This is a genomic window from Leptospira wolbachii serovar Codice str. CDC (assembly GCF_000332515.2).
Taxonomy (GTDB): domain Bacteria; phylum Spirochaetota; class Leptospiria; order Leptospirales; family Leptospiraceae; genus Leptospira_A; species Leptospira_A wolbachii.
On the sequence record NZ_AOGZ02000014.1, the window covers coordinates 1,797,066 to 1,910,242 of the forward strand.

The 113,177-nt window shown below is 38.4% G+C and carries 116 protein-coding genes and 4 tRNA genes (2 of these 120 cut by a window edge); 56 read left to right on the forward strand and 64 right to left on the reverse strand.

Annotated elements, in window-relative coordinates; genetic code table 11:
* The 5 genes in view from coaD to LEP1GSC195_RS13855 are tightly spaced (at most 52 nt apart) and all read left to right on the forward strand, a layout consistent with a single transcriptional unit that may run on beyond the window.
* Positions 1–179, forward strand: partial view of a pantetheine-phosphate adenylyltransferase gene (coaD, locus tag LEP1GSC195_RS13835; protein ID WP_015680748.1) — the end only. It extends 304 nt beyond the left edge of the window; only the last 179 of its 483 coding nucleotides appear in the window; its start codon lies beyond the left edge, outside the window; its stop codon occupies positions 177–179.
* 18 nt (positions 180–197) lie between these two features.
* The gene (locus LEP1GSC195_RS13840; protein ID WP_015681273.1) at positions 198–2,306 is read left to right on the forward strand and encodes a cation:proton antiporter domain-containing protein; all 2,109 of its coding nucleotides are present in this window, start codon (positions 198–200) and stop codon (positions 2,304–2,306) included.
* Between the two features lie 42 nt (positions 2,307–2,348).
* Complete coding sequence (locus tag LEP1GSC195_RS13845; protein WP_040506752.1) at positions 2,349–2,762, forward strand: nucleoside-diphosphate kinase; 414 nt, start codon at positions 2,349–2,351, stop codon at positions 2,760–2,762.
* 52 nt (positions 2,763–2,814) lie between these two features.
* Positions 2,815–3,738 carry a polyprenyl synthetase family protein gene (locus LEP1GSC195_RS13850; protein WP_015682591.1) on the forward strand — a complete coding sequence of 308 codons (924 nt, stop codon included), beginning with the start codon at positions 2,815–2,817 and terminating at the stop codon, positions 3,736–3,738.
* Positions 3,719–4,486 carry a TlyA family RNA methyltransferase gene (locus LEP1GSC195_RS13855; protein WP_015681264.1) on the forward strand — a complete coding sequence of 256 codons (768 nt, stop codon included), beginning with the start codon at positions 3,719–3,721 and terminating at the stop codon, positions 4,484–4,486. The genes LEP1GSC195_RS13850 and LEP1GSC195_RS13855 overlap by 20 nt, the downstream gene beginning before the upstream one ends.
* An 11-nt stretch (positions 4,487–4,497) precedes the next feature.
* Here LEP1GSC195_RS13855 and LEP1GSC195_RS13860 read toward each other — a convergent pair whose 3' ends face one another.
* The gene (locus tag LEP1GSC195_RS13860) at positions 4,498–4,863 is read right to left on the reverse strand and encodes a response regulator (RefSeq protein WP_015682035.1); all 366 of its coding nucleotides are present in this window, start codon (positions 4,861–4,863) and stop codon (positions 4,498–4,500) included.
* Between the two features lie 49 nt (positions 4,864–4,912).
* Between LEP1GSC195_RS13860 and LEP1GSC195_RS13865 the strand changes: the two genes are divergently transcribed.
* On the forward strand, positions 4,913–5,146 hold the full coding sequence (locus LEP1GSC195_RS13865) for a ferredoxin (protein ID WP_040506754.1): 234 nt from the start codon (positions 4,913–4,915) through the stop codon (positions 5,144–5,146).
* Here the strand turns inward: LEP1GSC195_RS13865 and LEP1GSC195_RS13870 are convergent, their stop codons facing one another.
* Positions 5,147–5,947, reverse strand: coding sequence for an alpha/beta fold hydrolase (locus tag LEP1GSC195_RS13870; protein ID WP_232227797.1), 801 nt, complete (start codon positions 5,945–5,947; stop codon positions 5,147–5,149).
* A gap of 70 nt (positions 5,948–6,017) precedes the next feature.
* Between LEP1GSC195_RS13870 and LEP1GSC195_RS13875 the strand changes: the two genes are divergently transcribed.
* Genes LEP1GSC195_RS13875 through LEP1GSC195_RS13890 form a run of 4 tightly spaced genes read left to right on the forward strand, consistent with a single transcriptional unit; the run spans position 6,018 to position 11,022 of the window.
* On the forward strand, positions 6,018–7,808 hold the full coding sequence (locus LEP1GSC195_RS13875; RefSeq protein WP_015680747.1) for an ATP-binding protein: 1,791 nt from the start codon (positions 6,018–6,020) through the stop codon (positions 7,806–7,808).
* On the forward strand, positions 7,801–9,312 hold the full coding sequence (locus tag LEP1GSC195_RS13880; protein WP_015680670.1) for a hybrid sensor histidine kinase/response regulator: 1,512 nt from the start codon (positions 7,801–7,803) through the stop codon (positions 9,310–9,312). Before LEP1GSC195_RS13875 ends, LEP1GSC195_RS13880 begins: the two co-directional genes overlap by 8 nt.
* Positions 9,313–9,319: 7 nt before the next feature.
* Positions 9,320–10,303 (forward strand): phosphotransferase, encoded by a 984-nt coding sequence (locus LEP1GSC195_RS13885; RefSeq protein ID WP_015681298.1) that lies wholly within the window; start codon positions 9,320–9,322, stop codon positions 10,301–10,303.
* Positions 10,300–11,022 (forward strand): NTP transferase domain-containing protein, encoded by a 723-nt coding sequence (locus LEP1GSC195_RS13890; RefSeq protein ID WP_015682227.1) that lies wholly within the window; start codon positions 10,300–10,302, stop codon positions 11,020–11,022. Before LEP1GSC195_RS13885 ends, LEP1GSC195_RS13890 begins: the two co-directional genes overlap by 4 nt.
* Here the strand turns inward: LEP1GSC195_RS13890 and LEP1GSC195_RS13895 are convergent.
* Positions 11,008–12,351 carry a glucose-6-phosphate isomerase gene (locus LEP1GSC195_RS13895; protein ID WP_015681631.1) on the reverse strand — a complete coding sequence of 448 codons (1,344 nt, stop codon included), beginning with the start codon at positions 12,349–12,351 and terminating at the stop codon, positions 11,008–11,010. The two genes, LEP1GSC195_RS13890 and LEP1GSC195_RS13895, sit on opposite strands and share 15 nt — an antisense overlap.
* A 44-nt stretch (positions 12,352–12,395) precedes the next feature.
* On the opposite strand from LEP1GSC195_RS13895, the gene galK reads away from it, so the two are divergent.
* The 3 genes from galK to LEP1GSC195_RS20045 are packed head-to-tail and all read left to right on the forward strand — an operon-like array spanning position 12,396 to position 13,953.
* Entirely contained in the window at positions 12,396–13,565 is a 1,170-nt protein-coding gene (gene galK, locus LEP1GSC195_RS13900) for a galactokinase (RefSeq protein ID WP_015680898.1), read from the forward strand.
* Positions 13,562–13,756 carry a hypothetical protein gene (locus LEP1GSC195_RS20040; RefSeq protein ID WP_015680571.1) on the forward strand — a complete coding sequence of 65 codons (195 nt, stop codon included), beginning with the start codon at positions 13,562–13,564 and terminating at the stop codon, positions 13,754–13,756. The genes galK and LEP1GSC195_RS20040 overlap by 4 nt, the downstream gene beginning before the upstream one ends.
* 20 nt (positions 13,757–13,776) lie before the next feature.
* Positions 13,777–13,953 (forward strand): STAS domain-containing protein, encoded by a 177-nt coding sequence (locus tag LEP1GSC195_RS20045; RefSeq protein WP_232227842.1) that lies wholly within the window; start codon positions 13,777–13,779, stop codon positions 13,951–13,953.
* Here the strand turns inward: LEP1GSC195_RS20045 and mtnP are convergent.
* Positions 13,950–14,813 (reverse strand): S-methyl-5'-thioadenosine phosphorylase, encoded by an 864-nt coding sequence (gene mtnP / locus LEP1GSC195_RS13910; protein ID WP_015680759.1) that lies wholly within the window; start codon positions 14,811–14,813, stop codon positions 13,950–13,952. The genes LEP1GSC195_RS20045 and mtnP overlap by 4 nt on opposite strands.
* 92 nt (positions 14,814–14,905) lie before the next feature.
* Here mtnP and LEP1GSC195_RS13915 point away from each other — a divergent pair, with 92 nt between their 5' ends.
* From LEP1GSC195_RS13915 to LEP1GSC195_RS13925, 3 genes are read left to right on the forward strand one after another with little or no spacing between them, the layout of a single operon-like run.
* The gene (locus LEP1GSC195_RS13915; protein WP_015681733.1) at positions 14,906–16,342 is read left to right on the forward strand and encodes a DUF4139 domain-containing protein; all 1,437 of its coding nucleotides are present in this window, start codon (positions 14,906–14,908) and stop codon (positions 16,340–16,342) included.
* Positions 16,342–17,928 carry a phytoene desaturase family protein gene (locus tag LEP1GSC195_RS13920; RefSeq protein WP_015681224.1) on the forward strand — a complete coding sequence of 529 codons (1,587 nt, stop codon included), beginning with the start codon at positions 16,342–16,344 and terminating at the stop codon, positions 17,926–17,928. Before LEP1GSC195_RS13915 ends, LEP1GSC195_RS13920 begins: the two co-directional genes overlap by 1 nt.
* A 37-nt stretch (positions 17,929–17,965) precedes the next feature.
* Entirely contained in the window at positions 17,966–18,427 is a 462-nt protein-coding gene (locus LEP1GSC195_RS13925) for a MarR family winged helix-turn-helix transcriptional regulator (RefSeq protein ID WP_015681850.1), read from the forward strand.
* A gap of 1 nt (position 18,428) precedes the next feature.
* On the opposite strand, the gene LEP1GSC195_RS13930 is transcribed toward LEP1GSC195_RS13925, so the two are convergent.
* Positions 18,429–19,697, reverse strand: a complete 1,269-nt coding sequence (locus LEP1GSC195_RS13930) for a formylglycine-generating enzyme family protein (protein ID WP_015681193.1) — start codon at positions 19,695–19,697, stop codon at positions 18,429–18,431.
* 94 nt (positions 19,698–19,791) lie between these two features.
* Here LEP1GSC195_RS13930 and LEP1GSC195_RS13935 point away from each other — a divergent pair, with 94 nt between their 5' ends.
* Positions 19,792–20,403: a hypothetical protein gene (locus tag LEP1GSC195_RS13935; RefSeq protein WP_015682589.1), complete on the forward strand. Its 612-nt coding sequence runs from the start codon at positions 19,792–19,794 to the stop codon at positions 20,401–20,403.
* A gap of 3 nt (positions 20,404–20,406) precedes the next feature.
* Here LEP1GSC195_RS13935 and LEP1GSC195_RS13940 read toward each other — a convergent pair whose 3' ends face one another.
* The gene (locus tag LEP1GSC195_RS13940) at positions 20,407–21,051 is read right to left on the reverse strand and encodes a hypothetical protein (RefSeq protein ID WP_015682474.1); all 645 of its coding nucleotides are present in this window, start codon (positions 21,049–21,051) and stop codon (positions 20,407–20,409) included.
* Positions 21,052–21,195: 144 nt separating this feature from the next.
* Here LEP1GSC195_RS13940 and LEP1GSC195_RS13945 point away from each other — a divergent pair, with 144 nt between their 5' ends.
* Both LEP1GSC195_RS13945 and LEP1GSC195_RS13950 read left to right on the forward strand, forming a co-directional pair.
* Entirely contained in the window at positions 21,196–22,479 is a 1,284-nt protein-coding gene (locus tag LEP1GSC195_RS13945) for a homoserine dehydrogenase (RefSeq protein ID WP_015681565.1), read from the forward strand.
* A 6-nt stretch (positions 22,480–22,485) separates the two neighbouring features.
* The gene (locus tag LEP1GSC195_RS13950; protein WP_015681911.1) at positions 22,486–22,857 is read left to right on the forward strand and encodes an STAS domain-containing protein; all 372 of its coding nucleotides are present in this window, start codon (positions 22,486–22,488) and stop codon (positions 22,855–22,857) included.
* Here LEP1GSC195_RS13950 and hflX read toward each other — a convergent pair.
* Positions 22,844–24,400, reverse strand: a complete 1,557-nt coding sequence (gene hflX / locus LEP1GSC195_RS13955) for a GTPase HflX (protein WP_015681913.1) — start codon at positions 24,398–24,400, stop codon at positions 22,844–22,846. The two genes, LEP1GSC195_RS13950 and hflX, sit on opposite strands and share 14 nt — an antisense overlap.
* A 143-nt stretch (positions 24,401–24,543) precedes the next feature.
* On the opposite strand from hflX, the gene LEP1GSC195_RS13960 reads away from it, so the two are divergent.
* On the forward strand, positions 24,544–26,424 hold the full coding sequence (locus LEP1GSC195_RS13960; protein WP_198012781.1) for a HEAT repeat domain-containing protein: 1,881 nt from the start codon (positions 24,544–24,546) through the stop codon (positions 26,422–26,424).
* On the opposite strand, the gene LEP1GSC195_RS13965 is transcribed toward LEP1GSC195_RS13960, so the two are convergent.
* The 4 genes from LEP1GSC195_RS13965 to LEP1GSC195_RS13980 are packed head-to-tail and all read right to left on the reverse strand — an operon-like array spanning position 26,411 to position 30,493.
* Complete coding sequence (locus LEP1GSC195_RS13965; protein ID WP_015682260.1) at positions 26,411–26,812, reverse strand: response regulator; 402 nt, start codon at positions 26,810–26,812, stop codon at positions 26,411–26,413. The genes LEP1GSC195_RS13960 and LEP1GSC195_RS13965 overlap by 14 nt on opposite strands.
* A complete protein-coding gene (locus LEP1GSC195_RS13970; RefSeq protein WP_015682093.1) occupies positions 26,809–28,704 on the reverse strand; it encodes an ABC transporter ATP-binding protein in 1,896 nt (631 codons plus the stop codon). The genes LEP1GSC195_RS13965 and LEP1GSC195_RS13970 overlap by 4 nt, the downstream gene beginning before the upstream one ends.
* Positions 28,701–29,270, reverse strand: coding sequence for an anthranilate synthase component II (locus LEP1GSC195_RS13975; protein ID WP_015682088.1), 570 nt, complete (start codon positions 29,268–29,270; stop codon positions 28,701–28,703). Before LEP1GSC195_RS13975 ends, LEP1GSC195_RS13970 begins: the two co-directional genes overlap by 4 nt.
* A gap of 56 nt (positions 29,271–29,326) precedes the next feature.
* Positions 29,327–30,493 (reverse strand): acyl-CoA dehydrogenase family protein, encoded by a 1,167-nt coding sequence (locus LEP1GSC195_RS13980; RefSeq protein ID WP_015682795.1) that lies wholly within the window; start codon positions 30,491–30,493, stop codon positions 29,327–29,329.
* Positions 30,494–30,616: 123 nt separating this feature from the next.
* On the opposite strand from LEP1GSC195_RS13980, the gene LEP1GSC195_RS13985 reads away from it, so the two are divergent.
* A complete protein-coding gene (locus tag LEP1GSC195_RS13985; RefSeq protein ID WP_015680813.1) occupies positions 30,617–31,360 on the forward strand; it encodes a YebC/PmpR family DNA-binding transcriptional regulator in 744 nt (247 codons plus the stop codon).
* Positions 31,361–31,463: 103 nt separating this feature from the next.
* Here the strand turns inward: LEP1GSC195_RS13985 and LEP1GSC195_RS13990 are convergent, their stop codons facing one another.
* Complete coding sequence (locus tag LEP1GSC195_RS13990) at positions 31,464–31,709, reverse strand: GlsB/YeaQ/YmgE family stress response membrane protein (RefSeq protein WP_015681440.1); 246 nt, start codon at positions 31,707–31,709, stop codon at positions 31,464–31,466.
* Positions 31,710–31,797: 88 nt separating this feature from the next.
* Here LEP1GSC195_RS13990 and LEP1GSC195_RS13995 point away from each other — a divergent pair, with 88 nt between their 5' ends.
* The 4 genes from LEP1GSC195_RS13995 to LEP1GSC195_RS14010 all read left to right on the forward strand — a co-directional run bounded on the left by LEP1GSC195_RS13995 (position 31,798) and on the right by LEP1GSC195_RS14010 (position 36,964).
* Complete coding sequence (locus LEP1GSC195_RS13995; RefSeq protein ID WP_015681247.1) at positions 31,798–33,147, forward strand: EAL domain-containing protein; 1,350 nt, start codon at positions 31,798–31,800, stop codon at positions 33,145–33,147.
* Positions 33,148–33,155: 8 nt separating this feature from the next.
* The gene (locus tag LEP1GSC195_RS14000) at positions 33,156–34,094 is read left to right on the forward strand and encodes a response regulator (RefSeq protein ID WP_156827656.1); all 939 of its coding nucleotides are present in this window, start codon (positions 33,156–33,158) and stop codon (positions 34,092–34,094) included.
* 33 nt (positions 34,095–34,127) lie between these two features.
* Positions 34,128–34,910 carry an enoyl-CoA hydratase/isomerase family protein gene (locus tag LEP1GSC195_RS14005; RefSeq protein ID WP_015681342.1) on the forward strand — a complete coding sequence of 261 codons (783 nt, stop codon included), beginning with the start codon at positions 34,128–34,130 and terminating at the stop codon, positions 34,908–34,910.
* 89 nt (positions 34,911–34,999) lie between these two features.
* The gene (locus LEP1GSC195_RS14010; RefSeq protein WP_015682111.1) at positions 35,000–36,964 is read left to right on the forward strand and encodes a M23 family metallopeptidase; all 1,965 of its coding nucleotides are present in this window, start codon (positions 35,000–35,002) and stop codon (positions 36,962–36,964) included.
* Here the strand turns inward: LEP1GSC195_RS14010 and LEP1GSC195_RS14015 are convergent.
* Complete coding sequence (locus LEP1GSC195_RS14015) at positions 36,951–37,718, reverse strand: glucose 1-dehydrogenase (RefSeq protein ID WP_015681711.1); 768 nt, start codon at positions 37,716–37,718, stop codon at positions 36,951–36,953. The genes LEP1GSC195_RS14010 and LEP1GSC195_RS14015 overlap by 14 nt on opposite strands.
* Positions 37,719–37,826: 108 nt before the next feature.
* Here LEP1GSC195_RS14015 and purB point away from each other — a divergent pair, with 108 nt between their 5' ends.
* A complete protein-coding gene (purB, locus tag LEP1GSC195_RS14020) occupies positions 37,827–39,131 on the forward strand; it encodes an adenylosuccinate lyase (protein ID WP_015682766.1) in 1,305 nt (434 codons plus the stop codon).
* Between the two features lie 480 nt (positions 39,132–39,611).
* On the opposite strand, the gene LEP1GSC195_RS14025 is transcribed toward purB, so the two are convergent.
* Both LEP1GSC195_RS14025 and ygiD read right to left on the reverse strand, forming a co-directional pair.
* On the reverse strand, positions 39,612–40,271 hold the full coding sequence (locus LEP1GSC195_RS14025) for an alpha/beta hydrolase (protein WP_015681627.1): 660 nt from the start codon (positions 40,269–40,271) through the stop codon (positions 39,612–39,614).
* 23 nt (positions 40,272–40,294) lie between these two features.
* Positions 40,295–41,122: a 4,5-DOPA-extradiol-dioxygenase gene (gene ygiD, locus LEP1GSC195_RS14030; protein WP_015682026.1), complete on the reverse strand. Its 828-nt coding sequence runs from the start codon at positions 41,120–41,122 to the stop codon at positions 40,295–40,297.
* 168 nt (positions 41,123–41,290) lie between these two features.
* On the opposite strand from ygiD, the gene LEP1GSC195_RS14035 reads away from it, so the two are divergent.
* The 5 genes from LEP1GSC195_RS14035 (at position 41,291) to LEP1GSC195_RS14055 (ending at position 43,449) form a co-directional block, all read left to right on the forward strand.
* Complete coding sequence (locus LEP1GSC195_RS14035; RefSeq protein ID WP_015682401.1) at positions 41,291–41,674, forward strand: hypothetical protein; 384 nt, start codon at positions 41,291–41,293, stop codon at positions 41,672–41,674.
* Between the two features lie 75 nt (positions 41,675–41,749).
* Complete coding sequence (gene arsN2, locus LEP1GSC195_RS14040) at positions 41,750–42,202, forward strand: arsenic resistance N-acetyltransferase ArsN2 (RefSeq protein WP_015680723.1); 453 nt, start codon at positions 41,750–41,752, stop codon at positions 42,200–42,202.
* Between the two features lie 45 nt (positions 42,203–42,247).
* Positions 42,248–42,646 carry an ester cyclase gene (locus LEP1GSC195_RS14045; RefSeq protein WP_015682620.1) on the forward strand — a complete coding sequence of 133 codons (399 nt, stop codon included), beginning with the start codon at positions 42,248–42,250 and terminating at the stop codon, positions 42,644–42,646.
* 95 nt (positions 42,647–42,741) lie between these two features.
* The gene (locus tag LEP1GSC195_RS14050; RefSeq protein WP_015682096.1) at positions 42,742–43,209 is read left to right on the forward strand and encodes a YdcF family protein; all 468 of its coding nucleotides are present in this window, start codon (positions 42,742–42,744) and stop codon (positions 43,207–43,209) included.
* A 15-nt stretch (positions 43,210–43,224) separates the two neighbouring features.
* The gene (locus LEP1GSC195_RS14055; RefSeq protein WP_015680745.1) at positions 43,225–43,449 is read left to right on the forward strand and encodes a hypothetical protein; all 225 of its coding nucleotides are present in this window, start codon (positions 43,225–43,227) and stop codon (positions 43,447–43,449) included.
* Positions 43,450–43,470: 21 nt separating this feature from the next.
* Here LEP1GSC195_RS14055 and LEP1GSC195_RS14060 read toward each other — a convergent pair whose 3' ends face one another.
* Together LEP1GSC195_RS14060 and add are read right to left on the reverse strand one after the other, a co-directional pair.
* Positions 43,471–44,541, reverse strand: a complete 1,071-nt coding sequence (locus LEP1GSC195_RS14060; RefSeq protein ID WP_232227800.1) for a hypothetical protein — start codon at positions 44,539–44,541, stop codon at positions 43,471–43,473.
* A 20-nt stretch (positions 44,542–44,561) separates the two neighbouring features.
* Positions 44,562–45,914, reverse strand: a complete 1,353-nt coding sequence (gene add, locus LEP1GSC195_RS14065) for an adenosine deaminase (RefSeq protein ID WP_015681671.1) — start codon at positions 45,912–45,914, stop codon at positions 44,562–44,564.
* A gap of 156 nt (positions 45,915–46,070) precedes the next feature.
* Here add and LEP1GSC195_RS14070 point away from each other — a divergent pair, with 156 nt between their 5' ends.
* Positions 46,071–47,264, forward strand: coding sequence for a DegT/DnrJ/EryC1/StrS family aminotransferase (locus tag LEP1GSC195_RS14070; RefSeq protein WP_015682361.1), 1,194 nt, complete (start codon positions 46,071–46,073; stop codon positions 47,262–47,264).
* Between the two features lie 6 nt (positions 47,265–47,270).
* Here LEP1GSC195_RS14070 and LEP1GSC195_RS14075 read toward each other — a convergent pair whose 3' ends face one another.
* Genes LEP1GSC195_RS14075 through LEP1GSC195_RS14085 form a run of 3 tightly spaced genes read right to left on the reverse strand, consistent with a single transcriptional unit; the run spans position 47,271 to position 50,369 of the window.
* Complete coding sequence (locus LEP1GSC195_RS14075; protein WP_232227801.1) at positions 47,271–48,101, reverse strand: hypothetical protein; 831 nt, start codon at positions 48,099–48,101, stop codon at positions 47,271–47,273.
* Positions 48,046–49,443 carry an NHL repeat-containing protein gene (locus LEP1GSC195_RS14080; protein ID WP_015681428.1) on the reverse strand — a complete coding sequence of 466 codons (1,398 nt, stop codon included), beginning with the start codon at positions 49,441–49,443 and terminating at the stop codon, positions 48,046–48,048. The genes LEP1GSC195_RS14075 and LEP1GSC195_RS14080 overlap by 56 nt, the downstream gene beginning before the upstream one ends.
* Complete coding sequence (locus LEP1GSC195_RS14085) at positions 49,443–50,369, reverse strand: site-2 protease family protein (protein ID WP_015681663.1); 927 nt, start codon at positions 50,367–50,369, stop codon at positions 49,443–49,445. The genes LEP1GSC195_RS14080 and LEP1GSC195_RS14085 overlap by 1 nt, the downstream gene beginning before the upstream one ends.
* A 362-nt stretch (positions 50,370–50,731) precedes the next feature.
* Between LEP1GSC195_RS14085 and cysE the strand changes: the two genes are divergently transcribed.
* A complete protein-coding gene (cysE, locus tag LEP1GSC195_RS14090; RefSeq protein WP_015682230.1) occupies positions 50,732–51,448 on the forward strand; it encodes a serine O-acetyltransferase in 717 nt (238 codons plus the stop codon).
* Here cysE and LEP1GSC195_RS14095 read toward each other — a convergent pair.
* Positions 51,445–52,233, reverse strand: a complete 789-nt coding sequence (locus LEP1GSC195_RS14095; protein WP_232227802.1) for an SHOCT domain-containing protein — start codon at positions 52,231–52,233, stop codon at positions 51,445–51,447. The two genes, cysE and LEP1GSC195_RS14095, sit on opposite strands and share 4 nt — an antisense overlap.
* Positions 52,234–52,270: 37 nt before the next feature.
* Between LEP1GSC195_RS14095 and LEP1GSC195_RS14100 the strand changes: the two genes are divergently transcribed.
* Together LEP1GSC195_RS14100 and LEP1GSC195_RS14105 are read left to right on the forward strand one after the other, a co-directional pair.
* Positions 52,271–52,786: a peroxiredoxin family protein gene (locus LEP1GSC195_RS14100; RefSeq protein WP_232227803.1), complete on the forward strand. Its 516-nt coding sequence runs from the start codon at positions 52,271–52,273 to the stop codon at positions 52,784–52,786.
* Complete coding sequence (locus LEP1GSC195_RS14105; RefSeq protein WP_040506760.1) at positions 52,761–53,984, forward strand: LIC10025 family lipoprotein; 1,224 nt, start codon at positions 52,761–52,763, stop codon at positions 53,982–53,984. The genes LEP1GSC195_RS14100 and LEP1GSC195_RS14105 overlap by 26 nt, the downstream gene beginning before the upstream one ends.
* Positions 53,985–54,040: 56 nt before the next feature.
* Here the strand turns inward: LEP1GSC195_RS14105 and LEP1GSC195_RS14110 are convergent, their stop codons facing one another.
* From LEP1GSC195_RS14110 to LEP1GSC195_RS14135, 6 genes are all read right to left on the reverse strand, one after another.
* Positions 54,041–54,646, reverse strand: a complete 606-nt coding sequence (locus tag LEP1GSC195_RS14110; RefSeq protein ID WP_015681366.1) for an anthranilate synthase component II — start codon at positions 54,644–54,646, stop codon at positions 54,041–54,043.
* Positions 54,647–54,702: 56 nt separating this feature from the next.
* Positions 54,703–56,085 carry an anthranilate synthase component I family protein gene (locus LEP1GSC195_RS14115; RefSeq protein ID WP_015680899.1) on the reverse strand — a complete coding sequence of 461 codons (1,383 nt, stop codon included), beginning with the start codon at positions 56,083–56,085 and terminating at the stop codon, positions 54,703–54,705.
* Positions 56,086–56,196: 111 nt separating this feature from the next.
* A complete protein-coding gene (locus LEP1GSC195_RS14120; RefSeq protein WP_015682616.1) occupies positions 56,197–56,772 on the reverse strand; it encodes a superoxide dismutase in 576 nt (191 codons plus the stop codon).
* A gap of 109 nt (positions 56,773–56,881) precedes the next feature.
* Positions 56,882–57,724, reverse strand: a complete 843-nt coding sequence (locus LEP1GSC195_RS14125; RefSeq protein ID WP_015682104.1) for an inositol monophosphatase family protein — start codon at positions 57,722–57,724, stop codon at positions 56,882–56,884.
* 12 nt (positions 57,725–57,736) lie between these two features.
* Positions 57,737–58,627 carry an LIC_10030 family protein gene (locus LEP1GSC195_RS14130; RefSeq protein ID WP_015681261.1) on the reverse strand — a complete coding sequence of 297 codons (891 nt, stop codon included), beginning with the start codon at positions 58,625–58,627 and terminating at the stop codon, positions 57,737–57,739.
* A gap of 24 nt (positions 58,628–58,651) precedes the next feature.
* Complete coding sequence (locus tag LEP1GSC195_RS14135; protein ID WP_015680744.1) at positions 58,652–60,634, reverse strand: beta-galactosidase; 1,983 nt, start codon at positions 60,632–60,634, stop codon at positions 58,652–58,654.
* A 75-nt stretch (positions 60,635–60,709) separates the two neighbouring features.
* Here LEP1GSC195_RS14135 and LEP1GSC195_RS14140 point away from each other — a divergent pair, with 75 nt between their 5' ends.
* From LEP1GSC195_RS14140 to LEP1GSC195_RS14155, 4 genes are read left to right on the forward strand one after another with little or no spacing between them, the layout of a single operon-like run.
* The gene (locus LEP1GSC195_RS14140) at positions 60,710–61,564 is read left to right on the forward strand and encodes an Hsp33 family molecular chaperone HslO (protein ID WP_015681761.1); all 855 of its coding nucleotides are present in this window, start codon (positions 60,710–60,712) and stop codon (positions 61,562–61,564) included.
* Positions 61,561–62,019, forward strand: a complete 459-nt coding sequence (gene tsaE, locus LEP1GSC195_RS14145; protein WP_015681365.1) for a tRNA (adenosine(37)-N6)-threonylcarbamoyltransferase complex ATPase subunit type 1 TsaE — start codon at positions 61,561–61,563, stop codon at positions 62,017–62,019. The genes LEP1GSC195_RS14140 and tsaE overlap by 4 nt, the downstream gene beginning before the upstream one ends.
* A complete protein-coding gene (tsaB, locus tag LEP1GSC195_RS14150) occupies positions 62,016–62,687 on the forward strand; it encodes a tRNA (adenosine(37)-N6)-threonylcarbamoyltransferase complex dimerization subunit type 1 TsaB (protein WP_015680848.1) in 672 nt (223 codons plus the stop codon). The genes tsaE and tsaB overlap by 4 nt, the downstream gene beginning before the upstream one ends.
* Positions 62,688–62,691: 4 nt before the next feature.
* Positions 62,692–64,884: a ribonuclease R family protein gene (locus LEP1GSC195_RS14155; protein WP_015682444.1), complete on the forward strand. Its 2,193-nt coding sequence runs from the start codon at positions 62,692–62,694 to the stop codon at positions 64,882–64,884.
* 20 nt (positions 64,885–64,904) lie between these two features.
* On the opposite strand, the gene LEP1GSC195_RS14160 is transcribed toward LEP1GSC195_RS14155, so the two are convergent.
* A complete protein-coding gene (locus LEP1GSC195_RS14160) occupies positions 64,905–66,593 on the reverse strand; it encodes an alkaline phosphatase family protein (RefSeq protein ID WP_015681882.1) in 1,689 nt (562 codons plus the stop codon).
* 70 nt (positions 66,594–66,663) lie between these two features.
* Between LEP1GSC195_RS14160 and LEP1GSC195_RS14165 the strand changes: the two genes are divergently transcribed.
* Positions 66,664–67,659 (forward strand): CapA family protein, encoded by a 996-nt coding sequence (locus LEP1GSC195_RS14165; RefSeq protein WP_084597431.1) that lies wholly within the window; start codon positions 66,664–66,666, stop codon positions 67,657–67,659.
* Between the two features lie 52 nt (positions 67,660–67,711).
* On the opposite strand, the gene LEP1GSC195_RS14170 is transcribed toward LEP1GSC195_RS14165, so the two are convergent.
* Genes LEP1GSC195_RS14170 through LEP1GSC195_RS14180 form a run of 3 tightly spaced genes read right to left on the reverse strand, consistent with a single transcriptional unit; the run spans position 67,712 to position 69,332 of the window.
* Positions 67,712–68,341, reverse strand: coding sequence for an L-threonylcarbamoyladenylate synthase (locus LEP1GSC195_RS14170; protein ID WP_015680580.1), 630 nt, complete (start codon positions 68,339–68,341; stop codon positions 67,712–67,714).
* A gap of 14 nt (positions 68,342–68,355) precedes the next feature.
* Positions 68,356–69,093 carry an SDR family NAD(P)-dependent oxidoreductase gene (locus tag LEP1GSC195_RS14175; RefSeq protein WP_040506763.1) on the reverse strand — a complete coding sequence of 246 codons (738 nt, stop codon included), beginning with the start codon at positions 69,091–69,093 and terminating at the stop codon, positions 68,356–68,358.
* Positions 69,090–69,332, reverse strand: a complete 243-nt coding sequence (locus tag LEP1GSC195_RS14180) for a hypothetical protein (RefSeq protein WP_198012803.1) — start codon at positions 69,330–69,332, stop codon at positions 69,090–69,092. Before LEP1GSC195_RS14180 ends, LEP1GSC195_RS14175 begins: the two co-directional genes overlap by 4 nt.
* Positions 69,333–69,371: 39 nt before the next feature.
* Here LEP1GSC195_RS14180 and LEP1GSC195_RS14185 point away from each other — a divergent pair, with 39 nt between their 5' ends.
* On the forward strand, positions 69,372–69,950 hold the full coding sequence (locus LEP1GSC195_RS14185; RefSeq protein ID WP_015681470.1) for a Maf family protein: 579 nt from the start codon (positions 69,372–69,374) through the stop codon (positions 69,948–69,950).
* On the opposite strand, the gene LEP1GSC195_RS14190 is transcribed toward LEP1GSC195_RS14185, so the two are convergent.
* Positions 69,930–70,160, reverse strand: coding sequence for a hypothetical protein (locus LEP1GSC195_RS14190; protein ID WP_015682083.1), 231 nt, complete (start codon positions 70,158–70,160; stop codon positions 69,930–69,932). The genes LEP1GSC195_RS14185 and LEP1GSC195_RS14190 overlap by 21 nt on opposite strands.
* A gap of 51 nt (positions 70,161–70,211) precedes the next feature.
* Here LEP1GSC195_RS14190 and LEP1GSC195_RS14195 point away from each other — a divergent pair, with 51 nt between their 5' ends.
* The gene (locus LEP1GSC195_RS14195; RefSeq protein WP_015681042.1) at positions 70,212–71,321 is read left to right on the forward strand and encodes a DNA polymerase III subunit delta; all 1,110 of its coding nucleotides are present in this window, start codon (positions 70,212–70,214) and stop codon (positions 71,319–71,321) included.
* Here LEP1GSC195_RS14195 and LEP1GSC195_RS14200 read toward each other — a convergent pair.
* The gene (locus LEP1GSC195_RS14200; RefSeq protein WP_015681517.1) at positions 71,300–72,187 is read right to left on the reverse strand and encodes a helix-turn-helix domain-containing protein; all 888 of its coding nucleotides are present in this window, start codon (positions 72,185–72,187) and stop codon (positions 71,300–71,302) included. The genes LEP1GSC195_RS14195 and LEP1GSC195_RS14200 overlap by 22 nt on opposite strands.
* Positions 72,168–73,745, reverse strand: coding sequence for an LIC10012 family protein (locus tag LEP1GSC195_RS14205; RefSeq protein WP_015682638.1), 1,578 nt, complete (start codon positions 73,743–73,745; stop codon positions 72,168–72,170). Before LEP1GSC195_RS14205 ends, LEP1GSC195_RS14200 begins: the two co-directional genes overlap by 20 nt.
* 129 nt (positions 73,746–73,874) lie before the next feature.
* Between LEP1GSC195_RS14205 and LEP1GSC195_RS14210 the strand changes: the two genes are divergently transcribed.
* A complete protein-coding gene (locus tag LEP1GSC195_RS14210; RefSeq protein WP_002972335.1) occupies positions 73,875–74,456 on the forward strand; it encodes a lipoprotein LipL21 in 582 nt (193 codons plus the stop codon).
* Positions 74,457–74,527: 71 nt separating this feature from the next.
* On the opposite strand, the gene LEP1GSC195_RS14215 is transcribed toward LEP1GSC195_RS14210, so the two are convergent.
* The 10 genes from LEP1GSC195_RS14215 to LEP1GSC195_RS14260 form a co-directional block, all read right to left on the reverse strand.
* Positions 74,528–74,911 carry a PilZ domain-containing protein gene (locus LEP1GSC195_RS14215; RefSeq protein WP_015681310.1) on the reverse strand — a complete coding sequence of 128 codons (384 nt, stop codon included), beginning with the start codon at positions 74,909–74,911 and terminating at the stop codon, positions 74,528–74,530.
* A 21-nt stretch (positions 74,912–74,932) separates the two neighbouring features.
* Complete coding sequence (locus LEP1GSC195_RS14220) at positions 74,933–75,937, reverse strand: tRNA dihydrouridine synthase (RefSeq protein WP_015680502.1); 1,005 nt, start codon at positions 75,935–75,937, stop codon at positions 74,933–74,935.
* Between the two features lie 13 nt (positions 75,938–75,950).
* A complete protein-coding gene (gene gyrA, locus LEP1GSC195_RS14225; protein ID WP_015682327.1) occupies positions 75,951–78,476 on the reverse strand; it encodes a DNA gyrase subunit A in 2,526 nt (841 codons plus the stop codon).
* A gap of 19 nt (positions 78,477–78,495) precedes the next feature.
* Entirely contained in the window at positions 78,496–80,415 is a 1,920-nt protein-coding gene (gene gyrB / locus LEP1GSC195_RS14230) for a DNA topoisomerase (ATP-hydrolyzing) subunit B (protein ID WP_015681538.1), read from the reverse strand.
* A 79-nt stretch (positions 80,416–80,494) separates the two neighbouring features.
* The gene (locus LEP1GSC195_RS14235; RefSeq protein WP_015681029.1) at positions 80,495–80,818 is read right to left on the reverse strand and encodes a DUF721 domain-containing protein; all 324 of its coding nucleotides are present in this window, start codon (positions 80,816–80,818) and stop codon (positions 80,495–80,497) included.
* Positions 80,815–81,918: a DNA replication/repair protein RecF gene (gene recF, locus LEP1GSC195_RS14240; protein WP_015682472.1), complete on the reverse strand. Its 1,104-nt coding sequence runs from the start codon at positions 81,916–81,918 to the stop codon at positions 80,815–80,817. The genes LEP1GSC195_RS14235 and recF overlap by 4 nt, the downstream gene beginning before the upstream one ends.
* On the reverse strand, positions 81,918–83,036 hold the full coding sequence (dnaN, locus tag LEP1GSC195_RS14245) for a DNA polymerase III subunit beta (RefSeq protein WP_015682002.1): 1,119 nt from the start codon (positions 83,034–83,036) through the stop codon (positions 81,918–81,920). Before dnaN ends, recF begins: the two co-directional genes overlap by 1 nt.
* A gap of 246 nt (positions 83,037–83,282) precedes the next feature.
* Positions 83,283–84,608, reverse strand: coding sequence for a chromosomal replication initiator protein DnaA (gene dnaA, locus LEP1GSC195_RS14250; protein WP_015682801.1), 1,326 nt, complete (start codon positions 84,606–84,608; stop codon positions 83,283–83,285).
* Positions 84,609–84,782: 174 nt separating this feature from the next.
* Positions 84,783–85,715 carry a hypothetical protein gene (locus tag LEP1GSC195_RS14255; protein ID WP_015680916.1) on the reverse strand — a complete coding sequence of 311 codons (933 nt, stop codon included), beginning with the start codon at positions 85,713–85,715 and terminating at the stop codon, positions 84,783–84,785.
* A 5-nt stretch (positions 85,716–85,720) separates the two neighbouring features.
* Complete coding sequence (locus LEP1GSC195_RS14260) at positions 85,721–86,644, reverse strand: branched-chain amino acid transaminase (protein WP_015681742.1); 924 nt, start codon at positions 86,642–86,644, stop codon at positions 85,721–85,723.
* Positions 86,645–86,813: 169 nt separating this feature from the next.
* Between LEP1GSC195_RS14260 and mnmG the strand changes: the two genes are divergently transcribed.
* A complete protein-coding gene (gene mnmG / locus LEP1GSC195_RS14265; RefSeq protein ID WP_015680781.1) occupies positions 86,814–88,688 on the forward strand; it encodes a tRNA uridine-5-carboxymethylaminomethyl(34) synthesis enzyme MnmG in 1,875 nt (624 codons plus the stop codon).
* Between the two features lie 348 nt (positions 88,689–89,036).
* Here mnmG and LEP1GSC195_RS14270 read toward each other — a convergent pair whose 3' ends face one another.
* Positions 89,037–89,762 (reverse strand): hypothetical protein, encoded by a 726-nt coding sequence (locus LEP1GSC195_RS14270; RefSeq protein WP_015682497.1) that lies wholly within the window; start codon positions 89,760–89,762, stop codon positions 89,037–89,039.
* Positions 89,763–89,820: 58 nt separating this feature from the next.
* On the opposite strand from LEP1GSC195_RS14270, the gene LEP1GSC195_RS14275 reads away from it, so the two are divergent.
* From LEP1GSC195_RS14275 to LEP1GSC195_RS14285, 3 genes are read left to right on the forward strand one after another with little or no spacing between them, the layout of a single operon-like run.
* A complete protein-coding gene (locus tag LEP1GSC195_RS14275) occupies positions 89,821–90,564 on the forward strand; it encodes an RsmG family class I SAM-dependent methyltransferase (protein WP_015682486.1) in 744 nt (247 codons plus the stop codon).
* The gene (locus LEP1GSC195_RS14280) at positions 90,557–91,318 is read left to right on the forward strand and encodes a ParA family protein (RefSeq protein ID WP_002972914.1); all 762 of its coding nucleotides are present in this window, start codon (positions 90,557–90,559) and stop codon (positions 91,316–91,318) included. The genes LEP1GSC195_RS14275 and LEP1GSC195_RS14280 overlap by 8 nt, the downstream gene beginning before the upstream one ends.
* Positions 91,319–91,322: 4 nt before the next feature.
* Positions 91,323–92,219 (forward strand): ParB/RepB/Spo0J family partition protein, encoded by an 897-nt coding sequence (locus LEP1GSC195_RS14285; protein WP_015682732.1) that lies wholly within the window; start codon positions 91,323–91,325, stop codon positions 92,217–92,219.
* Here LEP1GSC195_RS14285 and LEP1GSC195_RS14290 read toward each other — a convergent pair.
* Genes LEP1GSC195_RS14290 through LEP1GSC195_RS14305 form a run of 4 tightly spaced genes read right to left on the reverse strand, consistent with a single transcriptional unit; the run spans position 92,193 to position 95,839 of the window.
* Entirely contained in the window at positions 92,193–94,013 is a 1,821-nt protein-coding gene (locus tag LEP1GSC195_RS14290) for an ABC transporter transmembrane domain-containing protein (RefSeq protein WP_015682198.1), read from the reverse strand. The genes LEP1GSC195_RS14285 and LEP1GSC195_RS14290 overlap by 27 nt on opposite strands.
* A gap of 4 nt (positions 94,014–94,017) precedes the next feature.
* Positions 94,018–94,488, reverse strand: coding sequence for a YaaR family protein (locus tag LEP1GSC195_RS14295; RefSeq protein WP_002980282.1), 471 nt, complete (start codon positions 94,486–94,488; stop codon positions 94,018–94,020).
* 8 nt (positions 94,489–94,496) lie between these two features.
* Entirely contained in the window at positions 94,497–94,850 is a 354-nt protein-coding gene (locus LEP1GSC195_RS14300; protein ID WP_002972551.1) for a bactofilin family protein, read from the reverse strand.
* A complete protein-coding gene (locus LEP1GSC195_RS14305) occupies positions 94,850–95,839 on the reverse strand; it encodes a M23 family metallopeptidase (protein ID WP_002980319.1) in 990 nt (329 codons plus the stop codon). Before LEP1GSC195_RS14305 ends, LEP1GSC195_RS14300 begins: the two co-directional genes overlap by 1 nt.
* Positions 95,840–95,944: 105 nt before the next feature.
* On the opposite strand from LEP1GSC195_RS14305, the gene LEP1GSC195_RS14310 reads away from it, so the two are divergent.
* The 5 genes from LEP1GSC195_RS14310 to LEP1GSC195_RS14330 are packed head-to-tail and all read left to right on the forward strand — an operon-like array spanning position 95,945 to position 101,999.
* Complete coding sequence (locus LEP1GSC195_RS14310; protein WP_040506767.1) at positions 95,945–96,754, forward strand: TatD family hydrolase; 810 nt, start codon at positions 95,945–95,947, stop codon at positions 96,752–96,754.
* Positions 96,747–98,003: a serine--tRNA ligase gene (serS, locus tag LEP1GSC195_RS14315; protein WP_015682228.1), complete on the forward strand. Its 1,257-nt coding sequence runs from the start codon at positions 96,747–96,749 to the stop codon at positions 98,001–98,003. Before LEP1GSC195_RS14310 ends, serS begins: the two co-directional genes overlap by 8 nt.
* Positions 98,004–98,031: 28 nt before the next feature.
* Positions 98,032–99,546 carry an OmpA family protein gene (locus LEP1GSC195_RS14320; RefSeq protein ID WP_040506769.1) on the forward strand — a complete coding sequence of 505 codons (1,515 nt, stop codon included), beginning with the start codon at positions 98,032–98,034 and terminating at the stop codon, positions 99,544–99,546.
* A gap of 42 nt (positions 99,547–99,588) precedes the next feature.
* Positions 99,589–100,443 carry a substrate-binding periplasmic protein gene (locus tag LEP1GSC195_RS14325; protein ID WP_040507174.1) on the forward strand — a complete coding sequence of 285 codons (855 nt, stop codon included), beginning with the start codon at positions 99,589–99,591 and terminating at the stop codon, positions 100,441–100,443.
* A gap of 5 nt (positions 100,444–100,448) precedes the next feature.
* Positions 100,449–101,999, forward strand: a complete 1,551-nt coding sequence (locus LEP1GSC195_RS14330) for a hypothetical protein (RefSeq protein WP_015682215.1) — start codon at positions 100,449–100,451, stop codon at positions 101,997–101,999.
* Between the two features lie 143 nt (positions 102,000–102,142).
* Here the strand turns inward: LEP1GSC195_RS14330 and recR are convergent, their stop codons facing one another.
* The 8 genes from recR to LEP1GSC195_RS14375 form a co-directional block, all read right to left on the reverse strand.
* Positions 102,143–102,751, reverse strand: coding sequence for a recombination mediator RecR (gene recR, locus LEP1GSC195_RS14335; RefSeq protein ID WP_015681998.1), 609 nt, complete (start codon positions 102,749–102,751; stop codon positions 102,143–102,145).
* A complete protein-coding gene (locus tag LEP1GSC195_RS14340) occupies positions 102,729–103,094 on the reverse strand; it encodes a YbaB/EbfC family nucleoid-associated protein (RefSeq protein ID WP_198012804.1) in 366 nt (121 codons plus the stop codon). The genes recR and LEP1GSC195_RS14340 overlap by 23 nt, the downstream gene beginning before the upstream one ends.
* 21 nt (positions 103,095–103,115) lie before the next feature.
* Positions 103,116–104,567: a DNA polymerase III subunit gamma/tau gene (dnaX, locus tag LEP1GSC195_RS14345; RefSeq protein WP_015680743.1), complete on the reverse strand. Its 1,452-nt coding sequence runs from the start codon at positions 104,565–104,567 to the stop codon at positions 103,116–103,118.
* A gap of 144 nt (positions 104,568–104,711) precedes the next feature.
* Positions 104,712–104,798 (reverse strand) — tRNA-Ser (locus LEP1GSC195_RS14350).
* Positions 104,799–104,843: 45 nt separating this feature from the next.
* The gene (locus tag LEP1GSC195_RS14355; RefSeq protein WP_015682400.1) at positions 104,844–105,284 is read right to left on the reverse strand and encodes a nucleoside deaminase; all 441 of its coding nucleotides are present in this window, start codon (positions 105,282–105,284) and stop codon (positions 104,844–104,846) included.
* 1 nt (position 105,285) lies between these two features.
* Positions 105,286–105,359, reverse strand: a tRNA-Arg gene (locus tag LEP1GSC195_RS14360).
* Positions 105,360–105,751: 392 nt separating this feature from the next.
* Positions 105,752–105,838 (reverse strand) — tRNA-Ser (locus LEP1GSC195_RS14370).
* 7 nt (positions 105,839–105,845) lie between these two features.
* A tRNA-Ser gene (locus tag LEP1GSC195_RS14375) sits at positions 105,846–105,929 on the reverse strand.
* Between the two features lie 70 nt (positions 105,930–105,999).
* On the opposite strand from LEP1GSC195_RS14375, the gene LEP1GSC195_RS14380 reads away from it, so the two are divergent.
* Positions 106,000–107,118, forward strand: coding sequence for a class I SAM-dependent RNA methyltransferase (locus tag LEP1GSC195_RS14380; protein WP_015681735.1), 1,119 nt, complete (start codon positions 106,000–106,002; stop codon positions 107,116–107,118).
* 55 nt (positions 107,119–107,173) lie between these two features.
* On the opposite strand, the gene LEP1GSC195_RS14385 is transcribed toward LEP1GSC195_RS14380, so the two are convergent.
* The 6 genes from LEP1GSC195_RS14385 to LEP1GSC195_RS20300 form a co-directional block, all read right to left on the reverse strand.
* Positions 107,174–107,374: a YgaP family membrane protein gene (locus LEP1GSC195_RS14385; RefSeq protein ID WP_015681079.1), complete on the reverse strand. Its 201-nt coding sequence runs from the start codon at positions 107,372–107,374 to the stop codon at positions 107,174–107,176.
* A 47-nt stretch (positions 107,375–107,421) separates the two neighbouring features.
* Complete coding sequence (locus LEP1GSC195_RS14390) at positions 107,422–108,300, reverse strand: alpha/beta fold hydrolase (protein ID WP_015681605.1); 879 nt, start codon at positions 108,298–108,300, stop codon at positions 107,422–107,424.
* Positions 108,281–109,294, reverse strand: coding sequence for an alpha/beta hydrolase family esterase (locus tag LEP1GSC195_RS14395; protein WP_015680959.1), 1,014 nt, complete (start codon positions 109,292–109,294; stop codon positions 108,281–108,283). The genes LEP1GSC195_RS14390 and LEP1GSC195_RS14395 overlap by 20 nt, the downstream gene beginning before the upstream one ends.
* Entirely contained in the window at positions 109,291–109,764 is a 474-nt protein-coding gene (locus LEP1GSC195_RS14400; RefSeq protein ID WP_015682458.1) for a WbuC family cupin fold metalloprotein, read from the reverse strand. The genes LEP1GSC195_RS14395 and LEP1GSC195_RS14400 overlap by 4 nt, the downstream gene beginning before the upstream one ends.
* Positions 109,742–109,933 carry a (2Fe-2S)-binding protein gene (locus tag LEP1GSC195_RS14405; protein ID WP_015681813.1) on the reverse strand — a complete coding sequence of 64 codons (192 nt, stop codon included), beginning with the start codon at positions 109,931–109,933 and terminating at the stop codon, positions 109,742–109,744. Before LEP1GSC195_RS14405 ends, LEP1GSC195_RS14400 begins: the two co-directional genes overlap by 23 nt.
* A 141-nt stretch (positions 109,934–110,074) precedes the next feature.
* Entirely contained in the window at positions 110,075–110,161 is an 87-nt protein-coding gene (locus tag LEP1GSC195_RS20300; RefSeq protein ID WP_156827679.1) for a winged helix-turn-helix transcriptional regulator, read from the reverse strand.
* Positions 110,162–110,235: 74 nt separating this feature from the next.
* Between LEP1GSC195_RS20300 and LEP1GSC195_RS19585 the strand changes: the two genes are divergently transcribed.
* Positions 110,236–110,415: a hypothetical protein gene (locus LEP1GSC195_RS19585; RefSeq protein WP_232227843.1), complete on the forward strand. Its 180-nt coding sequence runs from the start codon at positions 110,236–110,238 to the stop codon at positions 110,413–110,415.
* A gap of 26 nt (positions 110,416–110,441) precedes the next feature.
* Here LEP1GSC195_RS19585 and LEP1GSC195_RS14410 read toward each other — a convergent pair whose 3' ends face one another.
* On the reverse strand, positions 110,442–111,539 hold the full coding sequence (locus LEP1GSC195_RS14410) for a glycosyltransferase family 4 protein (RefSeq protein ID WP_040506774.1): 1,098 nt from the start codon (positions 111,537–111,539) through the stop codon (positions 110,442–110,444).
* A 131-nt stretch (positions 111,540–111,670) separates the two neighbouring features.
* Between LEP1GSC195_RS14410 and folE the strand changes: the two genes are divergently transcribed.
* Both folE and acs read left to right on the forward strand, forming a co-directional pair.
* Positions 111,671–112,243 carry a GTP cyclohydrolase I FolE gene (gene folE, locus LEP1GSC195_RS14415; protein ID WP_269571401.1) on the forward strand — a complete coding sequence of 191 codons (573 nt, stop codon included), beginning with the start codon at positions 111,671–111,673 and terminating at the stop codon, positions 112,241–112,243.
* 83 nt (positions 112,244–112,326) lie between these two features.
* On the forward strand, positions 112,327–113,177 hold the beginning of the coding sequence (gene acs / locus LEP1GSC195_RS14420) for an acetate--CoA ligase (protein WP_015682692.1). The gene runs 1,114 nt beyond the window's last position; only the first 851 of its 1,965 coding nucleotides appear in the window; the start codon lies at positions 112,327–112,329; its stop codon lies beyond the right edge, outside the window.

A 113,177-nucleotide genomic window follows, 5' to 3' on the forward strand; every position in this document is an offset into this window, starting at 1 on the left:
TTTCGCTTATGAATAAAAAATTAGCCCCAGAAATCGAAACTTATTTCTTAATGGCAGACAATGAGTACTCCTTTGTGTCCTCAACAATCGTCAAAGAAGTAGCAAGACATGGAAGAGCTGTATCCAATCAAGTCCCAGACATTGTGGGCGATGCCCTTACAAAAAAATTCTCCGTTTAAGGCGAAAATGAGGATACTATGAAAACACGTTCTTCTTTCTTTTACGGTTTCACCTTACTTCTGTTTGGTTCTCTTGGTTATTTCCTCTTACAAGCAGGAAGTCTGCTAGAAACTACTAAGACTATAGTTTTAGTACCGAATGGACATTTGGATACTGAGAATTTTTTTAACAGGTTCCACCACCCACTGGCTCTACTCTTTCTTCAGATCATCATCGTATGTGGATCGGCAAGATTTGTTGGGTATGTATTTTCACGTAAACTCAAACAACCTTCCGTTATGGGAGAAATTGTTGCAGGGATTTTACTTGGACCATCGTTACTCGGTTACTACTTCCCAGAAACCATGGGATTTTTGTTTCCACCGGCAAGTCTTCCCACTCTCGGAACACTCAGCCAAATTGGTTTGGTTCTTTTTATGTTCATCATCGGGATGGAACTAGACTTATCTGTTCTCAAAAACAAAGCTCATTCTGCCATCATCATAAGCCACGCAAGTATCATATTCCCTTTCTTTTTAGGGATGATCTTGGCTTATTATTTTTATACAGACTATGCTCCTGAAAATGTAGGATTTTTATCTTTCTCACTCTTCATGGGAATTGCCATGAGTATCACTGCCTTTCCTGTGCTTGCAAGAATCCTTCAGGAAAGAAATCTTACAAGGACACCACTCGGTGCTATGGTTCTCACCTGTGCTGCTGCCGATGATATTACCGCTTGGATCTTACTTGCGATCATTGTTACCATCTCCAAAGCCGGGAATTTGAATACAGCTCTATTTACCATTGGCTTATCTTTTGCATACATCCTAACCATGATTTATTTGGTAGCTCCCTTTCTCAAAAGGTTGGGTTCCATTTATATTTCACGTGAAAACCTAACACGAACGGCAGTGGCCCTTATCATGATGATTCTATTTCTTTCCTCACTCACAACAGAGGTAATAGGAATTCATGCGTTATTTGGCGCCTTCCTTGCCGGCGTGATTATGCCGGCCGAAGGAAACCTAAAAAAACTCATTGCTGAAAAAATCGAAGACATTGCGGTCATTTTGTTTTTACCGATTTTCTTTGTGATCACTGGACTCAGAACAGAAATTGGTCTTCTCAACGATTCTCATCTCTGGTTAGTTTTCGGTTTGGTGATCCTCGTTGCCGTAGTTGGAAAATTTGTGGGAAGTGCCTTTGCGGCAAAAATTGCTGGTTCCAACTGGGAAGACTCACTCTCCATCGGTGCCTTAATGAACACAAGGGGCCTTATGGAACTTGTGGTTCTCAATATTGGGTATGATCTAGGAATCTTAAGTCCAGAAATCTTTGCTGTATTTGTTCTTATGGCACTTGTGACCACTCTTTCCACAGGTCCACTCCTGGATGGAATTCAAAAGTTTTTCTCAAAGTCAGAAAAATCAATTCAGACAGAAAAACCAACGGATCGCAAGTTACGAGTGTTAGTGGCCTTCGCTCAAGAAAAAATGGGAAAAAGTTTGGTTCGTTTTGCTTATTCTCTTTCAGGAAACCAAAAGAAAAATTTAGAAATCACCGCCCTACACATTTCGCCAAACGATTCCCTTTCCAATGAAGAAATTCGTCGTTATCGCGATGCTAGTTTTGAAGCCATTCGCCAAACAGGCTCCAGTATGGGAGTCCAAGTCCAAACAGAATATCGCATTACAGACAATGTCACTTATGAAATTGTTAATTTTGCCAAAATCAAACATACAGACATTCTCCTTATTGGTGCTGCCAAACCATTATTTTCCCGAAGTTATACGGGAGGGAAAATCAAAGGGATTTTGAATTATTGCCCTGCAACAGTTGGGGTTCTTATCGACAATGGCCTTGAATCCTTGGACAAAATTGCCATTCTTCATAAAGGGGAAAAAGACCCAATCCTTGGTTTTGCCCAAAAACTAACCTCACTCAAAGGAATGAAGTCGAACAAAATCAAGGTGGAAGACCTAGTCCAACCAGAAACTGATTTGAATCCTTACCCAATTGCTCTGAATAAAATCACAGGATTTTCACTGATTCTCATTGATCTGAATGTTTGGGAAGAAATGGGATTTGAAAAAATGGATCTTCTCCCAACTTCTTTTCTTTTGGTTCGTTTTTTAGCCACCTAAAGATTCGATTGCTTTTTTCGGTTTCTCCAAGCTTTTGGAGATATGGAAAGAACTTTTATCATGCTTAAACCCGATGCTGTGAAAAACAAACACATCGGTGACATCCTTCAAAGAATTGAAAAAGAAGGATTTAAAATCCTAGGACTGAAATCCTTAAAACTCAGCCTCGAAGACGCAAAACAATTTTACGCAGTTCATGCGGCTCGTCCCTTCTACAATGACCTTTGTTCCTACATGGCTTCTGGCCCAATCGTTGCTTGCGCTCTAGAAAGAGACAACGCAGTAGCTCATTGGAGAGACGTCATCGGTGCCACTGACCCGAAAGAAGCAAAAGCGGGAACCATCCGTGCCCTCTTTGCAGAAAGCAAAGAAGCAAATGCGGTTCACGGTTCTGACTCTGTAGCAAACGCACTTCAAGAAATTGCGTTTTTCTTCAAAGGGTATGAACTTAACTAAGTTCGAACAAAAACAAAGATCGGTTCTTTAGGTAGAACCGGTCCTTTACCAAGTGCCAACTCACCTTTCAAATATTCTAAAAACCTCCAAACAACTCTTTGATTCTTTTTTTGAATCCTATACCAAAGAATTATTTTTTCCGAATACTCGCATAACAGAAGCTTGTTTGTATAGCCTCCGTGCTGGTGGAAAACGAATCCGACCCATTTTTGTAATCAATTCTTTTTTTAGCCCAACTGAACTGCCGTTAGAAACCAATCTTAAAAAACATAAGTCTGTTTATTTGGCTTCTCTTGCTGTGGAATGCATTCACACTTACTCTTTGATTCATGATGACTTACCTGCAATGGACAATGATGACACCCGACGTGGTTTACCTACTTGCCACATACAATTTGATGAGGCTACTGCCATTCTCGCTGGGGACACACTCAATTCTCTTAGTTTCTATCTTTTGTCTTTACTCGAGACCGCAGACCCCACTGCCATTCGTGATTCCATACAAATCCTTCACCAAGGTGCCGGCATCAGGGGAATGATCCTAGGCCAAATGGAAGATATCGAAGAAGAAAAAAATCCTAGCACCAAAGATCAAGAATCTAAACTCACTTCCATCCATGAAAAAAAAACCGGTGCTTTGATCGAAGCATCGTTTCTTTTGGGAAACCGACTCAGGCCTGATTGGGAAGAAAGAAAGGTAGTTATTTCAAGTTATGCGCAAGAAATCGGTTTATTATTCCAAATCACAGATGATATTCTGGATGTGGAAGGAAATCTTGAAGATCTTGGAAAAACCCCTGGCAAGGATGCTAAGGCTGGCAAACTCACCTACCCTGGTCTTTATGGAATGGAAACCGCTAAAAAGTTAAGGGATGAATCTGTCGCTAAAGCAATTTCTCTCATCTCCGACTTACCTTCCTTAAACAATGAATTCTTTTTAGGATTGCCTAAGTACATTGCCGAAAGAAAAAATTAGACTCGATGAATACCTCGTTCGCGAAGGTTATGCGATTGACATAAAATTTGCACAATCGTTGGTTCTCTCTGGCTCTGTCCTCGTAAACGATATTGTTGTTTCCAAAGTGGGAACCAATATATCACCTAAAGACAATGTTCGTACCAAAGAAAAAATCAAAACGTATGTATCTCGTGGTGCGTACAAACTTCTTGGAGCTTTTGATTCCTTTTCGGATGCCAATGTCCAAAACAAAACCTGTATTGATTTGGGTTCCTCTACTGGTGGGTTTTGTCAGGTGCTTTTAGAAAAAGGTGCCTCTCGTGTCATTGCCGTGGATGTGGGGTATGGACAATTGGCACAAAAAATTGCAAATGACCCGAAAGTCACGGTTTTTGATCGCACTCATTTAAAAGACCTGAAGATCACTCAGTTGGAACCTTTGACACCGGAAACTTGGATCACTATGGATTTGAGTTTTATATCACTAGTTCCTGTATTTGGATCACTCGTTTTACTCTTTCAATCTAGTCCGAAAATTGTCTGGCAAGGGATATCTTTATTCAAACCACAATTTGAAGTCCACCCCTCTCAATTAGAAAGGGGTGTTCTTAAAGATTCGCATAACATCGGATCTACGATAAGAACCATCTGGAGAAAGATTAAAAAATTAGATTCACATCTGAAATTTTTAGGACTTGCTGAATCTCCCATCCAAGGTGCTGACGGGAATCGAGAATTTTTGATTCGCTGGGAATGGAAAGGTTAGGACGAAATTAATTAAACAGCAAAACCAGAAACTGCTTCTTTTAGTTGGTCGGTAGTAAAAGGTTTCATTAGGTATGCATACGATGGGTTCTGGTTGATTCTTTGTTTGGCGGTATCATCCAAAAAACCTGTCAAAAATAATACGGGTACAGAGAACTGTTCTCTTAAAGACTCGGCCGTATCAATTCCATCCAAAGATCCTTCAAGATTGATATCCATTAGGATGAGATCCGGAACTTTTTCAGAAACAATTTGGAAGGCCTCATCCCCAGAAGGTACGACTGCAATCACATGAAAACCGAAGGATTCGATTTTCTGTTTGATATTGAGTCCGAGGAAGGGCTCATCCTCAACGATGAGGATGTTCTTTTTCGTCATATATGCTTTATTTTATAGGGGGGGGTCTGTTAAAAAGTAAAAATACTCTATGGCAGATAAAAGTATCAAACAACCCGAGAATGTACCAGGAAAATACTATGTCGACCAGACCTGTGTTCCCTGTAGCGACTGCATTAAGGAAGCCCCTAACTTATTACAATACAATGACGACGAAAGTCATATTTTCTTTAAAAACCAGCCCACAAACCAAACTGAGGAAAAGCAGGCAAAAGCAGCAATGGCAATGTGTCCTGTCGACGCAATTGGGGACGATGGTGAGTAATTAAGTATTGTAGAATATTCGGATATTTTTAGCAACTATCTCTGGTTTTTCCAAATGAATGGCATGCCTAACTTTCGGAATCCAAACTAGTTTACTTTTTTTAATATACGATTTCATTTTCTTCATCATAAAAGGGGGAGTGATTTCGTCTTCCGCACCAGCTAAAATCAGCGTTGGAACTTGAATACCTTTCATTTTCGAATCAAAAAAGATCTCATCTTCTCGACGTAAGGTGTTTTCTTGTAAATACTCATTGGGTTTTTCGTTCCATATAGTAACAAGTATATGGCGAAATAAATATCCGGGTTCAGGAAATTCCTCACCGTAAAGATAGCGAAGTAGTAAAATCACTTGTTTTTCTGTTTTGGGAAAAAGAATTTTACGCATTCTCTCACGTTCTGGATGAGGAATCCCACCAGGAGCAAGAAGAATTAACTTTTGAACTCTTTTATGGATATCTTGTAAAACTAAATGTTGGGAGGTAAGACCTCCCATGGAATGTCCCACTAAACAAATTTCCTTTAGTTCTAATTTCTCGAAACATTCGAGGAGTAAGTCAGCCCAAACATCAATTTGGTATAAATACTTTACTAACGGTAGCTTACTTTTTCCATAACCTGGTAAATCAAATACATAAAGTGGGTATCCATCATTTAACAGCTCTTTTATGACACGACGAAATCCGAAACTTTCATCTAGCAATCCATGTAAAAAAACAATTGGTTTTTTGTTGCCATTTCCAAATTTCCAATAAAAAATTTTATGTCCTCCCATACCTACGAAACAGGGTGTTCCACCCATATTTTTCATTGATTTACGTCTCTGGGACTGATAGTTTCGAAAAAGGCTTCGGTAAAAGTATTTAATCATAATGTTGAATTTAAAAATTGAAAGACTATCGCAGCTACTCTCCCATTCCCAGAATGGATTAGTTTTCGTCGATCTTAAATCCAAACAAATCCTTTATATCAATGAAATAACAATCGAACGTTTGGAACTTAAAAATACTAATTCTTTGGAAGTCCAAAATCTCTTTTGCGATCACGAACTTTTAATTTCAGAAATCCACGCGCACCCACATTCCAAAAGTGAATACAAATGGTTCCTAAAAAAACAAAATTCAGAAAAGGTAGCCGTCTCTGTTCATTATTCCTCATTAACGGAATTTTTTGATGCAAATTCAGAAATCTATTCGATTACCATCAATTGGAATCAAATACTCGCAGAGGAAAATTCCGAAATAGTTGACCATTTAGAAATTCCGTTCTTCCAAACCGACTTAGCAGGCAATTTAAAATACGCTAATGATCGTTTTATAGATTTTTTCAAGTTATTACCAGACCAAATTCAATCCTATACTATTTCTGATGTTCTCACCTTACCAGAACAATCTAAGAATGAAATTTTGAAACGGAATACAAAACAAATTCTCAACTTTCAAAGAGAGATTGGAAATTCGACAACTTTTCAATTACAAAGTTTTATTACAACAGAACAGGGAAAGCCCACTGCCATTACTATCCTCTTACTTGACCTTTCAGAATTACAAAATGCAGAACGAATCGTTAAATATGGAGAAGATAAACTAAGAACATTCTTCGCTACCATGAACAATGGTTTTGTGATTATTAACAAAGAGGCTAAAATATTAGAAATAGCTCCTATTTTTAAGTTTTTGTTATTCCAGGTTTTTGCTTTTGAAGTTGGTGAAGATATTTTTCACTTCTTCGATGAAAAAAGAAAATCTAAATTGATGAAGGTACTCGATTCTGTTGTCGAAAGTCAAAACACACAAACTACAGAGTTTGATTATGTTCTTCTAGGTGAAGAAAGAACGTTTGAAATCCGTTTTATTCCCGTTAGACGATATGATCCCAACGATAAAAAAATTATGTTGGTATTTTCTGATATTACGGAAGCCAAACGTATGGACAGGCAACTCATTGAGTCGATGAAATTTGCCAGTATTGGTGAAATTGCAGCTGGACTCGCCCACGAAATTAACAACCCACTACAGAGTGCTCTTTTGTATTTAGATGATTTAATTACCGTTGATGAAACAGATTTGAATGAACGCCGAAATATTTTAAAAAAAATCGAATCGGCAAATTTACGGATTCGTGATTTAGTTAAGGCGTTACTTGATTTGGGAAGGATGGAAAGCCCTAATCGTGATTTTGTTTCGCCATATTATATTTTAGTTCGAACTAGCGAGCTCGTCGAAGTCAGCTGTCGAAAGAAGAATATCAATTTTACAAGGCACGCTGGACCAAATTTACCTGGAATTTTTGTTCGATGGCAAGAAATTGAACAAGTATTGATCAATTGTGTGGTAAACTCCATCAATGCGCTTTCCGAAATGGAAACAGCGAGACAGTTTCCAAAAATTGAATTAGGTATCGATTTAATTAAAAATCAGAAAAAAGAATGGGTCGTTTTTTCTGTCGAAGACAATGGTCCAGGGATCGATGATGATACTTTGGAAAAAGTTTTTTTACCCTTATTTACAACAAGGCGTAATAAACAAGGAACAGGTTTGGGACTTTCTATTTCTAAAAAAATTATCGCAGAGCATGGTGGAGAAATCTATATTAAAACAAAGGAAGGAACAGGAACAAAGGTAGAGATTTACCTTCCTGCCCATACAGATGATAATGGATAAGATTTTAATAGTAGATGATGAAGAAGACATTCGAATTGCCTTAAAGAGAGTTTTATCTCGTGAAGGATATCAAATTGAACTCGCTGAATCTGCGTCCGAAGCAATACAAAGAATTTCATCAGGAGAAACCTTTTCTGTTGCTATATCAGATATTTTGATGTCAGGAATGTCTGGCATTGATTTTACAAAGTTTGTTGCTGAAAAAAATATTAATTTGCCGGTGATTTTAATCACTGGAAATCCAAATCTATCTTCTGCTGAATCTGCTATTCGTTATCATGCATTTGAATATATCTCCAAACCGGTTGATAGAACACAAATTTTATCAGTTGTTAAACGAGCATTAGAAGTTAAAAACCAAAAAGACTCCGATTTGGAAAAATTGAAGTTATCGGAAAAATTAGAAAAAGCCTTAAGAACTCAAAATCTAGATTTAAACCGACAAAATGCAGCTATACTAAATGCAACTTCTGACGCTGTCATTACTATCGATTCAAAATTAACTATAGTTTCTGCAAATAAAGCAAGTTTTGAAATGTTTCGATTCCATACCCCTTTGGATCTGATTGGACAATCCGTAAAACTTCTTTTTCCTGAAAATAAAATTCAAAAGTATATGGGACAGGTTTCTAAAGTCCTTAGTGAAGAAGAAAATAAATCTACTCTACAACTATCTGATGTTACACTATTACGTTCAGATTTTTCCACCTTTTTAGCGGATATTGCAATTTGTTCCTATAGTTTAGATGGAGATACTTATTACACAGGTGTCATTAGAGATGTAACACAAAAAAAAATAATGGTCGAACAACTGATCCATTCGGAACGTCGAGCATTTTTATCTGTAGTGGCTGCAAGTATTGGACATGAAATCAATAATTCCCTGACTGCCATCCAAGGTTTTGTGGAAATGGCTTCTAGAGAAAATGCTGACACTATGTTGAAAGATCGAGCGTTAAAAGTGACTCTGAATCAAACAGAAAAATTAAGGGCACTGACATCAAATTTGTTACAACTTGGAAAATCATTAAAATCAAATAATGAACAATCCAAAATACTCGACTTAAACAAAGAAATTTCATCCGTTCTTCAAGTATTTAAGGAAACGGCAAAATTGAAATACTGCCAAATCAAAAGGGAAGAATCTTCCGAACATATTCCTATCAAAATGAATTCGGATCAATTTGCTTTGTTACTTTCGAATATATTATTAAATGCCGCCGATGCCACTAATAACATTGGCACTATAGAAATTTTATCCTACCAAGATCAAAAGAATTCTCATCTTATCGTTACCGATGATGGTGATGGTATGTCGCCCGAAACCTTGGATAAAATTTACGAACCCTATTTCACAACAAAAGAACTAGGGAAAGGAACTGGCCTAGGAATGTTTGTAGTCAAACAAATTGTAGATAATTTTGAAATTCGACTAGAAATTGAATCGATTGCTGGCAAAGGATCTAAATTTCATTTTATTTTTCCAAAGGCCATAGAATCATAGTTGCTAAGTGTCTCCTGAATTTAACAACTTCCAATTAGAATCAGTACTTTCTCGATATGGCAAAAATTGTAAAATTATTCCCTTACAAGAGGAAGCTTCTACAAGGCGATACTTTCACGTAACACTACCAAATGGTAAAGAAGAAGTAGTTTGTGCTGATGAAGCAGTAAACGAAGATTTTATCATTATCTCCGAATATCTAAATGCCAACGGAATTCATGTTCCCAGAGTTCTTGATGCTGATAGAAAACTTAGCCTCACCTTTATGAGTTTTGAAGGACTAAATGATTTTAGCACTTATAATCTTAATGACTATAAACAGAAATTCCCAATCTTAATTAATTTAATTTTAAAAATCCAATCCTTAGATCCACCTCCGCTTGTAAAAAATAGAAAATTTGATATAGAAAAATTAAGCTTTGAAACTAACCTCACACTAGAAAAATTCGAAGGATTTCGCCGACAATTTAATATTAAAACCGATATTTCCAATGAGGCAAAAGCCTTTATTGAAGAGACTGTAGGTTATTTAAACAAATATCCTATTAATGTTTTCACTCACCGAGATTTCCATTGTCGAAATATTTTAATTTCACCTAACTCAGATTACTCTTTGATCGATTTTCAAGATGCACGGATGGGTGTTCCGCAATACGATCTGGCTTCCATATTATATGATGCCTACTATCCTCTACCGAGAGAGTTTCGTTCGTTAATGCTGAAGTCCTTCCAAGAGAGAAATGTAGACCAATCAAAAAAATTTAATGATACATTTTATTTACAAGCCTTACAAAGATCTTTTAAAGCATTAGGAACATACTTCCGAATGGTTACAGACCATGGAAAAGATAAGTTCAAACCGTCGATCATCTCCTGCCTAAATCAACTGGAAGAAATTATTCAATTGGGTATGTTTGCCGACTCATTGTATATTTTTGTCCGAAGTTTAAGAGAAGAACTCAATCGACATAAGGACTTTAAAATTCGATGAAAGCCTTTGTTTTAGCTGCTGGCTTTGGAAAACGAATGGGAACTCTTACAGAAAATTGTCCAAAGCCCCTATTAAAAATCCAAAGTATATCGCTTCTTGATTATAGTTTGTACCTACTAAATGAATGGAAAACTTCTAAAGTTTGGATCAACACACACTATTTAGGCGAACAAATCAAAAACCATGTTCAAAATTTTAAACAATTTCCCATCAAAGTTTTAGAAGAAAAAACAGAAATACTGGGTACTGCGGGTGGAATTCGAACAGGTTTGTCAGAAGAATCTTTTACAGAACCTATTCTACTTATCAATCCAGATACTTTATTTTTCCCGGATCAAACGTTTTCGCCTAATACTAGTTTATCGAATGAGAGTAAAATCCATTTATACTTACTACCGACTTCTACCGATCAGAACTACACGAAAATCGAAATAGGTAAAAATGGATCTTTAAAATTCGGAACGGGAACCTATTACTATATTGGCCTTGCCATTTTAAATCCAAAGTGCCTGTCTCATTTAGAAAAAAACAGATATTATGACCTTTCCGATATATTTAAAGAATGTGCCGAACGAGGAGAAATTACCGGCGAGGTATTCTCTGGTACTGTTCTGGATTTAGGGACAAAGGAACTCTGGGATTCTTACTCGACAAAAGATATATTTGGAAGTCAGCTTTCCAAAATCCAATCATTCCTTAATTCCTCATATATGGCCTAGGATTTCTTCTTTTCGCTTTTCATATCCTTTTTTTCCCAGTAGAGCAAACATATTGTTTTTATAGTCTTCGACTCCTGGTTGGTCAAAAGGATTTACACCTAACATATAACCAGATACTCCACAAGCAAATTCAAAGAAATAAAGTAATTCCCCAATAATTTCTTCATTTATTACAGGCACTGTGATTTCTATAGAAGGTACACCCCCATCTTGATGAGCAATGAGTGTTCCTAACATTGCACTTTGGTTTACCTCTGAAAGTTTTTTGCCCGCCAAATAGTTCAAACCATCTCTATCGTCAGATTTTTCTGTTAGATATACATCTTGTTTTGGAGATTCCACTTTGATTGTGGTTTCCATTAGAATTCTTTCCCCATCTTGAATGTATTGGCCCATAGAATGAAGATCTGTAGTAAATTGAACTGAAGCAGGAAAAATTCCCTTAGTTGTTTTACCTTCACTTTCACCAAACAGTTGTTTCCACCATTCAGAAACAAAGGACAAGGCTGGAGTATAACTAACTAAAATTTCGATTTTTTTGCCACTCGCATAGAGAGAATTTCGAATGGTAGCATAAGTAGTTGCGATGTTTCCTTCAAAAGCTGTTTTTGATTTTAATTCTGCCTCCATTTGTTTTGCGCCATCAATTAGTTTGTTAATGCTAAATCCTGCAGCTGCAATCGGCAATAACCCTACGGGAGTCAAAACAGAATAACGCCCCCCTACATCATCAGGAATTATAAAAGTGGGAAAGCCGTATTCATCCGCTAATTGTTTAAGGGCACCTTTTTGTTTGTCGGTTGTAGCAAAGACTCGGTTTTTAACATTTTCCCTTCCATACTTTCGTTCCAAAAGTGAGAGTAACAGACGAAAGGCGATAGCTGGCTCTGTTGTTGTTCCTGATTTAGAAATGACATTTACAGAAAACTCTTTGTTCTCTAAGAAGGCCAATAGTCTTGAATGATAATCCGCATCCAAATGATGTCCGGCATAAATAATCTTTACTGATTTTTTATGTAATTCTTGCGCACTGAATTCTGGTGTTAAAGCTTCAATGACAGCTCTTGCTCCCAAGTAACTGCCGCCAATTCCCACAACCACCAAATACTGCGAATGAGATTGAATGGTTTCAGCAGCCTTTCGAATCCTTTGCAGATCCTCAGAACTTGTTTGGCTGGGAAGATCCACCCAACCTAAAAATTCTTTTCCTTGTCCTGTTTTTTGAAGCAGAGTTTGTCTAGCTTTCTCGGCGTTTTCCAATCCCTTCTGAACCAAAGTTTCAGTAAGAAAAGATTTCACAAATCGATCTGAAATTTTTAAGTTCGACATAACAACGATCCTTGAATAAAGTATGGCATCGAAAGGAAGATGATGTGGATTCTTTTAGAAGTAAAGAAAATTTGAATCGATTTGAATCAATATTTGGAAAAACAAAACAGCCCCCTCGTTTGTTTCAAGCTCCCGCTAGGATCAATATCATTGGGGAACATGTTGATTATTTAGGTGGGACTGTGCTTCCAGCGGCCATTGATTTTGCTGTTCAAGTATATCTCCGTCCAAATGATACATCTTCCTACAATTTATATTCAGTCACTTATAACGAAACTGTTGAATTAAGGAAACCTCTACTGCCAAATCCAAAATCTTCATGGACTGACTACATAGCAGGTGTCATAGTCGAAGTTGAAAAAAAAGGACATATCGTCCCAGGATTTGATTTACTCGTAGATGGAAATATTCCCCAAGGATCAGGCCTCTCCTCTTCAGCTGCTTTTGAAGTGGTAACCGGTTATGCGATCAAAGAAACCTTTGGATTGCCTATTTCACGCGAGGAAATTGCTCTCATCGGGCAAAGGGCAGAAAATCATTTTGTTGGAACCAAATGTGGAATCATGGACCAATTCATCATTGCTGTAGGCAGAAAGGACGACTGTATTTCCTTAAATACCGACACCCTGCAATACTCTTATCACCATTTTGATTTAGGAGATTCTGAATTCTATTTAATCAATTCCAATGTAAAACATAGTTTAAAAGACAGCGCTTATAACCAGAGACGATCGGAATGTGAATCTGCGTTGGCGAAAATTCAAACAAAGTTTCCAAATTTTACACATTTGTATGACGTGAATCTTTCAGATGTTCAAATTGGTGAATGCCACCTAACAAATGAAGAACGAAAACGAACGAAACATGTTACCTCTGAACGCGAGAGAACAAAAATCGTAATCGAGGGTTTGGAATCAGGGAATTTCAAAGATGTTGGTTCGGCACTTTTCGAAACACATTGGTCCTTATCCAAAGAATTCGAAGTGTCTTGTCCCGAAACAGATTTCATTGTTGATTCTTTGCAGAGTCTAGGAGTCACTGGTGCCAGAATGATTGGTGGTGGCTTTGGTGGATGCGTACTCGTACTAGATATGAAAGATCATTTTTCCAAAATCGATGCAGTTTTAAAAAAAAGTTATCAACAAAAATTTAACCTTGAGATAGACTTCTACAAGTTTCACATTTCGGATGGGGTAAAGGAAATTTCAATATGATCGAAAACTGGAGTGATTACACAGTTGAAAGTGGCGACTTCAAAATGGAAGTTCTCCAACAGAGATTTGTCCCCCTTCCAGAAACAGCTGTGTATTTTGAATTGTCTGGAGAAATCAACCTCTACAACTCACAAGTCATGAAAGAAAATTTGGAAATTCTCATTTCAAAGGGATCAACTACATCTTCCTAAACTTTGAACAAGTCAGTTATATCGACAGTTCTGGCCTCGGTGTTTGTTTGGGGATTCATTCTAGGCTTATGAAACAGAAAGGATACATTCGTATCATCTCACCTTCTGAAAAAGTAAGATACGTCTTAGAACTAACAAAACTGCGCAGCCTGCTCCAAGTTTTCCCGACATTGGAACAAGCTTTGCAAGCTGGTTAGAAATAAGTAGGGAAAAGAAATTTCAATTTTTTAATTTGTTCAGGGTTCCTTTTTTCTGGTGCAGTCACCAAAGAAAATTTTGTACTTCCTACAAGGCTTGTGTCATCTGACTTTCCTAACAGGTCAATCAGTGCCGAGAGTAATTTCTTAGCGGTTTCTGCATTTTTACTTAGGTTGCCCAAAACCATTTCCAATGTTACATGGGCTTCATCTTCTTTCCAACAATCATAGTCTGTAGACATACAAACCATTTGGTAAAGAATCTCTGCTTCCCTTGCTAGTTTTGCTTCAGGGAGAACTGTCATATTGATAATGTCCGCACCCCAAGATCTGTACATGTGAGACTCAGCCCTTGTAGAGAAAAGTGGACCTTCCATACAAATCAAAGTTTTGTTCGAATGGATCGGAAGATTAATTTGTTTTGCAGCTTCCTCTACTTTTTTACCAAGGCCTGGCGAAAATGGATCCGCAAAAGGAGCATGTGCCACCATACCATTTTCAAAAAAAGTGGAAGGCCGTGCTTTCGTGCGGTCAATGATTTGTGAAGGAATGATAAAATCTCTAGGGGCAATTTCTTGGCGCAAACTTCCCACAGAACTAAAAGCAATGATTTCTTCAACACCTAACTGTTTCAATGCGGCAATGTTGGCGCGAACAGGAACTTCACTTGGATTTAAAGAATGTCCTTTTCCATGTCTTGGCAAAAAAGCAATTTCTTTCCCTTTAAAGCGACCAATGGTGATTGTGTCCGAAGGTTTACCCCAAGGAGTTTCCGGGTGGATTTCTTGAATGATCTCCATTCCATCGATTGAATATAGGCCAGTCCCACCAATGACCCCGATTTTTACTACATTTGCCATACGAATCCTCTTAAAGTGCAGTTTTCCCCTAACGATTTTGGTTGCATTCGTTTTTTACCTTTGCAGACTGTAGAATGCTCATGGGAGAATACATGAAATCCAAAATACTATCCTTCACCACTCTAACACTTCTATTTTTTACGGTAGGTAACATCACCTCCGATTCTGCTTTTGACATGTCGACACAGTCGGACCGCAAAACAGTGAGTGTTACCATTTACAATGGAGGAATTGGTCTCGTTCGAGAAACTCGGACTTTAAATCTTTCAAAGGGAATTCGCACCTTACGGTTCGAAGATGTTCCCTCACAAATCATTCCACAAACTGTGCGGGTTAAAGGAGAAGATCCTAAAAAACTCACAGTCTTCGAACAAAACTATGAATACGATTTAATTTCTCAAGAGCGCCTGATGGACAAATACATTGGGAAAGAAGTGACCCTTCATAAAGAGGGAAAAGAAAAAACTACTTCTGTTAAGGCTACACTCATTGCAAACAACGGAACTCCCGTGTATAAAATTGGGGATGAGATTTCCTTAGGATACGATGGACGGATTACCGTTCCCACGATTCCCGAAAACCTATTTGCGAAACCTACTCTTGTTTGGAAATTGAAGAACGATACCGAAAAGGAACAAACTGTAGAAGTTTCTTACCAAACCAATGGTCTTGGTTGGTCCGCTGATTACATACTTGTTCTGGATAAGGAAGAAAATCTGTGCGGTCTAAATTCTTGGGTCACCTTAAATAATAATTCGGGAGCGGAGTTTAAAAACGCAGTTTTACAACTTGTGGCCGGTAAGGTAAACTTAATCTCCAACCAAGTGAATTCTTATGCAGTACAACCTCGTTCTGTAAAAAAAACGATGATGAAAGAGTATGATGAGTCGGCAGAAGCACCTGAATTCAATCAAGAGAATTTATCAGAATACTACTTATACACTTTGGACCAACCAACCAACATAGGTTATAACCAAACCAAACAAGTACAACTCTTTCAATCAGAAGGAATCGAAATCAAAAAGTATTTCGTTTTTGAAAATCTCCCTATGTATGAAGGAAATGAAAAGAATTTCAATAATGCAAACATCAAATACATCTTCAAAAATGCGAAGAAAAACAATTTAGGAAGGCCACTCCCACAAGGAACCATTCGTGTTTTTAAAGCAGATTCCAAAGGACGCCAACAACTTCTAGGAGAGGATACAATTGATCACACTCCCGAAAACGAAGAAGTAAAAATTCGAACAGGCCAAGCTTTTGACGTAGTTGCCAATGGAAAACGACTCTCTAATGAAGTGTTTAAACTTTCTCGCGGAGACAAGTCGACCTATTCAGTAGAAATTCGTAACAGAAAAAAAGAAGAAATTGAAGTAAGGTTCTACGCAAGCCTTTGGGGAGATTGGAATATCACAAAATCCTCTCATAAATTTACAAAAGAATCTGCAACCAAAGCATACTCCGATGTTCCAGTGAAAGCCAATGAAACCGTGACTGTGGAATATACAGTAGAGACTAAATACCACTAATGGACAACAAATATGACGTAATCATTATCGGTTCTGGTATTGGTGGCCTTACGGCCGCCTCTATCCTTTCTCAAGTGGCGAAAAAGAAAGTATTGGTGCTGGAACGTCATTTTAAGTTAGGTGGGTTCACTCATACATTCAAAAGGCTAGGAAAATTTGAATGGGATGTCGGAATCCATTATATTGGGGATTTAGGTGAGGGTTCGATGTTAAGAACTCTATTCGATTCCATCACCAGAAAGGGTGTAAAGTGGAACAAAATGGAAGAACCATTTGAAGTCTTCGATTACCCGGATTTTAGTTTTCCAGTGTATGGAGAAAAGGAAAAGTTTAAGTCGGACTTAAAAGAAAAGTTTCCTTTGGAAACGCAGGCTATCGACCAATACTTCCGCGATGTAGAAACTTTTACCCAATGGTTTGGTAGGCATTTTACTTTGAAAGCTTTGCCTTCCGTTTTTGAAAAGGCCGCCAAGTTTTTAAACATAAACCATATCCCCACTCCCTATATCACAACCAAAGAGTATATGGAAACTCATATCAAAGATGAAAACTTAAGAGCCATACTCAGTTCCCAATGGGGGGATTATGGACTTCCTCCTGCATCATCGTCTTTTGCTATCCATTCTATGATTGTTGCTCATTACTTTAATGGAGGTTATTTTCCGATTGGTGGATCTTCAAAAATCGTAGACTCGATTGAACCCATCGTAGAAGAAAATGGGGGTAGTTTAAAAATCCTCCATACTGTCAAAGAGATCCTTCTTCAAGGCAATAAAGCAATAGGGGTTAAGGTAGAGGTCCAAAAAGGGAAAACATTTTCGGAACAGGAATTCTTTGCCGACGTGATTGTATCTGATGCCGGAGCCTACACAACTTATAACAAATTGTTACCGAAAGAACATTCCCTATCTTTTCAAAAGCCATTGGAAACTTTGAGTGCGCAAGGGACCACATCCATCACACTCTATATTGGATTTAAAGAATCCCCAAGAAAACTCGGATTTCACGGTGAAAACCATTGGATCTTTCCTGAAGCAGATCATGACGCTTGTTATGCGAAAAGAAACGATTTAGTGAACGGAAATCCACCGATGATGTATTTGTCTTTTCCTTCCTTAAAAAATCCGGAATCCGAAGGACATACAGCAGAAGCGATTAGTTTTGCTGATTATTCACTATTCGCAAAATGGAAAGACGAACCCTGGAAAAAACGGGGGGAAAACTATACCAAACTTAAAGAAACTATCATAGAAGGGATGTTAGCTTTCTTAGAGAAACGATTTCCTGGATTCCGGGACCTCATTGAATTCACAGAACTCTCTACTCCTATCACCACGGAATTTTTTACCGGACATAAAGAAGGTTCCATTTATGGACTTTCCTGTACACCGGAACGCTTCAAACAAGAATGGTTAGGTGTGAGGACAACTATCAAAAATCTTTACCTAACGGGAGCCGATGCTTGCTCTCCAGGCGTTGCAGGTGCTCTTATGGGCGGGGTTGCGGCCTCTTCTGTGGTTTTAGGACTGACGGGGACTCTGCGACTCATGAAAGATCTTTTCCAAAAGAGCCAAGAAACCAGTTGACAATTGGTTTAAGATTTGATAGTTTGATATTAAACTAATGGGAACAAAATTTAAAGGCTCTAAAAAAGAAGTACAAGCTCTGGATGCGTTCATCAAACTAAAACGCGCAGCGGAATCTTTATCTTCCCGACTTATTTCTGAGTTTACCAAGTGGAATATCTCAGAAAGCCAATTCGGGGTTTTAGAGACATTGTACCATTTGGGTCCACTTTGCCAAAAAGAGCTGGGGGACAAAATTCTTAAAAGTACAGGAAACATCACACTCGTGATCGACAACCTAGAAAAAAGAACCCTCGTAGAACGTGTGCGTGGTGTGGAAGACAGAAGGTTTATCTCTGTCCATCTAACTACAGAAGGAAAAAAACTCATCGAACAGATTTTTCCTGACCACGTAAAACGGATCACTTCAGAATTTGCAGTGCTCTCCCCGGATGAACAAGAGGTTCTTGGAAAGATCTGTAAAAAACTAGGAAAAAGAAACGAAGTTCTTACTAAGTAATTTAGTTTCGGTAGTCCATTACCAAACGAAATCCTGCCCGCCTATCTTCTGATAGGTTGGGTATCCCACCATAAGACCTAGCACTTGCAGTAGAATTCTTTGCCGAATCGGAATACGATCCCCCGCGAACCACTTTATAAATTTTGCCGAAAGAGAAGTTTTTGATATGATGCCCAGGATACAATTGATAATCGCTGGATGTCCATTCAGCTGCATTCCCACACATTCCTATGGCACCGTAAGGACTTTCTCCTTCCGTAGATAGTTCATACACGGACTGGGCCTTTCCAATTTTTGATTCTCTTGTATTACAATACAAAGAGTCGAATTCATCGCCAAAGGGATATTTGGTTGCAATGATTTGGTATCCTAAGGTTTCATCGCGATTGGTATACTCAATCACACCTGGACCTCTTGCGGCCTTTTCCCATTCCCATTCGGTAGGAATTCGTTTGCCGACCCAACTTGCATAACGTTCCACTTCACGATATGTGAGGTGGACCACAGGAAAATCCCCTTCTCCTTCGGGATATTTTCCCCCAATCCAATGAGGGGGACTTTGGGTATTAGTTTGTTTTAAAAAGTATGCATACTCAGCATTGGTGACTTCAAATTTATCGATATAAAAGGAAGGCATCTCTTTTAGATTTGATGCTTTTGGTTCCAAATAGTATGGATTGAAGCTATCGGCAGAGGGATCGGTTCCTTGGCCGTAAAGAAAAAGACCGCGCGAAACAAGGACCATCTCTTTTCTGTCTTTAGGATGAAAGACTGTTTTTCTCGGTGGGGTAAATCTTCCCTTAAAAAATGCATCTGGTTCTGTAAAAAAATCTTCTTCTATATAACTGGAGATATAGGCGTCAGTTGTAATCTCTTTCATTTTTGAACTGAGATCTGGTTTATAATCACCTACTAACACTACTTCGATGAACTGATTTTTTTTATTGATATGTTTTTCTTCCCAAACCGTGTCACGTAGAACTAGGACTCCTTGTTTGAGATCTGTGACCTTTTGATACACCGGAAATTCCTTTGTATCGGCAAATAATGATTTAATTTCATTCAAAGAGAGTTTAGAGATTCGTTGGTTGCGGTAAATTCGAACTTTGATCCACAATCTATTTTTATAAACACCAACCACTTCTCCTTTCCAGAGTTGCACTTTCTTTTTGGTTGTCGCAAAGGGTGATTCTTCCGAAGTTTCCTCTTGCGAAACAAGGGGCCCGATTACGATCCCCAAAACGAATAGAATCAATAGTAGTTTTTTCATACTGTCTTTTATCATCATCGGCGTATTTTGCAGAAACCTTTTGATTGAAATTTCCTGTGCATATATACAATCTGTGGGAAAGGGAAATGCCACATTGATCGAGTTTCAATACAAACGAGAGAAGGAAAACATCCTCATTTCCCTAAAAACGGATTCTACCCAGATTGGTACCTTCCACCGAATTGCTACGATCATTTATGCTCTGAAAATGGACATCCTTTCTGGAGAACTGAGTACTGTGATCGAGAAAGGTAGGGAATTTACAATCGATTCGTTCATTTTACAAGCAGATGGTGGTGATACTACCCAGGCCGCATTTAAACTAGGGATGATGATGGATTCCTTGTTTTCCAAGAATACTAAGTTTGAAGAAATTTTGGAGAAGTTACAAATCCAAGAACCGGCCGTTGCCACTTTCTTTCGAGAAACACCAGAATTTATATTTAGCGATCTTCCTGAACGAAATGAAACTTGTTTGTATTTGGAAAGTAGTGCTGGAAGGGGTTTGTTGTATTATGTTTCACGAATTCTCATGCAAAACCAAATCAACATTCGCAGTGCCACCATCGAAACAGACTTCGAAACAGGGCGAGCCAAGGACAGTTTTTATTTAACCGATGTTTCGGGGAAGATGTTTGCTTCTTCTGATCTTGCTGACAAAATCAGAAGAGAAATTCTAGCCCCGATCCAATCGAACTCTCGTTAGAGATTAATTTTTACAAAGAACTTTTAAGGAAGTAGCTTTATCAACTTTTGGTGCTTTTCCGTTAGAAAAACGGTAAGCCAAACCTGACTTCTTATCCACTTCTGTTTTAGTCCAATATTTCTCTTCGCTAGATTTGATCTCTTTCGGAGCAGTCGCTGCAAATTTAACTAGATCGTCTTTAGAAGGAACAACACCACCAACAGATTTACAATAAGCCGCAGCTTCTGTCCATTTTTTGGATGCCACTTTATCCACTAAGAATCCAGCAGCGGAAACTTCTGGCTTTGCTTCTTCTACTTTTTTCTCAGGCTCAGCTGGTACTGGTTTGGTTTGCGCATCTGCAGGAACAGTCGCAACTGCCACTGGAGCTTTTGTTTTGAAGTATTTCACGTATCCTAAGTACCCGATGGCAAGCACTCCGGCCAAAACTAAAAATAGATACACTCCATTTCCAGATTCTTTTGTACCGTGGGAAGATCCGTCGGAGTGAGATACCGGGGATTGAAGAGAAACTTGTGCTGACTCATCGTTTCTGAATAGAGATGCACTCTCGTTTCTTGTAGATTGTTTCTTAACCGTATTTGTTTTCTTAGCCGCTTTTTTGACAGCCTTCTTCTTAGCGGCAGATGATGATTTTTTCGTTGCCATAATGATAATCCTTATTGCCGAGACAATTCTAATTATAGTTATCACATAAAATCAGAAAAAGCTGAAGAACTTCTTCTCAAATTTGTTTTTTTTTAAAATTTTTTTAAGTGTGTTTCCCTTTCTCCTACGAAATCGTGATCCTAGATGAAAGAAGTTCGTATTGGTCTATTGGGTGCCGGAGTCGTCGGCACTAGCTTACTCCAACTCTTGGATAAAAACCGAGAAAAAATCCAAAATCATTATGGAATCAACTTACAACTAACGGCCATTGCCACTCGTAGCCCGGGAAAACTCCAAGGCAGAACGAACGTTCCAGTAACAGAGGATGTATTGTCTGTTACAAATCGTTCGGATATCGACATGATTGTTGAATTGATAGGCGGAACGGATATGGCCTACAAAGCCGTTCGTTCTGCTTTGGAAAATGGCAAAACTGTCATCACAGCCAATAAGGCGTTGTTATCCGAAAAAGGTAGAGAACTGTATCCGATTGCAGAAAAAACTGGGGTTGAACTCGGATATGAAGCTGCTGTTGCTGGTTCCATTCCTATCATCCGCACTTTAAGGGATGGCCTCGCCTCATGCGAATTTGAAGTCATCTGCGGAATCCTCAATGGAACCACCAATTTCATCTTAACAAAAATGGAACAAGAAGCTTGGGACTATTCCACTGCCTTAAAAAAAGCCCAAGAGTTAGGATTTGCAGAAGCCGATCCCACCTTCGATGTAGAAGGGATTGATGCCGGCCACAAAATCAGTTTGCTTGCGAGTCTTGCTTTTCGTGAGTACGTTTCGTTCGCCTCTTTATCGGTAAAAGGAATCTCTGACTTACAATCTTTAGACATCCAATCTGCCTTGTCCCTAGGATACCGAATCAAACTTTTGGGAATCTCTAAGCGAAGTTCGGCGGGTGTTCTGACCAAGGTGCATCCCACTCTTGTTCCTCTCGACCATCCGTTAGCAAATGTGATGAATGAATCGAATGCTGTTTTTTATAAAACCAAAGAAGCAGATTCGGGAATGATCACAGGAAAAGGGGCCGGTGGGATGCCGACAGCTAGTGCTGTTTTATCCGATATCATTTACTACGCTTCAAGACTCGGAAGCAAAGACATTGCTAAAGAAAACAATCTTTTTCCACAAGCAAAAGCGTTTCCAGAGCCAAACAATTTGGCACGTTACTACCTTCGTTTTTCCACCGTGGACAAACCAGGGGTTCTTGCGGAAATTTCTCAGGTCCTCGGCCGTCATAATATTTCAATTGCATCCGTCCAACAGAAAGAGTCAACTTCTGAACCTGTGTCTGTGATAGTAGTCACTCATGCAGCTACGGAAGGAGAATTCCAAAAATCTCTGCAGGAAATTGATACCATGTCTGCCATCATAAAACAAAAAACCGTGGCCATCCGGCTTCTGGAAAAACTGTAACTCGCCATGGCGAATTTACAATTTCCATCCATGGACCTAAAAACAGAATTCGTTGATATCAAAGGCGAACGAGTTCTCGTGGTCTCATTTGTCGGCCAAATCACCAATACCAATGCGTATGAAATCAATCGGAATATTTCGGTGATTTTCAGGGATGCGGTTTATAATATCATATTGGAACTAACCAAATTGGAATACATCAATAGCATTGGGGTGGCGACACTCATCGGTATCATCAAAACCGTAGAGAGCAATCATGGTAAAATTCTGATTGGGGGTTTAAATCATTTTTTGGAAAACGTGATTCGACTCATGGATTTGCCAGGCAAAGTGAAAATCTTCCATACTAAAAAAGAAGCAATCTCTAACTGGGAATAGTTTCTAAAGGTTTTTGTTCTTTTTTCTTCCAAATTTCGTCTTCAATCAAATCCAAAAGTTGAGTCAGTCCCTCGCGAGTGACCGCAGAAACGAGTAAGGACCCATTTTTTTCGAAAGAGGCATGGGTTTCTTCATCGAGTCCATCGGCTTTATTAAAAACCACCATCCTTGGGATTTCATTCAACTGTAACGAGTTGAGAATTGTGTCTACCGCTTCCATTTGTTCCGCATAATTAGGATTAGTGGAGTCTACAACATGCAGGAGGAGATCCGCATCTCCTAATTCCTCGAGAGTTGCTTTGAAAGCTTGGGAGAGATCTGGTGGGAGGTCATGAATAAATCCCACGGTATCTGAGATGATGATTTCTCTTTCTTCTGGAAAACGAATTCGTCTTGTGGTAGGATCCAGTGTCGCAAATAATTTATCTTCTGCAATGACTGTAGAATTGGTTAAGGCATTGAGAAGAGTGGACTTACCTGCGTTGGTATAACCGACAATTCCCACAATGGGGATTTCATTTCTCGTTCGGGCTTTGCGGTTCAGCTCCCGTCTACGTTTTAGATCTTTGAGTTCATTTTCCAAACGAGTGATTTTTTCTTCCACTCGCCTGTTTCCAATCTCCAACTTGGTTTCTCCAGGCCCTCTTCCCCCAATTCCTCCTGTTAGGCGACTCATGTTGTCATCCAATTCAGAAAGTCTATTTTTTAGGTACTTAAGTTGGGCAAGTTCCACTTGAAGTTTTCCATCTCTTGATTTTGCATTTTTGGAAAAAATATCTAAAATGAGTTGGGTTCGATCGATGATTTTTAAATCACTGGCATCCGAGATTTTTTTTGCCTGAGAAGGTGTGAGTTCCAAATCAAAAATCAAATGTTCAATGTCTTTATGAACAGAAGTTAAAATGATCTCTTGTAATTTTCCTTTCCCCACAACGGTTTTGGGATCAGGATCTCTTTTTTGGATATAGGTATCCACCACATTGATTCCGGCAGTGCGACAAAGTTCTTTTAGTTCCGCCATAGAATGGTCAGGCGAACGTTTCATCTTTCGAACGTCATACACACCCACAAGGAAAGCTCGGTTTTCTTTTTGCGATTCCTTTAGGTTCGATGTTTTTTTAGTGAATTCAGATTCTAATGCTTCTACTTGCTCTAAGTATCCATACTTCAATTGGCCTGGATATTGTTTGGCCGAAAGGATCCACGGTTCCTTTGCTTCTGGATCGGGATTGATAAAGGCTGAAAAAAAGAATTTGGGAATTCCGTCAGAACCAACACAAGCTGCCGTAATGGAATCAAAACGGTTGAGAACAAGGTCCATGAGGTCTTCTTGGTTTAACGGATGTTCTTTGAGATGTGTGTGAAAGAGGCGAAGCCCGCGGAGTCTTGAATGGGCAACTCGGAACCGGTCTAAATGAGGAATTTCGATGGAGTGGTCATTCCCTACAATCAGATGAGTGACATAACCTGACCTCTCAATGAGAAGGCCCACCTGCCTACTGATTTCCACTGAAATCTCACCTACGAGCCTTGCTAGGTCCATAGATATGATAGAATCCTCTCTAAGACGCCTTTCGGAGAGAGATTTTAACTTTTTTAGCTGGTTTGGCTTGAGACCAGCTAGATTGCCGCTAATTTTACTTATAGTAAGTATCCGATATTCAAAGTATGGAAGTAGGCTATCAGATGTTTCAAAAGGGTCAAGACATAATTTGGAAGAGCAGTTTATGGGTGGTCCTTGTTTTATTGATAAGTTGTTCCACATCAAAACCTTACCAGTTAACAGACGTTTCACCAAAGTATAAAGAATACCAAGGAAGCGATTTAGATCCCCATAAAGCGAAAGATGTAATCATCCCAGTAACGAACAATCGTAAGTATGATGAGTTTATTCAAGAGGCTCACAAAGCCATCGCACTATTAGAATTTGGGGAAAACGTAGCTCTTCGGGCTGATAGCAAAAAAACTGTGGGCGAACCGGTCGATAAAGAGATGCAAGCTGCAGCCTATTTGGAAGAAGACCTACCTCCGATCATCGCTAAACTTCCGGGACTTATCCAAACCAACCAGGATTTGATCGATAGCACTCCGAATGACTTTGATGGACCGGCCATTGGTCGCGTGAGTTATGAATTAGGTAATATCTTAGATGCTTTAAAACAAAATAGTCCCAAAGCAATTGGAATTCACAATGCAATCCGTCATTTACGTTCAGACTCAGGAAATTACAACCAAGGTAAAGATGCAGCAGAGAAGGAAATAAAACCTGTAGTAGAAGATCCCGTTATCAAAACCAATGAAATTGATACCGCAAAAAAAGTTGAAAAGGTAATTCCAAAAAAAGTAGATACTACTCCCAAAATTTCCATCAAACGAATCAATCGCAAAACAAAGGTTACGGGAAAAGCAAAAGTTACTGAACAAATTAATGAATTAGTTAAAAAGGAAGAGGAAGAAGTCCTCTCTGATGAAGAGAAAAAAGACAAAGAGTATACGGAACAAATTCGTAACGGACTAGTTCAGGTATTCCAATGGGAATACTACCGCAAACCCAAAAACTTAGAAAAAATTCTAGCCACACATCCCATTCCCCGTGTTCGTTCGGCAGCTGCCCTGGCTCTTGGTCGCTTAAAAGCAGGACGTCTGAGTTTACAAAATGCCATTGATAAAGATGGATACCAAGTAAGACCTGCGGCTTACAAAGCCCTGTCGGATCTTGGGGACAAAAGGTCTCTTTCTTATTTTATTGCTGGAACCAAAGCGGAAGATCCCGAAGTAATCGCTGTCAGTTACGAAGGACTCGGGAAAACGAAAGATCCAGCAGGAAGAGAAATGATCCTCACCACAGGACTTGCCTCTGAATATGTAGTGATTGTATCTGGAGCCCTTCGAGGACTCGCCTATCATAAATTAGATGCTGACGTGGAAGTATTTGATAAATTTCTTAAATCCAATGAACAAGAAATCAAAGAAGCAGCGCTTGAAGCCCTTGCCATTCATGGAAGTAGAGAAAGTCTTAGAATTTTAGAACGAGTTGTGGCGGAAGAACCAAACCTTGCTCTTATGGCTGTGGATGAAATCAGCAAAAATCCATCACTCTCTGCCACTTTTGCTCTCATTAGATTGAACGAAGCCCAAACCGATGAAAAACTCGGAAAACGAATTGGAGAGTCTTTACTCAGACGAAAAGCCTTCGGAAAATATGCCATCATTCTGATTGAAGATGACTATCTCAGATCAGAACCTAACGAACGTTCCAGACCGGTATCTTATATTAAAAATAAAGAAATTGGTCTCATCCTTTCTGAAACGAAAAAGGAATTTGCCGTTCGGATCGGTGACGATATCCTCACGGATAAATACATCCAAGTAAAAATGGAATCCACTCTACCTGGAGCACGCGGGGCCTTTGTGACCGGTTGGGTGTTCTATCCGAAACTAGATATCATTGAAGTAAAACAATTGGGGAGTGACGGAATTACTGGAAAGTATTCCAATTTGAAAAAAGGAAAACACAACAATCTCTTCAATCCTATTGAAGAGATCAAAGTTCCTAGAAAGGATTAACTTTTCCGAAAGATAGGGCGGTGGGAACCCATTCCACCGTTCCTTGTTTGAGTGGCACTTTTGGAATCATCCAATGAAGGCCGCAAAACCAAGGTAAAAACCGAGCAGAAAACGGCATCACACCGAATACATCAAATCCAGTGGAAGCAATGACAAGAACGCCCTTGTAACCGGATTTGTAAATTTTACGCATCATCCAAAGTCCAGAGGTCTGGGTTTCCATAGTCACATCAGAAACAATCATATCGTAATTTGGATTTTTAGAAAAAAGGACTAGGCCTTCTTTTGCATCCACTGCCCTGTCCGATGGAATATTTTTAGAATCAAAATAAGATTTTAAATTGTTCGCATAACGATCATTATCGTCAACAATTAAAACTCTTTTCATATTTGGATCTCCGCATCAGCAAATTGACTATCATATAGTTTTTTATAAATTCCATTCTCTGCCAAAAGGGAATCATGGTCCCCTTGTTCTTTGATCTCACCTTCTTCAATCACAACTATGTTTTTCACACGACGCACAGTAGAAAGACGATGGGCGATGATAAATGTGGTTCTATTCTTAAAGAGTCGCTCCAAAGCGCGACTGACCAAACGTTCCGATTCCGCATCTAATGCACTTGTTGCTTCATCCAGAATCATAATTTCTGCATTTCGTAACAAAGCACGAGCAATGACCAGACGTTGCCTTTGGCCCCCACTGAGATCCAGTCCTCGCACCCCAATGACCGTGTCGTATCCATTTTCCATTTTGGTGATGAAGTCGTGAGCATTGGCAAGACGAGCCGCACGAACCACTTCCTTACGAGAAGCAGCCCCCGTTCCATAAGCTATGTTATCTGCAATGGTTCCGTGAAAGAGGAAAATTTCCTGAGTCACAATCCCAATTTTTTTACGAAGGGAATTAAGCGAATAGTTGCGGATATCCATTCCATCGATGCGAATTTTTCCAGCAGTGGGATCAAAAAATCGTGGAATTAAATCCATCAAAGTTGATTTTCCAGAACCACTGGTTCCCACAAAGGCATAAGTTTCACCAAGTTTGATATCTAGGTTGATTCCTTTTAGGACTTCTTGGTTGGTTCCTGGATAAGAAAAGTGAATGTCGTCAAATTGGATTCCCTCTTCTATTTTTTCGAGAACCGTTTCATCTCCATGTTCTACCACTTCAGAATCCCGGTCGATGATTTCGAAAATGCGTTTTCCTGCCGAATTAGCTTGGGTAATTTTACCGACCATTTGTGAAAGCTGAGTAAGAGGACGAAGTAAAAATAACAAGGTAAGGAGGAAGGCCATAAACTCACCCTGGGTGAATTTACCGGAGTAAATGAATTTGGCACCCATAGCAAAGTATCCAAGCACCACCACAGAAGAAGTCAGTTCCACAAGGCTTGGTGCCATTTGTAAATAGAACTGTCCCTTGAAGGTGCGACGATACACCTTATAGTTGATGTTATCAAATTTTTTAAGGTCCTGATTCTCTTGGCGAAAGGTACGGATGACCTTAATCCCTGAAATGAATTCTTGGATATGGCTATTTAAGTCGGCAATCTTTTCTTGGAACCGAGCTGTGGATGAGGAAATTTTTCTGGTGAAAAGTGTTACAGGTAGTATCACAACCGGAATCGTAAGACAAGCTAACACCAATAATTCCGAATTCAAATAGATAAGAATCATCAAGTGAGTTAAAACATAAAAAAAGTTAATCACCGCATCACGTAAGTTACTCGAGATGACAGCCGCGACAATTTCTGCATCGTTAATCACACGGCTCATGATAAGACCAGTTTTTTCTTTATAAAAATAAGTGAGAGGTAACCTTTGGACTTTTTGGAATAACTCTTGGCGAATGTCTCTCACCGCTTTATAACCGGCGGTGGCAATACAATAGACAGATAAAAGATAAGTTCCCAGTTTTAAAAGATACAGTGGAAAAACAGCAATACAAACTGCCCAGACCACTTCCTTGGGTTCCATGTCGGCTGTGAATTCGTTGATTTGAAGTTTTGCGGAGATGATCACACGTTTGATTCGTTCGAGCCCATCCAAACTATCTGCACCAAGTAATACTTCCTGTACTAAGATGGTTTTTTCTGGTAGGGTCAAATCCAAATGGAAACGATTGTTTTTATCACCACCTAACGAATCAAAAAGGGGAATAAGGGCTGTAAGAGAAATACCATTTAAGACAGCAGTCAAAAGTGCAAATACCAAACCCAGCACAAATCGTTCTCGGTAATGCACAGAATAGGACAGTAGTCTTAAAAAATATTTCATTGAATTACTTCCTCATAGAAGTTACGAAGTAAGGTTTCCCCATATTCTGTAAGGATGGATTCGGGATGAAACTGAACCCCAAAGACCTTTTTCCATTTTCTGTGACGAATTCCCATTATGACTCCATCTTTTGTTTCGGCTGTCACTTCCAATTCGCTCGGAAAAGAAACTTTCGATACCGTCCAGGAATGGTAACGGTTCGCTAAAAAACCGTTGGGAATGTTTTTGAAAACACCTTCGCCATTGTGTAAGATCTCTGAGGGCCGTCCATGAAACACATCGGGCGTTTGTTCCAAACTGGCTCCAAACATTTCTCCAATGGCTTGGTGGCCGAGACAGATGCCAAGCACTGGCATAATCTCATACATTGAATTCAAATGAGACATGAGTTTTCCCGAAGTTTTGGGAAGGCCAGGTCCTGGTGACAAAACCACTGCCTTATATTTTTTTTGTAAATCCAGAGGTAGATCTTCATCATGCCGCATGACTTTAGTTGGGATGATTTGGTTCAGGTATTGGTACAGAATATAAGTGAATGAGTCGTAGTTGTCGATGAGAAGGAACATACTAGGAGAGGACAAGCGGAGTAAACTTTTGCTTCCACTTGTCCTAAATCCAATCTTTATGCGTTAGGAGTTTCGATCCCAACCCCGTCATTTAGAAATTTGGAAATGATCACACGTTGGATCTGTGAAGTTCCTTCGTAGATTTGGAAAATCTTAGCGTCACGCATTAGTTTTTCTACAGGGTATTCTTCGTTAAATCCGTATCCACCAAAAATCTGAACTGCATCTGTAGTGACACGCATTGCCATATCAGCACAAAATACTTTTGCAATGGATGCTTGGTATGTGTTTCGGTATCCGCTATCGATAAGCCAAGCTGATTGCCAACAGAGAAGTCTTCCGGCTTCAATGTCACGGGCCATTTCTGCGATCATAAAACTAACACCTTGGTTGACAGAGATAGGTTTTCCAAACGCATTACGAGTGTTAGCATATCGAATAGAATGATCAAGAGCCGCACGAGCTACTCCGACCGCACCAATCGCAACTGCTGGGCGAGTTTTATCAAAAGCACCCATAGCAATTTTGAATCCGTCACCTTCTTTACCGATCATGTTTTCTTTAGGAACTTTTACATCTTCGAAGGTAACACCACGAGTGTCGGAACAACGTTGTCCCATATTTTTTTCTTTTTTACCGATGATGATTCCTGGAGTTTTTGCATCTACGATGAATCCAGTCATACCTTTGTGGCCGGCATTTGGATCTGTTTTTGCTAAAACAAAAAACCAGTCTGCATGGCCCGCATTTGTGATCCACATTTTGGATCCATTGATGATGTATTCGTCACCCACTCGTTTAGCCACTGTGCGAATTCCGGCGACGTCAGATCCAGCTCCGGGCTCTGTAACAGCATAAGCTGCGAGAGTGAAGGTTTCCGACATTGGTTGGATGAATTTCTTCATCACGTAATCATCAGCACCTAACAGAACGGGCGCTAATGCAAGATTGTTTGCAAGGATGGCAGTGGCCATTCCCGAACAACCGTAAAACAACTCTTCTGATGCGATAAGTTCATCCAAAACACCGAGGCCTGCTCCACCGTATTCCACAGGAATGTGCATATTCATAAGGCCTACGTCAAAAGCTTTCTTTAAAATTTCTTTCGGATATTCACCTGTGTGGTCATGGTGTTCCGCCTTGGGAATCATTTCATTTTTGGCGAAATCTCTTGCTAAATCGCGGAGGGCTTTTTGTTCATCGGTGATAGAAAAGTCGATCATGGTATGCCTTATTGATGTTTTTTTACAGTACTTTGGAATTTTCTCTCTGAGTCAAGAAACTAGGGCGACTTAAATCTGTTGAAAAATCTTTTGAATCCAAAATCCTAGCCTTGGGAGAAAACAATGTCAGGACACTCGAAATGGGCGACGATTCGAAGAAAAAAGGGAGCCATTGACGCCAAAAGAGGCGCCATCTTTACAAGGATTGCCAAAGAAATTTCCGTAGCAGCGAAAGATGGTGGTGGAGACCAAGAAGGAAATCCAAGACTTCGCCTCGCTGTCACAAAAGCAAAAGCTGCCAACATGCCAAAGGACAACATCGAACGTGCCATCAAAAAGGGTACCGGTGGTTTGGAGGGAATGGTGTATGAAGAGTGCCTGTACGAATGTTACGCACCCGGTGGCGTTGCCATTATGGTGGATGTCCTTACCGATAAAAAATCAAGGACTACGCCAGAAATTAAAAGCATTCTAACCAAACTCGGAGGGTCTCTCGCCAATGCCGGGGCCGTTTCTCGTCTTTTTGAACGAAAAGGACAACTGACCTTAAAGGCAGATCAAATTTCCGAAGAGTCTCTGTTTGATTTGGCATTGGGTGCAGGCGCTGAGGACATCCAAGTCAATGATGGGATGTATGTGGTGCTTACAGCTCCCGCAGAATACGAAGCAGTCCAATCAGCACTTTCCACCAAGGGACTGAACATGGAAGAATCGGAAATTAAATACATTCCGATGACGACAGTAGAGGTGAACGATAAAGAAACTGCAGAAAAAGTAATGAAGTTAATCGAAAACTTAGAAGCTAACGATGATGTACAAGGTGTGAGTTCCAACTTTGAGTTAGGTGAAGGTGTAGAACTGGATTAAAATTTTTCTCCCAAAGACAGGGACGATTTATGTCGCCCTGTCCCCATCGGATTTGGATCTTTGCGACAGCAAAACTGTCACAAAGTAATCGACTAAAACTGGTTTACCTTTTTTTGATCAATCCGGCGATGAAGATGAGTAAAATGGCTCCAATCACTGCCACAATGAGTTCGGCAATGAGTCCATAAGAACGAAAACCCAAAAGACCAAATACAATCCCGCCTAAAAAGGAACCAACTACACCAATCACTAAATTGGCAATAAGGCCAAATCCTTTCCCACGCAAAATACGACCTGCAAGCCAACCTGCCGCAAGACCAATCAGTAAAAACCAAATAAAACTAATCATAAGTTACTATCCTTGTTGCCTTTTCTTTAGAATTCTCATAAATTTACAAGAAGTCGTTTGAGAATCAAATCATATACGAAGGCTACATTTGAAAAATCAACTTTTAACAGGTCCCTATTATTTTGGTATGAAGGATTTGGATGTGTTCAAAAAATATTTCATCCAAGAGAACCAAGGGAAACCGCTCTTTCTCATTCGTTTTGAAAACATCAGTGGTCTTGAACTTACTGATTTTTTGGATCTACTGCGAACTGAATTTTATTCCTGTTTGGATTTAGAAGACATCTCTTTTGGATTCCATCACATAGAAAAACAAAACATATTAATTATGGGAATTTCACCACTTTTCGAGTGGGATATTGAACGATTTCCTAATATTGAAAATGCGGTTGGTAAATTTCAACAACAGTGTTTACAAAATAAAATTGCTTCCTTTCATTTTGGAGTCTCAAGAACCCAATCTAATTTTATCTCTGATAGTGATGAAATTTATAACGAACTTTATAAATCCTCTGAAAAAAACCTAAACGACAACCTGGTTCGTTGGAGTTGGACTTACTACAATAAAGCAAATACTTATATTTCTGGATCAGTTCATGAAGCCATGATCCAACCCACGGTGATCTTCAATCCAAAAGACAAAACTTATTCTGTCAAAGGAGGAGAAGTATTCCTCGGTGGTGGAGCTTATATTGGTTATAAAGATCTAATCAACGACATTCCTTCAGACCAAGATCTAAACCGCATTGAACTGTTAATTTTAGAAAAACTGATCATTGCTTGTGAAGGAGCGCCCGGACTTTTAAAATTCAATATTTCTCCACAATCTTTGATTGATACTTTTTCACATCAGGATCGTGTGGATCGATTGAAAAAACTTATTCAAAATAAGGATCTTCTTCCAGAGAATATTCGTTTTGAGTTGGTAGAAAAACCTTATGACGATTCCCATTATCCGCTAAAGGATGTTTGCCATGCTTTTTATTCGCATGGAATGAGTTTTGCGGCAGACGACTTTGGAGTTAAAAGCCAATCTCACCAAATTGTGTTGGATCTCGGAATTATGATCAAAGAATTCAAATTAGATCCTATTAGTTTTAAATTCAAAATCGAAGAAGACCAAATTAAATTTTTAGACAACTTAGCATTTATTGATTATTGCAAACGGCTTGCTGACAATAGGGAGGCCGTAATCACTGCGGAAGCGGTTGAGGATTATGATACTTTGCGGTTTCTCATGGAACACCAAATTTATCAATTCCAAGCAAACATTCTGTTTGGAAAAATGACGATCTCTGATTATAAAAGGGATTTTGAACTTCTCCATTCCATACACGAAGATGTAGTGAAAGAAGTATTGACAGATAAAATCTTGTCAGAAAAACAAAAGAAAATCGGAAATTTGTTTCGAGTTGCATCAGAAGAGGGTTTAATTTAAAATCAATTATGCATTTCATTATGGCGATTGAAAACGATCTAAATTCCTCACAGGATTTGGAAAATATCTTCCTTGGTTTACGCCAACGAGTCGTCGTAACAAGGTTTTCTCAAACTGTGCAAGAATATGCAAAGTCCTCTAACCCAGATATAATTCTAATGGGTTTAACCTTTAAGGATAAAAAAGAATTGGAGTTTGTTTTAGAACTTCGTCGCGATGTAATCACACATAACATTCCTATTTTGGCAATGATTCCTAAAGAAGATGCCAACTTCATAGCAAATCATAAAGCACTTGGATTTACCGATTATATGGTAAAACCGTTGATCAAACAACCACTACTAGATAGAATTCATTCCCTTATTGAAGAGTATAAGTTTAGTGAGTCTTCCAAAACGAGAGACAATATGTCTTTTGTTGTGGTGGATCGCGGTCATGGACGTGTATTATTTCAATGTCGCGCCAATCTCAAACGATATGTATTTCCAGAATTCAAAAAAATATTCACTCCGAATTTCTTAAAATCCATACAAGCAGAACGTATTTGTTTTGATGTTCGTGTCGTTCCAGAATTAGGGAAAGACGAAGTAGAAGTATTCGAACGTGTAATGAAAATTTTTCTAGGTCACGAGAGAGTTGTTTTTATTGCAGGCCGTCACATGGGGGCTTTTATTGAACATGCAACAGATGAAGAAAAAATGTTAGTGTTTATGGCTCCTAACGAATTCGATGAATACGTAAGAATGGAAGACCAGAAAAAAGAAGAGCAGCGGAAAAAAGAAAAAAAAGAGAAATTTGTAAAAGATGGCGGGAAAGAAAGACCACCTGCTCCTACTCTTCTGAGCGAAGTAAAAATACAAATTCCAATCAATGATCCCATAATTCCAGAAGTACCACCACCTAATACCGGTTCCGAGGAATCAAATCCGCCATCTGCTCAACCCTAATTTTTAAGATAACAAAAATAAAAGAAGTAAACAATGAACTACAAACGTGAAGTCATCGATATTCCCAACGGCAAAGGCGAAATCATTCGCTTTCAAATGAATGATCAAAACTCATTGACTGGTCAAAATATGAAAGACCTCGGTGAGATTTTAAATGAAATCAAAGCTGACAACTCAAAACGAGGAATCATTCTCACAACAGACAACCCAAAGTTTTTTTGTAATGGACTCGATGCGGAAAACTTACTCTCCACAAGCCGAGACAAACTGATGGATGAAGTTGGTGGGATTGTAGTTCTTTTTGGGGAACTTGTAAAATTCGACAAACCCTTAATTACTGAAGTCACTGGCCATGCGATGGGCGGTGGAGCAGTCATCACTGTGGCCTCAGATTTTAAGTATATGTTGGATGGAAAAGGAAGGATAGGATTTACAGAAGTGAATGTGGGTCTGCCTTTACCGGGAAGTTTTATAGATCGAATCAAAATGTGTGTGGATCCAAGGTATTGGGCAGAGGTATGTTTGGAAGGAACTACTTACAAAGGTGCTGAAGCTAAAAAAATTGGACTCATCGATGAAATTGCTCCGACACCGGAAGAAGTAAGAAAAATTGCTTTGAAAAAATTGGAAACACTTTCAAAAATTCCTTCAGCAGCATATCGTTCTACAAAGAATACATTAAATGCAGCACTTATTGCAAACCTAGAACAATATAAAAAAGATACGATCAAATCTTTTGAACAACCCGGCGTTGTTGATAATCTTCTCGAAGCAATGACAGCCCTAAAGGAAAAACGTAGACCCGTTTTTAAATAAAATTTCTATTATCGAGGGGAAAATAGCAAACACCCCTCGATTCTTATAAGTCTTTTCACCATAAGAGCCGAAAATTATAGTGAAATCTGATGTTGCGTTCCTTCGTATTAGTACTTATACTTTCTCTCTCTCCTCTTTCTGCAATATCTGTCTCTGATTTCCCACCAGGTTTTGTTTTAAAAAATCCATATATTTGGCCAGTAAAAGGACATGATACGATTACCGGTGCCTTTGGAGAATTTCGAACCGGCCATTTTCACATGGGTCAGGATTTTTCTACAGGTGGTAAAATCGGTATTCCTATCCTGGCCGTGGCAAATGGGAAAGTAACTCGGGTTCAAAGAAGATGGACTAGCATTGGTTATGCGCTTTTTTTGCAACACGATGATGGGATGACCTCTCGTTATGGCCATTTGCACAAGTTTTCTCAAAAAATTATTAAACAAATTTTAAAATCAAAACAAGCGAAACGCTATAAAGATCGAACAGATTTTGATATTGCACTTCCAGAAGCAGTGGAAGTAGAAGCTGGCGAAACCATTGCTTTCTCGGGTGATACGGGCGTAGGTCCCCCACACCTTCATTTTGAACTTTTTAAAGATAATGTATATTACAATCCCATGCATTATGGTCTTGGATATAATGTAGCAGAGCCTATTGTCTTCAATGCACTACGCATCACTCCACAAACGCCACGCACTTTCATCAATGGTCGAAATGAAACTATCGAAATTCCATTTTATGAATCCAGTGGAAATCGATTTGAGTTATCGGAAACCCCTACACTTTTTATCCAAGGGAAAGTTGGAATCCAAATTGCGATCCATCAAAAATCCAACAGTAATCGCTTAGGCATCTTCACCTTAGATATGTTAATTGGTGAGAACGTTTTACAAGGTTTCCAACTTTCAAAAATCTTGAAAGAACATACACGTAAAAATGTTTTGCTTTACGACAGTTCAGTAAGTAAACCAAACGGAAATCCATTTTCATATTATCTACATACTCGCGATGGGAATGATCTTTTGGGAATGAGAAGTAATGGCCGGGAACAAGGCCTTCTTGATAGCGAACAGATGCGTATGGGAGAACCAAAAGAAATTACAATACGTGCGACGGGAATGGGAGGACAGATGTCCTTTGCGTCCTTTTACATTCTAAAAGACCAAGGTGATTACAGCCACATCGTTACCAAAGAATGGAAATACAATGTATATTACGATCGTTATACGACTTTTAAGTCAAAAGATACAAAGGTAGAGTTATTTTTCCCTGTTAATGCAGTATACTCGAAAGCTTTCTTTGAAATTGAAGCCCAAGAACAAATTCAAATCAACACACAAGGACTCAATCAACTTTCCAGTGTATACAAAATTGGACCTGATTTTAAAGACTTCAATTTAGGTTATGATCTTTATGTAAAAGTTCCTAAATCGAAAGATATTAATTCTGCTGATTTATATGAAGTATTAGCTGATGGGAAGGTAAAAAAAATCAATGGATCGTCTTTTAGTTCCTGGGGTCAGTTCTTCAAAGTAAGACTCCGTAAAACGGGTCTTTTCGTGGTTCTTTCTGACCAAACACCACCTAACATTTATCTTCATGAGTTCATGAACAAAACAGTATACCCTAGAGAAGACTTTGCCTTGTATCTAAAAGCCGTTGATGTTGGATCAGGAATTATGCCTGACGGATTTGACATCACTGTCGATGGAATTCCTGGGAAGGCCGAGTTTTTTCCAAAAGATGGACGTTTAGAAATCTTTGAACCAGAAATTTTATACGAACCAGGGAAACATACGGTACTTGCAAGTGTGAGAGATTTTGCGGGAAACTGGAGTTCTACAGTTCGATATGATTACGAAATTCAATCACCACCTGTTCCTGAGGAAAAAAAGAAACCGACTTCAGACAACTTAAACATAGAAACTGTTAAAGATAAAAAGAACACAAAAGAAACTAAAACTAAACCATCTTCGCCTAAGGTGCAAAAGGCGGTGAAACCGATCACATCCGCACCCAAGGCAAAGGATAAAAAATCTACATCCCGATAGCCGCACCACCGTCAACACGGAGGTAAGTTCCGGTAATGTAAGATGCGTCATTGCTTAAGAAAAACTTAACAGCAGATGCAATCTCTTCTTGTTTTCCCGGACGTTTGAGTGGGATCACAGATGGATCAGTCAACTTATCTTGTACTTCTTTAGAAAGTGTTCCTGTCATTTCTGTTTGAACGTATCCTGGGCAAACTGCGTTTACTAGAACGTTTCTTCCAGAAAATTCACGAGCAGAAACTTTAGTTAAAGCAATCACGCCAGCTTTGGAAGTGGAGTAGTTTGCTTGTCCCGGTTGTCCTGTAAGTCCAGAAACTGAGGAAATATTAACGATCCGACCAGAGTCAGATTTAAGAATCAATTTACTTGCGGATTTAGTCATAAGGAAAACTCCCTTACAATTCACATCCATTACGAAATCGTAATCTTGCTCAGACATACGAATGAGAAGGTTATCTTTCAAAACTCCTGCGTTGTTCACAAGAAAGTCCAATTTTCCAAAAGCTTCTTTTGTTTTGCTAATGGCAGCGTCGCAATCATCTGGTTTTGTTACGTTACAAGCAACACCAATTGCTTTTACACCAAATTTTGCTTCTACTTCTCTGGCAGCTTCTTCAATTTTTTCCTGATTCAAGTCAACAAGCACCAAACTTGCACCATGCGATGCGATACGGTTTGCGATTGCTCTTCCCAAACCAATGGGAGAGGCAGCTCCTGTTACCAGTGCTACTTTTCCTTCGAATTCTTTGGACATATGCCCCCCTAGGATTTATTACTAGATTCTAAACTTGAATCTCGAACATCGTTCGGCAATCGTAAAATTCCCAGTTGAAAGAGAAGTTTCTAATGAAAGACTGCCCTTATGATCGATCGTTATAGCCACCCGGAGATTTCCGCCATCTGGGAATTAGAGAACAAATTTAAAATTTGGACAGATATTGAAATTTATGCCTGCGAAGCCCGTGCCAACCGTGGAGAGGTTCCGAAAGAAGACCTCGAAACCATCAAACAAAAGGCAAAATTCAATGTTGATGAAATTCTAGAAATAGAATCAAAAGTTCACCATGATGTCATCGCCTATTTGACAAACCTGAATTCTTATATTGGACCTGCTGGCCGTCATGTTCACTTCGGACTGACTTCCAGTGACGTTGGAGACACAGCACTTTGTGTACAAATGGTTCAAGCCATGGACCTTCTCATTCAAAGAACCGAGACACTTTTACAAACAACAAAAGAAAAAGCAAAAGAGTACAAAGACCTTCCGTGTATCGGACGTTCCCATGGGATCCATGCAGAGCCAATGACTTTAGGATTAAAATTTGCCCTCTTCTTTGCTGAGATGACCCGTAACCTCGAAAGAATGAAAGATGCACGCGAACAAATCGCTGTAGGAAAATTGTCCGGGGCAGTGGGAACCTATTCCAATATTGATTTGGAAATCGAAGAATATGTATTAAATAAACTCGGCCTTAAGGTAGATCCGATTGCCACACAAGTGATCTCACGCGATCGACATGCTTTCTATATGTCAGTTCTCGGTGTGGTTGCTGCCAGCTTAGATCGTATGGCTACAGAGATTCGACTCCTTCAAAAAACAGAAGGCCGCGAAGTAGAAGAACCATTTGCTAAAGGTCAAAAAGGATCTTCGGCAATGCCTCACAAACGAAATCCCGTTGTCTGTGAACGTATTTCTGGAATCTCCAGAGTCATTCGTTCCAATGTAAATGTTGGCTTACAAAACGTTGGGCTTTGGCATGAAAGAGATATTTCCCATTCTTCTGCCGAGAGAATTGTTCTTCCCGATTCCACTATCGCTCTCGATTATATTTTAGAAAAAATGAACTTTGTGTTAAAGGGACTTCATGTGTATCCTGATGCCACAGAACGTACGTTAAACGTAACACGCGGACTCATTTTCTCTCAAAAAGTCTTGTTATGGCTGATTGAAAAAGGAGGGATCTCCAGAGAAGATGCCTACCTCATCGTCCAAGAAAATGCAATGGCAGTATGGGCAGACCAATCTAAGAATCTGCGCGCTCTTTTGAAACAAGATCCAAGATGTTCGGCAATTCTAAAAGATAGTGATTTGGATGAAATTTTCCAAATCAAACCTTACCTGGAACGGATTCCACTCATCTTCAAACGATTGGGGATCATTGATTAATTTTCTAAGTTTATATGTTCGCTAGTTTGCTAATTCATTTGTTCACAAAGAAGTAGTAATCGAACTATCAACCAATTGACTTTGAAACCTATAGGTCAAATTACTTTGGTCTATAGGTTTTTTATTTTGATTTTATTTGCAAATAAAACTTTCGATCTTGGATTTTATTGATTCTATTTGGATTAAATTGGTATATGCGCGCTATAAACGCATTGTATATAGTCGTCAATAACGGTGCGTAAATGGATAGAGGTAGCGTTTATTGGACTCATGGCGGGTAATAAACGTAATGCAATCAAGCGCACTGTTGCGGCCGAATAAACGCTAACGCCGGCGGTTATCGCCTCGTAGATGTTGGTTAAACGACATACGTATATGGTGCGTCGAATTATTAAATCCATCCAAACATACAAAGTTCAGGTAAACTTATCTAGTGTAGTAATAGCAAAGCAGTTTATATTAAAATTTTATTTTGAATCCTTAGCTTTGGTTTCCCAATTGCACTTCCAACCATTGAATTAAATCTTTTAACATCTCCCTATTGATACTATGACCTTCTTCATATTCCTGATAATGAGGATGTACTCCAATTGATTCCAAGTATCCTTTTACGGATCTAGCGTAATCCACAGACAACACGCGGTCATTGGTTCCGTGAGATATAAATACTTTTTTACTTAGAACTTTCTCTGAAACAGTCACTTGCGCTTTGTTTTCTTCTAACAAACGTCCACTCAGTGCAATGATCCCTTTCACTTTTTCTGGATGTAATAAACCAATCGAATAAGACATGATGGCACCTTGGCTAAAGCCACCAATCCAAACATTCGATTCATCAAAATTGTAATTTAGTTTTAGATAATCTAGAAATTGTAATAAAAGTTTTTGGCTTTCTCTTTCTTGTTCTAAATTGATTTTCGGTTGTCCTGTTGTGAATAACACTTCATACCAGCCGAAACTTTTTTTACCTAAAGTTAAAGGACCTCTGACGGATACTATAAGTAAAGATTCAGGTAAATAATTAGTTAAGGAAAATAAGTCTTCTTCGTTACTGCCAACTCCATGCAACAAAAGTAAGAGAGGAGGATTTTCTACGGAAACTTTTGGTTTACGAACTAAGTATTCTAATGGTTTTTCCATTTTGATCTTTATCCCTGATTCAATTAAGAAGTAAGTTGAACCGAAGTCATAGTTAGAGCTCCAGCAACAGGTTTATCATTAAAAAACGAAACATTATCCGAATTCAATTTAGTTCCCAATGTATATAATAATGGTAAATAATGTTCTGCTGTGGGAATGGCCCATTCAAATTCCTTCCCATGATTTCGAATTTGGATTAGCGAATCGTAATCTTCTTTATTGATCCAGTCTTTTACTTTTTGATCCACATCCAGTGCCCAATCAAAGCCATATACTTCATTCAATCGATCCCAAGCCACCATACGCAAGTTATGTACTATGTTTCCACTAGCAATGATGAGAATCCCTTGGTTTCGTAGTGGGGCTAACTCTTTTGCTAATTGAAAATGTTGTTCTGGTGAGTTTTTGTAGTCCATACTCAACTGAACGATAGGAATGTCTGCTTTGGGGTAAATATGTTTGATCACGCTCCAAGCTCCATGATCCAAACCCCATTCATAATCTAATTTTACGTTTTGAGATTTCACAACAGACTGTACTAGTTTAGCCAACTCGGGACTACCCGGAGCAGGATATTGCACATCAAACAAAGCCTTGGGAAAACCACCAAAATCATGGATTGTAGGAGGATTTTCCATTGCTGTCACAAATGTACCTTCTGTTACCCAGTGCGCCGAGATACAAAGAATGGCCTGTGGTTTCGGAATTGTTTTTGCGAGGTTTCGCAACCCAGCCACAAATTCATTTTCTTCGATCGCATTCATAGGACTGCCATGGCCCAAAAAATAGGAAGGCATAGTATTGGAAGATTGGAAGACACTCAAATTCTCTTTGGTTTCTGACTGGTTCATACGGTTTCTCGGAGTTTTTGGACGGCTCCGATTCCTCTATTTAGATAGTTTAATATCAAACTACTTATTGTCAATCTATTGTTGAAAAGGAAATGGGAAAAATATCCTTTTCATTCCCAAGTAACTGTAAGCAAATGCCTTAGTAATTACGCAAGAGGGTTACCCAATATGAAAGCAATTAAATGGAATTTAGGATATGGTTTTTTAAGTTGGTTTGTTCCTTTTTTTATCTCAATATTCTTTTTTTCAAAGGAAGGCGGACTTCAAATTGATTTGTTTCTTTTTAAAACGATTATGATTGTTGTTGGTTCCTTAAGCGGTTGTTTTTTACTTTATCGTTACTTTTTGTTAGTCGATTCAAAATTTCTAAAAGAAGGTTTTGTCATCGGAATTTCTTGGACTTCTATCAATTGGCTTTTAGACATTCTTGTTTTAATTCCTATGTCCAAAATGCCTATTGATGTATACTTTATCCAAATTGGATTTCGGTATTTGTCTTTGTTGTTTTTTGCCATTGCATTGGGAGCTATTTTGGAACGGAAAGTGAAGTAAAGAAATACTAAAATAAGAGAATTATAAGTTTGTTTTAAGCCCTGTTGGTTTAGATTAATCTTTGGAGATTTTAAAATGGAAATGAATCCAATCTTCTTATCTCAAGCTTCTGTAACTCACGAAGGCACAATAAAATCTTTACTTAAAAGGAATAACCTTCCATCGGAAGATATCATACCTAAAAATTTAAAAGATTTCTTTATAGCAAAAACTAAAGAAAAAATAATTGGTGTAATCGGCTTAGAAATATTTGAAGAAATAGGCCTTTTACGCTCCTTATGCGTTGAAGAAACATATCGTAAAAAAGGAATCGGATTTTTACTTTATAAAGATCTATTAATTTATGCTCATTCTAAGGGAATCAAAGAATTATATTTACTCACTATGACTGCGGAAGGTTTTTTTCAACAATTTGGATTTGTGGCTGTGGACCGCTCTATAGTTCCAGAACCAATCAGAATGACTTCCGAATTTAAAGATCTTTGCCCAAGTTCCGCAGTTTGTATGAAAATGAAATTTATCAATTAAAACAACAAAAGGAAAAATGCCTTCTTCGGGTTATTGAAATGAAATATGGAAAACCAAAATAAAATTGAATTCATACTCAACGAACTAATAGCGAATCATAAAACATCCGAAATTCCAAAGTATTTCTCGAAAGACTATGTTGTACATACATCAAAAAAGGATTACAGTGGGCATAAGATTATCGGAAAATGGAGTAAAGATTTACATAATTTCTTTTCTGATTTAAAAGTCGTGAAAATTCAATTCCTCCTTCAAACAGATGAGTTTATAGTTTGGAAAAGAACTCTACGAGGAAAAATCAAACCCTCAAAAAACAAAAATCTACGACCAGGTAGATTAATTAAATGGGATGAAATGATAGTTTCTAAATTCAAAAACGGTTTAATCATTGAAGAGTGGAATAACTCAGAATTTCTTGGAGCTCTCATTTCCAAACCCAAATAAAAAAGATATTTTATTGGTTAGTCAAATTATCCTTTTCGTATTTCCTCATTTCTTCCGCTTACATTATCTCCACAGGACTAGTGGAAGAAAAAAATTTGCATTCCAATGTAGCTTTAGTTCTAGGAAACAAAGTAGAGTTGAATGGATTACCATCAGATCGGTTGAAAGCTAGATTGGATCGAACCGTATATCTTTATCAATCAAATCTGATTCAGAAAATTATTGTATCTGGAGGAATGGGAAAAGAAGGTTTTGATGAAGCAAGAGTTATGAAAGATTATTTAATCAAACAAGGAATTGATTCTAATCATATCACTCCGGACAACCAAGGCTACACAACAGAAAAATCAGCAAAAAACTTAAAGGTTATTTTAGATTCAAATTTTAAAGAATCAATTCTTATTATTTCACAGTACTATCATCTAAATAGAGCAGCCTTCTTAGTTAGGAAAGCCGGTTTTCTCAATGTAAAAACATCCTTTGCTCGATATTTGGAATTTCGAGATTTCTATTCCATTTTCAGAGAAACTGTAGCTTTACCTTATGTAATGATTTTTAATTGATAAGAAAGAATCTTTATGATCGAACAAATCAAAGAAAGGCATTTGATCCGTTTTCAGGAACCTAATTTTTATGCAAAACTAATATCAAGAAATTGTTACAGTGGCAAAATTGTAGACCAAGAAGTTGTCACTCGAAATTTACCAGAAGGAAAAGCAACGATCGAAGTTTTAGCAATTTATGAAATTGAAAATGAGAAAATAAGCAAAGTATGGTTTTTAATGGGAGAACCAAAGTTTTAAATTTCCATTAAAAGTATTCTATCAAAATTCTATAGGAGTATATAGCGACATTTCAAATCCGCGAATCTCGATCGTAAAGTTGTTTTGAGTATAAAACGGACCACCAAAACCTAAGCGCCAAGTCACAGGACCCAAAGGAATTTCCCAAAAGAAATAATAACTCTTTGCAAAATTTGTTTTCGAATTAATTCTCCCTTTGCCTAAACTCGACAAAGCATATATTTCTAAAGCATTCAATTGACCATTGGCAGCCGAGGAATATATTAAATAACTAATAGGTTCTATAGAACCTTTTGAAAGATCACCTTTTAATAAAGAGTATAAACCTAAATTCTCCAGATTGTTCTCAAATGATAAATTACTCAATAAATAGGCTCGATAGGGATCTCCATCAATGTTTCCTGAAGTTAGGAGGGAAAAACGTCCCAAATTTTCAATTTTATTATCTAAAGTTCTCCCGCTATTAAAGACTGCGGCATTCGTAAACAATCCCAAACCATCATTAAAATCAGCAGTTCCTTGAACGTTTACCTTACCCACACCCATTCCTAAGCCAATTCGGAAACTTTCATTTCCCGCTTTTCCAAGGTACATAACAGGTAATACCATTGAGTAACTTCCAAAGGTTTCCGTTTTTAAATCTACATTTTCTCTTCCATCATTATTTTCCGTTGCTGGTGAAAGCTGAATTACTTGTCTTGTGTTTCTAAAATTAACGTTTCTATTAAGTATAAATACACCCCAATATTCACCTAACTGCCATTCTTTTGATTTCAAATCATAAAGAAAATTTGAGTTAGTATCCATTGTATTATTATCCTCAGCCATACTTGCTTTCCCATGCGGACTTGTAATAGTCAAAGCTGAACTAATATATTGTATGCCTGGATTGATAGAAAAATAACGAGCACCAGCTGGATCTTTAAACCAACTCAATACATTTCTTCTATTTTGTGGAGGACCCTGATTAGCTTCATTCTGAGATCCATTACTCGATTCGAGTGGAACTGGCTGAGAATACAAAGGAACAAAAGATACCAACGAAACCATTAATAAATAACAATACTTCATAGAATGAATGTTTAATTTCATCGCAGAATTATCTTTCAAACTCAAACAGCTGCTATTTGTTTTTCGGATACCAAGTTGTATTTCAATTTAATTAAATCGATTTTTTCTTCCATAGACTTCCATAAGGAATCTTTTTCTGGATGGAAGGTACAAAGTACACCTTGTCTCACCAGGTCTATGATCTCATCAATGGAGAAGTCCAGAAAGCGGTACAGCTTAAAAAATTCATAAGTTAAATTTACGTTAAAGATATCAGGATCGTCAGTATTGATACACAACATCAGTCCTTGATCATAATAATAACGAACCGGATGGTTTTGTTCCTTACGAACGTATTTTCCGGTAAAAACATTGGAAGTAACACAAATCTCAATAGGAATTCTGTTTTCCTTCATATAACGAACAAGTTCAGGATCTTGGATCGCAGAAGTTCCATGCCCGATCCTCTCCGCCTTACAAAGATTCACCGCATCCCAAATAGCCCATGGACCGTCGTCTTCCCCTGAGTGAGCCACACATCGTAAACCGGACTCACGTGCCACTTTGAAAACTTCAGAATAATCTTTTGCAGGACCCATAAGTTCCGCACCACCAAGACCTATTCCGATGACTTCTTTCTGTTTTAGGCCCAATACTCTTTTAAGATTGTTCATTGCATTTTCGGGTCCAAAGGAACGCGAAACGTCAACTAACAATCGAATAGTGATCCCATCTTTGACTTCGATTTGGCGGATGCGATTCACCATCACTTCAACCATCTCATCAAAATCTAATCCATTTTGAATGAACTTGGAAGGGGCAAAGAAGGCTTCGCAATAGATAATATTATTGGAGCGTAAATAATCGGCTAAACTATCAATGAAATAACCAAGATCGGATGCTTCTTTCACGGAACCTTGAACAAAGAAAAATACCTGAATAAAACCATTTAGATCTTTAAAATTATATTTATCTTCAAACTCTTTGTCTGTGACTTCGATACCGTTCTTTTTGTAGAGGAACTTCAATGTCTCTTTGTTCACGCAAGCTTCTAAATGCAGGTGAACTTCGGTCTTTGGAATTTCACGAATGAAATTGATAACGTCCTGCTCATTAGGATGGGGAACCGATAAATCCCCCGCAAGTAATGATCTCCGTTCTTTGAGAACTGACGACTCCACTGAAGGTTCCAACCCCTCTTTGGAAAGTAACCAAAGGGGAGGATGGAGGATCGGGAGTTCCATAAGGGAAACTCTCTCGTTTAACAGAGTATTGATTTGTTTATCAAAAGTAAGTTGAATGGTAGGAGAGTACGGTCTGTCAGCTGGCAGGCGGCTCTTTAAGCGGTTGAGCTCTGCAATGTCTCGGTCAATGACAGCAATACGATTTAGAATCTCAGAAAAAGGAACTTCCATGTTCCAGGAAAGAATGAGTAAATTCGTGGGTATCTACAAGTAGATTTTTAAAGCTTAGGTGAAAATCCCTATTTAGGTTTGAAAAATCCCGTCGATAGGATCTAAGGGAGCGGAAAAGACTGGAAATTTTTTCTGAATTATGTCGTATAAATGAATATGCTCACATCTCGCAAAACCTTCCTACCGTTTGCTCTTCCTTCAATTTCTGAGGATGCGATTGAAGAAGTAGCCCAAGTGTTAAGGTCTGGATGGGTCACCTCAGGCCCCAAGGTCAAACAGTTTGAGATGGAGTTTAGCGACTTTGTAGGCAGTAAAGAAACCATCGCTGTCAATTCAGCGACTGCTGGTCTCCACCTAGCTTTAGAAGCGATCGGACTTACCGCCGAAGATGCTGCCATTACCAGTGCGATCACATTCACAGCCACCACAGAAGTGATTTGTTATTTCGGTGCCGAACCCATTCTCACAGATGTAGATCCAATTCACAATTTGATGACACCAACTACTTTACGGGAAACTATCGAATCCAAGTGCAAATGGAACGGTAAAGAACTCAAAAGTAAAAAAACTGGCAAACAAATCAAAGCCATCTTACCAGTACATTTGGCCGGTTATACTTGCGATATGGAAGGACTCATGGCAATCGCAAAAGAGTATAATTTATATGTAATTGAAGATGCAGCCCATGCTTTCCCCGCTGTCCACAAAGACAAAATGATCGGAACCTGGGGTGACTTCACTGTGTTTAGTTTTTATGCAACTAAAGGTATCACCACAGGAGAAGGGGGAATGGTCACCACTTCTCATAAAGAGGCGGCAGAACGAATTCGCAAAATGCGCCTTCATGGGATTAACCGTGATGCATTTAACCGACCAGGTTGGTATTACGAAGTGGTTGATGCTGGTTACAAATACAATATGACAGATATTGCGGCTGCGTTAGGTGTAGTTCAACTAAAAGAATCTCATGGATTCTGGGAGCGTAGAACCGAGATCGCAAAGCATTATAACCAAGAATTTAGTACATTAAAAGGAATCAAACTTCCGAAAGAAGATTCAAATGGGATTCATAGTTGGCATCTATACCGTATAGAACTTGATCCTAAAATTGCAAAAGTCGGACGCGATAGTTTTGTTGAAGAATTAAAAGAAAGAAATATTGGCACAAGCCTCCACTTCATTCCGATCTTCGAACATCCCTATTATAAAAAGACATTCCAATACAATCGAAAAGAATATCCAAATGCATGCCAAATGTATGATAGATCCATTTCTCTTCCTTTGTTTGCTGGTATGACCGAGTCTGATGAAAAAGATGTAATTGATGCTGTAAAAGATATTTTAAGCTAATGTGGGTCAGTTGACGATTTGTGCGGTTCGGTTCTGATAAAACTCCGGGTCGTACAACTTCAAAAGATCCACCAAACCTAAAATAAATTCTGTATCCGTACCATCTGACTTTCTGCGAATCCAAAATCCCACAAGTTCTTTTACAACCTGAGCATCTATGGTTTCATCTCCTTTTCTATAAACAAAACGAGAGGACTCTTCTGGATCTTCATTGTCTGTAAAAGCAGGATAGAGAAATAAGATAAATCGATCTAAGTAGTAGGGATCTAGTCTATCTTCTTCCACTAACAATAAATAACGGTCGGCCTCTTTTCGAAAAAATCTTGGATTGGAATCTAGTTTTTGGTATACGATAAAAAATTCACGGGCCGTGTTTCGAACCAAACTTTCGTAAATGGGTAAAGTTATTTTATATAATGATGGGTTTGTTTTTGCAGGAAGGAGAAATTCTCGTAGTTTCAAAGGAAATTCTGGATTGTAATGTCCAAATTCAGTACGGGAATTCAATTCTAGATAGTACTTACTATGAGGGCCTGATTCATAAATCTGAATCCCCAAATACTCCGATAGTTTTTTAAAACTAAGAATTGTTTGAATTTTACAATAGATTTTGTGATAGGAAATTTCTTTTTCACAATACAATCCCAGTTTGGGAAATTGTATCCAAGTGAACTCTACTAATTCCTGAAATCTTTTTTCACGTTCAAACGTTTTGTCTACAAACAGAGAATCAAATCTTTGTCCGAAGCCAGAACAAGCAAATAAAAAGAATACGGATATTTTACTTAATTTTGTATGTAATTTCAGCAGGTAAATTTTCCCATTCCGAATTGGCATCCTTACGGAAGTATACCGGAGAAACTGAGGATTTGAAATTCAAACTTTGGAATAAAATCAAATCAGACTCTTTTTTTTCAAAATATCGCTTATCCGTATTACTTCCAAGACCCAAATCCCCAATAGGAATCCAACCGTAACTCAAAAGAAAAATGGATAAGGAATCTTGCATAGACTTTGGCTTTCCTTTTTCAAAACGAATCATTCGAAACGGCTGCATCGGAACTCCAATGGCTTTCATTTTATCTTTAAAATCATTTATACCAACACTAGTTTGGCGAGCTTGATAAATCGCATCCAAATAATCTCTAGGTAAAAATTTTACTTCCTCACTAGGTTTTTCATAAAAAGCGGTCACATCCCCCGGATATACAGCTTCTTTATCTAAATACTCATCAGTAACATAGTACTTAATAAATTGATTTTTAGAAGAGAATTTATACTTAACAGTTTGTTCTCCAGGTAAGTCTTCGATGGATAACTTCTTCATTTGAACTCGGTTCCTTTGAATGAAAGTTGGCTGGTAGGCCGGATCGGAAAACTTAACAGATCGAATTCTTTGTTGTTCATTCGATGGCGGATGAAGGATAGCTATTTGTGCTTTTGATAAGGAAACAGAATCAAGTTTGAATTTTAATGTAACTTCTAAATTGTATTCTTCTTCTCCTGAAGCAATAAAACGTTCTGTCTCAACGAAGGGAATATTTTTGATTTCCTTATTTTCGCGGTCTACAACCCAAAGTTTAGATCCACTTAGTAAAACACCACGAATAGATCTTAGATTTGTTTTAATCGATCCTGTAATTTTTCCTGTTTTCGTGTCATACCGGTAGATGCTATTATCTGCCGAATCCGAAATCCATAAGGAATCTCTCCCATAACAGATGTCACGCGGCCGAGTGCGATCCGTGAAAAATCCACCTATCAAAAGTGAAGTCGATTGATCATAAATTTGAACTTTTCCAGAATCCAAATCCAAAATATAATAATAATTTCCGACGCTGGCAATACCGGCAACATTGGAAAGGGGGATCTGAATTTTATCAGTAATCCCACCGGAGTTGGGATCTAGTTTCAGAATCTGTTTGGGTGCCACGACAAGAAGTTTGCCTTCACGAGCATCAAAACTAATACCACGCAGGTTTGCTAAACCTAAGTTAAAGATCTCTTGTTCACCAATTTCATTGATTTTAATAATTGCACGACGATTGGTATCAATGTACCAAAAATTGATTCCATCCCAAGCAAGACCGTATGCTTTCTCTGTAAGTTTGTATTCCTTACTTTCCTGTGCCAATAATCCGAATGAAAAGAATGTTAATAATAATAAAATACGAATCATTAATCTAACCCAACGCTTTGTGTTATCAGACGAAAAATATCCATGAGTAAAGATGATTCCTCAAATTCGGAACCCAAGATAATCGGTTTCGGAACAAAAATGATTAGGAATGTTACTAACATTGATGCTCCAAAGTAAAAACGAAATTTTCCAATTCCCGATACGGAATCGCGAATAAAGGGGTGTTCGATCTTCACAACATAATAGATAATAAAACCCCAAAGTAGCCAAGTAAAATGAACCAAAGCGAAAATCATAAAAAACACAAATAAACGGTGAATCCATTTTCGATAATTTTCACCAAACATAGAATAGATGACGTGACCACCGTCCAATTGACCAAAAGGAAGTAGGTTTACTGCTGTAATTAAAAGACCCACCCATCCAGCTTTAGCAAGTGGGTGCGCTTGTATATCCATCGTTGAAAGATCAATGGGGCCGAGGATCCACTGAGTAGTAAAATAAGTGAAAAGGCTATCGCCAAAAAACAAAAAACCAGATCGATCAAAGTCTGGTGGAATTTCAATCACTTTGGACAAACTAATACCCACTAACCAGGCAATTACAGAAAGGATTAAACTTGCTGCGGGTCCACCAATACCAATATCGAATAAAACCTTTTTATCAGGAATTTGTTGTTTGATTTGGATCACAGCTCCCATGGTTCCGATCGGTCCCACTGGTAAAGGAATGAAGTACGGCCATGTGGCTTTCACACCATAATACCTGGCGGGTAGATAATGGCCCATTTCATGGGCTAGTAAAATGAATAACAAAGAAGCCGAATAGGGCCAGTTCTCAAAAAACATAAGTTTATAATTCTCTAATGTTTGAGGAATTTGAGGATTGAGAAAAATATCAGAGTAAGTTAAAGTAAAAAAAGTAAGAATGAATAAAAGAATGTGTATTGTTTTTTTTGATTCCAAAGTCGGAACAACCTAGAAATTTATTTCTACTCGAAAGAATATAGAACTTAAGTTTAGAATCAATTAGAAACCCAAACAGCAAAAGAAATTTAAAAGGTTCTCAAGGATCTGAACTTCATTCAGATTGAACCTTAATTCCTGCACCATTTGGAAAAACTGTGTCAATTCCTTACGAAATGGCAAAGTTGATTCTTTTTTGCAGATCCTTTGAAATGAAATTTTTCTTCCTCAAATTGGGTCTTTGGATTCCATTGAACAAGTGAATTTTTTGTACAGATCCTCAGTTCCTTATCCTTTTAAATCTTTCCCAACCCTTGGAAAAGTTGACTCGTCTAATCAGTAATTATAAAACCAACTAATCAATGTTTGAAAATATAAAAATTATCAAAAAATTTGACCCGGCAGCAAAATCCTATTTGGAAATTGTGCTTTGTTACCCTGGGCTGCATGCCCTATGGCTCCATAAATTCGCTCATTTACTTTATAAACTTCGATTGCCCATCATCCCAAGACTGGTAAATTACATTAGTCGGTTTTTAACGGGCATTGATATCCACCCTGGTGCCAAAATTGCGCCAGGTGTTTTTATAGATCACGGTTCTGGAGTAGTGATTGGAGAAACTGCAATTATAGGCAGTGGTTCCCTCATCTTCCAAGGAGTGACCCTTGGGGGAACAGGAAAAGAATCCGGAAAACGACATCCAACGATTGGTAAGCATGTAGTAATAGGAGCAGGGGCGAAAGTTCTAGGAAATATCACAGTTGAAGACCATGTCCGAGTTGGTGCTGGATCTGTTGTTATGCGAAATGTTCCGGCAGGTTGTACTGTAGTGGGAATTCCTGGTAAGGTAGTTAAGGCTGGTGACATAGCGTCTGATAGCGTAGAACAAATGTTAGAACACAATCAAATGCCAGATCCAATTGCCAAAGTATTTTCTGTTCTACTGGAAAAAGTCGAAACTCAACAACAGCTCATTAACAAACTTTACGAAAAACAACAACTGTTAGAAAAATCTTCAATTGAAGCTCAAGAAGATGATAGATTCCTTCAAGAATTCATTCATGGAGATGGAATTTAAAATTCTTTTAAAAGTTCTGTCTTCTTGCGGTTGTATTCCTCATCTGTTATGAGTTGGTTCTTTCTCATTTCTTCTAATGCTTTTAGTTTTTCTGGAACTGATTTCCATTGTTCCACTGGTGCAATGACCTCTTCCTCCTTTGGATACTTATAGAGAGGAGGATTTGGAATCAATTCTGGAATCTGATAAACAACCACATTCCCATAAATACCATTTTTACTAACAAGTTTGTCTTTATACAAACTTGTATGTTGTTTGTCTCGTAGCCAAAGTTCGGGTCTATAGATTGGTTTGATTGGGGAAGGATGAAAAATCACCCAATCTTCGAATGAATACTGCGTTTGGAAACTGATATTAGTATTGATTTCATGAAATAATAAAACCAAACCTTCTTCTGTACCTAAGATATAAAAACTTGTTTTTAGTATTTTTACGTTCGGTGCGAGAATATCATCTAACTTAAAAATACAAAGATACACTTTTGGTTCTTTATTTGTAACTACCTTCTCAGCAAATTTTTGTATTTCAGGCAGATAGGCCTCTGGAACCAAAACCTCCCAATCTTCATAAGCAAGGACACCTCGTTTGTATTGGATGGACTTTAGTACATTGGGTAGTTCAGTGAATTTTATTGTGTCTATGTTAAGTTTTGAAACTTCATTTGGAAAAATCTTCCGCCATTCATCTTCCTCCACTTCAAAAAAAGCCAAAGATGCGGAAGAATCTATAAGTTTAATTTTACTAGCAAAACTGGAACAATCGGTAATAAAAAAAATAAGAAGCAAAACAAAGGATTTTTTTGAACTTGCCGTTAATGAATTTATGAATACGCTGAAAACCGTGTATCGACTGGTTTTGTTTTTGATTGTATTTGGTTTTTTATCTGGCGAAAAATGGAATGCACAGGCCATGCCACAATTTCAGATGAAGGACCAATATGGGCAATCGTATTCTGACAGTTCCGTAAAAGGAAAACCTGTCGTATTAATGGGATGTTTCCTTCGTGATCTGGAACTCTGCCGCAAACAAGGCCGAAAACTCTACTGGAAAATGCAAAATTTACTTTGGAAAGATAGTTCGAAAGTTCACTTCCTTCTTTATTTGGATTTCCAAGAAACAAACAAACTTGTGGAAGATTACCTAGAAGAATCCAAAACAAAACAATTTGAAAGTATTCTTTTGGATCGCAAAGGCCACCTTTCCGTCGGTCTAACCAAAGGCGAATCCTACATACGAATATTTAATAAATCAGGCAAACTAGTTTCTTCATCCTATCAGGAACAAATGGATGAAGATCTTATCCGAGAAATATATGGCATTCTTAAAAAAGAAATATAACTTTCACAATTATTTATTATGTACGCTAATCTTCGTTAGTGTTTCTAATTGTTTTCAAAAAAATGAAAACTATTATCAGTTTTGGAAAGGATATGACCATCTGCAACGGTCCATCAAATCTACCTCAAAAAACGAAGTATTTTTTGCAGCCCTTGCTGGCAGTCTCAGCGAAGAAAACGAATCCCAACTTCCAAAGACTCCAGAAGGTTATCCTTTCCTTTCCCTCTCCGGTAGCATTGACAACCAACAGAATTGGAACCTGCATTGGAATGAGCCAGAGCCAACTAAATACGATTTTCTTGCTAAAGTTACTTTTACACCCAAACAATGGGAAGAACGAGAGATTTATGCTGTGGAAAAAAAGACCATTCATAAACTAAACGGGTACCAACCACGAGATTTTTTCAAATGGTTTCATGATTTTGCTTTAGCCATCAATGACCACAATGCTTATCAATCTTTGAAATCAACATCGCAAAACTTGCAATTTCTTTGTAGTGCCATGCAATGCCATGTAACTGAAAATGCAGAATGGCATACGTTAGAATTCACAATCAACGAAGATACAAAGACTAAGTTTCCTGGATTTTACCAACGAACAGGCTCACGATTAGAAAAAACTAAACTAAATATTGAAGTATGGGATAAATTCAATCCAACTCATAAATTTAAAATTACAAATCAGGGCAAAACCATCCAGTTTCATTTTCCCATTGATCCTCCTGCCGATTACTTTCTTTCTCCAAAAGAAATACGATTTTTAGGAGATTTTGAAATCCGATCTTTTGGGATCACCGTAAAAATCAATAATTTGGAATACAAATTAAAAACAAGTTTTGATAATCAAACAGACACTCTTAACGGACATTTTGTACGGATTGGGAAAAAAGAAATCAACGGAAGTTTTTTCTACATTATTCCCCAAGGTTTTGTGAATTTTTTTATCCCAGGGAATATGGATGAATACTTTAATGAGTTTTTTACCCTACTTATCCAAGGAACCCAAGGAAGGGGAGGTTCCCAAATCCATGCAACGTTTAGAAAAACACCGCGCGGACAAATCAATACGATTACCACTTACAACGAAACTAAAAGGAAACGGTTTTCTTTGTTTGGCGGCGATGATTCTCAAAAGGCAAGTAATGATTTTGATTTTTTTGCCTCATGGGAAGAGGCCATGTTGGAAGATTTAAAGTAAAAACGAAGGCCTCATTTTTTATTTAACTTAAAAAATGGATCTGTTTCCCTATCAAATTAGGAATTAATAAAATTTCTCAGTAGGTCTTTCCCCTCTTCCGATCCAAACGATTCTGGATGGAATTGGACTCCTTCAATTTTTAAAGTTTTGTGTCGAAGTCCCATAATTTCCCCCTTTCCCTCACCTGCGGAAACTCGGGCCGTAATTTCCAAATCCTTGGGAAGCGAAGTTTCTTTCGCCACCAAGGAATGGTAACGCATGATTTCAATGCCCTGTGTGAGCCCTTGGAAGACACCTTTACCATCATGTTCGATTGGAGAAAGTTTACCGTGCATAGCCACATTAGCACGAACCACTTCTCCACCAAATACCGTTGCCATTCCTTGCATTCCAAGACAAATCCCAAGCACGGGAGTTGTTTTACCCAATTCCTTTAGAATGTCAGCACTGACTCCAAAATAAGCCGGGTCTGCGGGATGGCCGGGTCCGGGAGAAATAATAATCTTATCATAGTTAGCTGATTTGATTGTTTCGAAAGATTTTTCATCATTTCGAATCACATCCAGTTGAAAGAGTTCTTCCCTTTCTTCCAAGATTTCACCAACGAGTTGGTAAAGGTTAAATGTAAAAGAATCATAATTGTCTAGGATAAGTACTTTCATAGGGATGTAGATTTTCCTTTGTTTTTGAAATGTTTCATATAAATTTCCATCACAGCTTATGACCCTTTATGTAAATCTAGAGCTTTGCGAACCGAGGCCATTTTATTAATAATTTCTTGGTATTCATCTTCCGGTTTAGAATCAAAAACAATTCCTCCAGAAGCCCGGACAAAACCTTTGATTCCATTCACAAAAAAACTACGAATCGGAATTGCAAATGTACAATCCCCATTCAATCCAAAACTTCCCACAGCACCGCCATACGGACCACGTGGAGATTTTTCAATCCGTTCAATGATCTTCATGGATTCAATCTTTGGGGCACCAGAGAGTGTTCCTGCGGGGAAGGAAGAAGCAAGTCCCGAAAACATATCTTCTTTGGAAGAAAGAATTCCTACCACTTCGCTAGAGATATGTTGCACATGAGAAAATCTTTTTACATCAAAACGTCTACGCACCTTGACTGTTCCAAATTTTGCCACTCGGCCCACATCGTTACGATGAAGGTCGATGAGCATATTGTGTTCGGCGATTTCTTTGGGATCAGTTAAAAGTTTTCTTGCAAGGAGAGTATCTTCTTTGGCGTCAACTCCCCGTTTGGTGGTGCCAGCTAAGGGAAAGGATTCCATTTCTCCTTGCCGTAACCTGAATAATAACTCAGGACTTGCACCCAAAATGGCACGAGATCCAAATTTTACATAATACATATGAGGAGAAGGATTGATCTCTCTCAAGGTTTCATAAATAGCTAATGGATTTCCATCCACTTGATAAATTTCCTCAAAACCAATTTGGCATTGGAAGGTGTTTCCGGCTTTCACTTCTTCTAAAGCCTCTTCCACCATTTGTTTATGCACTTCTTTGGACAAACCCGCTTGTAATAAAGAAACCTTGGCTTTTGGTTTCTCAGACTTTTGCTTCACTGCCAGGTTTAGGATTTGGTTCACTTCATCGATACGGTTTGTGCCGTTATCAAAATAGATTAACTCGCCAGTAAATTTATCGTAAATCAATCCATCTAAATACAATCCAAAAATCATAGCTGGAAAATCAGGGTGGGGTTCCAGTTTTAATTTTGGTTCAAAGAACTGCATACTTTGATAACCCAAATAACCTACAAATCCACCCGCATAACTAATGCTTAGCGAATTATAATCAGTAAGTTCTCTGAGAGCATAGTATGGGTTCTCAACAGAATATTTTTTTCCATCAATTTCTAAAACTCCAGTCTCACCCACGAGGATGTGAGAAGGTTCAAAACCCATAACAGAATACCGAGAATCGTATTGGTTGTCCCCTGCGGATTCTAATAAAAAACAATTCTCGTATTTTGCCTCAACGACCCTAAAAAGTTCCCAAAACTCGATTCCTTCAGGTAAGAATAACGAAGTGTAATTTGGTTTTTTGGGGATTTTGATTTTCGGAAGTGTTTGGGTCATAAAAAACTCTGTATTTGGTACCAAGATTCATTTTTAATCTTATAATGAAATAAAAAAGGCAGGAGCCGGATTCCGGAACCTGCCTTTCGACGTGTGATTTTGAATCCGTTCTTATTTTAAGTTTTGGTTTGCGAAGTCCCAGTTTACTAAATTCCAGAATGCTTCCACGTATTTTGGACGAGCATTACGGAAATCGATATAGTATGCATGTTCCCAAACGTCAATTGTTAGTAAAGATTGGAGACCATCTTTCAATGGGCTACCAGCATTGCTTGTGTTGACGATTTCTACGCCGTCACCTTTTTTAACAAGCCAAGTCCATCCAGATCCAAAGTTAGTAATGGCCGATTGTGAAAACTTTTCTTTGAAAGCATCAAAAGAACCAAAAGACTTAGTGATGAGATCAGCAACAGCACCTGTAGGAGCTCCGCCACCTTTTGGAGAAAGGGAATGCCAGTAGAAAGTATGGTTCCAAATCTGAGCTGCGTTATTGAAAATTCCGCCGGAAGACTTTTTTACAATTTCTTCCAGACTAGCGTTTTCAAACTCAGTACCTTTGATTAGGTTATTGAGATTGGTAACGTAAGTTTGGTGGTGTTTTCCGTAGTGAAACTCGAGAGTTTCTGCAGAAATATGCGGAGCAAGTGCATCCTTAGCATAAGGAAGTTCTGGGAGTTTATGTTCCATGGTGGGTGTCTCCTGATGGATTCAAGTGTATTTGTATTTTGTATCTAGTATGGATCGCAAAAGCAAATCGTAAACTAAAAAAGTAGAATGGTTCTAATCATTCCCTCTATCAATTTCGACTGACTGTAGAACGAACTGTCTTTAATAAATTTAAAATTTCGGAATGTAAAACTCCATTAGAAGCCACTAATTCCGGAAGTCCTGTGTAATAATGGACTCCATTTAAGTCAGTCAATTTCCCACCAGCTTCCGCCAAAATCACAGAAATGGCAGAAACATCCCAGTGTTTGACTGTTTTTTCCCAAATCGCATCCATTACACCTTCAGCGATGAAACAGGCATCCAAAACAAAAGAGCCAGTTCTACGAAAAGAACGTGCGTAGGTTAAAAATCCGGAAAGGTCAGCCATAATTTCCTGGATCATGTGAGCTCGTTTGGTGGGAAGATTCGGTGAAAAAATGGCACGGTTCAATTCAGAAATGGTGGAAGTATAAATTTGTTCCCCATTTTTATATGCGCCCTCTCCCATCACCGCAGAATAGACGGATTCTTGTGGAGGAACAATCACAACTCCACCGACAGGTGTTTCTCTATGTTCTAACCCAAAGGATATTGCATACAAAGGCAGTCCACGAACAAAATTCATGGATCCGTCCACTGGATCTAATACCCACTTAAAATCCCCACCATCAATGGTTGGCTTGTCCTCACAGATAATTCCATCTTTTGGAAAGGATTTTTGTAAAAATCGAATTAAAATATCACCTAACTTACCGTCGGCGGCATCTATTCGTTCCTTTTCATCGGCATCTGTTTGTGATCGAATGGCGGAGACTTCTCGTTGAATTTTTTTTGCTTCATGGATGATTCCCATAGCATTTGCTTTTACGTATTCGATCCGTTTGATGGTTTCATCAATAGGGAAACTAATGGTTGGTGAAGATATGCCCATATTACCTGCTATTTAATTATCGGATGATTTCGTAATGACTTTCCACAAAATATTACCAGACTTCGACTGAGTTCTTTCCACTTCGAATAAAGAAAGATATTCGTGATATTTCTTTAAAGTTTCATCCGGAATCCCCTGGTCTGTTTCTGTCAAAATCGGATAAAAGTTTTTGAAATGCTGGATTGTTTTTGGCAAACTAGGGATTAAAAATCTCAAAGATAGGGATAAATAGTCTATTCCGATGGGACTATAGATCCTTCCTAATTTCCATACTTCAGAATTGATTCCTAATTCTTCACGAATTGTCGATTCTGTTTCTGAAAAATCAATTTCATCAAAGATTTCCGAAAACTTTCGAATCGGCTTATTTTCATCTTTCTCGGATTCTACACGGAAGACCCCACCCTGAAATCGTTTTGCTTGAAAGTCCGTAATATCCTCACCGTCCTCTAAAGTGGAATGGAGGTGAATGATTTTGGTTTGAAAGTACAATCTGTCCGTAAGGATAGAGGGAGTCATATTTTGGGAACCAGGCTTCTTAATTTCTTCCGACTTGGCACCACCCAAATACAACATATCTACAGAAAATACATATAAAAACCGAGACGAACCAAATAACATGGGTCTTACAAAAAACAATTTCCCAGTCTCTCTTTTGGGCCGAGGTTCTGGTAATAAACAGGTTCCCTCGATAGCTTCGGGAATGTATTTTAGAACTGTATGTACAAAATCCTTAATATCACCAAACTCAGGTTGTGTGACCGAAGTTCCGGGGATTACAAATTTTTCCGGAAATTGAATATAAGGGGAATGTAGATTATCTACATAGATTTCACCTGATTTATTTTTTGCGGATGTTTCATTTAGAATCCGATTGATTGATTTATAATCTTGTATTTTCATTATCTATTTTCAAATAACAAAGTTCTATTTTGGAATTCTTTTGATCTTATAACCAAATGGTTTTAAAATGGAAAGTCCGGCCAGTTTGTAACGAGGAGAATGGTTCATTGTAATTTCATAATTGTATTGTTTTCCTTCGCGATGATGGCGCTCAATACTCGCACCAAGAAAACCAAAACGAACACCCGCTTCTTTTAATATCTTTCGGTACAAAAGAATAAAACTTTCGGGAGTTAAGGAAGTTCCTACATAATAGACTTTTCCTTTACCGTAAGTATTAACTGTGATGGCAGGTTTTCCCGAATAAAACTTTTTAGAATCCTTGTATCGTGCGATCACTTTCGCCGTAGTAGGCTCCAAAATTTCGCAAAATTTAGATCCTTTTAATGGTAAAAATCCCATTCGAATTCCCACCTTGTCAGTTGCCGGCGCCTCAAATTGAAACACCTCTACACCCGCCATTTCAGAAAAAACACCAGGAACTGGTTCTTCCACCATCCAATGGTCTTTATCCTTGATTCCGGCTCGGTAACCAAGAACCAAAGTTCCACCATTTGCTACATACTTTTTTAGTTTTTCTACAACGAGTGGATCAAACATTGTATAGAGAGGAAGGGTCAAGACTTTGTACTTAGACCAATCATAATCAACATGAACAGGTAAAGAATGGGAATTTACATTTAAAACATTGGTTCCCGCAAACCAAGTAGCAAGTTCTATATCATAACCCACTTGTGCAAAAGGTACGGGAGCAAATTTTAATCCATCACTTAAAGGTTGGTGTTTATAATTACGAGAATTTTCTATATCATGTAAAATTGCCACCTCAGCTTTGTAAGGCGACTCTGCGATATCAGCTGCAAATTCTTTAATGTCCTGAATGGTTTCTTTTAACTCAAAGTATTTGGTAGTTTTTCTTTTTCCATGATCCAAAATCCCGTAACAAAGTTGTTCCTGACCAAAACGTGCCGTGCGATAACGAAAGAAATAAATTTGGTTCGCACCGTTTACTATTGCTTGTGTCAACCAAAGCCCAATTTGTCCCGGAGGAGGAAGATAACCCAAAGTATCATGACCTTGTACACCAGAGAACTGCTCCATTACAGTGTAGGGTATATTTTTTAATCCTCTCGAATACTGTTGGGTAGCTGTAACCAGTGGATGGGGGTATGGTTCTTGTTGGTTCCCCCAAACAGGATAGTTGTCCCAAGACACATAGTCTAACTTAGAAAATAGAGCAGACATATCGGTTACTGGTAAAAAGGGAGAAGGATAAAGATTGGTAGTGAGTGGTTTGTTTTTACTATACTTTCTTAATATCTCTGCTTGGAAGTGAATATAAGATACAAGTTCATCTGATTGAAATCTGTAATAATCTTGAATCATCGCAGGATTGAAATTACTAGCCACATGAGCTGCCGGTAAAGGAATTTCACTCCAATCAGAATAAATCACCCCCCAAAACACATTCCCCCAACGTTTGTTAAGCGAATCTAAGGTTTTATATTTATTCTTTAGCCAGATTCGAAAATTCTTTAACGCTAAAGGGGAATAGTCTACATCGGAACCTTCGTGTCCAGGTTCGTTATCAATTTGCCAACCAACGACAGCCGGATGGTTGCCAAAATGTTTGGCCATAGCTGTCACAATTCGTTCTGTAGCTTTTTTATAGGCAGCAGATGAAAAACAAGCTTGGCGTCTGGTGCCGATTCCTCTTACAATTCCCTCTTTTGATACCTGTACGATTTCCGGAAATTTTTTGTACAACCAAGGAGGGAAGGTAGCTGTCGGAGTTCCTAAGATCGCAGTCATCCCATGTTCTTGGATTTTTTTTAAAATAGCATCAAACAAAGAAAAGTCGAACTTTCCTTCCTTCGGCTCCATGATTCCCCATGCGAATTCTGCCAACCTTACGGAAGAAAGACCCATTTCTTTCATTATTTTTAGGTCTTCATCCCAGTCCTTAGGGTTCCATTGTTCGGGGTAATAACAGGCACCAAAGATCATATTTTTCCTTTTTGCGATTGCAGAATCTATCTTGTGACACAGACTGAATCAGAAAACACCCCTTTCAATCAAATAATGTCTGACAAAGTTATTTTAGGTATATCCAACACCCATCACTATCGATTTACACTAGTCGATCTCACGGAAACTGCTAAAGAAGCTATGTTTCTACATTCTCTTAACAAAGAAATGTCCGTATTCCTTTCCAAAACCATGATGGGTGCGTTGTTTCTCGCAGAGATGACAAAAAACCAACAAAAGGTTAGTATTCAATGGAAAGATGATTCCAACAAACAAGCATTAGCCTACAGTGATCGATATGGAAAAATGAAATCTGTGGCTTATTCTGCAAGTCATGAAGAGGGTGATATTCGAAATGAATTTATACTCGGACAGGGAATCATGAAGGTGATTCGTTGGGACTTTGATTCTGATACTTATCAGTCCTATACCAACCTCGTAGAAGATACATTTGAAGTTAATTTTATTAAGTATCTAACCGAGTCTGAACAAATCAAAGGCATTGTAGGAATGGAAGTTTTTCCTTTTGATTTTCCTGGAAATGATTTCTCGGCGAAGGGTCTATTTTTTGAAGCCCTTCCCGATGCCCCAGAAGAAAGTTTTTTATTTTTAATTTCAAAGATTCAACCATTGGTTCAAAAAGAATCCTTTTGGGCTTTGGGTTTGGATGAAATGTTTCTGTCCCTACAAACCGAAATTGGATCCTATTTAGAAATTTTAAGTAACGAGGCTCCTGAATTTTTGTGCGATTGTTCCAGACATAAGGTTGCCGATATCATTGCCTCCCTCGGCAAACAAGAAGCCGACTCTATCATCGATGAATTTGGAAAGATCGAAATCACTTGTGAATTTTGTAGAACCGCTTATCAATTTGATTCCTTCGACGTGGAGAAGTTCTTTAACCAATGAAGGCGAGTTTTCTCTCCCTGAGAGAATCGGAACTGAGTCCCTTGTTTGTAAGTTTAGATCAGTTAGTGGCAAATTTTCTTAAAAATAACCAATTTCCAATTCTACTACTTTCTGGCGAAATGGGGGCAGGGAAAACTACCTTCATTCGGGAGTGGTTCAGTCGATTTGGTACTGAAAGTTCTATCAATTCACCTACCTTTTCTTTGTATAATATTTACGATTCGCCTAACTTTCGTTTGTATCATTTTGATTTGTATCGACTCAAATATCCTGAAGAACTCGATGAATTGGGATTTGAAGAGATTTGGGGAAAGGAAGGAGTTTCTGCCATTGAATGGTGGCAAATCGCTGAACCTTACCTACCAAAAGCAAATCGAATTCTACTTTCAATTGAGTCTGATTCCCTAGAATATCGCTCTTATACTTTAGAATGGTCGGAAAACGAAATTCAATGAATGTTCTATATTTCGACACAACGCAAGATTGGATCCAGGTTCTTGTTGCCCTTTACCAGTCGGAGCCTAACCTCCAAATACTAGCCAAACAAACGGAAACCACACCAAAAGAATCCTCTTACAAATTAGTTGAGATGATTCGAATGACTCTCGAAGATGCTAAAGTAAAAAAACCAGATCTTATTATTGTGACTACTGGGCCAGGATCCTTTACTGGAATTCGCATAACAGTGACTACAGCAAGAGACCTAGCCCAATTATGGGACATCCCAGTTTTTGGAATTGATAGTATGGAAGCTTATTTGGTGGGTTTCCAAAAAAAAGAGTCAGATGGGAAAACTTCCCTCTTTTGTTTGGATGGCAAACAAAATAAATATTATACAAAATATGCTACCAAATTTGATTTTTCAGAATCCTTCGACCTTACTCCAGAATTGATCGAATTAAAACTTCGAACCGCCGAATGGACACCTAACAATTGGTACTATACTGGAAATTTACCGAAGTTTTACCCAAATTCAGCTACAAAAATTGAAGCGACAAAGTTGAATCTTTCGTCTATACTAGAGTATAGTTTGAAACGATACTTCGAATCAGAACCAAATAAAAACGACTATTTATCTCTCCTGCCCAATTACATTCGCGGGACCTATGTAGATCACAAATGAATTTATGGATACCTATAAAATACAAAGAAAAATAATAGAATTTCTGGATCAACGGTCTGGAAAGGACATCACAAGACAAGAGATCAAAAAAAAATTTACCGAATCAAGTGAATTCAAACGACCCGACCCAAAAACAAAAAAGGTAAAATCTTTTAAACGGAAAGAAAAGGTTCCTAGAAAAGAAATCGAATTTCTTATCGACCAACTCATCGATCTGCTCCAGACAGAAGGATTATTAATACCCAACAAAAAGTATTTAACTGTTGCCAATCCTTTTCGCCTAACAGGAAGAATTTCTATTTCAAGAAGAGGTGATGGTTTTATTACCTTACCTACTAAGAATGATATTTTTGTTCCCGGCCCAATGACTAATTCAGCCATCACAGGCGACAAAGTAGAAGTCATTCCGTTAGGTGTCGGAAAGAAAAATAAACTTGAAGCAGAAGTGACGAATATTGTTAAACGAGGCCGAGTTCTCTATAGAATGCGTGTCAGAGAAAAAACGAATAAATTCATATTTGGAAACTTTCTAGATATGTTGGGAGATAACAAAGAAGGTGTTCTTCATGTTAAATCTATTTTAAAGGATACTTTTGATTCCATTAACGTAAATGATATTCTCATTGTAAAATTTAAAGAAGGCGCTCCTCCCCAAGAGAACATGTATGATGTTAGTTTTATCCGTTTCGAATCTGATACGAAAGAAGATAGTGACTTACAACGGATTTTAATGAAATACAATTATGATCCGGTTCATCCAGATTTTATACCTTTGGATTTTCCTGAGGAAGTGTCTGAAAAAACTGTTTCCGACTGGAACCAGAGAACCGACTTACGTGAACTATATGCCGTAACCATTGATGGCATTACTGCTAAAGACTTTGATGATGCAATCAGCTTTGTAGACGAAGGAAATAGACTTCGAATTTGGATTCACATTGCAGATGTTTCTTACTATGTAGAGAAAGATTCTCTATTAGATAAAGAAGCGTATGAAAGAGCTACGTCAGTTTATTTGGCTAATCGTGTAGTTCCCATGTTACCACCAATCCTATCAGAAGATTTGTGTAGTTTGGTTGCCAACACGAATCGTCTTGCCTTTACAGTGGAAATGGAAGCTAGTAAAACTGGTGAAATCTACAATGCAAAATTTTATAAATCAGTAATCAAAGTCAAAACTCGTTATACTTACGAAATGGCTGAGGAAGAAATCAAAGCCAAAGATCCAAATAATTGGATGTATCAGGTTTCTCAATTTACGGAGGCTTTACGGAAACGTAGGATGGCCGCTGGTCGAATCGACTTAAATTTACGAGAGACCACCATTACTTGGAACGAACGAAAAGAACCTATTGGGATTGAAAACCGCGAACGACTGACAAGTCATATTTTAATCGAAGAACTCATGTTGTCTGCGAACTTAAAAGTAGATGAGTTTTTACGAAAAAGAAAAGCACCGTCACTCCATCGAATTCATGAACCAATGGATGAGGAGAAATTAGAAACCTTAAATCATTTTCTCCAACTCAATGGCTACAACATCCAAATTAAAGATACAAGTTATGCGGAAATTATGAAGGCTGTAAAAGAAATTGAAGACAATTCTGTTGGAAAAATTTTCAATTATTTGCTTTTAAGAAGTTTTATGCAGGCCTACTACGGAGCAGATCCACTGGGCCACTGGGGACTGGGATTTAAAGACTATTGTCACTTCACTTCACCAATTAGGCGTTATCCGGATTTGATTGTCCATAGAGTTTTACAGGCTACACTTCTAGAAACAGAGAGAACCTATTCTGAGAATGAGATTGCAGTGATGGGATTACATTGTTCTGAAGAAGAACGTAGAGCCGCTGATGCGGAGCGAGACATCGTCAAAATCAAATCCTTCCGGTATTTGGAATCTACTGGAATCAAAGAATTCAAAGGTTTTATTGTGGGTATCCGCCCTTCTCAAATTTTTGTAGAGCTAGATATTTCTAATTTGGAAGGAGTTTTAGATAAATCAGAATTTACAGATGAGTTTGAAGTTGTTATCAAAAATGACTTTTCCTTCTATTCTAAAAAATATTCCAAGATATTCTTTATCGGCGATCCAGTTTCGGTCAGTCTCGATCGAATTGATTTTGAAGAGATCAAAGTCTATTTGAAATTAAAAGACTTCAAAAAAGACGACACTCCTCCCAAGAAAAAGTAAAATCAATCTCCGGATCTATTTTATAAAGATAGATTCGGAATCTCTTTTCTTCTCCATACCTTTCTAAAAAACTTTTTCTGATTCACTTGGATCGAAAGAATCTTATTAATTATCTCTTCTTCACTGACATTGAATTTTTTCATAATCTCCCTATCGAATGATAGCTGTGAATGAGCAACCCATTTGATAAGAGATTGTTTGTTTCTTTCAGATTCTGGCAATAATTCATTCACTGCTCCAAAGAATTGTTCGTGGCTTAAAAAGAGACCATTCGAAATTTCTGGCATTGGAGCCGCACCATGATCGGCAGTGACCACCATAACAAAGTTATCTCCAAAGTTATCTTTTAGAAATTGGAAGATAGTTTGAATTTCTTTGTCAGTTGCCTTAAGCACCTGTTCGGCCTCTTTAGATTCCCAACCATACAAATGTCCGACCGCATCCGTTGCCTTTAAAGTCACATAGGCAAGATCTGTGATTCCATCTTTATCTTTTTTAGTGTTGAGAATCGTTTCTGAAACCGTATCGCGAAACAACGCCCCATCCATTTTTACCTGAAATTCGGAACCTTGGAAGTGGTGAATTTTTGCCATTAACTCGATTGCGTCTTTAGCTTCAAAGTGCGTAGAGATTTGGTTTTTGTTATCTAAATAAAATTTATATAAATTGTATTTCTGCGCAGATTTTGGTGTGAGAAAAGCGTTCGCATACGATGACCAAGATAAATTTTTTATATCTTGCCAATACACATAGTCGAAGTCGGAAGGAAGGGAATCCTTATTCTTTGTGGAGGGACTAAAAAGTTTTCCATGACCTGCCATACCCACGGAGGCTCTTGCCGCATAACATTGGCTAATGATTACCGGTTCATTATTTTTGAAAAGATCCCATTCATCGGAGAAACTAGGAACTGCTAACTCACTAAGATCCCAATCTTTATTTGCTCCCTGGTATACAGGCCTGTGAAGGACTTTTCCATCTGCATAAGAATAGATTTCGTTTGAGAATATCTTTGAATCTTTAGGAAAGGCACCTGTTCCAATCGCCATGTGTCCAACGGCCGTATGGGATTCCAAGTGACCTACTTTTGCTTTTTTGAAATAGGCAGAATTGTTTTTTAAACCTTCTAAAAATGGATAAGAACCTTTGTGTGCTTTGTAAAGTTGTCTTCCACCTTGATCCACAACAACAGTGACGATGATCTCTGGTTTTACATTTTGATTTTGGAATATTTTATCTAAATAGGAAGTGTCTAGTGTATTGGTAAATTTGAAATCGAGAATCCTTCCATATATAGAAGGGATATGTTGTTGGTTGATAGGATCAGAATACTGGCCGTTTCGAATCCATTTAGGGCCATAGATCCAAATGGGAATTTCTGTATCATAAAAGTATTGTGTATAATGAGAGGTGTAGTTTACTTCTTTCGAAAAATTTTCTTCCTCTGCATCCAATTGCCATTGGGTCTTTAATTCTTCCCAAGACAGATCGTGATCCTCTAAAATATTTTTAATCTCTTCCTTAGAATAATGAGAAAGAGTGATTGCATCCCTTGCCTCTCTATCAAATATATTGAATGGATAGGGAGCCAATATTAAATCTGTATCATTCTGCATTGATAGAAAGGCAGCGCGTTTATAATCCTCTTCCCAACCACAGCCGAATAGAATAAAAAGCAAACCAATGATCAATCCATACATTCGATTCATACTATTTTTGGTTTTCACTGTTTCCTGCCTATCTTGCTACACGTTACCTGATGTTTACTTTTCGAGGCAAGTGCGAATTAAAGTAGTGGGCGATCTCATGTGTCACAACTCGCAAATCTCTACTTATTATAGACAGAAAACAAAAGACTATGATTCTACCGGTAGTTTCGAATTCGTTTCAAATCTATTACAAGATGCTGATCTCACTCTAGGAAATTTAGAGACTACGATTGCCTTTGACCCAAATGAATTCAGCGGTTATCCAAGATTTGGTTCCCCCATAGGTTTTTTAACAGGCATTCAAAATGCGGGTTTCGACATTCTTTCTACAGCGAACAACCATTCTGCTGACAAAGGTCCTTTTGGAATCGATAACACAATAGATTCTGTTTTCAATAAAGGAATGATTCCCATTGGGACCTATAAAGGAAACTCAGATTACTTGGAACGAAAAGATTTTTTTCAGGAAATCAATGGAATCAAGATTGCGATTTATAACTACTCTTATTCCACAAATGGAATTCCGGTAAAAAATGAAAGAATCGTACGATTGTTAGATGAAAAAACAATTAAAGAAGACGTACGTATTGCCAAAGAAAATGGAATCCATTTTGTGATTCTTTGGTATCACTATGGAAAAGAATACGAAGAGAAACCAGATAATTCACAAACAAAATGGGTTAACATTGGACTAGATACCGGTGCCGATATCATTATCGGAGGCCACCCCCATGTAGTCCAGAGAGTGGACCTGTTCCAAGAAGATAAAAACTTAGAAGACAGGTTGGTTGCCTATTCTCTCGGAAACTTTTTATCAGCACAAAATAGAGATGCAACAGATGGAGGAATCATCCTTTCGTTTCAAATAGAGATTGATTCACAACAACGGAAAAAAATCAAAAATGTGACAACAGATCCTGTTTGGGTATTCCCGCATGGTTATAAAATCATACCCATTCAAAAATACAAACAGAATGAAGTTTCAATAAAGGTTCCAAAACAATCAGAAAAACGAATGTATGCGTATGAATCTCATCTTAAAAAAATTCCAGGATTGGTTTTTTAGATTAGATGATTCGATCTATGATACTTGCAGCTCAATTAATCCTATCTGATTCTTAAGTATTAGAAATTTCAGAAAAAATCAATTCGTAACCTTTTCCTTCACGGATTAAACCGATGGAGTCATCATTGATTTGGACAATTGTGGAAAGTTCTGTTTTTACAATCCCTCCATCGATAATACCCTCAACCTGGTTTCCATAAATGGTTTCTAGATCATCAATATCGATAATAAACTCATCATCGCAAAATGCTGATGTGGATGTTAAGGGTGAATCATGGATTTTTAAAAGTTCAGAAAGATAAATGTGGTCAGGAATTCGAATTCCAATTTGTCGATCTCTATGGTGGGCCACCGATGGTTTCGGTAAGTTTTTATTGGCTTTTAAAACAAAAGTAAAAGGACCAGGAGTGACTCTTTTCATTAACCTATATGCTGAGTTGGGAAGGTATTCAATAAAATTAGAAGCCATCGAGATATCTTTACACATTAAGGAAAGAGGTTTGTCTTTGGATAATTTACGAATTGTGTATATTTTCTCTACTCCCAACTTCGAGTGTGCATCAGCTACTATAGCGTACACTGTGTCCGTTGGGAAGATATAGACTGCTCCATCCTTTAATCTTTCCGAAATCTGTTTTAGTTTTCGAACTTCTGGATTTTCTGGATGAAGGTATAAAATCATAATTTCAATTGCTGCTACTGTGCAGTCAGTCCCCCATCCAAAACAATGCATTGGCCCGTCATGTAAGAAGAAGAATCGGATGCCAAATAAATTGCAGCTCCTAAAATTTCTTCTGGTTTTCCCAATCGACCCATAGGAATTCCAGCAAGCACTTGTTTCATGATAAATTCTTTATCTTTAATCATATCGGTCATCTCGGTATCAATGAGTCCTGGGCAAATTACATTCACTCGGTAGCCATTATTACACCATTCGATAGCCAACGCTTTGGAAAGTGTTATGACGGCTCCTTTTGTTCCCGAATATACGGAAGCAAGTTTACTTCCGACCATACCCAAAACTGAAGCCACATTGATGATGTTCCCACCTTCTTTTTTGTGGTGTTTGTAATATGCCTGACAATTGCGAAAGACACCGACATAGTTTGTTTGGACAATATTTTGTAGTTCTTCTTCTTTGAATCCAGAAGCAGGAGTGTTGGTTGCAATCCCTGCATTGTTGATGAGTGTATCAAGCCTTCCGTGTTTCGTTTTGATTTGGCCAATCACTTCAAAGGCAGCGCCTTCATTACGAACATCCAGCACTACTCCATTGATCCCTTCTTTGGACATCCATTCAATAGATTCTGGCCGAGATCCTGCACCATATACAATAGCGCCCGCATCACGAAAACCTAGTGCCATTGTCTTTCCAATGCCACGGCTGGCACCAGTGATTAAAATTGTTTTTCCTTTTACATCAAACAAACTCATTTTACCTCATGATTGGAAGGATAACAATCGCTAGCTTGAGGTTTTGTGTCTTCCATAAGTTTTTTATAATCTAAAGTATTATCGTCCCGAACTAAATCTCTTCTTATGTAGTGGGTTCCTTTATCGTAATAATCCGCAATGGGATTACAATCTTGAATGTCTTCCGAATCACCTCGTTTACATCCAAAAACTAAAACGAATGCCCATAAAAAAATAGCCAAAAGTCGAGGACTCATCATAATGAAATGAAACAATAACCCTTAAGGAATAGCAAGAATTTGTTTATACTCAAATCGGCATCACCCAGACGAATTCAAATCCTAAAGGATCTTGGATTCCAATTTTTGGTGGAACCAGCAAACATTGATGAGACCCAAAACTCAGGAGAACTCCCTTTAGTTTATTTAGAACGAATGGTTCACTCTAAACTGGGAAATTTGAGAGATAAAAATACCTTATATTTAGCTGCTGATACCATTGTGGTCTTTCAGAATGAAATTTTACACAAACCAATCGATTTGGAAGATTCCATTCGCATTCTAAAAATTCTTTCAGGGAACAAACATTCTGTTTTTTCAGGAGCTGCTCTTGGAACGAATTTTGGCACTGATTTCTTTTATGAAGAAACCACTATCGAATTCAAAAATTGGAAGGAAGAGGAAATCAGAGACTATATTCTGCGATGCAAACCTTTTGATAAGGCAGGTTCTTACGGAATCCAAGATGAAGATGGGCCGGTGTTTTCTAAAGAAGGCTCGTATACGAATGTTATGGGATTCCCACTCCGAAGTTTTTTTTCGCATTCTTCGGTGTGGTTGCCTTTCTGGGAAGGGTCTTTAGGCGTAGAGATTGACTAAATTTCCAGGTTTATAAGATGCTTTTGCATCCGGGGTAGATTGGATTTCCGCCGCTTTTTTTTCTGTTTCACCAGAAACATATTTAGGTTGGTAGGCCCGCGACTGAATCGCTTCTACTTGTTCGACTGCTTGGGTATTGTATGTGGGGGACACATACATATACGGTTCGCCCAGTCCTGAAACTCTTGCCACATTACTTGAGATTTCCATAGTATGAATATCGCCCTGATCCTAACGAAAGATTAGACCGGTTTACAGAAAATGGAAACAAAAAAATCGCAAGCAAGGGAATTTACCTCTCTTTTCCAACTCTTCAAAACCCAAACTTCGAACTTACCCCAGTTTTTTGCTTACTCGGGGGAAGACTCCTATGAATTTGAACTCATCATTGATCATTACAAGGAAACGCTTTCCAAATCCGCAGGAACTTACGAAATCATTTTGATTGTTTCTGAATCCGGCGAACAGGCAAAACTCTTTGCAGAACTATTCACGCCTGATATGTTTTATCCGCGCAAACTGATCATAGTCAAACAAGCAACGGCACTTTTTAAACCTATTCTTGATACAAAGTCCGCACAGGAATGGAAAGACTTTGCATCTGGATTTCGAAAAAACATTACTTCAGTATCTGATGAAATTTTTCTATTAGTTCACTACGATAGTAAAGATATCCCACAAAGTTTGATTCAACTTTTTCAAAGTACACTGAACTATTACAAAACAAAATTTTTATACCCAAGTGATTATCCAAAAGTATTCAAAGATGTTTGTGATCAGGAACAAGTGCATTTTGAATCCAATGCATCCGATGAATTCATACATAGAGTTCCTGCAAATGTCGGTGCCTATTTAAAGAGTGTTAAAAAATTAAAACAATATTTACATCGTTCTAAATTTACAATTGAAGATATAAATGCAGTTCTATTTAGCCAAAACGAACTCAATACAAACATACTTGTTGAGTCTTTAATTCAAAAGCGAAAAGTAGATTTTTTCAAAGAGTTTACTAAATTTAGCGATCAAAACTCAGAGATACTTAGTTTTCTCACAAGACTCACTTACAAATTGGATGAAATTCGTAAAATCAAAGTCATTCGATCTAGACATAACGGCGAAGTTCCAATTCCACTTATGGATGAACTTTTAAAAACAGGAAGTTATTCGGATGCTAGAAAAAACTTTGTAAGACGCCAATTGGTATCCGATTCCGCAATATTTACAGATAAAATTTTAGATCAATTTTATGACCAAGTGATCGAGATGAATATTAAATTCAAATCAGGTCTTCGGGACGAAGAAGGGAAAAACTATTTTTTACAAAAAATAATGCATTTGTTTTCTTTACTTCAAGAAAGATCTTCTAATTGATATTCATGAAGTTTACGATATAAATTTCTTTCTGAAATTCCAAGTAACTTAGCTGCTTTTTCTCTATTTCCTTTTGTATAAATCAAATTGGCTTTTATGATTTCTTTTTCATAAACTTCTAAACTAATTCCTGGTTTTACTTCTAATTCAGATAATTGGTTCTCAAAAAAATGAGAAGGAATCTGTTTCCAATGTATTTGTTTTCCAGAAGAGAAACCTACCAGTGCAAAGATCATATCCTTAAGTTCGGAAAGATTTGAGGTGAAAGTTTTGTTTTTAAAAAATATAAAAAATTCTTCTTCTATACCTGTGATCTTTTTATTTAACTCAATATTCGCTTCTTCTAAAAATTGAGAAACAAACTGCGGTAATTCGGATAATCTTTTCTTGAGATTTGGAATTTCAAAACGAAAGGATTTTAGTTGGTCATAAAAATCAGAATACACATTCTTTTGATTTAGAATTTCAAGCTCATCAGAATGAATTTCCCAATATAAAAAAACTTTCGATTTTTCTTCATATTTTTCCGATTTCCACCACTGCTGTAATTGAAGAACATCTTCCGGTTTTGCCTTAGTGATCCGATCAATGCAAATTGTGATTATTTGTTTAGAAGATTTAATTTTCTCTAGGGAATCTGCGAAAGAAAATGGATATTGAAAATCCAAGCTTACAATAGAATTTTCTGTTATGTTCCTTTGTTCCAAGCTTTTGCGAATCCAAAAACTTTTACCAACTCCTCTTTCTCCGATGATTAACATTGGTAAATTTGAGTTAGTTGTTTCGATCCATTGGTTACGAATCTTTTGTATATCCGATCCGCCACAAATCCATTCTGTATTGGATTTATTTCTTTTTGATGACACTCACTGTCCCTTGTATATATCCGTTAAATTCTCTGATCTTATTTGTATCTAAAAACTTTTTCGCCTGCGAAGGTTTCACCATCAGTGTCTTAGGATAGGTTGTATTAACTTTTAACAAATTTGTTTCTGCAGGTGCATTTTTCACACCCCAAGTCGATAGAGGATCCAGAACAAAGGTAGTTTGTACTAAGTATTCTTTTCCTTTGGTAACAGCAACATCGTAAGGCAATTGAATCCAGATAGCTTCACCTTTGGATTCTAAGAGAACCGTTTGAAATCTATCTTTTTCTGATTGGTCCGTATTCGATTCTGTGCGAAGTAAATATTCCAAATCTGTTTTGATTTCTTCTTTTTCTAAAACACGTTTATCTGCAATCTTTTCATAAGCTAGATATAAATTGTACGGTGTAATTACGTCTACTGCAGCACGAACTAAAGAGGCATCGTATTTTTTGATTTGGTTTTGGTTCCAGTTAAAAGGCAACTGTAACTCTTCCACAGAGGAATATACATTAAACTGGTTTAAATACAAGTATTCATATCCTTCTGAAGTTCCAATCTTTTGATATTCCGTAATGCCTACAACGCGACTATTACTTGCTTTACCAATCCGTTGCAATTCTCTAATGGTACTAAGATCAGAATGGTTAGGAATTAGAATGATAGGTTCAATTTCTATATGGCGGAGATCATTCAAAGCCATAATAATCGAACCTGATTTATCTTTAACACTTGAGGAAAGCAGTAGGAATAGTTTTCTTGATTCTTTTTTTCCAGAAGCAACTTTTGATTTTAATCCTTGTAATGCGGAAACCACAGACTCAGTTTGATTATTCCCTTGCCATCCAGTTTCTTCCATCAGTTTCTTAATTTCAGTATGCTCTTTTGTTGGAGGAATACTTACGGTTTTATCCTTTTTGATAAGAGTAACACCTAGGTACAATCCATCCTGATCATACATCGAAGATAAACTCTTCAGAACATCTTTTTTATAATAAGCATAGGAGGAATGAATATCAATAAAGAGAGAAATTTCATAATTTGGAGCAATTTTATTTTTCTTTTCGTAGAAGCGTGGTGGCAAAAATCGGAAACTCTTATCGTTATGTTTTTCATAAGCTAATACAAAATTTGATATGAGTTTGGATTGAACCGTTTGTCTGGTTTGATTTTTACAATTGTAAATGACAGTTTTAACAAGAATAGGATTTCCAAAATCAATCTGGTCCTGAACCACAAAATGGGAATCCCATTCACTGCAATAAGAATACAAATCCTGGTCTTTTAGATCTGCTTCCTCATTCCATTCCGTTTCATTTAAATACGTTTCTACCAATTTAGGATCGGTGATTTCTGTAAAAAAATTTCGCTTCAGATAATGTCGTGAAAGTCGGGACAGTTCGAATCCTGCCTCACGTCTGGATCCAAGAACTGGAGGAACTTCGCCAGAAATGTAAGCAGGTAGGATAGAAATTTCTTTCCCGAAAGTATATTCGGGAAAGAACGCAATAAAAATAAGAATCAAAACATAGGGGATTCGGAAGGGCCGGCGAGACATAAAATTAGAATCGGTCTATTGAGGGAAAATGTAAATCTTTATCCTTCGGTCATCATTCGTTTTCTTTGAGAAAAGATTGACAAGGTGTTTTTATAGGGTCAAATTCTTCGGAAAAGGAGTAGATTCTTTATGAAGAAATCGCTTATCGTATGTGCCTCTCTAATCGCATTTGTTGTATCTTGCGGATCCAATGATGGAGGCAGAAGAGACGCTACGACCGTAGGTAAAAATGGTTGGATTTTTGAAGGTTGGGCTTGTGCACCTGACGCCGCTGCTGCAAAACGTGGTGAAAGCCCTGCTGAGTATTGCAAAGGAAAAGAGAAAGAATACGATTATCTTTACATGAAATTTTCTGCACGTGCTTCTGACAAAGCAATCAAAGCTAACTCAGTTGCAATGAAACAATCCACTTGCCGTGAAGCAGCTCGACTTCAAGTTGCCGGTGATGGTTTGAAAAAAATCTTGGGTGAATATTTAGAACAAGCATCCGGTGTATCTGATGGTCAATCCACAGGTTCCGTAATTGTTTCTGAATCTAAAGGTATCATCAAAGGTGTTGGGGTTTATGACTGCTGCTCACTTAACAACGAAACAGGAATTTGCGCAAATGTTGGCGAACCTGAAACATGGGAAGAATGTCAGTGTGTTGGATACTTGCGTTATGCAGGTGGACAAAAAGCTCTTGAAGCAAAGGCAACTGCAGCTCAGTAATCTGACTGTTGTAACTTAAGGTTTCAAAAAAGCCTCCTCATTGGGAGGCTTTTTTTTGCCCTCGTAAAAGTTTACTTTTTTGTCTTTGGGTCAAAGTAGTGTTTGTGGATGAATTCCTGGACGATTTTATGTTCTGCAGCACCTAATGGTTGAAAGATTACTGATGTGGTCTTACCTGCCGTACGATGAACAGTTCCGATTATCTCTAAAGGATTTTGGTGTAGAGAGAACTGGATTTTCACTTGGTCACCTTCATAAAAGATTGCGGTTGTTTGGAAAGCTAAACCTCCCGTACCTAAATCAGAAAGATGTCCAGTAACAGGAGTATTTTTTGTTTTTATAAGTTCGACTGTGCAAGGTACATCTAATTTCACTCTTGCATCTTTACGTTTCTGTTTCACTCCGCCATATTTACTATAACTATCTGAAAATATTGACTGTCTTGAATCTGCCATTTTAACTTCCTCTACGCGAGACTAAACAAACGTTTCACAGTTTATATTCTCGTTTTTTATTTCGCTTATTTCCAAAAAATTAGAATCCATAGAAACAGACTCCAATCTATCTATAAATTGATTCACATTTGTGATCGCCAATAATTCTCTTTTTGTTTCATTCGGAAAACCAATGTTTTCTATATACCGTATAAAGTGTTTTCTAAAAAGGATCAAAGCATAATCATCTTCGGATGGATAAAATTTTAACATAAGATCTAGATGTTCTAGAATCACATTTTTTATCTCTAGCCAAGTTCTGTTTTCCTTTGGTGCATTAGAAAATATCCATGGGTTTCCGATGGCTTTACGACCAATAAGAACCAAATCCACTCCATATTCTTTTTTCTTATCTAAAGCTTCCGTAAAACTAGCAACATCTCCATTTCCGAAGATTGGAACATTCGCTTTCGATTTAATTTCGGCAATAGCATTCCAATCTGCAGAACCAGAGTATGCCATCGCTTTTGTCCTACCGTGAACAGATATCGCAGATACACCTGAACCTTCTAATACTTTGACTGTTTCTAAGTAGTTTAAGGAATTTGCATCCCAACCAAGTCGAATCTTAGCCGTGACAGGGAGGCCTGTTTTCTTGCGAATTCCTTCGATCATAGCTCCAGCCAAACGAACATTTCGCAAGAGCCCTGCTCCTGAGCCGTGATGAGAGACCTTAGCCACAGAACAGCCCATATTAAGGTCTATCACATCTGGATTTTTGGAAGCAGCAATTTCTGAAGCATTTACAACTGTTTCTAGATCGGAACCGAAAATTTGAAAAAAAATGGGTCGTTCCGTTTCTAAATAACGGAACATATCGAGGGACTTTGTATTTCCCATTAACAGCTGTTCCGTGGAAACAAATTCTGTATAAGCAAAGGCAGAGCCGAAACGTCTGGAAATTTGTCTGTAGGGACTGTCAGAAATTCCAGCCATCGGAGAAAGAACAACGTCACCTTTGATTGTTACATTCCCGATGGTAATCATACGATCTCTTTAACTATTCAGGTTCTGATTCCGAATCTCTAACAACAGCGAAATCTTTTACAAAGTCTTCATCTTTGGTATTCACAACTTTGACTCCCATGGCTGAACGTCCCACCATAGAAATTGTTTTTACTTCCACGCGAATTGCCATTCCGGATTGAGTGATGACAAGAAGTTCATCGTCCTCTTTCACAGTGGCAATGCCAACAGACCTTCCATTTTTCTCACCGATCTTAAAGTAAGTCATCCCTTTACCACCACGACCTTTGGTTGAGAATTCTTCGAAATCCGTGCGTTTACCAAATCCATTTTCAGAAATACAGAATAACGTAGTATCCGGTTCTACTTTCGTAATCCCAGCTATCGCATCATCCTCTTCCAACTTCATCGCTGTAACACCCGAAGCAGTTCTACCTTGGGACCTCAGTTCATTCAAATTCATTCGAATGGCGAGACCATTTTTACTGCCGATAAAGACATCGTAATTATTTGGATTTGCAATCACATCGATAAGTTCATCTCCATCCCGAAGTCCGATTGCAATGATTCCTGATTTTTTCGTATTTGTGAATTCATCCAATTGGATTTTTTTCACAAATCCTTCTCTTGTAACCATAAGGAGGTAGGATTCATCAAAGTTTCTAAATGTGAATAACGATGTAATGATTTCATCATCATTCAAATTGATCACAGCTTTAAGCGACTTACCACGGGCTTCTTTCGAACCAATGGGCAATTCATAAACTTTCATGAGGAATGCTCGGCCTTTGTTTGAAAAGAGCATCAAGTTGTCATGAGTCATGGCACTACTTAATTTTTTAACAAAATCTTCTCGTTTAGTCGAGATTCCTTGAACTCCCTTCCCACCGCGTTTTTGGCGTCGGAAAGTATCCATAGGAAGACGTTTGATAAACATATCTTCCGAAAGTTGAACGACAACTTCTTCATCCGCAATTAAATCTTCTGCGTTAAAGGTTGAGGATTCTAAAGACTCTAGGCTGATTTCTGTAGAACGTGTATTTCCAAAAGACTGCGCCACTTTTCCAAGTTCATCACAAATAATCGACTTCACTCGTTCTGGTTTAGCAAGGATATCTTCCAAATCAGCAATAAGAAGTCTTACTTGTTCTAACTCTTCTATGATTTTTTGTACTTCCAGTGAGGTAAGTCTTTGCAAACGCATTTCCAAAATGGCGTCTGCTTGCAACTCAGAGAGAGCAAAAGTCGACATCAAAGAGCCCTGTGCTTCTCTTGCATCTTTCGAGGCACGAATGATACGAATCACTTCATCGATATTATCAAGTGCAATGCGTAATCCTTCTAAGATATGGGCTCTTTTCTGTGCTTTGTCTAAATCAAATTCAGTTCGTTTGATAACGACTTCATTTCTATGGTTAGCATAGGATTTTAGAATTTCTTTGAGAGAGAAGATTTTTGGACGGTTGTCCAAAATCGCAAGCATAGTGATTCCATAACTTACTTGTAGCTGGGTCAGTTTGAAAAGTTGGTTCAGAATGACTTGAGCATTGGCATCTTTTTTGATGTGAATCTCAACACGAATTCCCTTCCTGTCCGAAAGATCTAGAATTTCTGAAATCCCTTCAATGATCTTCTCATTCACCAAGTCCCCAATTTTTTCGAGTAGGTTCTTTTTGTTTACTTGATAAGGAATTTCATTAATAACAATGATCTCGCGACCTTTGTTATTTTCGATAATGTCTACTTTGGAACGAATCCGAATGGAACCCTTTCCCGTTGCATAAGCTTGGTATAGACCTTCTCCACCAATAATAGTTCCCCCCGTAGGAAAGTCTGGACCCGGAAGAATTTTCATGAGTTCAGGAAGAGTGATATCAGGATTTTGAATGAGCGCAATTACAGCATTTACCGACTCTTTTAGGTTATGCGGAGGAATGTTTGTCGCCATACCTACTGCAATTCCCGTAGAACCATTCACCAAAATATTTGGAAAATTGGCAGGTAATACATCCGGTTGTTGTCTCGTATCATCAAAGTTTGGTGAAAATCTTACGGTATTTTTTTCGATATCTTTTAGGAGTTCTTCTGCAAGTTTTGTTAGCCTTGCTTCTGTATATCGATAAGCAGCTGCATTGTCCCCGTCAACGGATCCAAAGTTACCTTGACCATCGATCAGAGTTTCTCGCATCGAGAAAGTTTGAGCCATACGAACCATAGTTTCGTAAACAGCTGAGTCACCATGAGGGTGGTAGTTACCAATTACTTCCCCAACAATTTTTGCAGATTTTACATAAGGACGATCTGATCTCCAGGCTCTTTCATTCATCGCATGAAGAATTCGTCTATGAACTGGTTTTAATCCATCCCTAACATCGGGAAGAGCACGACCTACAATTACGCTCATCGCATAATCAAGGTAAGCTTCCTTCATTTGGTCTTCAATTTCAACCGGAATGACCCGCACACCGGCTTTTAGTGCACCGGCTACGTCTGGTCTACCGGAAAGATTCAGTGCTAAGGTTTTGTTTGATTCGTTTTCTTGGCCGTTTTGTTCGGTCATTTTTTTATCCTAATTCCGATTAAAGATCTAAATTTCCAACTTTGTAAGAATTCGCTTCGATGAAACGACGGCGAGGAGAAACTTCATCTCCCATAAGGATATTAAATGTATCTTCTGCTTCTACAAAATCTTGTAACTTGACTTGTAGCATAACACGTTCTTTTGGATCCATAGTCGTATCCCAAAGTTGTTCTGGATTCATTTCTCCAAGTCCTTTGTATCGTTGGATCACAACTTTGTCATTGGGTCTTGCTTTAAGAATTTCTTCCTTTTCCCTGTCAGAGTAAACATAGACAGCTTCTCTTCCAAACTTCAAAAGATATAATGGAGGTTGTGCCACAAACAAAGATCCTTGTTCAATGATTGGTTTCATATACCGAAAGAAAAAAGTTAATAGAAGTGTTCGGATATGCGATCCGTCCACGTCCGCATCTGTCATAATGATGATTTTTTTATAACGAAGTTTTTCAACATTGAATTCATCATCACCTATTCCTGTTCCCATAACAGTGATTAGGGTTCGAATTTCTTCGTTCGAAAGAATTTTATCCAAACGTGCTTTTTCGACGTTTAGGATTTTACCTTTTAAGGGTAGAATGGCTTGGGTATTTCGATCCCGACCTTGTTTTGCTGATCCACCCGCCGAGTCTCCCTCGACAAGATACAATTCACAATGTTCAGGATCTTTTTCAGAGCAGTCCGCAAGTTTTCCAGGAAGACCACCACCCTCTAAAACGGTTTTCCTTCTTGTAAGATCTCGAGCACGTCTTGCAGCTTCTCTAGCTTTAGATGCTAAGATACATTTTTCTAAAATCTTTTTGATGACAGCAGGATTCTCTTCGAAGAAACGATTGAGTCCTTCTCCCGTGATGGTTTGCATTAAACCTTTCACTTCCGCATTTACTAACTTCTCTTTTGTTTGTGAGTTAAATTGCGGCTGCGGGATTTTAATCGAAATGACTGCACAAAGCCCTTCTTTAATGTCATCCCCTTGCAAACCATTGGGTTGTTTTTTAAAAAGAATTTGGTCTTTCTTTAGATGGTCATTGAGAGTTCTTGTAAGTGCCGTTCTAAATCCCTCTAAGTGGGTTCCACCTAGGTTGTTATTGATAGCGTTGGTAAAACAAAAAATATTTTCACTATATGTATCGCAATATTGAAGCGCAATCTCTGCCCAAACATTTTCTTTTTCTCCCACAAAGTGTAAAACTTTATGGAGTGGATGTTTTGATTCTGTGATATATTCCACAAAGGAAACAATCCCGCCATCAAACTTAAACTCATGTTTAGCAACTTCTTCTTTTCTTTGGTCTTCAATGCGAATAAGAAGTCCTTTATTTAAGAAAGCAATTTCTCTAAATCTTGCAGATAAGGTATCAAAGGAAAAATCAACCGTCGTAAAAATAGTATCGTCTGCTTTAAAGCGAACTACTGTTCCACGATGCGTCGTATCGCCAATTACTTTCACATCTTCTACAGGAACACCTGCCTGGTATTTTTGGTAATGGAGTTTACCCTCTTGGTGTACTTCCACTTCCAAATATGTCGAGAGTGCGTTGACTACTGAAACCCCCACCCCATGAAGACCACCAGAAACTTTATACGCATCGTTTTCGAACTTACCACCGGCATGTAAAATAGTAAGAACCACTTCAATTGTGGACTTACCTTTGTCGGGATGGATTCCCGTAGGAATTCCACGACCATTGTCTTTCACTTCTATGATATGATCAGGAAGAATACGAACATCAATCTCAGTACAGTGGCCAGCCATAGCCTCATCCACTGAGTTATCCACAACCTCATAAACCATCTTATGTAGGCCGGATTCATCTTGGGTTCCGATATACATTCCGGGACGTTTCCGGACCGCTTCGAGACCCTCTAGGATCTTGATTTTCGAGGCTGAATAGGCGTTTGGATCGGTTTGGTTGGACATAGATTTATAAGATACCCTAAAGGAAGTATCCTAGAAAGACCTTCGAACGGCAAGTGAAATCGGGGGGATTTAGGTGGCTTTAAGTCCTAGGATTTTGGAATTCGTTTCCCGTTTTGAAATGGATTTTCTCCAATAAAACCGGGTTCGTAATTGAGTTCACTTTGGTCAGAAGTTCGGCCTTTTGAAACTCTAATTCCTGGGAGATCATGGAGTGACGACAAACAACTGTGAGTTTTTTACCATCGATGGTTTTGGGAAAACTCTGTTTGCCAAAATACTCTCCCACGATCTCATTCCATTGTAAGCGGAGTTTTTTTAGGATCTGGTCCCGAAAGACTGCTTCCCGATCCATACCCATTTTTTCCAAACTTTGGAAGAGTTCTGAGAGTTCCACTTTCTTCATTTTGGCGAATACACCTTCACTTTGCCGTTTTCCACTTGGTAAATTTCTTTATCCAATGTTAGGTTCCCGACATATTCATTGATTCCTTCTAAATCTGTAGTGGTAAAAAATGCCTGTCCACATTCCGAAATCAAATTCACAAAATATTCTCTTCGTTTGACATCTAGTTCCCGAATGATGTCATCAATGAGAAGGACTGGCGCCTCTCCTGTAGTATCACGGATCATTTGAAAACAAGCGGTTTTTAGAGCAATGACGGCACTTCGCTTTTGCCCTTGGGATCCAAACCCACTGAGGTCCTTGTCATCAAATCCGATAGGAAGTGTATCCCTATGATTGCCGCAACTCGTGTAACCGATGGCTCTGTCTTTTCGCAAATTATCGATCAACCTTTGTCTATGCTCTTCTTTAGAGGATAGGTTTGGTTTATAAGTTAAAAAGAAGGGATCCTTTCCTGAACTTAACTGTTGTAAGTTTTTATGAAAATATCCAGAAAGACTTTCGATGGTTTTCGTTCGAATCTCTCGAATTTCCGCATCATGTTCGATGATGGGTTCATCCCAGATTCCAATTTCTCGATCTGTAGAATTTTCCTTTTTTAAAGCTGCGTTTCGTTGTTTGACAAGCCTATCATATTCAATGAGTTGTTTGAGATAATAACGGTTTGTGGAAGAGATAAAAGCATCTAAGAATCGTCTTCTTTCCACGTTCCCATCTTCAATGATGAGAATGTCTGGTGGACTCATCACAATCGAACGAAAGTATCCCACATAATCAGAAATCTTTTTAAACTCTTCCCCATTGACTTTTAATTTCTTTCGTTTGGAATAAGAATGTTCAATTCCGTATTCAAAAAGATATTCATTTCCTTCCGATTCAAATTCAGCCCGAATGAAAGTATCAGATGTCTCCCAACGAAGGAGTTGGTTTTGATCCGATTCACGAAAACTTTTTAAATAAGAAAGAAGGGAGATGGATTCTAGAAGGTTTGTCTTACCTTCTCCATTGTTGCCAATAAAAAAGATAAGACGTGATTGAAAAGTTAATGCTGTTTCTTCGTGATTACGAAAGTTCTTTATGTAAATCTTTTTTAGAAACATTAAAGTTTCATTGGCATGATAACGGAAACAAAATCACTATCCGAAGGATCTTTAAATAAAACTGGTGCGCTCGAAGTTGTGAACTCTAAAATCACTTCAGGATCATCCACAGCTTTTACCACATCACTCAAATAATCACCCTTAAAGGCAATGGTCATTGGTTCTCCACTGTATTCGATTGGCATGTTGTGATCAAACATCATAGTTCCTGGATTGGAAGAACTGATATTCACACTTCCTTTTGTAAAAGCCAAACGAATTTGTTTCGAAGGTTCTTCTGCAGAAATCAAAGCTTGTTTTAAAAAAGTTAAAAAGTCAGCTTTAACAACTCGAACAGACTCAGATGTTTGTTTAGGAATGACTTGTTCATAATCAGGAAAGTTCCCATCAATGAGTTTGAAGAGAAGCTCTACGTTTCCAGAAGAAACATAAATTTGTTCTTCTACAAAACCAATCTTTGCTGTTTCTTTCCCTTCCATCATTTTTAACATTTCACGAACTGCTTTGTGGGGAATGATCACACCATTTTTAAATGGAAATTGTTTTGGAAACTTACGCACAATTTTTGAAAGACGACGTCCATCGGTTCCCACAACAATCAAGTCTGTGTTATCCGGTTTCAAAAAAAGACCATTGAATACAAAACGAGTTTCTTCAATCGCCATCGCATAAGAAGTTTTACGAAACATCTCTCGAATGGTTTGGCAAGGAAACTCTACTACACTTGACTCATCTACTTTAGGAATGGTTTTGATATCTTCCGAATCGATACCATTCACTTTAAACTTAGTATCCATTTTTCCTGAAGCATCAGTGATAGTTGTCTCAGAATTTTCTGATTGGTCAGTTGTTGTAAGTAAACTTGTATCAAAGTTTAAATTTTTAAAAATACTGGAGAGTTGTTTTGCGGGCAATGATGCCGTTCCTTTTTCTCCAATGGTGGATGGAACAGAAGTTTTGATTGCGATTTCTAAATCTGTCGCAGAAAGATAAACTTCGTTATCGCCAGTTTGGATTTTCAAATTGGAAAGAGCCGACTTGATCTCTCGAACTGAGATGACACCATCCACTGAGTTGATTGCTTTTAGGAAGTCTGTAGTATTGACAGTGAATTTCATTTTTCCTCTTCTTCTTATTTATATTATATATCTTTATATATATTATGTCGTTTCCGTTGGTTCTGTCAGTATGTCGATAAAGCCTGGAAACATCAATTTTTATTGAATTATGTCAGTTTTTTTCCTTTTTGCAAGTGTCAATATTTATGTCGCTTTGAACAGTTAAGACGACTCTTAGGCGACAATAAGGACTGACTATGTCCTATCGACAGTTTATCGACAGGTTGCAATCGGGTTAGTTACAGGTTATTGGAAACTTATCTTGTGTTTGATGGAGTGGAAAATGTCTTCCCATTGCGGGTCCGTTTTCGTCCGTTCTTTAAACTTATCGATTCCGTGGATGACAGTGGAGTGCGTGGTCGAAAAAATTCTGCCAATTTGCGCCTTTGGAACATGGAGGACATCGTGAAGGAGGAGCATACACAAATGCCTAGGTGGGATAAAATCGGCCTTTCGGCTCTTCCCTAGTAAGTCTTTGCGGGCTACATTTGTTCTTTCACAAACCAAATCAATGACCATGTCGGGGCTGAACCCAATTCTCTTTTTATTCGTGAGAAATCGGGCTTCTGCTATTTCCTGAATTTTCTCTTCCGTGAGTAAAAAGTATTCATAGGCTTTTTTGTACAGAACCAAATCATTCACAATGCCAATGAGGGCCCTGGAATCACCTTCTAAACGTTCGGCGAGCCAAAGGAGAAGTTTGTCACTGGCAGGAATATTGAATTCGGAAAAATTAGCGCGTAAAAGTTCGATGCGAAGGGCTAGGTCATGGGATTTGACATCCGCCTGGAGACCATGCACAAATCGGGATTTGAGCCTTTCGTGTAACGGAAGTTCGTAACTTGGCCTATCCGATGCGATGACAATCTGACGTTTTCTATCATAAAGGAAATTAAATAGGGCAAAAAACTCCTCTTGGGTTTTTTCAGCTCCCCCATTCAAAAACTGAATGTCATCAAAGAGTAAAACATTATAAGACTGGTAACGAATTTTAAATGATTCGAGTGACTCGCGGTTGTTTTGGCGAACCGTAAAAATAAACTCATTCAAAAATGAGGTGCTGTTCACATAACGAACTGTTTTCCATGGATCCTTTTTTTTGATCTCGTTTCCGATAGCATGAAGTAAATGTGTTTTTCCAACACCCACTGGGCCAAAGATATAGAGTGGATTGTATTTTCCTGGTTGCTCAGCTACACTTTTGGCCGCTGTAAAAGCAATCCGGTTGGAATCAGAAGTAATATAATTACTAAAAATAAACTCTGGATTTAAGTCCGAGTCAGATTCATCGAATTTTGACTGGATGACTTCCTTGAAAATTTGTGTGGAGGCCTCCGATTCTGCAAGAATGGATACTCGAAGACGATCACCTATTACTTGATAGACGGCATCTTCTATGAAACTGATATACTTGGTTTCCACATGGCGTTTGATTCCCGTGGACGGAGCTGTCAAATGCACCATTTGGTTTTCTGATTTCTCAAATCGGAGTGGCGCAATGAAATTGGAAAAGTACTTGGGAGGTATCTGTTTCGATATTTCTTCTAAAATTTCTTCCCAACGTATGTCCAAGTTTCCCGCCCTAAATGTGAAATCGGGTACTATACTTTTAGCAAGTAGGTAGAATTCAAATGAAAAATCGAGAAACGATCCAAACTAGAAAAAATAGTCGACGTTGATAAAAAAATTATGTCTCTAAAAGTATTTTTGGGTTTTGATCGATTATTGTTTGTTAGGTGTTCTTTATTAAGTAGCCAGTCTTAAAAAAAGTTGTGATAAAAGAACATACTCAAGTGCAGGAATTTCATAATGTAGCTTCATTTTGAAATCAAGGATGGCTTCGATTCGCCCTACGTTGGCTTCAAAGTTTTTTTGTCTGTATTCATAGAGAAGTAAAAGACAAATCATCTCTAAAAAATCAATACCAGTAAGCCCTTCTTTGCTAGCTCGAAATTCTCCTAACTGGTCGCGCACCCAATTCTCCAATTTGAATAACAAAATGGAATCATGGCAATGTTCTCTCACGTTCTCATGCCACTCTTCCAAAAATTCATCTGAGATTTCAAATGGATTGAGTGATCCACCATAGTAAAGTTTGGATTCAGAAATTTCATTTCTACGAATCTTTTTGATTTCCTCTTGGGGGAGATAGTTGAATGGAATACAAACGGATCGTGATACAATGGTTTGTTTTAAATTTCGTAAGTCATTGACGATGAGGATAAACTTTGTATGTGGAGGAGGTTCTTCTAAAGTTTTTAGAAGTGTGGTTTCTGCTTCATTTCCTATGCGGTTGGCTTCGGGAAATAAAACCACCCGGTAATCTGAAGTATGAGGTTTGTAAGGAATCCGTGAGGACAATAGCCAACGGATGGTGAAGTCTTCTGGATCTTTTTCTTTTCCAATCGCAATGTTTTTTCTTCGGGGAAATTGAATGAAGTCGGGATGGACTCCTTTCATAAATTGGCGGCAAGAATCACAAACTCCACAAGAGGTTCCTTCCAAACAAAGAAGTTGTCTTGCAAATCTTTCTGCGGCAATCCACTTCCCTACTCCATCAGGACCGTGAAAGATAATCGATCCTGGAATTCTGGATCTATCTTTTACAAAAGATTTTAAGTAGGTCAGTGCAACATCTTGGCCTGACACTTGGTCGAAGGAAAACAAAGTATCAGACATAGTGATTAGTATACCGGAGTGAGCCAGCTCATGTAATTCGGTTGTTCGCCGCGAACCGCTTCAAAGAAAATCGATTGGATTTTTTTTGTGATGGGACCTATGTTTCCATCTCCAATGATTCTTCGATCCACTTCTTTCACCCAAGCCACTTGCACACCAGTGCCTGAAAAAAATAATTCATCAGAAATGTATAGCTCCGAACGAGCGATGTCTCTTTCGACTACTTGGATTCCTAAGTCTTTTGCAATTTGAATGATACTGCGACGAGTGATACCTTCTAAGATGGAAGAAGGAATGGTTGGTGTATGGATCACTCCATCCCGAACGATAAAAAGATTTTCTGCTGATCCTTCGGATACAAATCCTCTCGCATCCAAAAAGATGGCTTCGTCCATTCCATTTTGAACCGCTTCTGATTTTGCAAGAGCAGAGTTTACATACCCACCACTGACTTTCGAAAGAGTGGGGATTTGGTTATCGGAAAATCTTTGCCAAGAAGAAACAATTGTTGTAAGACCATTTTGTGTGTCGAGGTAGTCATCCAACTTCAAAGCATAAACAGTGATGTCAGCTTTTACATCATGAAATCTTGGAGAAAGTTGTAAGGCAGAAGTATAAATAAAAGGTCTGAGATACACGTTTTGTTTTGCTTCATTTTTTCGAAGTAGATCCAAAATGATGGATTGGATTTCTTCAGGTGTGATTTTGATTTGAAGCTGCATGATCTTTGTGGAGTTCACAAGTCTCTTGCAGTGTTCCGGCAATCGAAAGACATAGAGATTTTTTTTCGCTTCGTTGTAGTATCCACGGATTCCACCAAAAACGCCGGTTCCATATTGTAAGGCATGGGTTTGGACACTGACTTTCGCGTCTTCGGAAGGAACGATCTTTCCTTCAAAGTATGTATAAGGGAATGAATTCTGAGCCATTGAGATTCCTATCACTCCAATCTTCTGAAGTTTCAAAATTAGAAAATGAATTTTATCTTTTTTTCTCTCGAAGCTTAGGCCGTTGGTTTTGATATCGTTCTAAAGAGTAGATCAGGAATGATTACTCGCACTCGTTTTTGATACGAACGAATACTTAAGAAGACATAATATGAATCCATCCTTTTATCCCAACCAATTTGATTGTATCGTTGTCGGCGCAGGCCATGCCGGATCAGAAGCTGCCTACATTTCTGCTAAGGCTGGTCTCAAAACTCTCCTCATCACAATGAACTTAGATACCATCGGGCAGATGAGTTGTAATCCTGCGATTGGTGGAATTGCCAAAGGACATATGGTTCGCGAAGTCGATGCCCTCGGTGGACTTATGGGCCGAGTGATCGATCAAACTGGAATTCAATTTAAGATGTTAAACACATCCAAAGGTCCTTCGGTATGGGCACCTCGCGCGCAAGCGGAGAAAAAACAATACCAACTGATGGTCAAACACCAGTTGGAAAAATTAAAAACACTCTCCATCCGACAAGACACAGTGGAGGATTTGATTGTGGAAGGAAACCAAGTGACCGGTGTCATCACTGGTCGTGGTTTTACATTTTATACCAATCATGTGATCCTAACGACAGGAACTTTTTTATCCAGTGTGATTCATATTGGAACTTACCAAAAAGAATCTGGCCGGATTGGTGAGCCAACGACTAAGGGACTTTCGCACACACTGGCACGTTTTGAATTGCGACTGGGAAGATTAAAAACAGGAACACCGGCTCGTGTTCATAAAAACTCTATCAACTTTGATGGACTAGATGTACAAGAGGGAGATGAGAACCCGCGTCCATTTTCTTTTTCCACAAAGAAGATCGATCGCAAACAAATTCCTTGTTACATCACTTATACCAACGACACCACTCATGAACTGATCAAACAAAACTTAGAATACTCTCCTATGTATTCCGGTCAGATCAAAAGTATTGGTCCCAGATATTGTCCTTCCATTGAAGACAAAGTAGTTCGCTTCGCTGAAAGAGATCGTCACCAAATTTTTATCGAACCCGAAGGTTATGAAACCAATGAGATGTATCTGAATGGTGTCTCCACAAGTTTGCCCGAGGAAGTGCAGTGGAAGTTTCTTCGCAGTATCAAAGGTTTGGAAGAAGTAGAACTCATGCGTCCGGGTTATGCCATCGAATATGATTTTGTGGATCCAACAGAACTAAACCCAACTCTGGAGACAAAGAAAGTCAAAGGCCTTTATCACGCAGGACAAATCAATGGCACTACAGGTTACGAAGAAGCTGCAGCCCAAGGGCTGGTTGCTGCCTACAATGTGATTCGTTCTGTTCGAAAAGAAGAGCCCATTCTTTTCAAACGCAGTGAATCTTATATCGGAGTTCTTGTGGATGATTTGGTTTATAAGGGAGTGGAAGATCCCTACCGAATGTTTACCAGTCGTGCAGAATATCGCCTACTCCTTCGCCAAGATAATGCGGATCGAAGACTCATGCAGTATGGATATGAGATGGGACTTGTGGACGAGTCTCTCTATATGGATATGAAAGATCGTTACGCACGGATTGAAAAAATCAAATCACAGATGTTTGTGACTTCGATGAAACCTACCGAAGAACTTACGAAAGTTTTGGAAGAACGGAAGATTGAAAATTATAAATTCGGTCATACCGTGGCTTCGTTTTTAAAACGATCCGATATCAAAATCAAAGATATCGAACCGATTCTTTCTGACCTTGAATCTTTGAACGAAGATGAAAAGGCAGTTTTGGAAATGGAAGTCAAATACGAAGGATATCTGAAACGTGAGTTGGAAACCATCGAGTATCGTAATAAGTTTTTAAACTTTCAGATCCCTTCTGATTTTGATTATGCCAGTGTGAAAGGTTTGAAGACTGAAGCTGTGGTGAAGTTAGAAAAACATCGACCTTTGAATTTAGAAAATGCTCTTCATATCTCTGGTGTGGATCCTTCCGATGTAGATCTATTACTTTATCATTTGGTGGACAGACGATAACAAAAACCAAAAGACCAACCTGCGCAAATTAAAAAACCAAGAAGGACTCCCCTCTTGGTTTTTCTTTATCCTCTTTGAATCTAATTCCTGAATCAAAAATTTCACGCTGCATCCAGAAACTAAATGGCTTGTTTTCAAAAACCCATGAACTGAAACTTTATGCTTCACAAGAGTTACTTTAGAAGTTCCTAAAATCAAACTTTGAATTCAGCTAAATCGTTTTGTCTTTTGCTTTGAGTATCACGCGATCTTAAAAGTCAGATTGCTGATCTCAGTTCCTAATTTTTAAATCGGCTCTGACTGTCTGGCGATTTTCAAAATGATCCGTGGAGACAAGGTTCAATGTTTTTAGTCGTAAACAAGTACGTGAGTCTTTTCCAGGATCCAATTGTCCCCTTGTTTCACGTGAAACGAATGGGACTCCAAAATTCCATCAGCTTTGTATTTGAGTTTATGAACCCGACGGCTTTCTCCCTGAAAGAATTCTCTTTCTACAAGATTTCCCTTTGCATCAAACTTGAAATGAATTTCACCAAGACCTTTTTTCTTATCATCAGTTAGGTATTGGATTTGAACATTGGGATGTTTCGGATCGATTTGAAAGCGAAAGGATTCATTGTCTTTAGTTTCTAAGTTTTTACCTTCTGCGGCAAAAACATTTCCTTCTCCATCACTCTCAATGGAATAAACAATGAGTAATCGTCCTTCTCCATCTTTGACATTCATTTTTTTCAGAGCACGACCTTTGAATTGAAAATCTTTTCTCTCAACAAGATGGCCACCGTTGTCATAGACTTCTTCACTAGAGATGAGTCCATCGGTGTAACGAAAAGTTGTCTTTCCATCCCCTTTCCCTTCTTTATCTGAATAAGTTTCGCTGATCAACTTTCCATCAGTGTTGTATTCATACTCAGCGACATAAACCACCTGTCCTTCTGCGTTGCGGACGATTTCTTTAGTCGGAACTTTCTTAATTTTTTTGAAAAGGTATGCATCTTTGTGGGACCACTTGCCGGGAGTGTAACCTAAAATGGGAAAGGAAAGGATGATTAAAAAACTAATGATTCGAATCATGGAAAAGAGTTCTCCTACTGGAGACATCGGCGAATTCATTTAAAACGATAACGAGATTATGTCAGAAAAAACGATCCAAGAAGAAATCCAAGCCATCATCCCTACCCTATTCCCATCTCTCGAACCTGAGTTTGATTGGGAACTAGTGAAGAATTTTTATGAGTTTCTGAAACGAGATAATGAGAAGGGAGGATTCTTTTCTCGAAATGATTCTGAGAAAATACTAGAGAGACATATTCTGGAATCGATGATCTATGTTTGGAAACTAAAAAGCACTGGATATGTTTCACGTGAAACAAACGTGGCCGATGTAGGAACAGGGCCCGGGCTTCCCGGTTTTCTTTTTGCCCTTTTGAAAAAAGCACCGCATGTCTTTCTCGTTGATTCTCAGAAACGCAAACTGGCACTTTTAGAAACTGAAATAGAAAGTGGAAGTCTTGCTAAAGTGAAAAAGCGAGTCGAGTTTATCTACGCACGCACCGAGGAGATCAATTCCAATTTTGACGTGGTCACTTCGAGAGCGATGGTTCCTTACCCATACATAGCGGAAGTGACGGCACGGATGGTGAAACAAAAAGGAATCTTATGTCCCTTCCTTGCACAACCCTACCAAGATTTGGAGAAAGAAACAGAGGTTCTCACCAACAATGGTTTCTATTTGAAAAAAGAAATTCCCATTCCCGAATTAGAGTTTGTGGGAAAGAGACATATCAAAATACTGCAAAAGAATTCCCTTCCTAAAAAGGGATACCCCCGCGACTGGAAAGAAATCGTAAAGGAGACTAAAAGCAAGAATGGGTAAAATCGTTTCTATCAGTAACCAAAAAGGTGGAGTCGGTAAAACGACCACAGCGATTAACTTGGCATCCAATCTTGTTGATTTGGGAAAGAAAGTTCTTCTTCTCGATATTGATCCGCAAGGAAACTCAGGCTCAGGTCTTGGGTTGGAAGTGCAGTCCTTACATAAAACTACTTATGAAGTTTTGATTGGAGAACTCTCTGCAAGAGAAGCTGTCCAAAAAACTTTCGTAAACAATTTAGATATCATTCCTTCGAACATCAACCTTTCGGGTTTGGAAGTCGACTTCCTTGGAATGGATAAGAAGGAATTTAAATTGAAAGATGCTTTGGCTTCGATCAAAGAATCTTATGATTATATTTTAATCGATTGTCCCCCTTCTCTCGGTGTGCTCACTATCAATGCTCTTTGTGCTTCGCAGTCAGTGATGATCACTTTACAAACAGAATACTTTGCACTCGAAGGACTCTCGCAGTTGATGAGAATTATTTCTCTCGTGCAGTCACAGTGGAATCCTTCTCTGGCACTGGAAGGTGTTCTCCTTACGATGTATGACAAACGAACCAACTTAGCAAACCAAGTAGCAGAAGATGTTCGTAACTACTTCAAAGAAAAAGTTTATGAAACTGTCATTCCGCGAAATGTAAAATTATCAGAAGCACCGTCCTTTGGAAAACCGATCAACTACTATGATCCAGATGGTGTGGGTGCTAAAAGTTATAAAAGTTTAGCGGAAGAAATTGTAGGGAAGGCATAAGGTTATGGCACTCGGCAAAGGTAAAGTTTTAGGAAGAGGACTTGGGAATTTAATTCCTGTAAATGAAAACAATGTTGAGATCTCTAAAGAGGAACTGAGCGGTCTTAGAGAAATCAAAGTCACAGAAATTTTACCAAACCCGCACCAACCAAGAAAACAATTTTCGGATGCCTCTATCCAAGAACTTTCGAACACTATCGTTGAACATGGAGTGATCCAGCCCATCGTTGTACAAAAGAATCCTTCTGGTTCTGGATTTCTTTTGGTAGCAGGTGAGAGAAGACTTCGAGCTTGTAAACTCGCAGGCTTTGCAAAAATACCTGCGATTGTTCGTGACATATCCGAAGCGGATATGATGGAACTAGCTCTGATTGAAAACATCCAAAGAGAAAATCTAAATCCCATGGATGAAGCTTTGGCTTACCAAGCAATCATCGACAAACGCGGGTTAAAGGTAACAGACCTTGCCACTCGTGTGGGAAAAAACCGGGCGACCATTTCCAATTTGATCCGGCTATTGTCTTTACCCAAACCGTTACAGGACTTGGTGAAAGAAGGGAAACTTTCCGAAGGCCAAGCTCGTCCCCTTCTCTCCATACCCGATTCTAAAAAACAATTAGAAGTAGGACAAAAGGTAATCTCCGAAGGATGGAATGTTCGTGAGGTAGAAAACTATGTTTCTAATCTTTTGAACCCTGATAAAAAATCAAAGTCTGCTTCTGTTGGTCCAGATAAACGCGACGGCAGTATCGTAAAGTTAGAGACAAAACTCAGAAACAAATATAGTTCCAAAGTGGAAGTCTCTCACAATGAAACGAACGGAAAAGGAAAGATTGTTTTCTCTTATGCGAACTTAAGTGATATGGAAAGAATCTTAGAGCAGCTCGGTGTGAAACTGTAGTTTCGCTAACCGGTCATACAATTCACTTTTTCTAATGAGTTCGTCATGGGTTCCGGCGGACTCGATCTCTCCTTCTTTGATTACCACAATCTGATCCGACTTCACCACTGTGGAAAGTCTATGCGCGATCATGATAGTAGTTCTTTCCTTCACTAAAAAGTCCAAAGCTCGTTGGATCATTTGTTCCGATTCTGAATCGAGAGCAGAAGTCGCTTCATCTAAAAGTAGAATCCTTGGATTCCGAAGTATGGCCCTTGCAATCGCAATTCGTTGTTTTTGTCCCCCGGACAGCCTTGTTCCTAAATGTCCTAAATTACTTTCGTATCCATCGGGAAGTTGGTTTAGAAATTCTGTTACGTAGGCATTCTCTGCTGCTATCTCAATTTCTTCAAAACTAGCATTTGGTTTTCCATAGGCGATGTTCTCTCGTAAGGTCCCACTAAAAAGAATGGGTTGTTGTGGAACAAAACCAATCAGAGAGCGTAAATCTTTTAAACTTAGATCTTTTAGGTCGACACCTTCGATAAGAATCTTTCCTTCCGTGGGATCATAGAACCGAAGGATGAGTTCAAAGAGTGTGCTCTTTCCACCACCAGAAGGACCAACTAAAGCAGTGGTTTTGTTTGCAGGAATTTCTAAATGGATGCCTCGAATGGCTTTATGATCCGGACGGGATGGATACGAAAACTGCAGATGCTCTAAATTAATTTTTAGTCCTTTTTGTTTAGAAGAACCATTCAGAGATCCGTTTCCTTCGTTTGGAAAAAGGATGTTTGCGATAGGTTTAGGAAATTGTGGATCTTTGATTTCTGATTCTGATAAAAGAAGTTCCATCAAACGTTCAGTAGCTCCGGCAGCTCTTTGTAAATCCCCAAGCACTTCTGAAACAGCACCGACACTATTAGCAACCATGATCGCATAAAAAGAAAATGCGATGAGTTCCCCACCAGTGATTTTTCCTTCTAATACATCCGTTCCCCCAATCCATAACATCACACTGATTCCTGTGAGTATAAATAGAATCACAGCTGCGATTAGAAGTGCTCTTTGTTTGATTCGTGCGACGGCGACATCGAATGCGGCTTCTACCGTATGAGTGAATTTTTGAATGTCTTCTTCTTGGTGGTGGAAGGATTGCAGGATTTTGATATTAAGAAGGGATTCACTGACGTAGGTTCCAATACTTGCAATTTTATCCTGCGTGCTGCGGGAAAGATTGCGTACCCTTTTCCCGTAATACAAAATCGGAAACACAATGAAAGGAACACTGAGAAGTACGATCATAGAGAGTTTGGCATTGGTGATAAAAAGAAAAATGATTCCCCCCACAAACATCAAGATATTGCGTAGGGCGATCGATGCGGAAGATCCAATCACAGTTTGGATTAGAGTGGTATCGGTTGTGATGCGGGACTGGATTTCTCCCGGTGAATTGATTTCAAAAAAACTGGGATGGATGAAAATGATATGTTTGAATACGTCTCTTCGAATGTCAGAAGCAACACGCTCTCCAATCCAAGAGACTGTGTAATGACGAATGTAGGTTCCAATCGCAAGAAAGATCCCAACTAAAATAATAAAGGCAAGAGAATAACCTAATTCTTGTTTGGATCTAGCAGAAAAACCCGCATCCACCAAATGGCGTAAACCCTGCCCCAGTCCCAAGGTGACGCCTGCGGTAAAAAGCAAGGCAAAGGAAGAAAGGGCCATTTGGAATCTGTAGGGTTTGAGGTAAGAAAAAGTTTTAGAGAGAACGCGGATGTTTTTAGATTTTGGTCGGTCTGGAGTTTGCAAAGAATTATCCTTTTAGATCAATAAGTAGACCTCTGATTTCATCTAATTGTTTCAAAATCACGAACGCACTGTTGTTTGGGGAGAACATAGTTTTTGCAAGTAAGTCCAATTTTTCATCCACGACTTTTACATATCGGACATCCTTTTGGTCATTTCGTCCGCGTTGTGGGGCTTGCATCACTTTGTAGTTTTTTTTGAGAATGAGTTCGGCTATTTGTTTGATGTGTTTTTTATAAGATTCGAGGTTTTTGTGATTTGGATCTTTGATGAGTTCTTTTTCTAAATCAGGAAGATCTTTCCAGAGTTCGTTCAGTTCTCTCGTTTCCTCTTTTCCTGCAGGAACGATGGATTCTAAAATATCTAAAAAACTTTGTTTAGATTCATCAACTGGACCAAGGGAACCTGAGAGTTTTTCTTTGGAACCCTTCTTTGCCTGAGTGGATACCGACTTAGGATTGTTGTTTTGGATGATCATAAACCCGCCTAATGACGAGTGGGGTTAATCGTGCATTTTCCGTGGAACACTACTCCTTCTTCTACGATTAGGCGAGGAGTGACAATGTCCCCTTCTAATCGGCAGCTGGAAAGTAATGTAACTCGTTCTGTTGCATAGATGTTTCCGCGGATTTCTCCTCCGGCAACGACCACACGTGCTTTGATATCTGTATCGACGATTCCAGACTTTCCTATAAGTACCTTTCCGGTGGTTTCGAGAACTCCTCGAAATTTTCCATCGATACGAATGAGTCCAGGGAATTTGAATTCGCCTACAAACTCGGCGCCTTCCCCAATGATGCTATTAACTAAAAATTCTTCTTCTGTAGATGGATTGGACATTATTCTTGAATTTGGTTGAGAAACGAAAATGGATTCAACGCTTGGGTACCAACATGTACTTCATAATGAAGATGGTAAATCGGATTTTCTGGAGATTTTCCAACATAACCTAGAATGTCACCCTTGGAGAGTTTTTCATTTTTCTTAACACGAATTCTATCGAGATTGGAGTAGATTGTTTTCCATCCAAACTTGTGAGATAATTTTACGTAATATCCTGTAGCTGGAGAGTATCCTGTATCGAATACGATACCGGGAGCAGTGGCAATGACTTCCGCACCGGGAAAGGATCCTATGTCCAATCCTCGATTTACTTCTTCTTTACCGGTGACGGGGGAAATGTAATTTCCAAATGGAAACAATACATATCCTTTCGTTGGCCAAATGGAAGGAGTATTTCGAATGATACTCTTTCTTTTTTTGATGAGTTTGATGATCTCTTCTGAAAGTTCTGAAGATAACTTTAAATTATGTATGTCTTCTTTGATTCTGAAGGATTCATCTGTAATGTCAGATTGCGGTGTTCCTTGTAATGCGAGGAATTGTCCTGCTTGTCCGCCCATCCCTTTAGAAACGCGAGAGGGATCTCCACCTAATTTAATGTAGAGGTTCGATATCCTTTCGTAGTAGTATTGGATGGTTTCGTGAAGAGAGTTTACTTCTTCCTTCATCTTTGAGGATTGTCTGATAAAGTCTTTGTTCGTTAAATTGAGTTCTGTGAGTTGGTGGATGGATCCACTATGTGATAAAACATTCACAGCACTGATCACAAGAAGGATGACCATAATCCCAATAAAGATGGAAATGGCTTTGTAGGAGATGACAAAGTTTATGGTTTTGCGGTCTGTGTGAGGAATGACCATAATGGTCAGGCGTTCACGGCCTTTTTTGTCAAGATCCTCATAACGTTGGGATAACTTAAGCTTCCATTCCTGGACTTTATACCGCAAACGGTAGAAAATTAAATGTAGTCTTTGTTTTACTTCCACGTTCTTTCGAGACCTTCGACTATTTAAACAAAAGTTAATGCACCCACTATATCTTTCGATTGAATTTTCATTTTCAACCAGTGGAAATTACAAATCTTGCTATTTATGGGATATTCAACCATCGACACACACTGCCACCTAGACATAATTCGAGAACAGGGCCAAGAGATTGAAGAAACGCTGGCGAAATCCCGAAATGCTGGAGTAGACCGAATGGTGCAAATCGGGATTGATTTACCTAGTTCTAAAGAAGCTGTTCGTATTTCAGAAGCTCATAGTACTGAGGGCTTAGAGATATTTTATTCGATCGGTTGCCATCCTACAGAGACTCATGAATTTCCTAATGCGGACCAAATTTTAGATTTAGCAAAATCCCGAATGCATGATCCGAAATTTTCTGCCATTGGAGAGATTGGTGTCGATTTATATCATGATGCGAGTACAAGATCAGCCCAGAATGAAGTGCTGCGAAAGTTTTTACAGTTTTCTTCTGATCATAAATTGCCTGTGGTGATTCATTCACGTGATGCTTTTGCAGATACGTATGAAGCATTGAAAGAATTCAAAACAAAAGCATTTGGTGTGATCCATTGTTTTACTTATGATTATGAAGCTGCCAAACAGTTTGTTGATTTAGGTTATTATGTTTCGTTTTCTGGGATTGTTACTTTTAAGTCCGCCATTGATATCCAAGAAGCAGCACGTAAAATTCCATTGGAAACCATTCTTATCGAAACAGATGCACCTTTTCTATCGCCTATGCCACATAGAGGCAAGCGAAATGATTCCTCGCATCTACCTTTTGTGTTAGAAAAAATGTTTTCATTACGAACAGAAACCAATACTGAAGTCTCAGATCGCATTTATCAAAATTCCATAAAATTTACAGAAAGAAAGGCCTATCACCATGCTTGATATCAACCGTATCGTCCAAAACCCAGAAGAATTACTTTCCACCTTACAAAAGCGAGGTGTTGCCTCTGCTGACATTGAAGCTAAAATCAAATCTGTTTCTGAAAAACAACGTAAGTTAAAATTGGAAGTGGAGGACCTTCGTGCAGAACGAAACCGAGTTTCAAAAGAAATTGGAATCCAAAAATCACAAGGCAAAGACATCACTGAGATTTCTGCATCCATGAAAGGTGTGGGAGATCAAATCAAAGCCATTGAAGAAGAACTCACGAAAGAAGAAGAATCATTACATGATCTCAATTTAGGACTTCCTAATTTACTCGATCCATCTGTTCCCGAAGGAAAATCAGAAGCGGACAATGTCCTAGTGCGTGAGTGGGGCGAGGTTCCGAAATTATCCTTCGAGGCAAAAACCCATTTTGATATTGGGGAAAAATTAGGAATCTTTGATTTTGAAAGGGGAGTGAAACTTTCTGGTGCAAGATTCTACACTTATCGCGGCCTTGGTGCTAAACTAGAAAGAGCTCTCATGAATCTAATGCTTGATACTCATACAAGCGAAAATGGTTATGAAGAGATGTGGGTTCCAGTCCTTGTGAACGATGAGTCCATGACGGCCACAGGCCAGTTACCTAAATTTGCAGAAGATTTTTACAGGTTAGAAAAAGACGGACTCAACTTGATTCCAACAGCGGAAGTGCCACTTACCAATTACTACCGTGATGAAATTATTTCTGAAAAAGAGTTACCGATCTCTGTATGCGCTCACACTCCTTGTTTTCGCAGGGAAGCGGGTTCTTACGGGCGTGATACAAGGGGCCTTGTCCGTGTGCACCAATTCCAAAAAGTGGAACTAGTAAAGTTTGTAGAACCGGAAACTTCGCAAACGGAACACGAAAAAATGCTCCAAGATGCGGAATCCATTTTGCAAAAGCTAAAACTTCCGTACCGGGTGATGTTACTTTGCAGTAGAGATATGTCCAGTGCTTCCGCCAAAACCTACGATATTGAAGTTTGGATGCCAGGACTTGGTCGATTTATGGAAATTTCCTCTGTTTCTAACTTCAAAGACTATCAAGCAAGACGAGGAAAAATTCGATACAAGTCAAAGGAAGGAAAAAACCTGCTCGTCCATACTCTGAACGGTTCCGGTCTTGCGATCGGTCGAACACTCGCTGCAGTGATCGAAAATTACCAATCGGAAGATGGATCCTTCCAAATTCCGGATGTACTAAAACCTTACATTCGCTAAAATTTAGGGCAGATGACCGAGGTGTCAAATGCCCTATTCCTTTCTTACTCGTTTTCCCTCAGCAATTCGATTTAGATTCCAATGCAAAGAATCGCTCTCCAGAACACTAGAATTTGGCTATTGGGTTTATGCGTTATTCATAAAATTACATATAAATGGCAGTTATGCGAATAACATCTATTTCCCGGTGCGTGGGTTTGTTAACTGCATTACGTTGATTCGTAAATTGCTATGGCAGTCTCTTCAGCATAGGGCTGCATCTTTATCGCATATCGTTTATTGTGCACTTCTTCTATTTTCTTTCTTTTGGATTCTCTTTCTTCCTAATCCCATCTATAGCCAAACAGTTGAAACGGAACCAAGTTTAGTAGTCGCTCCGATCCAAGGGCCGATCAATACAGAGTTTCAGGAATTTGGACCCACGATGACTCCAGATGCTAAGACTTTGTATTTTTATTCTAAACGTTCGAGTAAAGGTTTTACTGAAATTTTTAAATCGGAACGTAAAAAAGATGGAACTTGGGATTTTCCTGAAGAGGTTGATGTTTTAAATTCACCATACGATGACCAAAGTCCGTTTATCACAAGAGATGGAAAAACACTATTACTATCATCTAACAGAGACGGATCTGTAGAAGTAACACTACCTGATGGAAAGGTTGGAATTTCTAGAGATTTGTATGTTTCCAATTGGAACGGAAAGTCATGGGGAAGTCCAGTTGCTTTGCCGAGTTCTATCAATACAGAGGAAATTGAAGAAAATCCCCACCTACTGGGAGACACTTTACTTTTTACTAGATACCCTTTTGGGAAACCAAATCTTGCTAAAGTCTATTTTAGCCAATATAAGAATAACAGTTGGTCGATTCCAAAACTACTCCCTTCTCCCATTAATGATAATTATGCGACGATTGCGGCAGCATTTAATGATGATGGAAGTATTCTTTTTTTCTCATCCAATAGACCTGGCGGGTATGGTGGTTTTGATTTGTACATGGCAAAAGTTGATAAAGATTCATTCAAGGAAATTGAGAATTTAGGTGCTCCAATCAATTCAGCCGACGATGAGGCCTACATTGTTTTCCAACAGGTTAAAAAAACCTTCTTATTCTGTCGAAGGGTTGAGGGTAGATCCTTTGATCTATTTACAGCTTCCATTCCAAAACAAGAAAGTTTGGTTCAAAAGAAATTAGAGGAAACCAAAAAAATCTCTTTAGATTCAGTATACTTTGAACGTGCTTCCTCAGTGTTAAAACCCGAATCCTCTGGGCCTTTAGATGCAATCGTTGACTACTTACATGAAAATTCTGCAAAGAAAATGAAAATCATAGGTCATACTGATTTAACAGGTACGTTAGAAGATAATATGGTTCTCTCAAAAGAAAGGGCAGATTCCGTTAAACAGTATTTAGTCTCTAAGGGAGTGGATCCAACTCGCCTATCGACAGAGGGAAAGGGTCCAACACAACCGATGGTGCAAGGAACAGATGAAGCTTCGTCTAAAAAAAATCGAAGAACAGAATTTGTACTGATCGATCCTTAATTTTTCCTTGCCGTTTCTATTTCCAGAGAAAAGGTAATGGGGATGTTGCCTCTTCTCAGGATCCATTTTTTTGAGTTAGTATCCTTTTTGATTTTTTTTCTGTCTGTTTCCCTTTCTGGAGAATCGAGTCAGGTTTTAGAGAAAATTAAAAAAACAAAAACTCTCACAGTTTCCGTAAATGAATTTTATGATCCCTTCTATATAGAAAATCCAAATCCTAATTTTCCCGGTTTGGATGTAGAGTTAGCACAAGAATATGCAAAATTTCTGGATGTGGATCTAAAAATCATTCCACTTCGTACTTTCGATCAACATGCAAGGATGTTAGAGAAAGGTGACACCCAAATTGCAATGGCAGGACTTTCTTCTTCCATCAATCGGTTTAGAGATGTTTATTTTACTGATCCCTATTTGATTTCAACACCCGCAGCCCTAGTAAATCGCACGGCACTCCCAGAACCTGAAGGACAAATTGTAACCGTACAATTGTTTCGCAACTTAAATGATCTAACAAACATTACGGGTATTTCTTATTCGGTGCTTGCCAATAGCTCCAATCATTTTTTTCTAAGAGAGGCTTTTCCTAAGGCGCAGATTTTCTCATATTTTACAAATGAAGCTGCCTTAAATGAATTAAAGAAAAACAATGTAAATGCATTCGTTGCAGATTCATTTTATATTCAAGCTTTGTTGCAAAAAGATTCTTCTTTGCGAGCCAACTATTTACCAATTTTGGGTGTGGTGCAAGAAGATCATATTAGTATGGCGACTGCCAAACGAGATGTCGAATTTCTATATAATCTAAATTTCTTCATCAAAGAGCTGAAGCGAACCGGTAAAATTCAAGTGCTAATTAATAAATATTTTAAATCTAACCAATGGGTGAAAAAAGAATAAAATCAATGGCATTCCGAAGTAATCTTTCTATATGTTTGATTTTTCTCCTTATACCTTCAGGATTTTTATTATCGCAAGAAGAAGAATCACAGAGAACCTTTATGAATTTTAATGGCTCGTTTCGTGTTCGTGCTACAAACGTTGGTAGGGATGTACTATTAGAAAGAAAAACTCCAGTAACCCCAATCAATAATTTAGAAAAAGAAAATGCGGAACGCCAACAAACGGAACAGCAAACAATACAATCTGATTTGGAAAGAAGACAACAAGGATTGCCTAGCCAAATCACTCGTAGGAAGGAGGACGTAAGTTATTACGATTCACGTTTTTTATACAATATGAGTTTTTCTGCCAATAAATACGTGGAAAGCGTTTGGGGAATGCAAGTCGGTGATATTCCTTTTGGCGGTAAGGGTTTACGGGCAACAGGACCCGACGGTTTTGACCCTGGATTGGTTGGCCCAGGATCTGGTGGGGAAAGAGGTCGAACCGCTGCGGTCAATGTACAGACAAACTTTTTATATTTAAACTTTAGAATTCCTGAATCGGGACTTTTTATTAAAGTAGGACAGCAGCTTTTTAGTTCGGCCCAGGGTCGCGTATTATTTTCTACAGGAACGGGCGTTAGTATTCTTAAGAATTTCCAATTTTTGCGACTCTCTTTGGAAGGTGGAATTTTACGAGCACGTGACCAAAGTTTTATGGACGTTGATAAAAATGGATTTGCTGATAAAAACTACCAAAGTTCCAATATTTATTACAATCGATTAAAGTTTGAATATTTTCGAAACATCCGTAATGAAGTTTATGCATATTTTTTGGATGATAATGACAAGTCTGATAATGAAATAGCAAGACTTGCTTGGTATGGGATGCATAATGAATTTAATTTTCAAAAATTTTCATTTATTGTTCATGGAATTTTGAATACAGGTACTGTTAGAAAATTAAGACCTGTCAATGATTCCAACGATCTAACAATTTACAATACGACACAAAGGCATTTTATCAAAGGTGGTATGTATGACTTTCAGTTTACCTACCGTTGGAGTGAATCGCTTAACTTCAATTTAATTGCTCTTGGGACAACGGGAAGACCTGGTTATGATGAGAAAGGAAACGAAGCAAATTTAAAAAGTAATGGATACCGGACCTTAGCTCCTGGATTTTCGATATCCAATATAGCTACAGATTTTACGGGCGGTTATGCATTGTTCAACGGATCCAGTTTTTCTGGTTTGAATGAATATGGTTTGTATTCCAATATTATTGCCTTTGGTCCTTATCAATTTACCTTCGGCTATTACCAATTATGGGCAACAAAATCGCCAGAAATTCGCATCAATCGAGAATTTAGTGAACGAAATGGCTATAGAACCTCCACTTATATGGGAATGGAGTATAATTTCAATATTCGTTACAATGTAACCTCCGACTTCCAAATCATTTTTCGTTCTGGCTACTTTGTTGCTGGCGATGCGCTATTTGTTTTGTTAGATTCAAAATACGGCCGAGTCTTAAGAGAAGGTTTTATTGTATTTGAACATAGGTTTTAAAAATTGTTTTAATTTTCAGTCTTTATTGAAATAAATAAACTCTAACTGCTCTTTTCGTTTCAATTTAACAAACAGGTGAATTCATTCCTTCTTTTGAATAAAGGAAACAACATTAAATTCTTTTAGGCAACTGAATAAAATAATTATAAAGTAAGCCTTGATTTGATAGCTTTTCCTAAAGTGTATTGGTCGGAATACTCTAAGGTTCCTCCAATCGTTATACCGTGAGCTATTCTAGTGATTTTAATTTCCATCGGTTTGATTACAGTTGAAAGGTACGAAGCGGTCGCATCCCCTTCAAGAGTTGGATTTGTTGCGATAAGAACTTCCTTCACACCAGTATCTTCTAATCGCTCTATCAATTGACGAATTCTTAGTTGGTCAGGCCCAATTCCATCTAATGGAGAAATAGCGCCATTGAGTACGTGGTATTTACCGACATATTCCTTTGTGTTTTCTATAAAAAAAATATCTTCTGGTTGTTCGACTACACAGAGAATTCCATTATCTCTTCTATCAGACAAACAAATGGAACAAACGGGATCTTCTGTAAGCCCACCACATTCATCACAAAATCGTAGTTTGGCTTTAGCTTCCTCAATATTGGAGAGCCAAGCTCGGAATGTAGAAGGATCCATACGAAGAATATGAAATCCAATTCTTGTAGCACTTTTTTTTCCAATCCCTGGGAGGCTAGAAAAGGATTGGATGAGTTTTTGAAATTGTGGGTCAGACAGGTGGAAATCCTCCATCCTTTTGCAATTGGTTGAATACACCTTCAAAATCGCTTGGGTTGAAGCCGAGGACATTTTTCATCTCATGAGCCATCGTTTCTTTGGCCTTTCGTTGTACTTCGTTAGTTGCTGATAGGATTAGATCTTCTAACATTTTTTTGTCATCTGCATTGAACATAATTGGATTGATATTGATGTTTGTAAGGGTGCCATCCGCAGACGCAGTCACCTCAACCATACCGGCACCGGCTGACGCTGAGACTCGAATTTGTGCGAGTCGTTTTGAGAGTTCTTCTTGTTTCTCTTTGATATTGCCGAGTTGCGAAAAAGCCTCTCGCATTTGTTTCATTTGATCAAAAATTCCCATACGTACCTTTTGGACTTATAAATTCTTAAATTGGTTGGGGTCTACTTCCATACCGGAGAATTTTTCTTTCAAAAGTTTCTCCATATCCTCGGATGTTGCTGGATTGGCCACTGCCGGTTTCGGCGTAGAAGCCACTTCCTGTTTCGGAGGATTTGCTTTGGTTTCTTGTTCAATGTTTTGTTTTGGTTTTTCTGCTGCAGATTGTGATGGCTCAAGCTTTTGTGGAGTCGGTGTCACAACTGGAGTTGTTTGTTTCTTTGGAGATTCTAAATTTTCTGGGATATGAGAAATGTCACCTTGAACCAGTTTGGTGAGTTCTGAGATTTTTGCTAATAATCCGGAAATACTAGGTTTTTCACGGTCCAATATCAATTTACGAAATTGAATTTCTAAATAAACTTTCATTTCGTACGAGCTTCGCAGTTTCATTAGATTTAATTTCTCATGGACTGAAAAAATTCTCTCTGCGAGTAAAACTAAAATTTCGCGATCCAAATCACGATAGTTTTGTTTTAGTTTCTGTAAATCTTCTTGTGGAATGTTAATAGATTCTCTATCTGCTAAATTGTCTTTAATAAGGAGAAGGGAATTTAAAAACTCAATGAAGTCCCAAACAAATTTACTGAGGTCTATTCCGGCTTGGAAAAGATTTTCTAGCGTTTCAAAGATTTGTGCACTTTGAGAGGAATCTAATAGTTGGTTTAAAAAGTCGGTAAAGGTATCAATTCCATGATACCCAATCATTTTTCGAAGTTTGGCGCCGGTTAAATTGCCATCAGTGAAAATTACAGCTTGTTCCATAAAGGACAAAGTATCCCGAACAGAGCCATCCCCTTTTTTTGCGATCCAAAATAAACCTTCTGAATCGTATTTGAGACCTTCTTTTTCACAAAGAGTTTCGATGTAGTTTTGTAATGCTGTAACAGGTACTTTTCGAAAGTGAAAGTCCTGACAACGAGAGAGAATGGTTTCTGGAATTTTATGATACTCAGTCGTAGCTAAAATAAAAACAACATGGGCGGGCGGTTCTTCCAATGTTTTGAGTAATGCATTAAAAGCAGCACCACTTAACATGTGTACCTCGTCCAAAATATAAACCCGATACTTGCCACCCATGGCGTTAAACTTTACATTTTCACGCAACTCGCGGATATTATCGACTCCACTATTGGAGGCCGCATCAATTTCAAATACATCGTTTGAATTCCCCTTGGTAATCTCCAAACAAGAAGTACACTCATTGCAAGGTTCGACCCCATCCGGTCTTTCGCAATTCAGACGTTTAGCAAGGATTCTTGCGATAGTTGTTTTACCAACCCCACGTGGTCCTATGAATATATAGGCATGACCAATTTTTTTAGATTTAAACGCGTTTTGCAAAGACCCAACAGCGAGATCTTGGTAGATCACATCGCGGAAAAATTGAGGTCTGTATTTTCTAAAGAGTACTTGGTGGTTTTCGCTCATTTAAGTCCGTATCAAAATCCGATTCAATGGAAATTTGATTCTACCGCTTTGATAATGTATATTTGTAAGCGTTCCGAGAGGTTGCAACTAAAAATGCCGAAACATTCTTTAGTGGCTTACGGAAAGTAAAAGAAGGATAGAACCTGGCGGAGAGACCGGGATTCGAACCCGGGGTGCTTTTGGCACACATGCTTTCCAAGCATGCACAATAGACCACTCTGACATCTCTCCAATGGTTTCTACTGGCTTCCATAAAAAGAAACGGTCAAAAGAATTCTACCTTTTCTCTTTGAAAAAACTAAGAAATTCAAATTTTATGTGGGATCTTGGGATGAGAGTGCATTTGGGGAAGTGGTTTAATAAATAAATGGATTCAGTTGTATAAGAAGAAATCCCCTCACCCGCTTTTGCAGGAACAAAATAAACCACTTCGGGAATTTTTACTCGCAAGATGGCACCTGCACATAGGAGGCAAGGTTCTAAGGCGGTAATTAAAATGACATCGGTAAGATAACGTCCTTCTGTTTTGGATAGAGCTTCTTCTATCGCAAGGATTTCGCTGTGTTTTGTAGGATTTAATGTTTGTTCAACGGAATTGAAGGCAGTAGAAAGAAGGGTTCCTTCTTTGGTAACGATTTCAGAATAGGAGGGAATTTCGTTTGGATGGTTAGAAACTGCTTTCGAGTATCGCTCTAAAAACGAGTCGAATGCTTCCACGTGCGCCCAAGAGGATTTGAACCTCTAACCTTCTGATCCGTAGTCAGATACTCTATCCAGTTGAGCTATGGGCGCAATGAATGCTTGAAGCATTTTTACCCAGTCCAAAAGAACGGGTATCTCTATGGTTTTTTTCAAGCGGATGGAGTAAATCAAAAATCCAGCGATTCCTAGATAAAGTAGTACAGATAGGAGATGGACAGTGGCAGCAAAATAGAGACCAACGAAGGGAAGAACTGAGACAGCTTGGGCAAGTAACAAACCAAGTAAGAACAAACAAGTATTAACCGCCGAGTATAGACAAACGGTTACAAATTCAGGATTGTTTCGTTTCCAGGTAAATACGGGAACCCAAGAAAAATACAAAGGCAAAACTGCAAAAATTTTAGCTGCTTCATCAGTGACTAAGTAGGCGCGTAGTTTTTGAAATTTGTCTTTGATTTGGGCGGTATTCATGGTGGTAACAACGGAGACGCAGGGATTCGAACCCTGGGTACGATTGCTCGTACGACGGTTTAGCAAACCGCTCCTTTCGGCCACTCAGGCACGTCTCCAGCGACTCGGAGAAGGTAGGATTCGAACCCACGGTGGGATTACCACGACGGTTTTCAAGACCGCTGCTTTAGACCACTCAGCCACTTCTCCAAGAGTACCTATCCGTTATGTTAAATGCGAGTGCAGTGTCAAATGAATATTCAATGAATGGTTCTAGAGAATGGAAAAGTTGCGCATAAAACTGGAAAAGTGGGTGAATGGTGGGTTTTGTTTGGCCCATCATGAGGGACATGCCGTCTTCGTTGAGGGCGGACTGCCCGGAGAATTGGTAGACATAAGTCTTTATAAAACAGGAAAAAAAGAATGGTTTGGAACTGTATCCGAAGTCATTGAAGCGTCCGAAAGAAGGATTCCTTCTGATTGTTGTTCGGTGTTCATGGATTGCGGTGGCTGCAGTTATCGCCATATTTCATACCAAGATGAATTGGAAATCAAAACATCACTCCTAGAAGCGATGTTCCCCAAATGGAAAGGTAAGGTTCAAGTAATCAAAGGCCTTGAGAACGAATATCGAAATAATGTTCAATGGCAATCGAATGGTAGAGAAATAGGATACTTTTCAAAAAATACCCACCGGATTGTCAAAGAGTCCAGTTCTGTTTGTAAAACTGTCGATAAACGTTTGTTATGGGAAATGGTTCCCGCTGGACTCCAGAAGTCGGTTTCTAAGAACAAATCCATTCAACTTCGGTTATCTTCAAAATCAGTTGTGAATTACGAAAGAGACCAAACGGAAATTAGTATTTTTAATACCAAGTTAAAAGTGCCAGAACGGGGTTTCTTTCAAATCAACCAGTTTCTAATAGAACCTTGGCTTGAAAAAATAAAATCTCTATTACCAGACTCTGCAAATATTTTGGAATTATTTTGCGGCTGTGGAACCATAGGGATTTCGATCCGAGAGAAAATTGAATCTTTGTATGGGATTGAATCTCACGAAAAAAGCATTCGCTATGCTAAAGAAAATGCTAAGACTAACAATGCGTTACAGTTTGAATATGAAGTTAGCGATTTATACCAAAAACACCTTCCGAAACATGTTGCCACATTTCCCATTTGGATTGTGAATCCGCCGAGGGCTGGACTTTCTGAAGGAATTGTCGAATCAGCATCTATGTTTTCACCGAAACAAATCATTTATTCTAGCTGCAATCCGAGTACACTGAAACGTGATATTACAAGATTGGAGGCTATAGGGTATAGATTGAATTATATGGCTTTGTTTGATTTTTTTCCAAGAACTCAACACTATGAAGTCTTGGTGAGTTTGAAGAAGTAAACATACAACTCACAAACATTAATCTGTGAGTTGGTTATTATCTGCCTTTTACGACTTATTTTTCTTTTGTTGTAAACTTAAAAGGAAGGTAGGCCGGGCAGAAGCCAATTGCAGATGTTGCAATCATAACAAGTCCGATAACAAAGAGAACCAATGCGGTTGTTCCTTCTACAATTCCACCCAAGTACAATCCACCTAATACTAAACCAACGACCACTCGAATGATTCTGTCATAAAGACCCATATTTTGAAACATATTCAATCTCCTTAAAGAACATTTGACGAAAGAAAATTAGCAGATTCTTATTTATTTTTTTGTAACCATTCTAAAATCAACTTAGTCACTTCTTCTCTTCTTTCCCAATGGAGGAAATGACCTGCATGATCAAATCCAATTTTGCGAAACCCACGAGGAAAGTCGGTTTCATCCAAAAGATGTTCGAAAAGATTTTTATGAAAACAGCCATCATTCAAACCGTATAGAATTTGTGTCGGAACGGTAATTTGTGAATCTAAGATTCCTAATATACTTTCTCTACCCGATTCTGTGAATAAATCGTTTAAATTTCGGTAATAAGCAAGGGCCGAAGATAGGATTCCTGGATTCTGAAAGTTAGCTTTAATTTCTGCTAAATGGTCTTGGTTTGGGGTGTACCCTGGTGACCAGTCCTTCCATAAAAAATCCACCAAGGCAAAACCGTTGGAACGGATTGTTAGTTCTGCTAAAAAAGGAATTTGGAACAATACAACATACCACGAATGGATTGTTTGTTGAGGTGCCCAAAAAAAAGAATCCTGGTATGTTCGTAACAACGGAACCCCAAGGCTTGTGATGGATTTGATCCGATTGGGGTAATACATTCCAGCTGCAAAGGCGATCACAGCTCCCCAATTGTGTCCTACTAAATGAACCGAGTCCCATCTACGATCTTCCATCCATCCTAATATATCATCCACAAGATCAACTACATGTAATTTATGCGCATGCGAGATTGTGGAGGGTTCATATCCTCGCATAACAGGTGCAACGCAATGGAAATCATTCTTTCCAATTTGTTCCATAATAGGAGCAAAGGTTTTATGGTTATCCGGAAAACCATGAAGGAAGAGAACAGGATCTCCCGATCCTGTTTCTAAAGTGGTAAATACAGTGGATGAATTTCTAATTTCCGAATGATGCATTGTTTACCAACTTTTCTTTTTTGTAGGTCGATCTGAAGAATTGTAACACAATTTCTCTTGTATCCAAGTCCTTACTTAAATACCCATATTGTTTTTCGTTTTGGTAATAAAATCCATTGGGCCAAATGTGACCACCACCGGGAATTAAATATCCTTCTACCATTTGATCCGAATGACAGTCTGCGATTTTAGTATATTGAATATCGCGCTTCCAAAACTTGTTTAAATGCCTTTTTTTCGATTTTGTTTCTTCTTTGCAGGAAAAACCTGAGGACCAGAAATTTAATGATTCTAAGTAGGAAACTACATCTCCCGCAGCAATCCGGTGTGATTGATTGTTTGGATCAGAAGGAATGGAAACCGTTCCTCCCAAGTAGGGTACTACATCATCTGATGTCCCCATAATGAAACCGATCGATTTTTGAGGAGGTGGGTTACAAATTTCTTTCAAACCTCTGGAAGTAACTGCCGCAATTGAATAACCAGAACTGAATAAATCTGTAGCTTCGCATAACAATCGCTGTGTCATAAATCCACCGTTGGAGATACCAACTGCATGGATTCTGTTATAATCCACAGGGATTTGTGTATCTAAATGTCGAACCATATCCCGAAAAAATTCCACATCTTTTGTGTTTCGTTTATCAGTTAGGGAATGTGGAATTTTTCTACCATCATTCCAGCGGTTGGCATAACCATCAGGATAAACGGCGATAAATCCATACTCTTCGGCCTTTTCAGACATTCTTGTAAGGTAAATCATTCCTTCCCCCGTGCCACCACCTCCATGCAAAATAAAAACCACGGGCAAGCGATCTTGTTTGATTTGTTTTGGAATATAGTAACGAAAAGACCTCAAAATTCCATCAGAAGAAATGGATTCCAACTTATGTTCTTTTACGGGAACAATCGAAGGTAAGGATTTACAAAAAAAAGAGAAGGAAACCATAAAGAGTGTTAGGTAAAATTTACTTAATGAGGAGATCCGATTCATACAAACAAAGATTCATACCATGCGATGGTTTCATTCACTTTAGGATCACCTTCCAGTGGATACTTGGAGTGAAACTCTTTGTCAATAGTTGGATCATAAGGACCGGACTTCCCTTCAAAACAAACAGCATTCTGTGAAAGACAAACTAAACTATGCCAAACACCTGGCTGTAGGTCAATTCCTCGTTTGGGACCACTAGCAGAGAGTTTATGGGCTTCTTTGATTTCTCCATTTTCTTGGAAGATTAAAAATCCGATTTCACCTTCAAGAACTACAAAAGTCTCGGGTTTTGGATCCAACAAATGTCTGTGAGGTGGAATGTAAGTATCTTTTGAAAGCACATTAAGAAACCTTTGGTAGACTTCTGCTGGCTCGTGGAAGTTATGATTGGTGCGTTTTCTTTCGGCGGTTTGGGCTTTTTTGATGAGTGATTCGATTAAGTTAGAATCAATAATTTGTATTTCCTGCAAGTTGACCTTCCAATTCCTGCTCGATGAAGGCTAACATATCCGGAATACAACCCGTACAAGTATCAGCAGCTCCCATCTCGCGGGCAACTTCTAGTATAGGGCGATTGGATTCTTTGACAACATTTAAGATAGATTCAAAGAAAACTTCTGCACAGTGACACTTGATCATGGTTCTGAGAATCAGTCTCTTAGGAGGCTGAAAAGCTGACAAGTATTTTTGAACCTGTGGTTTCAGTTTTTTATGGTCTAGGACCAGCGCTAGTGTGGGTTTTTTGGTAATGAGAAACTGCCCATTGCGTTAATTCATGGATCACTTTTTCGACAGCATTTTATCCGTAATTCCTGGAATTTCCTCAGCAATTTCTTTAAATCGTTTCTTTCCAAACGAGAGAGACATAATAATAGGTAGCTTCCATTTCCCCCTTAGGAATTGCGAAACTGATCGGATCGTTAGCCATTCTCGTTCCACAAATTCCCCGCCGATTCAAGGAATGGGCATACGTCAGGTTTGGAATTACTTTTATTTCGGCAGCGATTGCACATTTGCAAAGTGGAGATTCTGTATCTACGGCAATTGCACCTATTGTTATATTCCGAATATTGGCTGTTTCTTATGTTTTTTATTATAAGACACAACAAGTATCAGTGTGACCGTCTTAATCTAGATACCTTCGGATCTAAATAGAAAAGTATTTATAAACGTTATTCAAGGATTGAATCGCATTGTGCCAAAGGAAACGGTTTGCATTCACTAGACCTTTCTTTTGGTAATCTTTTTGTAATTTATCATTCGATAATAAAAAGAGAATTTTAGATTTTAAATTTTCTTTAGAGTACGGATCGAAGTATTCTGCAGTAGATCCTAAAATTTCGGGAAGGACACTAACATTAGAAGAAAGGACAACTGTACCTACACTTTGTGATTCCAATACTGGAAAGCCAAATCCTTCGTACAATGATGGGAAAATAAAAAGTTTTGCACCTTGGTAAGCAAGAGGTAGTTCTTCATACGGCAGGTGTGGAAGAAAAAAAATTAAATTTGGGTATTTGTCTTTAAATACTTTTAGTTCTGTTGGAATTTCTTTACTGATTCCTCCAATCACAAGCGGAAGATTCAATTTTTTTTCTTTCCATAATTCTTCTATAGTTTCCAATAAAAAAGGAAAGTTTTTGTGAGCTTTTCCAATTCCAACTGTGAAAAGATAAGATTTTGGAAGCGATTGTTTTTTTAGAAAAATGTTTAAATTTGTTAATGGTTTATTCGAAAAAATCTTTCTATCAATCCCATTATACACGACAGAGATTTTATTTTCCGAATAACCAAAAGATTGAACTAAGTCTTGTTTAGTAAATTTAGAGACTGTAATAATCTTCAGAGCAAACCATTTGATCCATCGAAACACAATTTGCATGTACACTCGTTTAACGAAAGAACTATGAGCCGCTTTGAAATGATAAGGAATGAGATCATGGATCGTAACAATACACTTTCGAATGTAAGGGAACGGAATGTTAAAATGCGGTATATCTAAAAGATCCATGTTTGCCATTTCTGGATGGCCTAAAAATTCTTTAGGTGAATAGATATTGGTTTTGTATTCTATGATTTGAGCTTCTTTTGGTAGATTGTATTTTTTTAAAATCGCTGGATCTCCAAAGATAAATAAATCGGCCGTCTGAGGAGAGATAGGCCAAAATTTTAAAATATGTTGGATACGAATCCCAATCCCCGAATTTTCGATCATCCGTGCATCGTAACCTATTTTTAGCCGCATTGGATCTAGATTATGTCCTTTAGAATTAATTTAAAAAAAAGGAAATGTGTCTTTTCCTTTCTGGTAGAGTCTAGTCAAATTGGTAGTGAATATTCTGCATTCATAATTTGGAAGGCAGCCTCACAAGGAACATATCTGTAAAAAGGAATCGGATGGAAAACTTAATCGAAGAAATCCTAAAACAAATTGGTGAAGATCCCACGAGAGAGGGTCTGATGAAAACTCCTAGTCGAGTGAAAAAGGCGTATGACTTTTTGACGAGCGGGTATAAGGCCGATTTGAACCAGATTGTAAATGGAGCTATCTTCGAAGAAAATACCACTGGTATGGTTCTTGTGCGAGATATTGAAATGTATTCTTTATGCGAACACCATTTGCTTCCTTTTTATGGAAGGGCTCACGTTGCTTACATTCCTAACAAAAAGATCATTGGAATTAGCAAAATTCCAAGAATTGTGGATGTCTTTGCTCGTCGTTTGCAAGTGCAAGAAAGGTTAACTGACCAAATTGCACAGGCAATTCAAGAAACATTAGAACCACTGGGTGTGGGTGTTGTCATTAAGGCAAAACATTTGTGTATGATGATGCGTGGGGTAGAAAAACAAAACTCGGAACTTTTTACTTCTAGTCTCCTCGGTCTATTCAAAACAGATCCCACTACCCGAAGTGAATTTTTGGATCTGATCCGAACCGGTTCACACTAAGTTCAATTTTTAAATTCTATTTTTAAGATTCATGCTGGACTTTTTTAAAAAAAAGTTCAGCATTCTTTCTCTAGAGGGAATCTATGCCGAAAGAAAGAATCGTGGCACCGTCCAAAGACTTCGCTAAGTTTGCGAACGTTAGTTTAAAAGAATACAAAGCCAAATATAAAGAATCCATTGAAAAACCAGAGAAGTTCTGGGCGGAACAAGCAAAACGCCTAACCTGGTTTAAAAAATGGACCAAAGTCCTCAAACATGATTTTGCGAAAGCAAAAGTCGAATGGTTTGTAGGTGGGAAACTGAATGTTTCTTACAATTGTTTAGACCGGCATCTAGATTCTCCACTCAAGAACAAAGCGGCACTCATTTGGGAAGGAGACAATCCCGATGAGTCCAAAGTTTTAACCTACCACGATCTTCACCGTGAAGTGAATTATTTTGCTAACGTACTTAAAAAGTTTCATGTGAAAAAGGGAGATCGTGTCCTCATTTATCTTCCCATGATCCCAGAACTTGCGATTGCGACATTGGCATGCACTCGCATTGGGGCAGTTCATTCTGTTGTCTTTGGTGGATTTTCTCCAGAAGCACTTATGGGTCGCATTGAAGATTGTAAACCGGCACTTGTCATTACGGCAGATGGTGGATACCGAGGTGGCAAACCTATCGAATTAAAAAAGAATGTCGATACCGCTTTGGAAGAAACTAAATTTAAAGTAAAAGATGTAATTGTTGTTAAACGAACGGGTGATGAAGGAAATTTAAACTGGAAAGAAGGCCGGGACCATTGGTATCACTACTTAATGAAAGAAGCGGACGTCAAAAAAGACTGTCCTCCTGTACCGGTGGATTCAGAAGATCCCCTCTTTATTCTTTATACCTCTGGCTCTACGGGAAAACCGAAAGGGGTTCTACATACAACTGCTGGATATTT

What these genes read in the sequence shown, in the direction of transcription:
- LEP1GSC195_RS13895 (WP_015681631.1), bottom strand. Translation starts at nt 12,351, where the DNA reads ATGTCGAACTTAAAAATTTCAGATCGATTTGTGAAATCTTTTCTTACT.
- LEP1GSC195_RS14080 (WP_015681428.1), bottom strand. Translation starts at nt 49,443, where the DNA reads ATGATTCGTATTTTATTATTATTAACATTCTTTTCATTCGGATTATTG.
- add (WP_015681671.1), bottom strand. Translation starts at nt 45,914, where the DNA reads ATGGAAGTTCCTTTTTCTGAGATTCTAAATCGTATTGCTGTCATTGAC.
- LEP1GSC195_RS13985 (WP_015680813.1), top strand. Translation starts at nt 30,617, where the DNA reads ATGTCAGGACACTCGAAATGGGCGACGATTCGAAGAAAAAAGGGAGCC.
- purB (WP_015682766.1), top strand. Translation starts at nt 37,827, where the DNA reads ATGATCGATCGTTATAGCCACCCGGAGATTTCCGCCATCTGGGAATTA.
- LEP1GSC195_RS13940 (WP_015682474.1), bottom strand. Translation starts at nt 21,051, where the DNA reads ATGGCAACGAAAAAATCATCATCTGCCGCTAAGAAGAAGGCTGTCAAA.
- LEP1GSC195_RS14300 (WP_002972551.1), bottom strand. Translation starts at nt 94,850, where the DNA reads ATGTCCAATCCATCTACAGAAGAAGAATTTTTAGTTAATAGCATCATT.
- LEP1GSC195_RS14270 (WP_015682497.1), bottom strand. Translation starts at nt 89,762, where the DNA reads ATGATTCGAATCATTAGTTTTTTAATCATCCTTTCCTTTCCCATTTTA.
- LEP1GSC195_RS14180 (WP_198012803.1), bottom strand. Translation starts at nt 69,332, where the DNA reads ATGATGAGTCCTCGACTTTTGGCTATTTTTTTATGGGCATTCGTTTTA.
- LEP1GSC195_RS13965 (WP_015682260.1), bottom strand. Translation starts at nt 26,812, where the DNA reads ATGAAAAGAGTTTTAATTGTTGACGATAATGATCGTTATGCGAACAAT.
- LEP1GSC195_RS14015 (WP_015681711.1), bottom strand. Translation starts at nt 37,718, where the DNA reads ATGTCCAAAGAATTCGAAGGAAAAGTAGCACTGGTAACAGGAGCTGCC.
- LEP1GSC195_RS14325 (WP_040507174.1), top strand. Translation starts at nt 99,589, where the DNA reads ATGTTGCCTCTTCTCAGGATCCATTTTTTTGAGTTAGTATCCTTTTTG.
- LEP1GSC195_RS14205 (WP_015682638.1), bottom strand. Translation starts at nt 73,745, where the DNA reads ATGTCTCGCCGGCCCTTCCGAATCCCCTATGTTTTGATTCTTATTTTT.
- LEP1GSC195_RS14130 (WP_015681261.1), bottom strand. Translation starts at nt 58,627, where the DNA reads ATGAAAATACAAGATTATAAATCAATCAATCGGATTCTAAATGAAACA.
- serS (WP_015682228.1), top strand. Translation starts at nt 96,747, where the DNA reads ATGCTTGATATCAACCGTATCGTCCAAAACCCAGAAGAATTACTTTCC.
- LEP1GSC195_RS14210 (WP_002972335.1), top strand. Translation starts at nt 73,875, where the DNA reads ATGAAGAAATCGCTTATCGTATGTGCCTCTCTAATCGCATTTGTTGTA.
- LEP1GSC195_RS14025 (WP_015681627.1), bottom strand. Translation starts at nt 40,271, where the DNA reads ATGGAAAAACCATTAGAATACTTAGTTCGTAAACCAAAAGTTTCCGTA.
- LEP1GSC195_RS14005 (WP_015681342.1), top strand. Translation starts at nt 34,128, where the DNA reads ATGAACTACAAACGTGAAGTCATCGATATTCCCAACGGCAAAGGCGAA.
- LEP1GSC195_RS14035 (WP_015682401.1), top strand. Translation starts at nt 41,291, where the DNA reads ATGAAAGCAATTAAATGGAATTTAGGATATGGTTTTTTAAGTTGGTTT.
- LEP1GSC195_RS13980 (WP_015682795.1), bottom strand. Translation starts at nt 30,493, where the DNA reads ATGATCGACTTTTCTATCACCGATGAACAAAAAGCCCTCCGCGATTTA.
- LEP1GSC195_RS14100 (WP_232227803.1), top strand. Translation starts at nt 52,271, where the DNA reads ATGAATACGCTGAAAACCGTGTATCGACTGGTTTTGTTTTTGATTGTA.
- tsaB (WP_015680848.1), top strand. Translation starts at nt 62,016, where the DNA reads ATGAATGTTCTATATTTCGACACAACGCAAGATTGGATCCAGGTTCTT.
- LEP1GSC195_RS14235 (WP_015681029.1), bottom strand. Translation starts at nt 80,818, where the DNA reads ATGAAGAAAGTGGAACTCTCAGAACTCTTCCAAAGTTTGGAAAAAATG.
- LEP1GSC195_RS14385 (WP_015681079.1), bottom strand. Translation starts at nt 107,374, where the DNA reads ATGTTTCAAAATATGGGTCTTTATGACAGAATCATTCGAGTGGTCGTT.
- LEP1GSC195_RS14405 (WP_015681813.1), bottom strand. Translation starts at nt 109,933, where the DNA reads ATGATCAAGTGTCACTGTGCAGAAGTTTTCTTTGAATCTATCTTAAAT.
- mtnP (WP_015680759.1), bottom strand. Translation starts at nt 14,813, where the DNA reads ATGGCAAATGTAGTAAAAATCGGGGTCATTGGTGGGACTGGCCTATAT.
- LEP1GSC195_RS13915 (WP_015681733.1), top strand. Translation starts at nt 14,906, where the DNA reads ATGAAATCCAAAATACTATCCTTCACCACTCTAACACTTCTATTTTTT.
- LEP1GSC195_RS14285 (WP_015682732.1), top strand. Translation starts at nt 91,323, where the DNA reads ATGGCACTCGGCAAAGGTAAAGTTTTAGGAAGAGGACTTGGGAATTTA.
- LEP1GSC195_RS14395 (WP_015680959.1), bottom strand. Translation starts at nt 109,294, where the DNA reads ATGAATCGGATCTCCTCATTAAGTAAATTTTACCTAACACTCTTTATG.
- ygiD (WP_015682026.1), bottom strand. Translation starts at nt 41,122, where the DNA reads ATGAACCAGTCAGAAACCAAAGAGAATTTGAGTGTCTTCCAATCTTCC.
- LEP1GSC195_RS14140 (WP_015681761.1), top strand. Translation starts at nt 60,710, where the DNA reads ATGTCTGACAAAGTTATTTTAGGTATATCCAACACCCATCACTATCGA.
- LEP1GSC195_RS14255 (WP_015680916.1), bottom strand. Translation starts at nt 85,715, where the DNA reads ATGTCTGATACTTTGTTTTCCTTCGACCAAGTGTCAGGCCAAGATGTT.
- LEP1GSC195_RS14275 (WP_015682486.1), top strand. Translation starts at nt 89,821, where the DNA reads ATGTCAGAAAAAACGATCCAAGAAGAAATCCAAGCCATCATCCCTACC.
- recR (WP_015681998.1), bottom strand. Translation starts at nt 102,751, where the DNA reads ATGGAGGATTTCCACCTGTCTGACCCACAATTTCAAAAACTCATCCAA.
- LEP1GSC195_RS14280 (WP_002972914.1), top strand. Translation starts at nt 90,557, where the DNA reads ATGGGTAAAATCGTTTCTATCAGTAACCAAAAAGGTGGAGTCGGTAAA.
- LEP1GSC195_RS14110 (WP_015681366.1), bottom strand. Translation starts at nt 54,646, where the DNA reads ATGAAAGTACTTATCCTAGACAATTATGATTCTTTTACATTTAACCTT.
- LEP1GSC195_RS14155 (WP_015682444.1), top strand. Translation starts at nt 62,692, where the DNA reads ATGGATACCTATAAAATACAAAGAAAAATAATAGAATTTCTGGATCAA.
- LEP1GSC195_RS14160 (WP_015681882.1), bottom strand. Translation starts at nt 66,593, where the DNA reads ATGAATCGAATGTATGGATTGATCATTGGTTTGCTTTTTATTCTATTC.
- tsaE (WP_015681365.1), top strand. Translation starts at nt 61,561, where the DNA reads ATGAAGGCGAGTTTTCTCTCCCTGAGAGAATCGGAACTGAGTCCCTTG.
- LEP1GSC195_RS14000 (WP_156827656.1), top strand. Translation starts at nt 33,156, where the DNA reads ATGCATTTCATTATGGCGATTGAAAACGATCTAAATTCCTCACAGGAT.
- hflX (WP_015681913.1), bottom strand. Translation starts at nt 24,400, where the DNA reads ATGGACCTAGCAAGGCTCGTAGGTGAGATTTCAGTGGAAATCAGTAGG.
- LEP1GSC195_RS14170 (WP_015680580.1), bottom strand. Translation starts at nt 68,341, where the DNA reads ATGATTTTATACCTTCATCCAGAAAATCCAGAAGTTCGAAAACTAAAA.
- LEP1GSC195_RS13975 (WP_015682088.1), bottom strand. Translation starts at nt 29,270, where the DNA reads ATGTTCCTTCTCATCGACAACTACGACTCATTCACTTATATTCTGTAC.
- LEP1GSC195_RS14310 (WP_040506767.1), top strand. Translation starts at nt 95,945, where the DNA reads ATGGGATATTCAACCATCGACACACACTGCCACCTAGACATAATTCGA.
- LEP1GSC195_RS13925 (WP_015681850.1), top strand. Translation starts at nt 17,966, where the DNA reads ATGGGAACAAAATTTAAAGGCTCTAAAAAAGAAGTACAAGCTCTGGAT.
- LEP1GSC195_RS14055 (WP_015680745.1), top strand. Translation starts at nt 43,225, where the DNA reads ATGATCGAACAAATCAAAGAAAGGCATTTGATCCGTTTTCAGGAACCT.
- LEP1GSC195_RS14010 (WP_015682111.1), top strand. Translation starts at nt 35,000, where the DNA reads ATGTTGCGTTCCTTCGTATTAGTACTTATACTTTCTCTCTCTCCTCTT.
- LEP1GSC195_RS13875 (WP_015680747.1), top strand. Translation starts at nt 6,018, where the DNA reads ATGTTGAATTTAAAAATTGAAAGACTATCGCAGCTACTCTCCCATTCC.
- LEP1GSC195_RS14260 (WP_015681742.1), bottom strand. Translation starts at nt 86,644, where the DNA reads ATGGCTCAGAATTCATTCCCTTATACATACTTTGAAGGAAAGATCGTT.
- LEP1GSC195_RS14135 (WP_015680744.1), bottom strand. Translation starts at nt 60,634, where the DNA reads ATGATCTTTGGTGCCTGTTATTACCCCGAACAATGGAACCCTAAGGAC.
- LEP1GSC195_RS20040 (WP_015680571.1), top strand. Translation starts at nt 13,562, where the DNA reads ATGATCGAAAACTGGAGTGATTACACAGTTGAAAGTGGCGACTTCAAA.
- LEP1GSC195_RS14075 (WP_232227801.1), bottom strand. Translation starts at nt 48,101, where the DNA reads ATGCCAATTCGGAATGGGAAAATTTACCTGCTGAAATTACATACAAAA.
- LEP1GSC195_RS20300 (WP_156827679.1), bottom strand. Translation starts at nt 110,161, where the DNA reads ATGTCTCTCTCGTTTGGAAAGAAACGATTTAAAGAAATTGCTGAGGAA.
- LEP1GSC195_RS14410 (WP_040506774.1), bottom strand. Translation starts at nt 111,539, where the DNA reads ATGCGGCTAAAAATAGGTTACGATGCACGGATGATCGAAAATTCGGGG.
- mnmG (WP_015680781.1), top strand. Translation starts at nt 86,814, where the DNA reads ATGAATCCATCCTTTTATCCCAACCAATTTGATTGTATCGTTGTCGGC.
- cysE (WP_015682230.1), top strand. Translation starts at nt 50,732, where the DNA reads ATGTTTGAAAATATAAAAATTATCAAAAAATTTGACCCGGCAGCAAAA.
- LEP1GSC195_RS14330 (WP_015682215.1), top strand. Translation starts at nt 100,449, where the DNA reads ATGGCATTCCGAAGTAATCTTTCTATATGTTTGATTTTTCTCCTTATA.
- LEP1GSC195_RS14115 (WP_015680899.1), bottom strand. Translation starts at nt 56,085, where the DNA reads ATGACCCAAACACTTCCGAAAATCAAAATCCCCAAAAAACCAAATTAC.
- dnaX (WP_015680743.1), bottom strand. Translation starts at nt 104,567, where the DNA reads ATGAGCGAAAACCACCAAGTACTCTTTAGAAAATACAGACCTCAATTT.
- LEP1GSC195_RS14045 (WP_015682620.1), top strand. Translation starts at nt 42,248, where the DNA reads ATGGAAAACCAAAATAAAATTGAATTCATACTCAACGAACTAATAGCG.
- gyrB (WP_015681538.1), bottom strand. Translation starts at nt 80,415, where the DNA reads ATGTCCAACCAAACCGATCCAAACGCCTATTCAGCCTCGAAAATCAAG.
- LEP1GSC195_RS14105 (WP_040506760.1), top strand. Translation starts at nt 52,761, where the DNA reads ATGGCATTCTTAAAAAAGAAATATAACTTTCACAATTATTTATTATGT.
- LEP1GSC195_RS14195 (WP_015681042.1), top strand. Translation starts at nt 70,212, where the DNA reads ATGGAAACAAAAAAATCGCAAGCAAGGGAATTTACCTCTCTTTTCCAA.
- LEP1GSC195_RS14215 (WP_015681310.1), bottom strand. Translation starts at nt 74,911, where the DNA reads ATGGCAGATTCAAGACAGTCAATATTTTCAGATAGTTATAGTAAATAT.
- LEP1GSC195_RS14070 (WP_015682361.1), top strand. Translation starts at nt 46,071, where the DNA reads ATGCTCACATCTCGCAAAACCTTCCTACCGTTTGCTCTTCCTTCAATT.
- LEP1GSC195_RS14125 (WP_015682104.1), bottom strand. Translation starts at nt 57,724, where the DNA reads ATGGGCATATCTTCACCAACCATTAGTTTCCCTATTGATGAAACCATC.
- LEP1GSC195_RS13840 (WP_015681273.1), top strand. Translation starts at nt 198, where the DNA reads ATGAAAACACGTTCTTCTTTCTTTTACGGTTTCACCTTACTTCTGTTT.
- LEP1GSC195_RS14220 (WP_015680502.1), bottom strand. Translation starts at nt 75,937, where the DNA reads ATGATTACCATCGGGAATGTAACAATCAAAGGTGACGTTGTTCTTTCT.
- LEP1GSC195_RS14190 (WP_015682083.1), bottom strand. Translation starts at nt 70,160, where the DNA reads ATGGAAATCTCAAGTAATGTGGCAAGAGTTTCAGGACTGGGCGAACCG.
- LEP1GSC195_RS13945 (WP_015681565.1), top strand. Translation starts at nt 21,196, where the DNA reads ATGAAAGAAGTTCGTATTGGTCTATTGGGTGCCGGAGTCGTCGGCACT.
- LEP1GSC195_RS13865 (WP_040506754.1), top strand. Translation starts at nt 4,913, where the DNA reads ATGGCAGATAAAAGTATCAAACAACCCGAGAATGTACCAGGAAAATAC.
- LEP1GSC195_RS14380 (WP_015681735.1), top strand. Translation starts at nt 106,000, where the DNA reads ATGGAAAAGTTGCGCATAAAACTGGAAAAGTGGGTGAATGGTGGGTTT.
- LEP1GSC195_RS14120 (WP_015682616.1), bottom strand. Translation starts at nt 56,772, where the DNA reads ATGGAACATAAACTCCCAGAACTTCCTTATGCTAAGGATGCACTTGCT.
- LEP1GSC195_RS13950 (WP_015681911.1), top strand. Translation starts at nt 22,486, where the DNA reads ATGGCGAATTTACAATTTCCATCCATGGACCTAAAAACAGAATTCGTT.
- LEP1GSC195_RS13880 (WP_015680670.1), top strand. Translation starts at nt 7,801, where the DNA reads ATGGATAAGATTTTAATAGTAGATGATGAAGAAGACATTCGAATTGCC.
- LEP1GSC195_RS14060 (WP_232227800.1), bottom strand. Translation starts at nt 44,541, where the DNA reads ATGAAATTAAACATTCATTCTATGAAGTATTGTTATTTATTAATGGTT.
- LEP1GSC195_RS14295 (WP_002980282.1), bottom strand. Translation starts at nt 94,488, where the DNA reads ATGATCATCCAAAACAACAATCCTAAGTCGGTATCCACTCAGGCAAAG.
- gyrA (WP_015682327.1), bottom strand. Translation starts at nt 78,476, where the DNA reads ATGACCGAACAAAACGGCCAAGAAAACGAATCAAACAAAACCTTAGCA.
- LEP1GSC195_RS13870 (WP_232227797.1), bottom strand. Translation starts at nt 5,947, where the DNA reads ATGGGTGGAACACCCTGTTTCGTAGGTATGGGAGGACATAAAATTTTT.
- recF (WP_015682472.1), bottom strand. Translation starts at nt 81,918, where the DNA reads ATGTTTCTAAAAAAGATTTACATAAAGAACTTTCGTAATCACGAAGAA.
- LEP1GSC195_RS13920 (WP_015681224.1), top strand. Translation starts at nt 16,342, where the DNA reads ATGGACAACAAATATGACGTAATCATTATCGGTTCTGGTATTGGTGGC.
- LEP1GSC195_RS13990 (WP_015681440.1), bottom strand. Translation starts at nt 31,709, where the DNA reads ATGATTAGTTTTATTTGGTTTTTACTGATTGGTCTTGCGGCAGGTTGG.
- dnaN (WP_015682002.1), bottom strand. Translation starts at nt 83,036, where the DNA reads ATGAAATTCACTGTCAATACTACAGACTTCCTAAAAGCAATCAACTCA.
- LEP1GSC195_RS14175 (WP_040506763.1), bottom strand. Translation starts at nt 69,093, where the DNA reads ATGAGTTTGTTTGATGTAAAAGGAAAAACAATTTTAATCACTGGTGCC.
- LEP1GSC195_RS14320 (WP_040506769.1), top strand. Translation starts at nt 98,032, where the DNA reads ATGCCCTATTCCTTTCTTACTCGTTTTCCCTCAGCAATTCGATTTAGA.
- LEP1GSC195_RS14390 (WP_015681605.1), bottom strand. Translation starts at nt 108,300, where the DNA reads ATGCATCATTCGGAAATTAGAAATTCATCCACTGTATTTACCACTTTA.
- LEP1GSC195_RS13890 (WP_015682227.1), top strand. Translation starts at nt 10,300, where the DNA reads ATGAAAGCCTTTGTTTTAGCTGCTGGCTTTGGAAAACGAATGGGAACT.
- LEP1GSC195_RS13970 (WP_015682093.1), bottom strand. Translation starts at nt 28,704, where the DNA reads ATGAAATATTTTTTAAGACTACTGTCCTATTCTGTGCATTACCGAGAA.
- LEP1GSC195_RS13930 (WP_015681193.1), bottom strand. Translation starts at nt 19,697, where the DNA reads ATGAAAAAACTACTATTGATTCTATTCGTTTTGGGGATCGTAATCGGG.
- LEP1GSC195_RS13845 (WP_040506752.1), top strand. Translation starts at nt 2,349, where the DNA reads ATGGAAAGAACTTTTATCATGCTTAAACCCGATGCTGTGAAAAACAAA.
- LEP1GSC195_RS13860 (WP_015682035.1), bottom strand. Translation starts at nt 4,863, where the DNA reads ATGACGAAAAAGAACATCCTCATCGTTGAGGATGAGCCCTTCCTCGGA.
- LEP1GSC195_RS13960 (WP_198012781.1), top strand. Translation starts at nt 24,544, where the DNA reads ATGTTTCAAAAGGGTCAAGACATAATTTGGAAGAGCAGTTTATGGGTG.
- arsN2 (WP_015680723.1), top strand. Translation starts at nt 41,750, where the DNA reads ATGGAAATGAATCCAATCTTCTTATCTCAAGCTTCTGTAACTCACGAA.